Here is a 96,676-nt window from a genome sequence, read left to right on the forward strand (position 1 = left end):
CCTCCTCGAGCGTGGGTCGCCCGGACTGGCTCACCCCGGCTGGGGAGGTCGCACGCGTCCCGTCCTTCATTCCCTGCTGTCTCCTGGGTCCGTCGGCCGTGCCGGGTCGTCTGCCATCCGGCCCGTCCCATCGCGATCGAACGGCGCCGGCAACCGGCGTGTGGCGATGATCCGGGCATAGTCGAGCGCGCTCGCCTTCGGGGTGCGCTCCTGCGTCGTGTAGTCAACTCGGACGATACCGAAGCGTTTCGCGTATCCCCAGGCCCACTCGAAGTTGTCGAGCAGCGACCAGTAGAAGTACCCCCGCACGGGGACCCCGGCGTCGACCGCGTCGAGGATGGCGCCGACGTGAGCGCGGACGTATGCCGTCCGGTCGCGGTCATCGACGAAGCCGTCCTCGTCGGGGGTGTCCTCGAAGGCAGCGCCGTTCTCGGTCACGTGCAGGGCGACCCCGGCCGGGCCGGCATACTCCTCGTGGAGCCGGACGAGCAGGCGGGTCAGCCCTTCGGGCTGGATCTCCCAGTCCATGGCGGTGACGGGCAGGCCGCGCGGGTGGCGGAACGCGGCGTCGGCTGCTGGGAAGGGCGAGCGCGTGGCGCGGCCACCGTTCTCGTTGTCCGAGAGGCGGCTCGCGGGCGGCGTGTGCCCGACCGCCTCGCCGTTGTAGTAGTTGACGCCGAGCACGTCGATCGGCGTCGAGATGACCTCGAGGTCGCCGTCCATGATGTGGTCCTCGAGTCCCAGGCCGCGGACATCCTCGAGCACGTCCAGCGGGTACGCGCCGCGGAAGATCGGGTCGAGGAAGATCCGGTTCATCTGGCCGTCGATCCGGCGTGCTGCGTCGACGTCGCGCGGGTCGGTCGGGTCGAGCGGGTCGGCCACGGTGAAGTTCAGCGTCAGCCCGAGCTCGAGGTCGGCATCTCGGCTGCGCAGCTCGCGGACGACGCGACCGTGTCCCAGCATGAGGTGGTGTGCCGCGGCGAGCCCGTCGGCCGGGGAGGTGCGCCCCGGGGCGTGCATGCCCGCTGTGTAGCCGAGGAACGCCGAGCAGAAGGGCTCGTTGAGGGTCGTCCAGGTGCGCACCCGGTCGCCGAGCCGGTCGTGCACGGCCAGGGAGTAGGCGACGAACCGGTCGACGGTCTCCCGTGAGGTCCAGCCGCCACGGTCCTCGAGGGTCTGCGGCAGGTCCCAGTGGTACAGGGTGAGCCACGGCGAGATGCCGGCGTCGAGCAGCGAGTCGACGAGACGCTCGTAGAAGTCGAGCCCCCTGGCGTTGACGGGCCCTCCGTCAGGGCAGATGCGTGCCCACGACGTGGAGAAGCGGTAGGACTGCACGCCGAGCGACCGCATGACTGCCACGTCGGCGGCATACCGGTGGTAGTGGTCGCAGGCGACGTCGCCGGTGTCGCCCTGGACGACGGCACCTGGGGTGTGCGAGAAGGTGTCCCAGATCGAGTCGGTGCGCCCGTCGTCGTGGAAGGCGCCCTCGATCTGGTAGGCCGCCGTCGCGGCACCGAGGACGAAGTCCACGGGCACCAGGCGCCCCTGGCCCGCAAGGGAGTTCGTGCTCCGGATCTGGGTCTCGGTTGAGACGGTCTGGTCGGCGGTCATCCCTTGACAGCTCCTTGCATGATGCCGGACACGAGCTGGCGGCCGGCGATGACGAAGACGACGATGAGCGGGATCGCGGCGAGGACGACGCCGGCCAGGACGAGCGAGTAGTCGACGAAGTAGGCGGCCTGGAGCTGCTGCAGGGCCACGGGCAGCGTCGGGTTGCCGGGGTCGAGGATGATGAACGGCCAGAAGAAGTTCGTCCACGCCATGATGAAGGTGAACAGGCCGAGCATGGCCGCGCCGGGCCGCGCCGCAGGCAGCGCGACACTCCAGAAGGTGCGGAAGACCGAGGCGCCGTCGACCCGTGCGGCCTCGATGAGCTCGTCGGGCAGTGCCTCCTTGAGGTACTGCGTCATCCAGAAGACCCCGAACGCGCTGACGAGCGAAGGCAGGATGACGGCGCCGAGGCTGCCGATCCAGCCGAGCTTGCTCATGACGATGAAGAGCGGGACGATCCCGAGCTGCATCGGCACGCACATGGTGGCGATCACGAAGAGCAGCAAGGCGTTCGCACCGGTGAACCGCAGCTTCGCGAAGGCGAACCCGGCCAGCGTGGAGAACAGCACCACCCCGAGCGCAACGACCGTCGAGACGATGATGCTGTTGCCCAGCGCCTTCCAGAACGGGAGCGTGTCCACGACCGTGCTCGCGTTCTTGAAGAAGTTGCCGCCGGGGATGAGCGAGACGGAGCCGCTGTTGATCGCGGCTGCGTCCTTGCTGCCGATGACGAACGACCACCAGAGCGGGAAGACGCTGCCGATGAGGATGATCGTCAGGACGATGTATGCCGTCTTGCCGGCTCGTTGCTGCCGGGCGACGTTCCGCACGGCGCGAGACGCGCGCCACGGTCTGCCTCCGCCCCGGGTCTGGCGGCTGTCCTGGCCTGGGGACGGGCGTGTGGCGTGGTCGGGACCGTGGTCGGGGCCCTTGGTGGTGCGTGCGGCGATGGTCATCGGGACTCCTTCGAGGCGATGCGTCGCGTGATGACGAAGTTGATGACGGCGAACACGACGATGATGAGGAAGAGCAGCCAGGCGATCGCAGCGGCGCGGCCGAAGTTCTTCTGCGTCCAGCCGATGTTGTAGAGGTAGATCGTCAGCGTCTGCCACTGACGGTCGGCGCCACCCTGGCCGTACTGGTCGAACATCCGGGGTTCGTCGAAGATCTGCAGGCCGCCGATGGTCGAGGTGATCGTGACGAAGATGATCGTCGCGCGCAGCTGCGGCAGCGTGATCGAGAAGAACGTGCGGACCTTGCCGGCGCCGTCGATGAGGGCGGCCTCGTAGAAGTCCCGGGGGATGGTCTGCATGGCGGCGAGCAGGATCAGCGCGTTGTAGCCCGTCCACCGGAAGTTGACCATCGTGGCGATGGCGACGTGGCTGGCGAGCGTGTCCTTGTGCCACTGGACGGGCTCGACCCCGACCCAGCCGAGCACCTGGTTGATGAGCCCGAACTTGTCGCCGAACAGGTCGTTGAAGATGAGGACCACGGCAACGGGCGCGATGACGTAGGGGAGCAGGACACCCATGCGCCAGAAGGTCTTTGCTCTCAGTCCGGCGTCGAGGGCGGCCGCGATGAGCAGCGCGATGATGATCTGCGGGATGCTCGAGAGCAGGAAGATCGAGATCGTGTTGCGCAGCGCGTTCCAGAAGAACGGCTGCTTGAGCACATCCTGGAAGTTCTTCAGCCCGACGAAGTCTCCCTGGCCGCCGATGAGGTGCCACTGGTGCAGCGAGACCCACAGCGTGTAGAGGAGCGGGAAGAGCCCGACGATGGCGAAGAGGATGAAGAACGGCGAGACGTACGCGTAGGGAGAGACCTTCGCATCGAGCCGGCTGAGCCGCTGGCGGGTCTTCGAGCGATCGGTCCGGCGGACCGGGTTCGGTTGTGGTGCAGGGGGTTTCGAGGGTCCGCCTGAGTCGAGCGGCGGCTTCGCGGTGACGGTCACGGTGTGCTCTCTCTCATGCGGGACGGCATTCCGGAATGAGGTGTCCATTCCTCGCAGGCTCGGAGGTGACATCTCCCCGGCTCCAGCCCGGTGGGTGCGCTGGTGGGGCGCACCCACCGGACGTATGGGTTCAGTCGGTCAGCCGAGTGCTTCGACAGCGGCGACCCACTTGTCCCACGAGGCGGCCGGCGTCGACGAGCCGTCCTCGATGCGGGTCAGGGCCTTCTGCATCTCGTCGTTGATCGCGAAGTACTTCGTGCCCTTGAAGGGCGCGACCGAGATGGCCTTGAACCGGTCGGAGAAGATCTGGCCGGTCGGGGCGTTGTTGAACGAGGCGACCTTGACTGCGGCGAGGTCTGCGCTCGACTGTGCCTGGACCTGGCTCGGGAACGCGCCGACCTTCTTGAACGCCTTGATCTGCTGCTCGGGCGCGGTCAGCCACGCGGCGAGGATGCGGGCCTCAGCCGGGTGCTGGCTCTGCTTCGGGACCACGAGGTAGGAACCGCCCCAGTTGCCGCCGCCACCGGGGAACGTGTTGGCGACATCCCAGCCCTTGACGCCCTTGGCGTTGCCCTCGATGACACCGACCATCCAGCCGGGGCAGAGCATCGTGGCGAAGCCGTTGTGCTGGAAGCTGGCGGTCCAGTCGTTGCTCCACTGCTGGAGCTTGGCCGAGAGCTTGTCGGTGATGCCGGCCTGGACGACGGCGTCGTAGGTGGCCTTGACCTTCGGGTTGGTGGTGGCGATGACCGAGCCGTCGGTGCCCTCGTAGGTCTGCTCGATCTGGTTGATCATGCCCTGGTAGGTGGCGCCCATCGAGTCGAACCACGGGACCTTGGACTTGGCGGCGAACTGCTTGCCGGCGGCGAAGTAGCTGTCCCACGTCGTGCCCAGCCACTTGGCAACCGACTCACGGTCGCTCGGGAAGCCCGCCTGCTTCAGCAGGTCGCCGCGGTAGCAGATGGCCTCGGGACCGGCGTCGGTGCCGTAGCCGACGAGGTGGCCCTCGGCGTCCGTGGCGGCCTTGGTCTTCCAGTCGGGCCAGCGGCCGTCGACGTCGGCGTTCTTGAGGTCGACGAACTTGTCGGAGTACTGGAGGATCTCCGGAAGCCAGTCGACCTCGACGGCCTCGACGTCGGCCATGCCGCTGCCCGCCGCGAGGCGAGTGTTGAAGTTGTCGCGGGCCTCGTTGGAGGTTGCCGCCTTCTTGTGCGTGATCTTGATGTTCGGGTGGGTGGCCTCGAACTCCGGGATGAGGTCCTCATAGCCGAACTGGTTGAACGTGGCCAGGGTCAGGGTGACCGGGCCGCTGCCGCCGGTTCCACCTGCCTGGGTGGAGGGGCCGTCACCGCCCGCGGCGGAGCTGCACGCAGAGAGCGCCAGCAGTCCGACGGTGAGGGTGGCGAGCGCAACGGTCCGAGTCTGCTTGCGGCCCGCGATGCGTGCGCCAGATCGGGTGGGGCGGGGTGTCATGGAGAGCTCCTTCGGTCTTTACCCCTGAGTGGGTGTGAGAGCGCTCTCCGTGCGTGAATCTGAGCCGTGAGAGCGCTCTCACGGGAGAGAATGGGGGGTGGTTCGACCTGCGGTCAAGTGCCGTGTCCAATCCGTGATCAGGCGCGGTCGCGGCTTCGCGTCCGTGATGCCCCGTATGCCGGATGGCGGGGAAGAGACCCGGCGTGGCCCTCCGCCCGGGCGCCGGGAGGCGGTGGGAGCCCGTTGACCGGGCGGGTCCCGGCGCGGTGGTATGGAAGGCCACACGCTCGAAGTCGAGCGGGGGAAGGGGCCCGGCATGACGGCATACGACCTGCTCGCGATCGGCAGGGTCGGGGTCGATCTCTACCCGCTGCAGCAGGGACTGCCGCTCGACGAGGTGCACACGTTCGAGAAGTTCCTCGGCGGCAGCGCGGCCAATGTCGCGGTCGCGGCGGCGAGACACGGCAGGCTCTCAGGGCTGATCAGCGCGACCGGTGCCGACGCCTTCGGCCGCTTCGTCCGCCGGGAGCTGCTGCAGCTCGGCGTGGACGACGCACATCTGCAGACGATCGCCGGCGGGCCGCCGACGCCCGTGACCTTCTGCGAGATCTTCGCTCCCGACCACTTCCCGATCTGGTTCTACCGCTACCCCATCGCCCCCGATCTGTTGATCGAGACGGATACCCTTCCGCTGCAGGCGATTCGCGAGGCGTCGGTCTACTGGTCCACCGTTACCGGTCTGAGCCAGGAGCCGAGCCGGTCGGCCCACTTCGCGGCCTGGGAGGAGCGCGCGAGGGGCCCGCTCACTGTGCTCGATCTCGACTACCGAGCGAGCTTCTGGGGAAGCGCGGACGAGGCGCGACGGGTCGTCAGACGCTCAGTCCCACTCGTGACGGTGGCGGTCGGCAACCTCGAGGAGTGCGAGGTCGCCACGGGGGAGACCGAGCCCGAGTCGGCGGCCCGCTCGCTGTTGTCGTCCGGGGTCGAGCTGGCCGTCGTCAAGCTGGGCCCGCGTGGCGTTCTCGCGATGACCGCCGACGAGGTGGTGCAGGTGGGCGCGTTCCCGGTCGAGGTGGTCAACGGGCTCGGCGCGGGAGACGCTTTCGGTGGCGCGCTCGTCCACGGGCTGCTGTCCGGGTGGGACCTCGATCGGACCCTGCACTTCGCGAACGTGGCGGGCGCTCTGGTCGCCGGCCGGCTCGAGTGCTCGACGGCGATGCCGACGACCGCCGAGGTCCAGGCTCTGCTCGGCGACGTCGAGGTCGCCGACGGCGCCTTCTGACCCCCAGGACAGCGGCAACACACCGAGCAGTCGCAAACTTCGCCGGAAATAACCGCCTGAGTTGGCAGTTGGTCGGTGTGTTGCGGGGTGTCGGGGGCAAAGAAAAACCCGCCCCCGCTGGTCACGTCGCCGAACTCGACCAGCGGGGGCGGGTGCCCTTGACGCGGTGACCCGACAGGGGGAGGAGGTCACCGAGTCGCACAGGAGCAACTCACGAGAACGACTATGACTGGCGGACCTTAAAGAAGGCTGGGAAAGCCGTACCAGTTGCCTAGGACCGTGCGAGAGCGGCTCGTGGAGGGCCGCCGGGATCCGTCTCGGGAGCCTCGGCTGGGACGCCAGCACTGCCGTCGACGGGTGAGGTGGCACCCGGGGCGGACGCTGCCCGGTACGCCCGAGGGGAGAGACCGTGCTCGCGCCGGAAGGCGGCGCTGAACGCGAACGGGCTTGCATAGCCGACCTGCCCGGCGATGTGCTCGACACTGCCGGACCCTGACCGCAGCAGGTCCGCGGCCGTCGCGAGACGCCACTGGGAGACGTACGCCATCGGGGAGACGCCGACGAGCTCGGTGAACCGGCGCGAGAGGGTGGCTCGCGAGACGTGAACCTGGCGCGCCAGCCGCTCGAGCGACCAGTCGCGGGCCGGCTCGTCGTGGATGAGTGCCAGGGCCCTGCCGACGACTGGGTCGGAGCGCGCCGTCCACCAGGCGGGCGCCTGCGAACCTGGCCGGGCGAACCACTGGCGTACGGCCGAGACGAGCACGAGGTCCACGAGCCGGTCGAGCACGACGTCCTGACCTGGCAGGTCACGTCCCACCTCGCGTGCGAGCAGGTCGGCAAGGGCTGGGTCCAGCTCGCCCGCGCGAACGACCCCCACCGGTGGCATGGAGTCGAGCAGCCGACCGGTCACCTGGCTGGCGAGCTCCCACGTGGCCGAGAGGAACGTCGTCACCGGGCCGATGCCCGGCGCCGCGCCGTCGCTGGGCGCCGCGACGCTGGGCGCCGCGACGGTGGGCGCCGCGCCGTCGCTCGGCGTACCGGCCCCGGGCGCGGCACGATCGTCGGGGGCCGTGCCCGCGTTGCCCCACGTCCGCGTCCCCAGCCCCATCGACAGGGCCAGGTGCTCGCCCGTCAGCGACCGGCATACGTTGCCCGGCTCGATGACGATGGTGGGAGCCGTGCTGGGCGAATCGGCGAAGCGGTAGGGGGTGGGCCCCTTGGCCACGGCGACGTCGCCGGCCTCGAGCCGGATCGGCTCGCCCGTACTGGGTGTCAGCCAGGCCGCCCCGCTGACCATGACGACGATGCCGACGGCCGCACCGTCCTCGATCCGCAGCGCCCAGGGCGCTCTCATGTGGCACCGCAGCAGCGAGGCGCCTCGGGCGCGGTGGCTGTCGAGGATGGTGCTCAAGGTGTCCACTCGCCCGACGATACGCCGTCGTGAGACGAACGCGAAGGTATGTGCACCTGCGCCGTATGGATCATCTCACCGGGACAGGCTGAGATGAATGGCATGGACAACACCTTGATGCGCACCATCACCCTCGCGACCGCCCTCGGGTCAGGGGTCATGGGCGGCGTGCTCTTCGGTTTCTCGTCGTTCGTGATGCCGGCGCTCAATCGCATCCCCGCGGGCGACGCGATCCGAGCGATGCAGGCCATGAACCTCACCGCGCCCCGGGGCTTGGGCGTGCCGCTCCTCGTGTCGGGCGCCGGCTCGGTCGTCGTCGGCGCCTGGGCCCTGGCCTCGACCCACGGCTCGACCCGGGCGCTGCTCGTCGCGGGAGCCGCAGCCGGAGTCGCGGCGTTCGCGGTGACGGCCGCCTACCACGTCCCACGCAACAACGCCCTCGACCGGGTCGACGCAGCCTCGGCCGCAGCGGCCTCGGCGTGGTCGGACTACGAGCCCGGCTGGGTCACGATGAACCATGTGCGCACGACGCTGTCGCTCGCCTCGGCCGCCCTGCTCGTGGCCGGCGCGGTGCGCAGCGGCGGATAGCCCGCGAAAGCGCCGGCAGCTGCAGGGTCGGGGTCGCACCGGCAGCCCCAACCCTTCACGCCCCTGCGGTCCTGACCTACGCCTCCTGCGGCGGCGCCGACTGCCACAGCCCCATGAGGTTGCCCTCGGGGTCGCTGAAGTACGCGGTGAACCCCATCCCGGGCACCTCGTTCTTCGGCAGGACGGTCTTGCCGCCGGCCGCCTCGATCTTGCCCAGCGCGTCGTCGATGCTCTCGACGTCGACGGTGATGACCGGGCCGCCGAACGGCTCGCTGCGCTGCATCATGCCGCCGTTGATGTAACCCGGCTCGGTGGGTCCCTGCTCGCCGCTGGGGCCGGTGCCGGCCATGGTGTAGTCGAGGTCGGGGATGTGCTGCACGTCCCAGCCGAAAACGTTGCCGTAGAACGCGGCCGCGCGCTCCCGGTCGTCGTAGGGCACCTCGAAGTGGACGATTCGACCGCTCACCGGTCGCTCCTCTCATGCGGGTGCGTCGCCCGTCGGCGCACTTCTCGCAGCGTATGCCGGGGCGCCGACAGTCGACTGGTTGCTCAGCGGGCGCCCACGACCATCCACGTCTCGCTGCGCGCGCGCCATCCGAGGACGACGGCACGAATCACCATGAACGCCGTGAACGCCACCCAGAGCACGACCACGTCGTGAGCCGGCGAACCGCTCGGGCCCATGGCGCGGACGCCGAGGATGACCGGGAGGTACGCCGCCAGGGTGACGACCATGCCCCACGCGAGCCAGGTGCCGTCGCCGGCGCCGATGAGCACGCCGTCGAGGACGAAGACATATCCGGCCACGGCCTCGCTCAGCCCGACAACCACGAGAGCGGCCCCCAGGGCGTCGCGCACCGCCGGATCGGACGTGAAGAGCGTCGGGATCACGGAGTGCAGGGCGACGATGACGAGCCCGAGCCCGAGGCCGCCCCAGACACCCCACCGCACCATCGTCCCCATCGCGGTGCGGACCGCGACGCGGTCGCCGGCGCCGAGCGCCCGACCGGTGATGGCCTGGGCGGCGATCGCGAGGGCGTCGAGGGCAAAGGCGAGGAACGACCACACCGTCATCGCCACCTGGTGGGCGGCCAGCGTGACGTCCCCCATCGACGCGGCGACCCAGGTGGTGAGCACGAGAGTGGCACGCAGCGCGAGGGTCCGGACCAGCAGCGGGGTGCCGGTGCGAGCAGCGACGAGCACGCGTGCCGGGTGTGGCCGGAGCCGGGCCTGCGTGCGACGCGCCTTGACGAGCAGCACGCCGACGAGCGAAAGGGCCATACCCGTCTGGGCGATGACCGTGCCCCAAGCGGATCCGGCTATGCCCCAATGGAGCCCGTAGACGAACAGCACGTTGAGGGCGATGTTCACGCTGAATCCGGCGACGGACGCGACGAGGGGTGTCGTGGTGTCCTGAAGCCCACGCAGGACGCCGGTGACCGCGAGGATCACGAGCATCGCGGGGATGCCGAGGGCGGAGATGCGAAGGTAGGTCGTCGCCTGGTCGAGCGCCTCGGGCGAGGCCCCGAAGAGCGCGCAGATCGGGCGGGCGAACAGAGCCACGAGGACTGCCGTGACGGCGCCGATGCCGACGGAGAGCCACAGGCCGTCGATGCCGGCCCCGATCGCGGCTCGCTGGTCGCCGGCCCCGAGGTGGCGCGCCACGATGCTCGTCGTGCCATACGCGAGGAAGACGAAGATGCCGGCGGCCGTGATGAGGGCGGCACTGGCCACGCCGAGCCCGGCAAGCTCTGCAGTGCCGAGGTGGCCGATGATGGCCGAGTCGGCGAGCAGGAAGAGCGGCTCGGCGATGAGCGCGAGGAATGCCGGGACCGCGAGGCGCAGGATCTCCCGACGGTGCGAACCGCTTTGGGGAGCAGTCGTGTCCGTTGGCGTGCCCCGCTCGTCGGGCGACGTCATGGCACGGGCCCGAGGTGCTTGAGGGCCTCGCGGCGGCTCAGGCCGGACAGGCTCGGATGGTCGGCCACGAACGCCCTGACCCACTCGGGGTCCTCCTGCGCGTGGTCGCGCAGTGCCCAGCCGATGGCCTTGCGGATGAAGAAGCCGGGGTCGTCGATGTTCGGCTCGATGACGTCGGTGAGCAGCTGCTGGTCGAGCCGTTCCCGCGTGCCGACCTGGCTGATGATCGAGGAGCGCCGGACCCAGAGCGAGTCCGAGCCTGACCACTCGCGCATCCTCAGGCCCTCGATGGTGGGTGCCGCGAGGAGCGTGTCGCGCACGAGATGGGTGGCGATGTCGTCGACGACATCCCACCAGGCGCCGGCACGGATCAGGCTCTCCCACAAAGGCATTGCGTCGCTGTCGACCCACGCCCGGTAGGTGCGCAGGCGCGCGAGGGCGATGGCGGCATACCACTGCTCCCGGTGCGTCGCGCCGTGCCAGAGGGCGCCCACCGTGCCCTCCCACTGCGGGCGGTCCGCCATGAGGTACGCCGGGTCGCGCAGGATCGGGGTGAGCGTGGCCTTGAGCTCAGGCGAGGTGAGGCCGAAGTATGGCATGGCCGACTTCATGTAGCGCTGCTGTCCGGCGGCGCGCTCCGGGTTCGCCGCCTGCTCGAGCGCGGCGGTCACGGCCGCTACGAGCTCGGTGTGCACCCCCATGTCGGACATGCCGCCCAACGTAGCCGCTGGGTCCGACGGGAGGCGGAGGCGTCCACGACGGCATCCCGCCGCCCTGGAAGGGGCACCGTCAGAGCTTGCGGGCCACCCCGGCATACCCGAACGTCCACGGTCGCATGGCTTTCGGGAAGGGGCCGTACGCCGAGTCGAGACGCTCCACGACGAGTCCTGACTCCTCGACGATCCGGTCGATCGGCCGGGTCAGGTGGCACCCGTCGAAGACCTTCTTCTGGAGGGGCTCGAGTCGGCGCTGCCAGGCGTTCACCGTGGCATCGGGAGCGATGCCGTGCTCGAAGAAGTGGAGGCGACCACCCGGCCGGAGCACGCGGCGCACCTCGGCCAGCGCCCGCCGGACGTCCGGGATGGTGCACAGCGTGAAGGTCGACAGGACGGAGTCGACACTCTCGTCGGGCAGGGTCAGCCACTGCCCGTCGAGGTCGCCGCGGGTGATCGGCACGCGGCTGCGGGACCGGCGGCCGGCCGACAGCTGCCAGGCCACGTCGGAGGGCTCGATGGCAACAACGCTCGTCACCTCGACCGGGTAGACCGCGATGTTCAGCCCACTGCCGAAGCCGAGCTCGACGATCTCTCCGCGCAGCCCGCGGCACACGTCGGCGCGCAGCGCCATCATCTTCTCGTCCTCGCCGCCGGCGTCCACGAGGCGCGGCGTGACCTGCGTCGCCCAGAAGCCCATGGGTGGCCGGATGCGCTCAGGCCGGGGTGCCGAAGCGGGCCACATTGCGGGCGCGGGCCTTGGCCCGCTCTTCGTCGCGGTCCTTGGGCGGGGCGCTCGTCGTGAGGTGGTCGAGCAGGTGCTGCGTCGCGGCAGCGACCGCCTCGACTGCCTCGTCGAAGGCGTGCTGGTTGGCGTGGCTCGGCTTCGTGCTACCGCTGACCTTGCGGACGTACTGCAGCGCGGCGGACCGCACCTCGTCCGATGTGGCGGGCGGCTCGAAGTTGTGGAGCTGACGGATGTTGCGGCACATGACCCCACCGTATGCCGTGCCACCGACGTCCCGGCCCAAGCCGAGTCGAGTGGTCACTTCGGCACAGGAGAGGAGGCTGCGGACGAGACGAGTCGACTGAAACGGGGCCGGTGGGATGGGGCGGCCACTCGAAAGTGGATGAGGCGGCGAGGCCGGGTGGGGCGGGGTGGCCACTCGAGAGTGGATGAGGCGGCGAAGCCACGTGGGGTGGGGTGGGGCGGCCATTCGAGAGTGGATGAGGCGGCAGCCGGGTGGGGTGGGGCGGCCACTCGAGAGTGGATGAGGCGGCAGCCGGTTGGGGTGGGGCGGCCACTCGAGAGTGGATGAGGCCTCGTTTCCCGGTAGAGTGGCCCCTCTGTCACTCCCGCCACGCCCACCTCACCGGGTCGTGTCTGAACCGTGACCGAACTCTCCGTGATCCAGAGGTTGCGGATTAGGAGTTAGTAAACTTTACTAACTCCCGTGACCACCGCACTGCCGCGAGCCCGGCGCGTTTCTCCCCGCACTGCCGTTCTGCCGGCACACGGGCGGCGCCACAACCTCTCGCTCGTGCTGCAGCTGCTCTACTCCGTGGGCGCGATGAGCAGGGCGGACCTCGCCCGCCGGCTCGGCATGAGCAAGGTGACGGTGTCGGACCTGGTCGGCGAGCTCATCGAGAGCGGTCACGCGGTCGAGCTCGGCCCCTCCGACGAGGTGCGCCCGGGCAAGCCGGCCACCCTTGTCGACGTCAACCGCACCGGCCTGCAGACCATCGGCCTGGACCTTGCCGAGCACGAGACGCTCCGCGGCGCCGTGCTCGACCTCGACGGCAACATCCTCGTGCGCGCCGAGCGCGCCATCGGCGACGCCTCCGGGCAGGCCGTCGTCGACATCGTCCTCGATCTCGTCCAGGAGGTCGTCGCCGCAGCGACCGCGCCACTGCTCGGGATCGGCGTCGGCACCCCCGGCATCGTCGGCCCTGGCGGGGTCGTCGACACCGCGCCCAACCTCGGTTGGAGCAACGTGCCGCTGCGCGACCTCATCACGGACGTCACCGCGCTGCCCGTGTTCGTCGTCAACGACGCCGATGCCGCGGTGCACGCAGACCACACCCTCGGCGAGGGCGGCGACGACATCATCCTCGTCAAGATCGGGCGCGGTGTCGGTGGCGGGCTCATCGTCGGGGGACAGCGGGTCCGCGGCGCCCACTTCGCCTCTGGCGAGATCGGGCACGTCACAGTCGGCACCGACGGCGGCGCGACCTGCCGTTGCGGCAAGGTTGGCTGTCTCGAGACCTGGGTCTCGGCCCCCAACCTCGAGCGCGCCCTCGCCGCGACCGGCGACGACTCACCCCTGCGCGAGGCAGGCGAACGCCTCGGCATTGCCCTCGCCCCCGTCGTGGCGGCGCTCGACCTGTCCGAGGTCGTGCTCAGCGGCCCCGAGCGCCTGCTCGACGGAGTCCTTCTCGACTCCGTCGAACGCACCCTGCGCGAGCGGCTCCTTGCTCGCCCCACCACGCACCTGACGGTGCGACTCGCACATCAGTCCGACGACATCGTCCTGCGCGGCGCCGCCGTGCTCGTCCTCTGGGACCAGCTCGGGGTCGCCTGACCCGCCGGACGGCATACACCTATCCCCTCCACTCGCAACAGCGAACCACGGCCCGAGAAGCGCGGCCACCCTCGAAAGGAAACATCGGAATGAAGAAGACCCTCGGTCTGGCCGTGGCCACGACCACGGTGGCAGCACTGGCGCTGACCGCCTGTGGCTCGGGTTCGGCCGGTTCGGCGACGACCCCGGCCGCGAGCGGCACCGCCGCCAACGCGGGCAAGACGATCACCCTGTGGCTGGTCGGGACCGACACGCCTCAGGAGCTGCGCACCTACCTGCAGGACACGTTCAAGAAGAAGACCGGCGCGACGCTGAAGATCCAGGAGCAGGCGTGGCCCGACCTGGTCACGAAGCTGACGACCGCGCTCCCCGACGCGAAGAACACGCCTGACGTCACCGAGCTGGGCAACACGCAGGCCCCGACGTTCACCAATGTCGGCGCGTTCAGCGACGTCTCCGACATGTACGACGAGCTCGGCGGGTCCAAGCTGCTCCAGTCCTTCGTCGACGTGGGCTCGGTCGACGGCAAGAAGTTCGCGCTGCCGTACTACTTCGGCTCGCGCTACGCGTTCTACCGCAAGGACGTGTGGAAGGAGGCCGGCGTCAACACTCCGACCACCCTCGACCAGTTCAACGCGGCCGTGAAGACGATCGCCGAGAAGAACCCGCGCAAGATCAAGGACTTCTCCGGCTTCTTCGTCGGCGGTCAGGACTGGCGCAACGGCATCTCCTGGATCTTTGCCAACGGTGGCGACCTGGCGAAGAAGGAGAACGGCAAGTGGGTCTCGACGCTGGCCGACCCGAACAGCATCAAGGGTCTTCAGCAGCTGCAGGAGATCTACCGCTCGGCCACGAAGGCGCCGGCCGACGCCAAGGACCAGACGCCGTGGATCTACATCAACGACACGGACGAGATCCTCGACGAGAACCAGAAGGTCACGGGCAAGACGTCCCTGTCGGCCGCGACGATCATGGCGCCCGGCTGGGCGCACTGGTCGATCGGTGACCTCAAGGAGAAGGACGGCAAGAAGACCCGCGAGTGGAACGACGCCAAGTTCGGCACCTTCGTGCTGCCGGGCAACGACGGCAAGCCGGCTCCGGTCTTCGCCGGCGGCTCCAACATCGCGATCTCCAAGGCGAGCCAGAACCAGGCCCTCTCGCGTGACCTGCTCCGGATCATCTTCTCGCCCGAGTACCAGCAGATGCTCGGCAAGGCCGGCCTCGGCCCGGCCAACTCGGACTACGTCAGCTCGCTCGGCGACGACCAGTTCGCCAAGGCGCTCATCGATTCCGCCGCGAACTCGAAGCTCACGCCGGCCGCGCCCGGCTGGGCGGCCGTCGAGGGGAAGTCGATCATGGAGGAGTTCTTCTCCAAGATCCGTGACGCGTCGGACCTGACCGCTCTGGCGACGGAGTACGACGCCAAGATCACTCCCCTGCTCAACCTTCAGTGATCGCCCCGACAGCCAGGTGACAGCACGCTCGGCGGCCGGCCCGCACCTCCACGACGGACCGGCCGCCGGGCACCAGGCTCGAAAGGCAAGCCCATGACCTCGACGACCACCACCCCCACGCCGACGCCCCCCTCAGCCACGAGCGGACTCGTCTCCGCCACCACCCAGACCCGGCCGCGCACGAGGCGCAGCCGCCTGCCCCTGCTGTTCATCGTCCCGACGGTGATCCTGCTCGTTGCCGCGCTCGGCTACCCGGTCGGCTGGCAGATCGTGACGAGCTTCCAGCACTTCGGGATGCTCCAGCAGTTCGGCCAGCCCCCGGAATGGGTCGGGTTCGACAACTACAAGGCCCTGCTCACGGACTCGACCCTCTGGGTCATCGTCGGCCGCTCGATCGCCTTCTGCATCGTCTGCGCCGTCGTCACGGTGGCGGTCGGCCTCGGCCTCGCCCTGCTCATGCGTGCCGTGACGACCGCCGCACGGCTCGTCCTCCAGATCGCCCTGCTGTTCGCCTGGGCCATGCCCGTCGTCGCCACGATGACGGTCTGGGTCTGGCTCGTGGACTGGCGCCGGGGAGTGCTCAACTGGTTCCTCGAACAGGTCGGCATCGACGCTCAGGGCCACAACTGGCTCGCGTCGCCGCTGTCCTTCTTCGTCATCGCGGCGGTCATCGTCGTGTGGATGAGCGTGCCGTTCGTCGCGCTGTCCGTGTATGCCGGGCTGACCCAGGTCTCGCCCGACGTGCTCGAGGCGGCCGAGATCGACGGCGCCGGTGGCTGGCAGCGGCTGCGCTACATCATCATGCCGCTCATCGCGCCCGTGATCTCGATCGTGCTGCTGCTCCAGCTCGTCTGGGACCTGCGGGTGTTCACCCAGATCAAGCTGCTCCAGGACGCCGGCGGCGTCGCCAACGACACCCACCTGCTCGGCACATACATCTACCAGCTCGGCACGGGCACAGGGGAGTTCGGGATGTCGAGTGCCGTCTCCATCCTCATGCTGGCCATCACCGTCGCGGTGAGCTGGTACTACGTTCGCTCTCTCATGAAGGAGGAGACCCGATGAGCGCCCAGACCATCGCGTCGACCCCCTCGACGGATTCCACCCCCTCGACGTCCTCGCCCGAATCGACCCGACCCGGACGGTCTCCACGATCGACGCGCCGGGTTCTGCTGTCCGTCCTGGCCGTCGTGCTCGCCCTGGTGTGGGTGTTCCCGGTGTACTGGATGGTCAACTCGGCGTTCCTCGACAAGTTCACGCTCCAGCAGACCACGCCGACCTTCCTGCCCTTCGGTGGGTCGCTCGACAACTTCAAGGCCATCTTCGACGACTCGGGATTCATTGGGGCGCTGGGCATCTCGCTCACGGTGACGCTGATCACCGTCGCGGCCGCAATCGTGGTGGCCTTCCTGGGTGCGCTCGCCGTGAGCCGGTTCCGCTTCCGCGGTCGCATCTCGTTCATCCTCGCGCTGCTGCTCATCCAGATGCTGCCCGCAGAGGGGCTCTTCATCGCGCAGTACAAGATGATGAGCACGGTGGGTCTGCTCAACAACGTGATCGGGCTGTCGCTGCTCTACACCGCCGCGGTGGTGCCCTTCACGATCTGGATGCTGCGCGGGTTCGTGGCCGGTGTGCCCATCGAGCTCGAGGAGGCCGCGATGGTCGACGGCCTGTCCCGCACCCAGGCCTTCCTGCGAATCACCTTCCCCCTCTTGGCGCCCGGGCTCATCGCGTCGGCCGTCTATGCGTTCCTCCAGGCGTGGAACGAGTTCACCGTGGCCCTGGTCGTCATGACCGAGGACCAGACGCGGACGCTCCCGTTGTGGCTGCGCGGCTTCATCCAGGCGAGCGCGACCCGCGAGACCGACTGGGGCCAGGTGATGGCGGCCTCGACGGTCGTGGCGATCCCTGTGATCATCTTCTTCATCGTCGTCCAGGGACGGATGAGCAGCGGCCTCGTCGGCGGGGCAGTGAAGGGCTGACATGAACACGCACACGGAGGCGCTGCGGCGCCTCGTCCTCAGCACGCTCATGCCCGGTTTCGTGGGTATAACCGTCCCCGAGTGGGTTCAGCGGGAGTATGCCGCCGGCCTGGCTGCCGTCTGCCTCTACGGCGCGAACGTGGTCGACCCCGGCCAGCTCGCCCAGCTGTGCGCCGAGCTGCGGGAGGTCGCTCCCAACCTGCTCGTGGCCGTCGACGAGGAGGGCGGCGACGTCACGCGCCTGCACTACCCGACCGGCTCGACCCAGCCCGGCAACGCCCTGCTCGGAAGGCTCGACGACACCGCGCTGACGCGTGAGTCGGCGGCGACCATCGGCCGCGAGCTGACGGCATACGGGATCAACCTCGATCTCGCCCCGGTCGTCGACGTCAACTCCGCCGACGACAACCCGGTCATCGGAGTCCGCAGCTTCGGGGCGGAGGCGACCCTCGTCGCGCGGCACTCGGCGGCGTACATCGAGGGGATGCAGTCCGTCGGGGTCGCCGCGTGCGCCAAGCACTTCCCGGGCCACGGTGACACGGTGACGGACTCTCACCTCGCCCTGCCCCGGGTGGACGCCGATGCCCACGTGATCGACGCGCGGGAGCTCGAGCCGTTCCGGGCCGCGATCGCGGCCGGGGTGGCCAGCATTATGACGTCCCACGTCATCGTCACCGCGATCGACGCGCAGCGGCCTGCGACCTTCTCCCCCACGCTGCTCCAGGGAGTGCTGCGCGAACGGCTCGCGTTCGACGGCGTCATCGTGTCCGACGCCCTCGACATGGCCGGTGCCAGCGCGGAGACCGGCATCCCCGAGGCCGCGGTCCGCGCCCTCGTGGCCGGCTGTGACCTGCTCTGCATCGGCTCGGAGACGACTGAGGACGAGTTCGCCGACGTGGTCGACGCAGTTCTGGAGGCGATCGAGCAGGGTCGGCTCGAAACTACGCGAATTGGGCAGGCCGCAAGCCGCGTCCAGGCCCTCGCGGAGAAGTACCCTTCACATGGCTGGCGCCCGCCGCGCGGCGACGTCAGCGACCCGAGTCCCACTCCCTCCACAGGTGACTCGGGTTACCCCGACTCGTCGGAGAGTCACCCCGCGCTGCCACCCAGCGAGGTTCGACACTCCGGCGAGTCGGCTTGGTCGATCGACACGCTCGTCGCCGGCTTCGACATCGAGCCGAGCGTCCAGCCGTGGCTCGACACCCCGGGCGACGCGTACCTCGTCCAAGTCGCCTCGCAGCCGAACCTCGCCGTCGGGCCGGTGGCCTGGGGCCCGAACGCTGCCGGGCTGACGGTGGCCGAGGAGGACGTGCCGCCCGCCGCCAAGGTGGCCGTCGTCGGCCGTGGCCTGGCGAGCACGCACCCGATCTGGGCGGTGGCCGATCGGCTTCGCACGCAAGGACATCCGACGATCGTCGTCGACTGTGGCTGGCCCCGCGGCGGTGCCGACCTCGTCGTGTACGGAGGCTCCGTGGTGGTGGCTCGCGCGCTGGGCCGATACCTCGGCGTCGCTGCCCCATGAGTGGTGGAGTCAGGCTCGGGATCGACATCGGTGGCACGAAGACGGCCGCCGCCCTTGTTGACAGCGACGGCACCGTCGTGGCGTCCCGGTCAGCGCCGTCCGGCCGCGGGCCCGCGGAGGTCGTGGAGGTCGCGGTTCGACAGGCGCGCGAGCTGCTCGACGAGGCTGGGGCCCGCAGCGCCAGCAGAGACATCGCGGGTGTCGGTGGAGCATCGCCTCGGCCTGTGGCGGTGGGGGCGTGCATGCCCGGGCTCGTCGATCCGGCCACGGGACGGGTCCGCCATGCGGTGAACCTCGGAGTCGAGTCCCTCGATCTCGCAGGCGAGCTCGGCAGCGCGCTGGGTGTTGCCGTTGCGGTGGAGAACGACGTCAAGGCGGCGTCGCTGGGTGCGTGGCGTCTTCGTGCTGACTCCGGGAGCTCGGCACCCGGCGAGGCTCTGGCGTACCTGAACCTCGGCACGGGTCTCGCCTCCGCCGTCGTCCGCGACGGCGTGGTCGTCCGCGGCATCGACGGAGCCGCCGGAGAGATCGGCCACCTGCCGATCGGCGGAGACGCCCCGTGCACCTGCGGGCAGGTCGGGTGCCTGGAGACCGTCGCGTCCGGCTCGGCCCTGTCCCGCCTCTGGCCGGAGTCGCGGCGCTCGGTGCGCAACCCGTTCGTCGCGGCAGGCGCTGGGGACGTTGTCGCTGCTGCCGCCGTCGACGTCCTGTGCACGGGTGTGGGGCTCGCCATACAGCTGCTGGCGCTCGCGTCGGGTGCGGAGCACATTGTCATCGGCGGCGGCCTGTCGGCGCTGGGCGAGCCTCTCCAAGAAGGCATTCGGGCCGATCTCGCGCGACGCGCGAGAGCGTCGCAGATGGTCGCGGCCCTGGACCTCCCGGACCGCTTCGAGCTGCTCGACGGAGGTATGCCGGTCGCCGCCCTCGGTGCCGCGTGGCTGGGGTGGCCCGTGGGTGCGGGCCCTGCGGGCGCTCTGGGGCCTGCGGCGGCTGCGGGCGCCGTGGACGCGCCTGTCCGCCACCAGGCGGTAGCGGATGGCCCTGCCGGGAACGTCGGTAACGGCATACCCGCCGGTGTGGCGGACGAGGCGCCGCGCAACGGGTGGAGCGGTAGCCCGGGCCTCGCCCGCGATGAGAGAGTGGGCTGATGGAGGTCCTCGTCCAGCCCACCCCGGCCGATGCGGCCCGACGCGCGGCCGAGGTCGTGCTCGAGGGGCTGCAGGCGGCTGGGCGCGACGAGCCGACGCTGGGCCTGGCGACCGGTTCGTCACCGCTCGGGCTCTACGCCGAGCTAGCCCATGCCGTGTCAGAGGGACGCCTGGACCTTTCTCGCGCAAGGGGATTCGCGCTCGACGAGTATGTCGGGCTCCCGGTCGGACACCCACAGTCGTACCGTGAGGTGCTGCTCCGCGAGGTCTGTGCCCGGCTGGGGCTTCCGCCCGACAGGTTGCATGTCCCTGACGGTTCGGGGGTCGACGAAGCGGCGCTCGCGGCCGGCGCCCTGAGCTATGAGCGGCTCATCCGCAAGGCGGGCGGCGTCGACGTGCAGATCCTCGGGATCGGGGCCAACGGCCATCTCGGCTTCAACGAGCCGGGCTCCTCGCTGTCGTCACGGACGAGGGTGAAGCGGCTGTCGGACCGGACCCGTGCGGACAACGCGCGGTTCTTCGACACTGCCGACGACGTACCGACCCACTGCGTGACGCAAGGACTGGGCACGGTTCTTGACGCAAAAAGCTTGGTACTCATAGCAACTGGACCCAGGAAGGCCGATGCGATCGCGGCGGCGGTCGAGGGACCCTTGTCGGCGTCCTGTCCCGGCTCCGTGATCCAGTGGCACGCGGACGCGACGGTGGTCCTGGACGAGACGGCCGCCGCGAAGCTGCGGAACCGCGACTACTACGACGCGTCTGCCGCGGGGCTCTGAGGCGGCGTGGGGCCCCTTCGAGGGCTCGCGAGGCCGGGGTCACCGGTCCGCGCGGTCGTCGGCAGCGGTCCGGGCGGGACTGGAAGCGACGGGAGGCGACCGGCGGGCGCCGGAAGGCTCGGGCCGTCGGGCGCCTGGCGGCGCGGCCAGTGGGCGATTCGCTCCCGATTGTGCCTGTGGACAGACGCACAGGGGTCTGGAACATGTTCTCCACATCCCGTGGACGGGCGTCTACGCAGGTCGCCGTGCATGACTCGGCGACGGGGTCGACGGCTGACCACAGTTGTGCACACACGTTCTCCACACCTGTCGACGGCGTGTCGCCGACCGGCGTCCACGGGTTGTCCACAGGGGACACGCCGGGTCTTGCCGATCTGGTTGTAGGGCTCGACCGGCCCGCCCTACGGTTGCACGGTGCTCCTTCGGGGAAGGCAGCGTCGGGCGGGCTGGAGGGCCCCGCGACATCGATGTCGGTGGTCGGCGTTCTACTGAGTTGCACCAGCGCTATTCGCAATGTCAGGGGAAGGGGAGCACGTGTCGCTCGACGAGCTGAGCACCAGCGCGTTCGCGACCACGTCGCGTGACGGAGGGCCGCCGGACGACCGGCTGCCTCCTCAGGACGTCGGAGCGGAGCAGTCGGTGCTGGGGGGCATGCTCCTGTCGAAGGACGCGATCGCCGACTGCGTCGAGCAGCTCAAGGGCACCGACTTCTACCGTCCCGCGCACGAGCTCATCTACGACGCGATCCTCGACCTCTACGGGCGCGGCGAGCCGGCCGATGCGATCACCGTCGCCGACGAGCTGACCAAGCGCGGCGAGCTGCCGCGCGTGGGTGGGCAGGCATATCTTCACCAGCTCATCGCATCGGTGCCGACGGCGGCGAATGCCGGGTACTACGCGCAGATCGTCGCCGAGCGCGCCGTGCTGCGGCGCCTCGTGGAGGCGGGCACGCGCATCGTGCAGCTCGGGTACGCCCAGGGCGGCGGTGACGTAGAGGACATCGTCAATGCCGCCCAGGCCGAGGTCTACGCCGTCGCCGACAAACGTGGCGGCGAGGACTACCACGTCATCGGCGACATCATCGAAGCCACGGTCGACGAGATCGAGGTCGCTTCGGGCCGCTCTGGCGAGATGACCGGTGTGCCAACGGGATTCACCGATCTCGATGCGCTGACAAATGGGCTCCACCCGGGTCAGATGATCGTCATCGCCGCACGCCCAGCCATGGGCAAGGCTCTTGCACTCGATACGCCTCTGCCGACTCCCGATGGCTGGACGACCATGGGCGAGGTCGCCGTCGGCGACTTCGTGCTCGGTGCCGATGGCCGGCCCACGCGCGTCGTGGCCGCGACCGAGGTGATGTCGGACCGGCCCTGCTATGAGGTGGAGTTCTCCGACGGCTCGGTCATCGTCGCCGACGAACAACACCAGTGGTCCGTCGTCCTCGACGGGTCAACAGCCCGCGTGCTCACCACTGCACAGGTGCGATATGCCGCCGAGGTGGGTCACGTCGTTACGGTGGAGCGAACGCCTGGGGAGGGTGTCACGCGACTTGGTGCGGCGGGGTGGAAGTTCAGCCGCGTCGAGCCCGTGACGTCGGTAGCGGTGAGGTGCATCGAAGTCGAGGCAGCGGATCATCTGTACCTGGCGGGCGACGCGATGATCCCCACTCACAACTCCACCATCGGACTCGACATCTGCCGGTCGGCAGCCATCAAGCACAAGATGGCCGCCGTGGTGTTCAGCCTGGAGATGAGCCGCACCGAGATCACCATGCGCATGCTGTCCGCCGAGGCCGGCATCCAGCTCCAGCACATGCGCAAGGGCACGATGCGCGAGGAGGACTGGACCCGCCTCGCGTCGACCATGGGCCGCATCTCGGATGCGCCTCTGTTCATTGACGACTCGCCGAACATGTCGCTGATGGAGATCCGTGCGAAGTGCCGTCGGCTCAAGCAGCGCAACAACCTCAAGCTGGTGGTCATCGACTACCTCCAGCTCATGACGTCGGGCAAGCGGGTCGAGTCACGTCAGCAGGAGGTCTCGGAGTTCTCGCGCGCGCTCAAGCTGCTCGCCAAGGAGCTCGAGGTGCCGGTCATCGCGATCTCGCAGCTGAACCGTGGCCCCGAGCAGCGCACCGACAAGAAGCCTCAGATGAGCGACCTGCGTGAAAGTGGATCGATCGAGCAGGATGCGGACATGGTCATCCTGCTGCACCGGGAAGCGGCATACGAGAAGGACTCTCCCCGAGAGGGGGAGGCCGACCTCATCGTGGCCAAGCACCGTAACGGACCGACCGACACGATCGTCGTCGCCTTCCAGGGTCACTTCAGCCGGTTCACCAACATGGCCACCAACTTCTGATCTGTGTCGCGGCCGAGCAAGAAAGCCTGCCTACACGATCCAGCCGTGGGTGGGTCTGGTTGGCAGACATCCCGTGTGGCCTACACGATCCAGCCCGGGCTGGATCAGGCGGGCTCGGTGCCTGAGAGCGTTGTCGGTGGGCTGTGGAACCGTCGGGGGATGGACGCGCCCACCATGATGGTCAGGCTCGCAGGTGTCATCGACGCGCACGACTGGGACCAGCTGCCATCCTTGCTGCACGACGAGTTCACCTGTCGCTTCGTCCACACCGGAGAGACCTTCGACAGGCCCGGCTGGGTGCGGCTCAATGCGGAGTATCCCGGCTTCGAGCATCTCGTCCTCGAGGACTGCGTCGGCTCGGGCGACAGGGCCGCCGGACGCTCGCATGTCACCGGCTACGTCGGCGATCAGCTGGAGCACTACGAGGTGGCGACCTTCATCACGCTGCGTGATGGGCTCATCGCCGAGATGACCGAGGTCTGGGCCGACGTCGGTGCACCCGCGCCTCCGGGCACCCGTCCCGCCTGAGACGGCTGGGACGGGGCGCTCACTCGACCGGGGTGGAGCCGGCATTCGGCTGGGCCGGGTGAGACGAGACGGGGCGCTCACTCGACCGGGGTGGGGGCGGCGTGACGGACGAGCTCGCCTGCGAAGGCCCGGGTCGGCGCCGCACGCCGACCCGGGCCTTCGCCCGGGCTCACTTCTTGACGTCGAAGCGGTCCGCGTTCATGACCTGCGCCCACGCGGCGACGAAGTCGCGGACGAACTTCTCCTTCGCGTCGTCGCTGGCGTAGACCTCGGCGAGCGCCCGGAGCTCGGAGTTGGAGCCGAACACGAGGTCGACCCGGCTGCCGGTCCACGTCTGCTCGCCGGCGGCGTTCGTCGCCGTGAACTCGTCGGCGGCCTCTGTGGTCGGCTTCCACGTCGAGCCGAGCTCGAGGAGGTTGACGAAGAAGTCGTTCGTCAGCGTGCCCGGCCGGTCCGTCAGGACGCCGACGGTCGAGCCGCCGGAGTTCGCTCCGAGCACGCGCAGGCCACCGACGAGGGCCGTCATCTGCGGGGCAGACAGGCCGAGCAGGTTCGCCTTGTCGATGAGGAGGTACTCCGCCGGCAGGTTGCCGCCCTTGCCGAGGTAGTTGCGGAAGCCGTCTGCACGGGGCTCCAGGTAGCCGAACGAGTCGATGTCGGTCTGCTCCTGTGATGCGTCGACGCGCCCAGGCAGGAAGGGCACCGAGACCGTGACGCCGCCCGCCGCGGCCGCCTGCTCGACGCCGACGCCGCCGCCGAGGACGACGAGGTCGGCGAGCGAGACGGTGCGCTCGGAGCCGTCGTTGAAGTCGGCCCGGATGCCCTCGAGCGCGCGCAGAGCCGTGGCGAGGTCGGCGGGGTCGTTGACGTCCCAGCCGCTCTGGGGCTCGAGCCGGACGCGCGCGCCGTTGGCGCCGCCGCGCTTGTCGCTGCTGCGGAACGTCGAGGCCGAGGCCCAGGCGGTCTTGACCAGCTGCGACACGGTCAGGCCCGACTCGGCGATCTTCGCCTTGAGCGTGGCGATGTCGGCGTCGGTGAGTGGCTGACCGTCTGCCGCAGGCAGGGGGTCCTGCCAGAGCAGCTCCTCCTGCGGCACCTCGGGCCCGAGGTATCGGGCGACCGGGCCCATGTCGCGGTGCGTCAGCTTGAACCACGCACGCGCGAACGCGTCCGCAAACTCCTCGGGGTGGTCGTAGAACCGCCGCGAGATCTTCTCGTAGGCCGGGTCGAGGCGCAGCGCCAGATCGGTGGTCAGCATCCGGGGCTCACGCCGGCCGTCGCCGAAGGACTCCGGCACCATGTCGCTGCCGGCGCCGTTCTTCGGGCGCCACTGGTTGGCCCCAGCAGGGCTCGAGGTCAGCTCCCACTCGTAGGAGAAGAGGATGTGGAAGAACTCGTTGTCCCAGCGGGTGGGGTGGTAGGTCCAGGTGACCTCGATGCCGGACGTGATGGCGTCGATCCCCTTGCCGGTGCCGAAGGAGTTCTTCCAGCCGAGGCCCTGCTCCTCGAGCGGGGCACCTTCCGGTTCCTTGCCGACGTACTTCAGCGGGTCGGCCGCGCCGTGGGTCTTACCGAAGGTGTGGCCGCCGGCGATGAGCGCGACCGTCTCCTCGTCGTTCATCGCCATCCGGGCGAAGGTCTCGCGGATGTCGCGCGCGGCGGCGATCGGGTCGGGCGTGCCGTTGGGGCCCTCGGGGTTGACGTAGATGAGGCCCATCTGCACCGCGGCGAGCGGGTTCTCGAGCTGACGGTCCCCGGTGTAGCGCGCGTCTCCGAGCCACTCGGTCTCCGCGCCCCAGTACACGTCGTCGTCGGGCTCCCAGACGTCCTCGCGTCCGCCACCGAAGCCGAACGTCGCGAAGCCCATGGTCTCCAGGGCGACGTTTCCGGTCAGGACCATGAGATCGGCCCAGGAGATGCTCTGGCCGTACTTCTTCTTGACCGGCCACAGCAGGCGACGCGCCTTGTCGAGGTTGCCGTTGTCGGGCCAGCTGTTGATCGGCGCGAAGCGCTGCTGCCCGGCGCCGGCGCCGCCGCGGCCGTCGTGGACGCGGTACGTCCCGGCGCTGTGCCACGCCATCCGGATCATCAGGGGGCCGTAGTTGCCGAAGTCAGCGGGCCAGAACTCCTGCGAGTCGGTGAGCACGGCGGCGATGTCGGCCTTGACGGCCGCAAGGTCGAGGCTGTTGAAAGCGGCCGCGTAGTCGAAGTCGGCGCCGTTGGGGTTCCCCTCGACCGGGTTCTTCGCGAGGATCCTCAGGTTGAGACGGTTGGGCCACCACTCCTGGTTGCCCGTCCCGGCCGGGCGGGTGGCCCGGTCCCCACCGAAGGGGCACGTGGCGGCCTCCGGCTCGTTCATCTCGCCGACCTCGGCGTTGGGTGTGTGAAGCTCAGACACGGGAACGTCCTTCTTTCATCAGTGGGCACTTGCTGAGGCGACCTCGGGCGCGCACGAAGGGCACAGGCCCCAGTACGTCACCTCGGCCTGTTCGATCACGAATCCGTGGTCGTCGGATGCCGTGAGGCATGGGGTCTCGTCGACCGCACAGTCGACGTCGGCGATGACCCCGCACGAACGGCATACGACGTGGTGATGGTTGTCGCCGACCCGCGTCTCGTAGCGCGCGACCGACCCGGCGGGCTGGATGCGGCGAGCGAGGCCGGCGGTGGTCAGGGCGCGCAGGACGTCGTAGACGGCCTGGTGCGACACGTCACCCAGCTCCTCGCGGACGCGGCGGATGATCGTGTCGGTGTCGGCGTGCGGGTGCGCGTGCAGGACGGACAGGACGGCCAGGCGGGGTCTGGTGACCCTCAATGACGACTGCCGCAGCAGCTCCTCGACCTCCGACGGGGTGGGCATGTGGCCGAGTCTTGCCGATGATCTTGAATCAATCAAGTCTTAGTTTGAGACGCCGCGTGGGCCCCCGCAAGCTCAGCCCGGCGGTTGGGTGCGGTGTCCGACGAACTCGTACGCCTCCTCGACCATCACGTCCCAGTCGGCCTCCCAGGCTTCATCGGATGCACCGCCATCGGCCGTGCCGAGCACCACCCACTCGCGCATCGGTCGGCCCTTGCCCGCCGTGAACGGTATGCCGCGACCCGCCGCGACCAGATCGGCACACCGCGCGGCCGGCAGCTTGAGCACGAGCCCAGCGTCCATGAGCATCACGAAGATCCGGCCGTCGACGCGTAGCCCCGCCGTGCCTCCGAAGCCGGTCCCCGCCGTCACGTCGGGCAGCGCAAGGTAGTCGTCCGCGAGGTGCTCGAAATGCTGGCGTGGTGTCATCACAACGCCCCTTTCATCGACCTTCAAGGCCAGCATGGACCGAGGGTCTGACAACGGCCGGTCCCTGCTGCCGACTCACCTAGCGACGGAGTCCGAGATGGCTGACTATCCACGGCTGCTGCACACGGTTCTCGACACGACCGACGTCCGAGGGCTGGCGGAGTTCTACCGCGAGCTCCTCGGGCTGCAGTACCGCCCGGGCGACGAGCCCCCGGCAGACCACAGCGAGGACGATGCGGACTGGCTCGTGCTCGTCGACTCCGACGGCGTGCGCAAGCTCGCCTTCCAGCTCGTCGACCGGCTGGAACGGACGACCTGGCCCGAGCACGACGTGCCGATGCAGCTACACGTCGACTTCACCGTCAGCAGCGTCGCGGAGCTGACCCGACACCGTGACCGCGCGCTGTCCTTGGGCGCGCGGATCCTGCTCGACCGCACGGACGAGGAGGGCGAGCCCCTCTACGTCCTCGCGGACCCGTCCGGCCACCCGTTCTGCATCTTCGTCGCCTGACGGCCGCCCGTGACTGGTGCCACCCGACCGGCGCCACCCGACCTGCGCCAGGTGCCCGGCGCCACCGGACCGGAGCCCGCTGGCGTTCACGCGGGCGGACGGAGCGGACGCTCGATACGATGCATCCGTGCCCAGACTCGTGCTCACCGTCATCGGCGACGACCGCGCCGGCCTCGTCGAGGCGCTGTCGGACGTCGTGTCGGCGCACGGCGGCAACTGGGAGCACAGCCAGCTCGCCGAGCTCGCAGGCAAGTTCGCCGGCATCGTCGTCGTCGCGGCGCCCGCTGATCGGATCGAGTCCCTGACCGCATCGCTGCGCGAGCTGGACGGGCTCCTGGAGGTGTCGGCGCAGCACGGCACCGACACCGACGCGGGTATGCCGGACCACGACCACCGGCTCGCGATCGACCTCATCGGCAACGACCATCCAGGCATCGTCCACGACGTCTCGCGCACGCTGGCCAGGCACCACCTGTCCATCGAGAAGATCGACACCGCGACCCGGGACGCGCCGATGGCCGGCGGTCGCCTGTTCGAGGCCCACATCGTCGTCGCCGTGCCCCGCTCGGCCGACCCCGCAGCAGTCCGCGCCGACCTCGAGCGCATCGCGACAGAGCTCGTCGTGGAGATCGCCGTCACCGACGGTGCCGGGTGAGCCCACGCCTGGCGACCGTCGTCGCAACGTGAGCGTGGCCCGATGACCATCGAGATCAAGCCGGCGACCCGAACGCGGTTCGACGACCTGGCCACGATGCTGGGGCCGAAGAACCCGACCTCCTCGGTCTGCTGGTGCCTCAGCCATCGGCTCGACTCGAAGACGAACGCCGGTCTGGTCGGGCCCGCCCGGGGCGAGTACGTCCGACGCCTGGCTGGTCGCCGAGTCGCCCCGGGGGTCCTGGCGTACGACGATGGAGTGGTCGCCGGGTGGGCGGCCGTCGCACCGCGCTCGGAGCTGCCGTTCGAACGCTCGACGAAGATCCCGCACGTCGACGACCTGCCGGTCTGGTCGATCTGGTGCATCCGCGTGCGGCCCGGCTTCCGAGGACGAGGAATCGCCCACGCACTCCTGGCGGGAGCGGTCGAGTATGCCGTCTCCAAGGGTGCGCCCGTGGTCGAGGGGTACCCGGTCGACAACCACGGGGAGAAGGTCGACCTGACGATGGCCTACGTCGGCACCCGCTCGCTGTTCGAGCAGGCCGGGTTCACCAAGGCAGCCGACACGACGTCCGTCTCCGGCGGTTTCCCCCGCGTCGTCATGCGCCTCGACCCTGCCCGCTAGACCCCGCAACACACCGAGCAGTCGCAAGCTCGGCCGGTTATTACCGTCGACGTTGGCGACTGCTCGGTGTGTTGCCTCAGAAAGGGCGGGCCCCGGGAACCTTGCTAGTGCCCCGGTCCGGTGATCATCTGGCGACGCTCCGACTCGTGGGCTCCGCCCTTCTTCGCGAGGGTCTCGCAGGCGGCCTCGATGTCGCGCGCGAGCGTGTCGACGTGCTCGCGGCTCAGGGTCTCCTTGACCAGCGCCCGCATGATCGTGACGTCCTGGGCGTTCGGAGGCAGGGTGTATGCCGGCACCATCCAGCCGCGCTCGGCGGACAGCTGCCACGCGATGTCGAACTCGTCGTAGCCCGGGTCCGAGGACAGTCGGAACGCCACGAGCGGGAGCTGCTCCTGGTCGCGACCGATCAGCTCGAAGCGGCCCATCGCTTCGAGCTTCTCGCCGAGGGTCCGGGCGTTCTCCTGCATGTTCCGCATGATGTAGGCGTAGCCGGCGCGGCCGTACCGGACGAAGTTGTAGTACTGCGCGAGGACCATCGCCGACCCGGTCGAGAAGTTCAGCGTGAATGTCGCATCGGTCTTGCCGAGGTAGTTCTCCTCGAACACGAGCGGCTTCGCGAGGTCCTCCTCACTGCGGAAGACCAGCCAGCCGATTCCCGGGTAGACGAGGCCGAACTTGTGGCCCGAGACGTTGATCGAGCGCACCTGCTCCAGCCGGAAGTCCCACTCGGAGTCCGGATAGAGGAACGGCCAGACGAACCCTCCGCTCGCGCCGTCGACGTGCAGTGGGACGTCGATCCCGCGCGTGGACTTGATGTCGAGCAGCAGCTTGTTGATCCCGACGATGTCGTCCCGGTGCCCGGTGAAGGTCGTGCCGAGGACTGCCGCGACGCCGATCGTGTTCTCGTCGACGAGCGGGGCGACGTCCTCGGGCCCGATCGTGTACTTGCCCGGCTGGAGCGGCACGATTCGCGGCTCGACATCGAAGTACTTGCAGAACTTCTCCCACACGACATGGACGTCCCCGCCGAAGACGAGGTTGGGCGACTCGGTCGACCCGCCCTCGGCCGTGCGACGTTCGCGCCACTTCCACTTCAGGGACAGTGCGCCGAGCATGATCGCCTCGGAGGATCCGACGGTGCTCGTGCCTGTCGTCGGGCCCGGCGCGTGGAAGAGGTCGGCGAGCATCCGGATGCACCGCTGCTCGATCTCGGCTGTGCGGGGGTACTCCGCGTGGTCGATGAAGTTGCGGTGCAGGTTCTCGGCGATGAGGCGCTGGGCCTCGGGTTCCATCCACGTCGTGACGAACGTTGCGAGGTTGCGGCCCGGATCGCCTTCAAGCGCAAGGTCTTCCGCAACGAGACGCATTGCGTCGGTCGGCGACATCCCGCCTGTGGGGAACTCGCGGCTCGGCACCTCCTGCGTGATGAAGCGGTTCCCGAACAGGGCTGCGTCGGCTGTCGGGTCGGACGTGTCGGGCTGGTGGGGCATGGTTCTCCTTCGTTCGGTGAGGGCCTACGGATCGGAGGTCACGGCTCTGTGGAGGTCACGGGTCTGGGGAGGTCGCGTCGCGCCGCCACGTCGTGCGCCCACGCAGGCAGCATCAGCGCGGCCCCCACGAAGAAGCACACGGCGCCGAGCAGCGTGCCGGCCAGGGACCAGGGCACGTCGACCATCTGGCCGGTGCTGGGCAGGACGAAGCTGGCGATCGCGGAGGCCATGAACAGGATCGAGCCGACCATGTTCACCCATGCGATCCACCACGGCAGTGAGCGCGGCCGGTAGCTGAGGAAGCGGCCGAGCGCCAGGATGGCGAACGCGCTCGCGATGAGAAAGAGCGTCGAGCCGACGAAGTCGGGTCGCCAGACGCGGCGGTCCTGCTGCACGACGGTCGCATTGTGCAGGAGCGCGGCGAACGTGCTGACGTTGAAGCACAACGTTCCGGGGAACTGGGTGGCCGCGGCCAGCCAGTTGCGGTCGTGGGGCAGCCAGGCCCAGAGGCGCACCGGTTCCCTGACGCGCTGTCGCCGCTCGTCGACGTCCGTCATCGCTGGCGACTGCGCCTGGAGCAGCTGGCCGAACGACGCGGAGGTGAAGAAGATCGACCCGATGAAGTAGGTGACGGAGTCGGCAGTGCCACCGACGGCGTCGATGTATGCCGGGACCGAGCCGAGCACGAAGCAGGCCGAACCGATCATGAACAGCCACGCGACGGCGGTGTTGAGACCGGCCGGCTTGAGTCTCATGTCGCCCCCTCGACAGGTCCTGGCGCGTGCGTCGCCCTCCCATGGTCCACCCTGCCGGAGGGCCGAGCCAGGTTTCGGTGGAAGTAGGCCTTGGCCGCGCTACCCGTCGGCCGCTGCCGCGAGCGCCCGTTGTCCGAGCTCACGGACGGCGTCGCGCAGCTCGGGGCACTGGACGACCCGGTATGCCGCGGGCAGCCGGGTGAGCTGTTCGGCATACCAGCGCGGGTTGCTCGTGCTGCCCACCAACCGTGTCGTCGTCCGGCCGTCGGACGACTCGACCGCCTCGAGCCGTCCCATGGCCCGCGAGATGCAGCGGGCGACGACGTCGACCGGCGCGTCGATGACGAGCTCGACGTCGTACTCCCAGCCGAGCGCGAGGTGGTCCTCGAGGAAGGCGACGGGATCGAGGTCGGCAGGACGCTCGAACGTGTCGTCGAGCACCTCGACGTGGCGCACTCGGTCGATGCGGAAAGCCCTTGTCGCGCCGGATGGCACGACCCGGCACAGGAGGTACCACCGCCCGTGGCGGACGACGACCGCCCAGGGCTCGACGCGCATCTCCCACTCGGTGCCCGCCTCGGAGCGGTAGCCGAGGCGCGCCTGGAGCCGGCTGGCGCACGCCTGCACCAGCTGGGTGGTCGTCTCTGGGTCGGGCCGGGCAGCTGCGCGGTCGGGGGCGGGTGCCGTCGTGCGGCGGACGGCCTCGGCCTGGGCTGCGACTGCTTCGGGAAGGACGCGGACGATCTTGCCGAGTGCGCTGCCGACGGGGTCGGCCGGGTCGCCCGCCTCGTGGTGGCCATCGAGCACGGCCATGACCAGCCCCAGCGCCTCGGCCGGGCTGAACATCAGCGGTGGGAGTCGCAGCCCGCGACCGACGTGGTACCCACCGTACGGGCCTCGGACGGACTCGATGGGTATGCCGGCCTCGCGCAGGATCGCCACGTAGCGCCGCGCTGCCCGCTCGGAGACACCGAGCTTGTCGGAGAGCCGCTCCGCGCTGATGCCGGGGGAGCCCTGGATCAGCTCGAGCGCGAGCAGGGCACGTGCCGTGGGGCTGGCGTCGGGAATCATTCACATCACCCCAGATCCGGAAGCGACTCGTCCGGATCGAAGCCTAGCCGCGGCGTCGGACAGTGCCAGAGCCTGACATCTTCGAACCGCCTGAGCTGCATGTCCCCTCCAGATGATCTCGACGACATAGCAAGTCCGCGTGCCGGCCTGCTGTTGAGCGTGCCCGCCCTTGGCCGCATGGACTTCGTATGTCCTTCGGGACAGTGCGTCAGCAGGCCGCGGTCGCAACGGCACGCTCGAGGCCGTCGAGGACCAGGCCGAGGCCGTACTCGAACTCGTCGCCGTAGTCGTACCCCGGCTGGAGCACGTGCTCGGTCGCGAGCTCGACGAGGTAGGGGTAGTCGTCGGGCGAGATGGCGGGCATCATCGCCGCTGCCACCTCGACGGCCTCGTCGGCCGTCTCGAACGGCAACGTCGTCTCCTGCAGCACGAAGCCGTACACGTACGCGTCGATCAGGGAGAAGGCGTGAGCCGCCATCGCCACCGAAAACCCTTGCACACGAAGGCAGCCCACGACAGCGTTGTGGTGTCGGAGGGTCGCCGGGCCGGGCGAGGTCCGCGACTCCATGAGCGGTGCCGCCCATGTATGCCGCCGCAGCGCCGCCCGCTGCGACCGGCAGCGCCGCTGCAGCTCGGATCTCCACGGCCCGCCCACGACAGGCAGGTCGATCTCGGCGAAGACAGCGTCGACCATGCCGTCGACGAGCGCGTCCTTGTTGGCGACGTGGTTGTAGAGCGACATCGCCTCGACCCCGAGGGACTGGCCCAGCCGTCGCATCGTGAGCCCCTCGATCCCATCGCGATCGGCGAGCTCGACCGCGGCGCGCAGGACGCGCTCCCGGGTGAGCGGCATACGGCTGGAGGTGGACGTGCGTTGCCGGGCCGGCATGGGCTCCCTTCCGGGGGTTGACGACACTTACAGCGTAAGCCTACCGTGGACGCAGGAGGACTTACACCGTAAGTCGAAGTTGAGAGGACACGTCATGTCAGCGCCGATCGAGTCAGCTCCGTCCAGCACCGCACCGGCAGGAGCCGATGCCGGCATGCAGGCGGTCGTGCAGCGGGAGTACGGGACCGATCCGGCGGCAGTGCTGCGGCTCGACCGCGTCCCTCCTCCGCGTCCGGGTGACGACGGGGTGTTGGTCCGGGTCCACGCCGCGAGCCTCGACCGCGGGACGTGGCACGTCATGGCCGGGCTGCCGTTGGTCGCCCGGCTCGGCCTCGGCCTGCGCCGCCCGAGGACGCTCAACCCAGGTCGGGCCTTCGCCGGCACGGTCGAGCAGCTCGGGGCGAACGTCAGCGGCCTGCGCGTGGGTGACGAGGTCTACGGGACGGCAGGGGGCGCCTTCGGCGAGCTCGTCGTCGCCCGGTCGCGCCGCGTGGCCCTTCGGCCCAGGTCGGTGTCGATGGAGGCCGCGGCCGCGACGACCATCTCCGGGCCGACCGCGCTGCAGGCGGTTCGCGACCGCGCGAAGGTCACCGCCGGTCAGCGGGTCCTCGTCCTCGGCGCCTCGGGCGGAGTGGGGAGCTTTGCCGTCCAGATCGCCAAGGCGCACGGTGCCGAGGTCACCGCCGTGTGCAGCGGCACCAAGGTCGACTTCGTCCGCGGGCTGGGCGCCGACGACGTGATCGACTACGCGACCAACGACCTCGATGGCAGTGGCCCGTTCGACGCGATCCTCGACATCGGTGGCAACCGGCCGCTGTCGCTGCTTCGACGGCTGCTGACGCCGCGCGGTCGCCTCGTCATCGTCGGCGGTGAAGGCGGCGGGCCGTGGCTGGGCGGCATCGACCGCCAGCTCCGGGCGAGCCTCCTGTCGCCCTTCGTGGGGCAGACCCTCGGCACCGTCATCGCCTCCGAGAACGCCCCGGACCTCGACATTCTCCGTGACCTCATCGACAGCGGACGGGTCGTGCCCGCCGTCGACCGCGCCTACCCCATCGACGACGTCGCGGCTGCGATGCAGCACCTGGTCGACGGCCGGACTCGCGGGAAGGTCGTCCTCACCATCGCCCCCTGAGCGCCCGGAGGCCCACGCCGGTCGTGGCTTAACCTGCCTAGGGTGAGCGGGACGTGGGAGACGCAGGAAGGTCGGACGACCGCAGGGCCGGTGACTGATGCGGAGGTCCCCGGCTACGTCAAGGCGCTGGGGCTGCCGGGCCTCGCCGACATCCATGTGCACTTCATGCCGGACGCGATGCAGCAGAAGGTGTGGTCCTTCTTCGACGGCGCCGACGAGAACTACGGCACCTCGTGGCCGATCGCCTACCGCGACTCCGAGGAGCAGCGCCTCGCGACCGTGCGACACCTGGGGCTCAAGGCGATTCCGGCACTGAGCTACGCACACAAGCCGGGGATGGCGCAGTGGCTCAACGCGTGGGCGGCTGACTTCGCCGCCCGTGTGCCGGATGCCGTGCACTGCGCGACGTTCTACCCGGAGCCGGGTGTCGAGGCCTATGTCGACGACGCCCTGCGCGCCGGCGCGCGCCTGTTCAAGCTGCACGTCCAGGTCGGTGAGTTCGCGCCGGACGAGGTGGCCCTCGCCGGGGTCTGGGCGACCCTCGAGGAGGCGCAGGTCCCGGTCGTCATCCACGCGGGCTCGGCGCCGCTGCGGGGCACGCACACCGGGCCGCGGGCCGTCGCGACGGTTCTGTCCCGGCACCCGGGCCTCGTCCTGGTCGTCGCGCATCTGGGTATGCCGGAGTACCACGAGTTCGCCGACCTCGCCGAGACCTACGACGGTGTCCATCTCGACACGACCATGAGCGCCACGGACTTCACAGACCGGTTCGCCCCGCTGCCAAGCGACTACGTCCGGCGCCTGGACGCGCTCCGCGACAAGGTCGTGCTGGGCTCCGACTTCCCGAGCATCCCGTACCCCTATGCCCACCAGCTCGAAGCGCTCGCACGTCTCGGCCTCGGTGACGACTGGATGCGGGCCGTCCTGTGGCACAACGGAGCCCGCCTGCTCGGGCTCGCCTGAGACGCCGCCCAAGCGCAACCACGCCGGATGCCGGTGGGGGGCGGACGGCATACCGCGGGGTCACGTCATGTGCTCGTCGAGGAACGCCAACGTGCGGCGTATCGACAGGGGCCACTGCGACGTGAAGGTATGCCGCTGGCCGGGGTAGACGTAGAACTCGACGTCCTTGCCTTCGTCCTCGAGCGCGGCCACGGTCTCGCGCGACCACTCGATCGGACAGTCGTCGTCGAGGGTGCCGTGGTGGATGAGCAGCGGTTCGGTGATGCGGTCGAAGTATGACCTCGGGCTGGTCTCCCGCCAGTTCGACGGCTGCGCCTCGGGCGTGCCCAGACGGGCGATCACCTGGCTCGCCGCTCCGGCGCGCGACGTGTCGCGACGCACCCAGCGGTTGAAGTTGTCGACGGTGTCCGAGCTCACCGGCGAGTAGGCGACGGCAGCGCGGAAGAGGCCCGGACGCGCGACGAGCGCGTTGAAGACGACCCCACCACCCATCGAGCGCCCGATGATGCCGACGCGCTCGGGGTCGACGACCTGTGCCTTCTTGAGCGCGAGGCCGGCGTTGATGGCGTCGACGGTGTAGCCGTTGCGCAGGTTGGCGTCGTTGCTGGGATCCTTGCTCGACTGCGCGTGGTTCCGGTAGTCGATGTGCAGCGTCACGTACCCGTGCCGAGCCAGGTAGTCGCGCTCCCGCAGCATCGTCTCGCCGTTCGTGTACTCCGCGGGGTCCACGTAGCCGTGCGCGAGGACGACGGCGGGGAACGGCCCCTGGCCACGCGGGATGTTGATCCGTCCGGAGATCGTCAGGCCGTTGCTGTGGTACGTCACGAAGTACTGGCGGTAGGCACTCGTGCTGCCACCCTCCCGCCCCAGCCGCAGGTCGCCGCCGGAGTACGGCGAACCGATCAGTGCTGCGATGCTCGCGGGGTCGGGCGGGCGTTCGTTGGTCGGCTTCGTCGTGGGCTCACGTGGGCCCGGCGCGGTCGGGACGGATGTGCCCGGGGCTGAGGACGCCGGCTCGTCACCCGGGATGCCGTCGGTGTCACCAGACCCAGCCGACGACGTTGGCGGCGGGGCCTGGCGGCTCTGGGTGCACGCGGTCGCGGGCAACAGCACCGCCAACGCGGCCAGGGCGGCCACGAGCGGTCGAACGGCTCGGCGACAGTCGTTCACCCATCGAGTCTCACCCAGCGGGCAGATGACACCTAGCGCCGTGACCAGACTGCAACCTGCGACGCACTCGACTTCCGGGGTGAAGGGAGCGATCAGCTCAGGCGATGCCGGTCGTGACGACGCGGGACCGGTAGAGGCGCATCGACCAGAGGTAGCCGACGAGCGAGATGCCGGCGCACCATGCGAGCGCCACCAGTGCGGTGCCGCCGTCGACCGGGGCGGTGCCGCCGTTGAGCAGCCCGCGCACCGTCTCGATGATCGGCGTGAACGGCTGGTGCTCGGCGAACCACGCCAGTCCGGCGGGCATCGAGTCGACGGGCACGAAGCCGCTGCCGAGGAACGGCAGGAACACGAGGAACATCGGCAGGTTGCTCGCGGTCTCGACGCTCTTGCTGACCAGGCCAAGGGCGATGCAGAGCCAGGTCAGCGCGAAAGCGGTGAAGACGAGCATGCCGACCAGCAGCAGCCAGTCCACCGGCCGAGCCGTGGGCCGGAACCCGAGGCCGAGCGACACGAGCAGCAGGACGCCCATGGCGATCATCGACTGGATGATGCTGCCGAGCACGTGACCGGCGAGCACGGAGCTCGGCGAGATCGCCATCGTGCGGAAGCGGGCGACGATCCCCTCGGTCATGTCCATGGCGACGCTGATCGCCGTGCCCTGGGCTGCTGCTGCCGCCGCCATGACGACGATCGCCGGCGTGACGTACGCGAGGTATGCCGAGCGGCCGTCTGCGCCCGACAGCCCGGGCTGGCTGCCCGGCAGGCCCGCCCCCAGCGTGCCGCCGAAGACGTAGACGAACAGCAGCAGGAAGAGGATCGGCATGCCGATCAGCAGGAACGTCATGCTCGGGTAGCGCAGCATGTGCAGCAGCTGGCGGCGGAGCATCGTGCGGTGGTCCTTGAAGGCCAAGGTGATGGTGCTCATCGTGCGACCTTTCGTGAGTCCGTGGTGAGGGAGAGGAAGACGTCGTCGAGGTCCGGAGCTGTGACCTCGAGGTGCTCGGCCTCGATGCCGGAGTGCTCGAGCCGGTCGAGGACCGAACGGAGCCCGGGTATGCCGTCCGAGCCGGGGACGCTGAAACTGAGGCTCTCGTCGTGGCGGGTGCCGTCCGGGAACAGCGCCGCGGCGGCGGCCAGCGCGGCAAGATCCGGCACCTGGAAGCGGATCGCGCCACCCGGCACCTGTCGCTTGAGCTCGGCCGGGGTGCCCTCGGCGACGATCCGGCCGCCGTCGAGCAGGGCGACCCGGTCCGCGAGCTGGTCCGCCTCGTCGAGGTACTGCGTCGTGAGCAGGATGGTCACGCCGTCGGCGACAAGGCCGCGCACGAGGTCCCACAGGCCACGCCGACTGCGCGGATCGAGGCCGGTGGTCGGCTCGTCGAGGAACACGACTCGGGGGTCCCCGACGAGGGTCATGGCGAGGTCGAGCTTGCGCCGCATGCCACCCGAGTAGGTGGCGACCGGCTTGCCAGCGACCTCGGCGAGGTCGAACCGCTCGAGCAGGTCGGCGGCGCGGCGCGCGCTCTCGGAGCGGGCCAGGTGGTGCAGGTCGCCCATGAGCAGGAGGTTCTCCTGCCCGGTGAGCAGGCTGTCGACCGCAGAGAACTGGCCCGTGACGCCGATGACCGAACGGACCGCGGATCCCTCCGTCGCGACGTCGGACCCGCAGACGCGGGCGGTGCCGCTGTCGGCGGCGATGAGGGTCGACAGGATGTTGACCGTCGTCGTCTTGCCGGCGCCGTTGGGGCCGAGCAGGGCCAGGATCGTGCCCTGCGGGACCGTGAGGTCGATGCCGTCGAGAACGACGTGGTCACCGTAGGACTTCTGCAGCCCGGTGACCTCGATGGCTGCTTGGTGCTGAACAGACATGGGAGTTCCCTTCTGGGAGAGCGTTTCTGGGCAGGCTCACGCCTACGGCTGGCGTTGCCTGGTGAGGGAGGCGCGGGCCCGGCCGGTCGGCGGTTTCGTCAGCGGGCCGCGAGCAGGTGGATCAGGTCAGATGTCGAGGTCCTCGACGAGCGGCTGCTCGGCGGCGGCTGCGACGAGGTCGAACAGCTCGGTCGGGATCTCACCCTTGAGCTGGGCGATCGTGTCGAAGACTTCGAGGGTCGCGGTGGCGGGGGTCGTCCCCCACACCTGGTCAGAGCTGAAGTGCTTGCGCCACCCCGTGGCCTGGCCGTCCGCACCGCCTTGGTGGATGAACTCCTCGGACTTCTGGTGATGCAGCGCGATCTTGCCCGTGCGCGTCCGGTAGACCCGGAACTGCTCGTAGACGCCGCCCTTGCGGGTGCGGCCCCACTCGACGAGCAGGATCCCGAGGAACCGCTGGCGGCGTCCCTTGCCGGTGCCCACGTGGACGGTGATCTCTTCGAAGCCCTCGAGCTTGCCCTCCTCGAGCTCGACGAGTCGGCGCAAGCCCTTGGTGATCGCTTGGGAGAGGTTGCCTCCGACGAGCTCCTGCGCCCGCTCGAACAGCGGCAGGTCGGCCTCGGAAACGTAGATCGTCTTGTTCGGCACGGGCTCATCCTAACCGCTCGTGTGTCCATACGCATATGTATACGTATAGTGGATCCGCATGTCAAGAGGCGGCTCCCCTGCTCTGGTCGAGTGGGCGCCCCGTCACTCTGGTCACATCCCCAAGTGGGGCTGGTGGGGCGGGGCGATCACTCGACGTGGGGGCCCACGGGTGGGGGTGCGGCGAGGAAGCCAGCTACCCGAGCGAGGCGGCGGCCTCCAGGGTCGTCCAGGCCTGGAGCTGGGTCGACAGCTCGACCGGCCCCCCGGCCTGCGCGACGTCCCGGGCGGGGCGCGCCGGGTCGGTCGAGAACACCGCCAGCGTGCCGTGCCTGCCCGACGGGCTGTCCCGCTCCTCCCGGCCCTGCCAGAAGGCGTCGGCCGTGTCCCGGACCAGCCGTGCCGCGGTGTCCCGCGCCTTGGCATCGAGCGACGACGTCGAGGCAGCCAGGGCGAGGTAGCGCGCGAGGATCCCGGTGAAGAGGCCCCCGTCACCGCCGCCATGCGTCCGGAGGAGGCGTATGCCGTCCACCTGAGTCGTGAGCCGATCGTCCACTGCCGCAACGAGATCCGATGCACGACCGAGGCTCTCGGGGTCGCCGAGAGTGACCAGGGCTCCGAGCACGGTCCCCTGGTTGTAGGTCCAGACGTCCGGGACGACCTGCTCGGTCGACCCGGCGATCCGGATGCCGTCGAGGAACAGCCCGCTGTCGGCACTCCACAGCCGGGCGTAGATCCAGTCCACCAGCTCCTGTGCCAGCGCGGTCTCGCCCAGCCTCGCCAGGTGCAGCGCGGCGGGTCCCGTGGCGGGCACGTTCTTGAAGTCGCGGTCAGTGCTCCAGAAGAGGCCACCTGCGAGGTCGTCCGTGATCGCCGAGCGGAGCGCTGCCGTGAGGTCCCGCTCGGCGGTCCCGAGCCGCCGAGGTCCCTGCCCCCTACCCGATGCGACATCGTGCGTGGCGTGCAGCTGCGCGAGCCGACCGGTAGCGAGCACCATCCACGCCATGTCGTCGTAGAAGGCGTTGGTCCACCGGAGACCGTTGCGCAGCCGGACCGTCCGGGTCAGCCGGTCACCAGTACGGACGCGGCGCGCGGCACCGGCCTGGTCACTGTGCCGCAACGCACGCAGGCCGGCGTCGACGATCACGTCGAGGTAGTGCGCCTGCCACCAGTAGTTCCACGTGCCGTAGATCCCGCCGAAGGATCGCGGAGCGGGGGAGGCGATGCGCCCGAGGTGGGTGAACGGCATACGGAGCAGAGACGAGCCGAACAGCGTCGTCACCGAGCGCTCCGCGGCAGCCGCGCGGACGTCGAGGCGGAGCGAGCCAGGGGCGACGGGCACGCTGCGACGCTACCCGCCGCCCATCCGTCCCCCCATCGAGTGGCCCCGTAGTCCCGCCCGCTTCTCGTCGAGTGGCCCCGTCGTCCCGCCCGCTTCTCGTCGAGTGGCCCCGTCGTCCCGGGGGTCACATGGCACGAGTGACGAAGCGGCCACTCGACGGGGGTTTGGTGGTCTGGTGGTCCGGCGCTTCGGCCCGGCGATGTGGAATTCTCGGAACCGGGTGTCGAATGGGACCCGTCGGCTCCGACGTCTCCGGCACAGACGATGCGCCGCAGGGCGCCCGACCGAGGAGTCACACATGAAGTACCTGCTCATGATCTACAGCAACCCGGCATCGTGGGGGCATCCGACCTTCCTGCGCACCGCCGAGTTCCTGGACATGACCGACGACGAGCGAGCCGGCCTGACGCAGGAGTTCGAGACCCTGCTCACCGAGATCAGCGAGTCGGGCGAGCTCGTCGGGGCGCAGGCCCTGGCCGACCCGATCACCTCGCGCACTGTTCGCGTCCGGGACGGGGGCATGCTCGTCACGGACGGGCCGTTCGTGGAGGCGAAGGAGCACATGGCCGGCTACTTCATCGTCGACTGTGCAACACCGGAGCGGGCCGAGCAGATCGCCTCGCGCTTCCCCGACGCGCGCTTCGCCGGCGTCGAGGTGCGACCACTCATGGACGGCACGGCCGAGGACCTGTGACGCGATGTCCCAGCCGATCGTGACCGACGACCTGTGGCGTCAGGTGACGCCACAGGTCATCGGCGCACTGGTGCGGCGGTACGGCAACTTCGACCGCGCCGAGGACGCCGCGCAGGAGGCCCTGGCCGCCGCTGCGCAGCAGTGGCCCGAGCAGGGCGTGCCCGACGATCCCAAGGCGTGGCTGATCCGGGTCGCCTCGCGCCGGCTCATCGACAAGTTCCGGAGCGACGAGGCCCGGGCCCGCCGCGAGCTCCAGGACGCGACCTCCGCGTCGGCCGACATCCTGTTCGCGCCTCCGGCGGACGTCGAGTCAGCATCCGACGCCGACGACACCCTGACGCTCCTCCTGCTGTGCTGCCACCCGACGCTGACGCCACCAGCGCGAATCGCCTTGACACTCAGGGCAGTCGGCGGACTCTCTACCGACCAGATCGCCCGTGCCTTTCTTGTCCCCGAAGCGACCATGGCGCAGCGGATCGTCCGCGCCAAGCAGCGCATCCGCGAGTCCGGAGCCCGGTTCCAGCTGCCGCCCGCCGCGGAGGTCGCTGACCGGCTTCGCGACCTGCTGCACGTCCTCTACCTCGTGTTCACCGAGGGGCACACGACGACGAGCGGTGACCGCCTCCACCGGATAGATCTCACCGAGGAGGCGATCCGTCTGACCCGTCAGGTGCACGGGCTGCTTCCCGACGACGGCGAGGTGTCCGGCCTGCTCGCGTTGATGCTCCTGACCGAGGCTCGCCGCGCCGCCCGCACCACGGACTCCGGCGACCTCGTGCCGCTCGCCGAGCAGGACCGCTCGCTCTGGAATGCGGCATACATCGGTGAGGGCGTGGCCCTGGTGACCGACGCACTCTCGCGGACGCCGCTCGGTCCCTATCAGGTGCAGGCGGCGATCGCGGCCGTCCACGACGAGGCGGCGACGGCAGCCGAGACGGACTGGCCGCAGATCCTTGCCCTCTACGGCATTCTCGAGCAGCTCGCGCCCGGCCCGGTCGTCTCGCTGAACAAGGCCGTCGCCCTCGCGATGGTCGACGGCCCGGAGTCGGCGCTCGCCGTCCTCTCCGATCTGGAGCAGGACCGGCGGCTCGCCCGGCACCACCGGCTCCACGCCGTGCGCGCCCATCTGCTCGAGATGACCGGCGACACCGAGCGAGCCCGGGAGAGCTACCTGCTCGCGTCCCGGCTGACGACGAGCATCCCCGAGCAGGACCACCTTCGTCGAAGGGCAGAGCGGCTCTGACGGACGTCGGCGGACCCTTCGGCGCGACCGCACGACCGACGACGCAGACGTGCCGCCGAGGATCTCCCGGCGGCACGCCCTTCCTAGCGGTGGTTGGAGGGAAAGCACTTCTGCACGGCCCGCCCGGTCGCGTCTCGAGATGAGCCGGTGAGCCGTTGGAGCAACCATGCCGCGCCCCGGTTTCGCCGAGGTGAGACTCGTGTGAAATCCACGTTTCGGTTCGACTCGACACCTCGACGCTCACGCGCCGGTCGGCGAACGGCCCTTGCCTTGGAGCGCGCTCGAAGGCCTAGCGTCGAGGTCGTCCAGCCTCCCCCGTCGAGTTCCGTCGAGGTATGCCGCCACGTCGGGTCGCCATCACCCGGTGACGGCTCGTGACATCCCCTTCGACACCCGCGGGACACCAGACGTAGCGTGAAAAGGTGAGCCACCTCGTGAACCACACCCCGGACGCCGGCATCCGACCGCGGACTCTCGGCGAGCTGCGCGCCACCGGGCATGTCCACCGCAGCGTCAAGACCGAGATCCGCGACAACCTCCTCGACCGCCTCCGCGCCGGGGAGGACGCTTTCCCAGGCATGGTCGGGTTCGAGGACACCGTGGTGCCCGAGCTCGAGACCGCGCTGCTCGCCGGTCATGACCTCGTGCTGCTCGGTGAGCGCGGCCAGGGCAAGACGCGGCTGATGCGCACCATCGCTGGTCTGCTCGACGAGTGGAGCCCGGTCGTCGAGGGCTGCGAGATCGGCGACGACCCACACCGGCCCTCGTGCACCCGGTGTCGGCGGCTCGCTGCCGAGCTCGGCGACGACCTACCCATCGCCTGGCGGCACCGCAGCGAGCGCTACACGGAGAAGCTCGCAACTCCGGACACGAGCGTCGGGGACCTCGTCGGTGACGTCGACCCGGTCAAGGTCGCGCAGGGCCGGACGCTCGGCGACCCGGAGACGGTCCACTACGGTCTGGTGCCGCGGTCGAACCGGGGCATCTTCGGCCTCAACGAGCTGCCCGACCTCGCGGAGCGGATCCAGGTGGCGCTCTTCAACGTCCTGGAGGAGCGCGACATCCAGATCCGCGGCTACTCGCTGCGGCTGCCCCTCGACCTGCTGCTCATCGCGACCGCCAACCCCGAGGACTACACCAACCGCGGCCGCATCATCACCCCGCTCAAGGACCGGTTCGGGGCCGAGATCCGCACCCACTACCCCAGCGAGGTCAGCGACGAGGTCGCCCTCATCAGCCAGGAAGCGCATCTGGTCGCCGACGTCCCGGAGCACCTGATCGAGGTGCTCGCGCGGTTCACCCGAGGCCTGCGCGAGTCGGCTTCGGTGGACCAGCGCTCGGGCGTCTCCGCGCGCTTCGCGATCGCCGGGGCCGAGGGCGTGTCCGGCTCGGCCCTGCGCCGGGCGGCACGCGTGGGCGAGACGTATGCCGTGGCGCGGGTGTGTGACGTGCCGACCGTCGTGCCCACGCTGCTCGGCAAGGTCGAGTTCGAGATGGGGGAGGAGGGCCGAGAGCGCGACGTGCTGACGCACCTGCTGCGGCTCGCGGTGGCGGAGACGTACCGCTCGCGGCTCGCGGGCCTCGATCTCACCGGGTTCACCAACCTGTTCGCCGACGGTGCCGTGGTCGAGACCGGCGACCTCGTCCCCGGGGCAGACCTGCTCGCCCAGGTCGGCCCCGTGTCGGGTCTCTCCAAGGTTCTCGACCGGCTCGGTCACGGCGACGACGCGACGCCGGGCCAGGTGGCGGCCGCTATCGAGTTCGTTCTCGAAGGACTGCACCTGACCCGCCGGATCGACAAGGACACCGTCGCCGGCCGAACCATCTACGGGGCCTAGCCGATGTCGACCACGACACCCCCGATCCCGCAACACACCGAGCAGTCGCAAACTTCTGCGGTTGTTTCCATCGCGAGCACGCGGTTTCTCGGTGTGTTGCCGCAAGAGGGTTCGGCTGGATGGGCTGCGGCTGGATGGGGCGCGGCTGGATGGGGTGCGGCTGGATGGGGTGCGGCTGGATGGGGTGCGGCTGGATGGGGGGCGCGGCCATGAGCCCGGCCCCGCGTGATCCGGGCGAGGTGCACGGCCGGTTCCGATACTCACCGTGGACCGGTGGCCCCGACCCGCTCGCACCACCGTTCGACGTGCGGGCGGCGCTCGACGAGGTCGGCAACGACGTCCTTGCCGGCGGCAGCCTCCGCGAGTCCCTGCGGGAGCTCATGCGACGCGGCCTCGACGGACGCCGTGGCCTCGACGACCTGGCCGAGCGGGTCCGCCGGCTTCGCGAGGCGGCCCGACGGCGCGGCGACCTGGGCGGCACGCTGGACCAGGTGCGCGCGATGCTCGACCAGGCGCTGGCGACCGAGCGCGACACCCTGGCGGGCGAGGACACTGCCGAGGCGCGGCTCGCCGAGATGGACCTGGCGACGATCCCCGACGACGTGGCCGGGGCCGTGCGGGCGCTGGCGAGCTATGAGTGGCACTCGGACGAGGCCCGCGCGACCTACGAGCAGATCGCCCAGATGCTCCAGCGCGAGGTCGTCGGCGCGCAGTTCGAGGGACTGCGGCAGGCCCTGTCGGGCAACGACCCGGAGGCGATGCAGCGCGTCAAGGACATGCTCGCCGACCTGAACAACCTGCTCGCGGCGCACGCGCGAGGCGACGACACCGAGGACCAGTTCCGTGACTTCATGGACAGGCACGGTGACCTCTTCCCGGAGAACCCGGAGAACGTCGACGAGCTGATCGACGCACTCGCGCGGCGCCAGGCGGCCGCCGAGCGGCTGCTGGCATCGCTCAGCCCTGACCAGCGCGAGCAGCTGCGCCAGCTGATGGCTGACGCGCTCGGCGACCCCGACCTGGCCTCGCAGATGGCCCAGCTGTCCGACAACCTGCGAGCGCTGCGGCCGGGCCTCGACCGCGGGACACCGGTCCGGTTCGGGCAGCCCGGCGAGGGAGCAGAGTCCCTGGGATGGGGTCAGGCCGTCGAGGCGGTGGCCGAGCTCGCCGACCTCGAGCAGCTGGACGAGCAGCTGAGCCAGAGCTACTTCGGCGCCACTCTCGACGACGTCGACGTCGAGCGTGTCGAGCAGTACCTCGGTGCCGACGCCGCACGCGACCTGCGAGCGCTGCGACAGCTCGAGCGCGAGCTGGAGCGGCAGGGGTTCGTCGCGCGCGGGGACGACGGACTGCGGCTCACTCCGCGTGCCGTCCGCCGCCTCGGCGAGACCGCGCTGCGGAAGGTCTTCGAGCAGGTCGAGGCGTCCGGGCGGGGTGACCACGACGACCGGGCTGCCGGTCAGGCGGACGAGCCGACCGGCCTCACCCGCGAGTGGAGGTTCGGGGACGAGCTGCCCATCGACACCGTCCGCACCGTCTCGAATGCCTTGCGCCGCAGTGCATCTCGTCGCGACCACCGACACGGCACCCCGCCTGCGACAGCCGGCCACACGGCATACGGACCCGAAGGGCTCGCTCCCAACGGAGCCGTCGACCTGCTTGTCGAGGACTTCGAGGTCACCGAGACCGAGCGACGTGCGCGCGCGGCGGTCGCGCTCTGCGTCGACATGTCGTTCTCGATGATGCAGGAGGGGCGGTGGGGGCCGATGAAGCAGACCGCGCTCGCGCTGTCGCACCTGGTCCAGACCCGGTTCCGGCACGACGCGCTGCAGATCATCGGCTTCAACATCGCTGCGCGCCGGCTCACCCCCGTCGAGCTGGCCGAGGCGGAGCCCGAGTGGGTCCAGGGCACGAACCTCCAGCACGCGCTCATGCTGGCCGGCCAGCACCTGCGCCGGCACCCCGAGGCGGAGCCCGTCGTGCTCGTCGTCACCGACGGCGAGCCGACCGCGCACGTCGGAGCCGACGGTATGCCGGTCTTCCACTGGCCCACGACCCAGGAGACGGTGCGCGCGAGCGTCAGGCAGGTCGACGAGCTGAGGCGGTCCGGCGCGACGCTGAACGTGTTCATGCTGGGCGACGACCCTGGCCTGGCTCGCTTCGTCGACGCCGTGGCCCGACGTGCCGGGGGACGGGTCTTCACCCCGGACATCTCGCGGCTGGGGGAGTACGTCGTCGCCGACTACCTCAGGTCACGCCGCGGCCGGCGCTGAGAATCTCGATGGAACTGAACGGCCGCGCACTGTCATGGTGACCGCATGAGGACCCTTCGTGACCCGCGGCTCGACCGGATCGAGGCGTACTACGACCGCGTGCCCCGGGCCGTGGCGACGACCGAGGAGATCGGGCCCTTCACCCTCTTCGTGGCGGAGGAAGGGACAGGGTGGCAGTTCTACGCGCGACCCCGCCTGGGGAGCACTGCGGTCATCACCGAGGCCGATGTGACGCGCGTCCTGGACCGTCAGGAGGAGCTCGGGGTGCCGCGCGCCATCGAGTGGGTCGACGACGTCACCCGCACCCTGCTGCCGGCCGTGCGGGGGCTCGGGCACGAACCCCACCGCTACCCACTGCTTGTACTGCCGGACGACGCCGTCGTGGAGGCAGACCCGCGCGCCCGGCCGCTGCGCCCGGCTGAGCCGCACCTGGCCCTCGCTGTGGGAGCAGTGTCGGCCGGGTTCCACGATCGCGACGTCGTCGAGCCGATCGAGACCGGCAAGCGCCCGCAGCTCATCGAGCGGGGCGACCTTGTCGTCGTCGCGTCGTACGAGAACGACCGGCTCTGCGGAGCCGGGTCGGCCGCCCCGCGCGGTGAGGTCGCCGAGCTGATGGGCATCGCCGTCCCACCTGGTCATCGTCACCGCGGGCACGGCACCGCGATCACCCGCTCGCTCGTCGCCGCCTGTCGCGAGGCCGGGGTCGGACTTGTCTTCCTCACTGCGGGGTCCGACGCTGCGGCCGAGATCTATCGCCGGGTCGGCTTCGTCGACCTCGGTACAGCCTGCGTGCTCGACCTCGACGACTGAGCGCCTCCATCCGACGATGCCGGTGACCCCGGTCCGGTGCTGTCCCGCGACGACAGCGCGCGAATCAGTCACGCGTGCCTAGGCTTTGGTCATGTCGAGCACAACACCTGCGGCGCCTGCCCCAACCACCACCGACTCCGACGGCGCGTTGCCCGCCCGGCGCGGCAGGTGGTCGATCGCCTCACGCGACTCCGTCCTGTCGATCGGGTCGACCGGCTCGGTCCTGTCGATCGGGAGCGTCGGGTCCGTGCTGTCCATCGGCAGCATCGGGTCGTTCGCGTCCTTCTTCTCGGTCGGCTCGTCGATGAGCATGTTCTCGATGCTGTCCAACATGTCCCGAGCCTCGCTGCTGTCACACCAGAGCGACATCTCGGTGCTCTCGGCCCAGTCGCGACGGGCGGTGCGCGCCTACCGCAAGAACGGCATACTCAGGTCCACGAGACGCTGAGACCGAGCCAGGCGGCGAGGTCGTCGACCTCGTTGCGCACGGCCGCGGCCATCGGCCTCGTGAAGCGCACGTCCTCGTGCAGGGCGTTGACGGTGAGCACGCCGGCCTTTCGGTCCGCGGTCGCATCGAGCTTGCCGACGAGGCGGTCGTCGTGGAGGACCGGAAGGGCGAAGTACCCCCAGCGCCGCTGGTCCTTCGGCTTGTACATCTCCAGGTAGTACTCGAAGCCGAACAGCTGCTCCGCGCGCACGCGGTTGTGGATGAGCTGGTCGAACGGCGACAGCAGCGCCGTTCGCCCCGAGAAGGCCAGACCGAGGTATGCCGGGTGGACCCGCCAGGTGCCGTCGGTGCCGTCGACGACGGCCTCCTGCCCGGCGTCGCCGACGTAGGCCTGCTCACCGGGAACCTCAGGCCCTGAGGCGCGGGCGATCCCGAGAGCGGCGAGGCGTCGCGCGTTGCGCACGCGGACCGCGTCCTCCGGCGCCATGGCTGCAGGCGCCTGGCCGTATACGCGCTCGGCGAGGTCCCAGTAGCGTTGCCGTCCCTTTCGACCCGAGATCGCGATCTGCCCGCGGCGGGCCATCGACTCCAGCATCTTGGTGACGTTGCGGTTGTTGGTCCAGCCCGAGGACGGCCAGGGAACGGCGCTCGTGTCGGGGATGTCGCGCGAGAGCAGCGGACCCTCGGCCTCGAGCCGGACGAGGATGTCGCGGCGGAAGCCGTCGTTGGCCGCGAGCCACTCGACGATCGTGGGATGGAACTCGCGGCCGACCCACTCGGCGATGACCGAGGGCACGTCGGCGGCGGGCCGGATGTAGGCGACCGTCTCGTGCAGCGCGCGGTCGTGCTCGACGGCGATGGTCAGGTCGCCGGGGTCGTACGACGACCCGAGCCGGCTCCACAGCACGAGGTCCGCACTCGGCGCGACGGCGGCGGTCGGGTCGATCTGCAGGAACGTCAGCCGTTCGACGACCTCGAGCAGGTCGGTCGGGCGTGGGGCATCGAGAAGCTGGGCATGGATCGCGATCCTGCGAGCTTCGTCTCGGTCGAGGCGGTGCACGGTCACCCAGGCGAGGCTAGCCGTGGGCGGCGACACTTCGGGGCCTGGCGCTGAGGGAGCTACGTCAGCGTGTTCCATCGGATCGAGAGGCCCAGCCCGGTGAGCAGCACGATCGCCGCGAAGGCGGCGAACGCGGCGCTCAGGTCGACGTCCTGCTGCTGCACGGTCACGTGCTTGGGAAGGTCGTGCAGCACCTTGGTCAGTGCCTCGGCGTCCGTGGCCGCGAAGTACGTCCCGCCGGTCGTCTCCGCGACGTCCCGCAGTGCCGCCTCGTCCACGACGAGGAAGCTGCGCCCACCCATGTCGCGACCCCCGCCGGTGAAGTCGCGTAGCGGCGGAGCGGCGAACCCGCCGTACTGGTCTCGGGTGCACGCCATCTGCGTCGGGTTGGTCGTGCCGAAGCCGATCGGGTAGACCCGCACGCCTCGGGCGGCAGCTTGTCGGGCGGCCTGTGCGGGGGTCACGCCGCGGGTGTTCGCACCGTCGGTGAGAAGCACGATGATCTCGGGCGCTGTGCCGCGCTCGGCGTTCGGGCCGGTGCCGCCGCCCGGGTCCGGGCCGGTCGGAGCCGGTGCCGCGCCCGGGTCACCGACGCCGGGCCCGTCGGTGCTGGGCACCGCGACGGGGTCGCTCGGTGCGACGCCCGGGTCGAGCTCGGCGATCGCGTCGATCGAGCGCAGGATCGCGGCGCCGATCGTGGTGCCGCGGCCGGTCGTGACGTCGTCCAGCGTCGACAGCAGGTCGTCCCGGTCGGTCGTCGGCGCCACCGCCAGCTGCGCGAAGCCGGAGAAGATGACGAGCCCGAGCTTGGTCTCGTCGTCCTGGTTCTCGACGAACTCCCGCACCGCGGCCTGAGCTGCTGCAAGGCGGTTCGGGACCACGTCCGTGGCACACATCGAGCCGGAGACGTCGAGCGCGAGGATGATCGTCGAGCTCGACACGGGGACGTCGGCCCGGACGGTCGGTCTGGCGCTCGCGAGCCCGAGAAGTGCGAGGCTGGCAAGCACGAGCGCGACCGGCACGTGACGGCGCCAGTGGCGGACCGGGCCGGCGGCGGTCTTGACGAGCGCGACGTTGGAGTAGCGCACCGCCTGTCGGCGGCGGCGCCGCAGCTGCCACACGTATGCCGCGAGCAGCGCGGGGACAGCGAGCAGGATGACCAGCAGGAGCGGCTGCTCGAACGACACTCAGACCACCCGCCCTTGACGCAGTACGGAGGTCGCCGCGCCCGCCAGCAGAAGCAGCGCTCCGAACGCAGCGATGATCGAGGTGATCTCATGAGGCACGGACCGGGTCGTCCACTGCAGCTGGATCGAGTCGTAGACCTGGGCGAGCGACTGGGCATCCGTGGCCCGCCGGTAGGTGCCACCGGTGGTCTGCGCGATCTGCTGCAGCAGCGGCTCGTCGAGGGCGGTCGCGATGCTGAAGCCGTCGACCTCGATCACCGCACCCTGTGGTGTGCCGAGGCCGATCGGCTCGATCTTGACCCCCGCGGCCGACGCGAGGTCGGCGAGGTCGGCGGGGTCGGGGCCGCTGGTGTTCTCTCCGTCGGTGAGAAGCACGATCGCGGTGCCGGCGTAGTAGCCGATCGGGGTCTCGTCCGGGTTGCCCGACTCCGAGTCGCCCGGCGCGCGGATCGGCTTGCCGGCGATCGCCGACAGCCCACCGAGTATGCCGTTGCTGATCGAGGTCTCGCCCTGTGGCTTCAGGCGGGCCACGGCCGCCAGGACCGCCTGCTTGTCGGTCGTCGGTCGCTGGGTGACGACCCCGGTGCCACCGAAGGCGACGACGGCGATGCGCACGCCCGCCGGCTGCTTGGCGATGAAGGTGCGGGCAGCCGCCTGGGCGGCGGCCAGGCGGGTCGGTTTGACGTCGTCGGCGGCCATGCTGTTCGACACGTCGAAGGCGAGCACGACAGTGCCCTCCCGGTGCGGCTCGGCCACCGCGGCGACGGGTCGGGTCATCGCGACGATGAGCACGGCCAGCGCCCCGAGGAGCAGCGCGGGTGCGAGGTTCCTGAGCCGGTCTCGTCGTGCCGGAGCGAGGACGAGACCCTCGGCCGCGAGGGCGGCTCGACGCTGCTGCTGACCAGCGAGGAGCCGCCGGCGGGCAACGAGGATCACCGGGATCACCAGGAGCCCGGCGAGCGCCCACGGCCAGGTCAGCGTCACCGGCGCCGCCTTCGCCTGAGCTCGGTCACGCGCACGAGGGACCGCACGAGGTCCTCGTCCGTGCTCAGTGTGTAGAGGTCGACTCCGGCTCGCCGGGTCAGAGCTGCGAGCTCGGCTTGGCGCTGGTCCGCGGCGGCGCGCAGGCGTGTCCTGAACTGCGGGTCGCTGGTGTCCACGAAGATCTGCTCGCCGGTCTCGGCGTCCTCGACGTAGACCAGCCCGGCATCCGGCAGCTCGAACTCGCGTGGGTCGGTGATCTGCAGCGCCACGACCTCGTGCCTGCGGGCGAGCCGGCCGAGGGGGACCTCCCAGCCGGGCTCGCTGATGAAGTCGGAGATGACGACGACCAAGGACCGGCGGCGCGCCATCCCGCCCAGCGCGGTGAGCATGACGGACAGGTCGGTGACCCGGCCCGGCGCCTCTCGGGTCCTGCGGGACGCGCCCGAGCGAGGCGAGGCGCCATGCAACTCCGCGGCGCCGGCATGGCCTGGACGCAGCGCAGCGAGCGAGGGACGAGCGAGCGGAGCGGAGGAAGGCGATGCCTTCCGGGCGCTGCGGTGCGCGCCGGAGCGAAGCGAGGCGCCATGCGATGCCGAGGCCCGACGGTCGAGCAGCGTCTTGGCGATCCGCAGGACCTGGTTGCGACCGGAGGCGGGCGGGACCACCTTCTCCACGGTCCGGTCGAGGATCACGGCCCCGACCCGGCTGCCACCACGGGTCAGCACGTGCGCGAGAGCAGTTGCGACCTCGGCGAGGACGATGTCCTTCTGCCGGTCGACCGGGCCGAATCCCATCGAGGCCGAGTGGTCGAGCAGGAGCCAGGCGGTCAGCTCGCGCTCCTCGATGTACTCGCGGACGTAGGGCGTATCGAGACGGGCCGTCACGTTCCACTCGATGTGCCGCAGGTCATCGCCCGGCTCGTACTCGCGCAGGTCGGTGAAGTCGAGCCCCGACCCACGGAAGAGGCTGCGGTAGTCGCCCTGGAGCCGCCCGTCGAGACGGCGGACCACCCGCCACTCCAGTCGGCGGAGCAGGCGCTCGGCGCTCAGCGTGGCGGTCGCGTCCATGCTGCACCGCCGAAGGCCGGGGCCTCGCCCGACGCGGCGCGGTCGCGCAGCGGGGCGGTCGGGACCGGCACCGAGTCGATGATCGGACCGAGCAGGTCGTCGGCGCTCAGGTCCTCCGCGAGCGCCTCGTAGGACAGCACGATGCGGTGGCGCAGGACGTCCCGCGTGAGGTCGAGCACGTCGGTGGGCAGGACGTAGTCGCGACCACGGAGGAAGGCGAGCGCGCGGGCGGCGAGGACCAGGTTGATCGAGGCCCGGGGGCTCGCCCCGTAGGTGATCAGCCGCACGAGGTCCGCCCGCCCGACGCTCGCCGGCTCGCGGGTCGCGGTGGCCAGCTGGACGGCATACTCGATGACTGCCGGGTCCACGTAGACGCCGTCGGCCTGCCGTTGGTAGTCGCGCAGCGTCTCGGGGTCGAGCACCTGGACGGTCTTGGCCGCAGCGGCGATCTGGCGCTCGACGACGACGAACTCCTCTGCGGCTGAGGGGTATCCGATGAGGACCTTGAGCATGAAACGGTCCACCTGGGCCTCGGGCAGTGGGTAGGTGCCTTCCGACTCGATCGGGTTCTGCGTGGCCATCACCAGGAACGGGTCCGGCGCCGGGAAGGTCTGCCGGCCGATGGTCACCTGCCGCTCCTGCATCACCTCGAGCAGCGCGCTCTGCACCTTCGCGGGCGCCCGGTTGATCTCGTCGGCGAGCACGAGATTGGCGAACACCGGACCGAGCGAGACCTGGAACTCGCCCTCACGCTGGTTGTAGATGCGGGTCCCGACCAGGTCGGCGGGGACGAGGTCGGGAGTGAACTGGATGCGCTGGAAGTCGCCACCGATCGCCTGGGCGAGCGTCTTGACGGCCATCGTCTTGGCGAGCCCGGGGACACCCTCGACGAGCAGGTGACCCCGCGCGAGCAGGGCCACGATCATCCGCTCGAGCAGCTGGTCCTGACCGACGATGGTCCGCTTCACCTCGTAGAGTGCCTGCTCGAGCGAGTGCCCTCCCGGCTGGGTGGTCGTCGGTGGGCTCGATGGGCTCGATGGGCTCGATGGGCTCGATGGGCTCGATGGGCTCGATGGGCTCGATGGGCTCGATGGGCTCGATGGGCTCGGTTGGGTCGGTGCGGTCGGTGGAGTGGGTTGGGTCGTCGCGTCGGGGTCCATCCGTGACTCCTGTCGCTAGTGGGGTGGGCTGCCCGCCGCACCTCCGGCGGTCGCGATCGGCACGGCGAAGCCGATGCCGACGAAGAGGCTCTGGTCGGTCGGGTTGGCCAGGCCCGTGACGATCCCGATGACCTGGCCGGCCTTGTTGAGCAGCGGCCCTCCCGAGTTGCCCGGGTTGACGGCCGCGTCGATCTGGATGAGGTGGTGCAGTGGCTTCTTCCCTTCGACCTGGACGGTCCGGTCAAGAGCGGAGACGACGCCGGCGCTGAGGGAGTTCGTCAGCCCGAGCGGGTGGCCGACCGCGAAGACGGGCGCCCCGACGACCACGCCGCCACCGAGGACTGCTGGCACGACGGTCTCGGGGAGCTTCGAGGGTGTCAGGGTGGCGATGTCGCTGTCTGGCCGCGTGGTCGCGATCTTCGCGGGCGAGACCGTGCCGTCGGCGAAGTTGACGGTGATCTGGCCCGCGCCGTCGACGACGTGCAGGGCCGTCAGGATCGTGCCGTCGGCGTTGACGACGACGCCGGCACCGGTGCCCTGCCGGTCCGTGCCTTCCACGCCACCCGTGGTGGTGATGAGGACCAGCGACGGCGAGATGGCGGCATACGCGCGTGTGGCGTCGGCGGGCGCCGCGGCCTCGGCCTCGGCGCGCTTCTCGATCCCTTTCTGGACACTGGCGTCCACGTCGTGCTGCGTGATCGGGGGTATGCCGGGTGGCCGGGTCAGCGCGTACGCCAGCGCAGCCGCGGCGACCAGAACGACGACGACCGCGGCGACCCAGGCCCGCCCGGGCACGGCCGCGAGGCGGCTCCGCAGCCGCTCTGAGCGGCTCGGCGGGGCGGGGTCGTCGGGCGCAAGCGTGGCTGCCGCGGCGCCGGTGGCGGCTGCGGCGTGCACCTCGGGGGGAGCGGTGACCCGTGCCACCTTTTCGACTCTACGTTTCCGGCCGCGAATCCGGTACGGATGCGCCGACACTTCACAGATTCACCCGGAGCGGGTGCCGGCCTCGACCGCCGAGCCCAGCCCGGCCGCGGCCGTCGCACGTCGAGTGGTCATTTGACCGTCCGGAACCGTGTCACGAAGCCGACCCGGGACCGTCTTCATGAGAGGGAGCGCCATCGGCATGGGGCCGTCTCGGGCACCTCAGCCGACGAGATGTCCGCTTCGGGTCGATCTCTCGGATCTCCCGGGGAACTCTCAGAGGAACTCACTTCAGGCAGCACGACCTCAGCACCATCATCGAGTTGGCCGCGCACCGTCCGGTGCGGACCCAGAACGAGGAGATGTCATGTCCAAGTACCTGGACGGGCACCCGCACACGGCGGCCGGCGGGACGATCTCGACGCAGAAGTTCCTGGAGATCCCGGGCATGTGACCCCGAAGCCGTGGGCGCGGCCAGCCATGCGGTCCGTCGGCTCAGCCGACCGTCGGGCCAGGCTGGTCCGCGACCAGGCGTGGGACCGGCTGGTCCGGGTGGGGTTCGTCCCCGACTGCCTTCTGCGCCAGCCACATCCGCGCCTCCAGCTCCTCGCGCACCTGCGCGTAGGCCGGTTGGTCCGCGACGTTGACGAGCTGCTCGGGATCGGCGTCGAGGTCGTACAGCTCCCACTCCGGTGGGAAGCGCTGGTCTGAGCACCCGGGCACGCCGAGCCCGTCGTTGTAGAAGTAGATCAGCGTGTGGTGGCGGGTTCGGTAGCCGTAGTGCGCACCGACGTGATGGCTGCGGTCGTCGTGCATCCAGTAGCGGTAGTAGAACCCTTCCTCCGCGGGGCTGCCGGCGTCCGGCGGACGTGTCGGAGAGGGGATGTCGGCGTTCGAGGCGTCGCCGGTGAGGTCGCTCCAGAAGGACCGTCCCTGCATGCGCTCGGGCACCGCGACGCCTACCGCGTCGAGCAGGGTCGCGGCGATGTCGACGTTGGTGACGATCCGGTCGTGCACCTGACCCGGTGCGACCGCGCGAGGATAGGCCAGCACGAACGGCATCCTGATCGACTCCTCGTACATGAACCGCTTGTCGAACCACCCGTGGTCGCCGAGGAAGAACCCCTGGTCCGACGAGTAGACGACCACGGTGTCGTCCAGCTCGCCCCGCTCGCGCAGCCAGCCCGTCATCCGCCCGACGTTGTCGTCGACCGAGGCGACACACGCGAGGTAGTCCTCCATGTAGCGCTGGTACTTCCACAGCGCCTCCTCCTCAGCGGTCAGGCCCTCGGGGACCGGCTGCTTGAGGTCCTCCTCGGTCAGGTGTTCGGCGATCCGCATCTCCGCGCGACGCGCCGTCTCCGACCTCGTCGCGAGGTCGTCTGCGAAGGTGGGCGGGACCGGGAGCCTCCCGTGGGATGCGTCGGCGTAGAGGCCGGCGTGGGCCTCATCAGGCTCCCACGGCCGGTGGGGAGCCTTGTGCCACACCAGAACACACCACGGACCGTCGCCTTCGAGCGACTCGACCCAGTCGATGGCGAGGTCGGTGATGACGTCGGTCGCATAGCCCTGCTCACGCCGCAGCCCGTCGGCGGACAGGAACCGGGGGTTGTGGTACTCGCCCTGGTCGATGAGTGCGTGCCACGCGTCGAAGCCCTGGGGGTCGTGGCCGACGCCGCCGCTCACGCCGTCTCCCATGTGCCATTTCCCGAAGAATGCCGTCCGGTAGCCGGCTGCTCGAAGGGCCGTGACGAACGTCGGCTGCGACGCGTCGATGTGCGTGTCGAGCGTCGTGACACCGTTGACGTGGCTGTACGTGCCGGTCAGTATCGAGGCCCGGCTCGGCGAACAGAGGGAGTTCGTCGCGAAGAGGTTGTCCAGGCGGACCCCGGCCGCGGCCACGGCATCGATGTGCGGCGTGTGGTTCACGGCCGAGCCGTAGGCGCTGATCGCATGGGCGGCGTGGTCGTCGCTGAGCAGGAAGACGATGTTGGGGCGACGCTGCGGACCGTCGCTGGGCTGGCCACTCACCCTCTTCAGGCTAGATGGTGCGAGGGTCGAAGGCGGGGGCCATGGGCCGCCCTATCCTCGAACCACGCCGGTCGTCCCGTGGCACGGCCGACCGTGCGCCGGTCCTGCCCGCCGAAGGAGGCGTCGATGACGGAGCCCGCGCGTGCGTCCCGGCTGCGCAGGCCCGCGCTGCCGACTGGCCTTCCGGCCCGCCTGCGGAAGCCTCCGCCGATGCTCGACCGGTTCGGCATCGTCCTCGCGCTGGTGCTGGCCACGATCATCGTGCAGGCCCTCGTGGACGTGCGCTCGTCCTTCCTGGCCGGCCTGCTCACGCACGCCATCAGCGGTCTGGCGCTGATCGCCGCCGCCCGGGCCGCCGGCGCCGGCCGCCGATGGCGGCACGCCGTGGACGCCCTCGTCATCGGTTTCGGTGCCGTGTCGGTCGTGCTCGTCGGGTTCATCCGGTCCAACGCTGCGAGCCACGGTGTGCCGCCGGCCACCCTGTGGTTCTTCGCCGCTGCGCTGACGCCGGTCCTCGTCGCGCAGCGGCTGGTCCAGCATGCCGAGGTCACCCTGCAGACGGTGATGGGGGCGGTAGCGGCATACCTCCAGATCGCCGTGGCGTACACCTACGCGTACCAGACCATCGACGCCTTCACCCCTGGGGTCAGCTTCTTCGGCGAGGACGTGTCCACGACGACGTACACGTACTTCAGCCTCATCACGATCACGACGGTCGGCTTCGGGGACTACACACCGGCGACGGCGCTCGGCCGCCTCGTCGCCAGCAGCGAGGCCGTGGTGGGTCAGGTCTTCCTGGTCACCTTCGTCGCGCTGATCGTCGCCCGGTTCGCCGCGCGGCAGCCGCGCACCGGCACTCGTTCGGACGCCGAGCTCGAGGCGGACGAGGAAGCCAGGGCAGCGGATGCCGCCCATGCAGCCGAGGCCGCTCCGGCCTCGGGTCCATGGGCGGGAGCCGAGGCTGGGCCCGAGACCGAGCGGCCGGCGCCGCCGTCCGACCCATGACGGGGCCGTCCGGCACTCGTCTGCCGCCGCCTACGATCGCCGGATGGAGCAGAGCCCGCGGCAGCGCCGCGTCCGCGACGCGACGGCGGCCGACGCGCAGGCGTGCGCGGACATCTACGCCCCCTACGTGACCAACACCGCGATCACCTTCGAGACCGAGGTGCCGAGCGCCGCCGAGATGGCGCGGCGGATCGAGGAGTCGGCACGGACGCACGCCTGGCTCGTTCTCGAGGACGACGGCCAGGTCGTCGGCTACGCCTACGGCCGCCCGTTCAAGGAGCGAGCGGCTTACCGCTGGTCCTGTGAGGTCTCGGTCTACCTCGACCCGGCCCATCGCGGCCGTGGGGGCGGGCGGGAGCTGTATGCCGTCCTGCTGGACCGGCTCGCTGCGCGGGGTTACCGGATGGCGGCGGCCGGGATGACCCAGCCGAACGAGGCGAGCGCCAGGCTGCACGCGGCGATGGGCTTTGAGCTGGTCGGTACCTATCGCAGGATCGGCTGGAAGGCCGGGCACTGGCACGACGTCACCTGGGTCCAGCGCCCCCTGGGCGCCGGCCGGGCCGACGGATCTGGCGACGGACCTGGCGACGGACTGGTCCCTCCTCGCGACCCCGAATAGATGCGAAGGGGCGGTGGGATGCACTCGGCATCACCACCGCCCCTGCGAAGCGCGAGACGGGTCAGGTCACGGCGCGTAGATGTACTTGATCCCGGCGATGTCGGTGATCGTGCGCGTGTCGTAGTTGTACGGGCCGGCCAGGGCGTTCATCTCGACGAACGTGACCTGGTCGCCGCTGACGCCCGTCACCCATCCGACGTGGCCGGCGCTCGAGGAGCCGTAGACGCCAGGCTGCATGACGATGATCGAGCGGGTGCGCGGCACGCCGCTCACGGTGTAGCCGGCCGAGGCGGCGCCGTAGGCCCACGTGAGGGCGTTGCCGGTCCAGCCGCCGGGGTAGTAGCCCTCGGACTGGTACCACTTGTTCAGGGCGCCCCAGGTGCACTGCCCGGGCGTGGCCCAGTTGTGCGAGGAGCGGGTGCCGGAGGTCGCACGCGGCGAGTTGGTGCCGGACTTCGTGGCGTACGTGCTGGAGGTGAGGGTCCGGCGGGTCGTGTCGCGTGAAGCCCGCTCGGCCGCGGCCTTGCGAGCGGCAGCGGCGGCGCGTGCCTGCTTGACGGTGACGTCCTCGATGACGCGCGGCTTTGCGGGCACGCGCTGCGTGATGGCCTGCTGGACCGCCGGCGCGAAGCCGATCTTGCTCAGCGCGCTCGGCGCGGCCACCGTCGCAGTGGCGGCCGGGGCGATGGCGGGGGCGGCCTGCACGGCTGCGTCCGGCGCGGAGCCGACGCCGGCCGCGACGACACCGCTGTGCGACGTCTGCGTGTCAGCACTCGCGGGGTTGGCGAACGTCGCTACAAGACCACCGGTGGCCGCGACGACCGCTGCGCCCTTCATGGCCGGCTGAGCCGACTCTCGGGCGAGGAGCTTGAGTTCGTTGAGGGGGTTGTGTCGTCCTGGCACGCGATGGCGGCCGCGGATGCTCTCGTTCTTCACGTTTTACCTCTCCGCGCCTACGAAGTTAGCTGTCGGGTTCGGGCGGAAAGGTTGATGCCCGGTCCTCTCCCGCTCCGCGATCGTGGTCGCGACTCGGGCGAGGACTTCACCCCAAGGGCGTCGGGCGACGAGTCGCCTGACGCCCGGAGAAACGGTTGGTTCCTCCGCTCCTGTCACAAGGTGTCCATAGACCTCGCGAGACGGTGACAGGACTAGGCGGTCCATCTCACGAGCGCCCGACCAGGGTTGGCCGGACCCTGGTGACTGTAGACGAATCAACTGACCGATGTCACGTCCCGGTAACGACGACACGCGGCGTTCGCCCGGTTTTAGGCGGTTGATCAGGCTTTACTCGCCCTTTACCTTCCGCTGACTGAGACATGGGTCACACTTTGAGGGTTGCTGCACCGATGACGAAGAAGGGACCCGCGCCATGCTCGAGAGCTCCAAGGCCTTCAGCGGCTTCGCCGTGAAGGACATCGCGGCCGCCAAGGCCTTCTACACCGACCAGCTCGGCCTCGAGGTGACCGAGGAGCACGGCATGCTGACGCTGCGGCTCGCCGGAGGCCGGCCCACGATCGTCTACCCGAAGCCGGACCACACGCCGGCGACGTACACGATCCTCAACTTCCCGGTCGAGGACATCGAGTCCGCCGTCGATCAGCTGACTTCGCGTGGGGTCACGTTCGAGCACTACGAGGGCACGCCGGCCGAGACGGACGCCAAGGGCATCTTCCGAGGTGGTGGACCGCTCATCGCGTGGTTCACCGACCCGTCCGGCAACATCATGTCGGTCATCGAGGCGCCTGGCCCGGGGGAGTGACCAGTGGAGTCACGGGGGAGTGACCGCAGGGAGTGACCGCAGGGAGTGACCGCAGGTAGTGACCGCGGGGTCGCCACGGGGTGACCGCGCCCGCGGGACGCGCGGCACGCCGGCGGGTATGCGGCATACATGGCAGACACGACGCGACCCAGCCCGACGGCGCGGCAGGACACCGGCGTCGCTGACGCCGGAGCGACCGACCGTGGACCGGCGGGGCCGGGCGAGGGTCCGGAAGAGGCCACCTCGCCCGAGCCGAGCAGCAGCGCCGAGCCGGACCGCCCCACCGACCTTCCCAAGGGCCAGCTCGTCGCCACGACGAAGCGGGCGCTGCGCGGTTTCAAGCGGGACAACCTCTCCGACCTCGCGGCCGGTCTGACCTACTACGGCGTGCTCTCCGTCCTACCCGGGCTCATCGTGCTCTTCTCGGTGCTGGGCCTGCTGGGACCCAGCGCGGCCGGTGAGGTAGTCAGCCAGGCCGAGCGGCTTGCCCCGGGCTCGGCGGCGAACGTCATCAAGACTCTCGTGGAGCAAGCCCAGGGCAGCCGCTCGGGCGCCGGCGTCGCAGCCGTCCTCGGCATCGTCGTGGCGGTGTGGTCGGCCTCGGGCTACGTCGCGGCCTTCATGCGCGCCTCGAACACCATCTACGGCATTCCTGAAGGACGTCCCATCTGGAAGACCGTCCCGATCCGCGTCGGCGTGACGATCCTTGCCGTCGTCGTGCTCACCGTCGCTGCGGCCATCGTCGTGCTGAGCGGGCCTGTCGCGCACGCGGTGGGCGATGTCGTCGGGCTCGGGGACACCGCGGTGATGGTCTGGAACATCGTCAAGTGGCCGGTGCTCGTGGTCATCGTGGCGGCGCTGCTGGCGGTGCTCTACTGGGCCGCGCCCAACGCGCGGCAGGGCGGCATACGGTGGCTGAGCCCCGGCGGGCTCGTCGGCGTGCTCGGCTGGATCGGCGTCTCCGCCCTGTTCGCGGTGTACGTCGTGGTGGCGGCGTCGTACGACAAGACCTACGGTTCCCTGGCCGGCGTCATCATCTTCCTCGTGTGGCTCTGGCTGACGAACCTCGCGATCCTCTTCGGGGCCGAGGTCAACGCCGAGCTCGACCGCGGCCGGGCCATCGAGGGTGGCATGCCCGACCGGGTGGAGCCCTTCGCCGAGCCTCGGGACACCCGTGCGATGGACGACCGCGACCGCGAGGCGGTCGAGCAGGCGCTCCGCGAGCGGTCCTGACGAGCAGCCCACCCCCCTTAGGACTCCTCGTGCACGCGCTCGGCGTGGCGGCGCAGGCACAGCTCGGTGATCTGGGCCACCAGGTCGAGCGGGACAGGCCGGCTGATCGGGAAGCGCACCGTGTCCTTCGCGCGGCGGTAGGGCCCGATCGCGGCCTCGAACGCAGGGTCACCCGTGGGGACCGGATAGAGCCCGATGTGGTTCTTCCACCCGGCGAAGTAGACCAGGGGGCGGCCGTCCATGGTGAAGGTGGCCATGCCGTAGCTGATCTTCTCGTGGGCGTGCGGGGCCGTCTCCTGGATGGCGCTGCGGACCTGGGCGAGCTGCGCCCGGGTCTCCTCGGGGTAGGAGTCGATGTAGTCGTCGACGGACTCGAATCTCGGCGTCAATCGTGCCTCATTTCGGTTCGGGACCGGTTTGTGAGGGATGTCTTCGACCTTATGGGGCATTCGACGGCACGGCCAGGCGGGCATTTCGGGCGATAGGACACAGGATGCGCAGCCGCAGGGCGGACCCACTCCACCTGGGCAAGGCGTCGAGTGCTCACGTCGACCCCTCGCGATGCCGTCCCCTCAGGGGCGCAGCAGCACCTTGATGGCGCTCCGGTCGTCCATCGCCCGGTAGCCGTCGGCGACGTCGGCGAGCGGGAGGGTGAGATCGAACACCCGACCGGGGTCGATGTCTCCGGCGAGGACGAGCTCGAGAAGCCGCGGGAGGTACGCGCGGACCGGCGCCATGCCGCCGGCCAGCCCGACGTTGCGGTCGAACATCCGGCGCACCGGGAGCTCGACCCCGTGCGGGGCCCCGACGAAGCCCACCATCGCGCCGGGCCGGGCGATCCGGAACGCGGTCTTCATCGACTGGGCGGTGCCTACGCACTCGAGGACCGAGTCCGCCCCGACCCCGTCGGTGAGCTCGCGCACCGCGGCGACCCCTTCGTCGTCGCGCTCCTCGACGATGTCGGTCGCCCCGAACTCCATCGCCAGCCGCTGTCGTGGCTCGTGCCGCGACATGACGACGATGCGCTCGGCACCGAGCTCCTTCGCCGCGATCACCCCGCACAGGCCCACCGCGCCGTCACCGACGACGACCGCCGTGCCGCCCGGGCTGACCCGGCTCGCCACCGCAGCATGCCAGCCCGTGGCCATGACGTCGGACAGCGTCAGGAGCGACGGGACGAGCGCGTCGTCGGGGACGCCGTCGGTCGCGACGAGCGTGCCGTCTGCCTGGTTGACCCTGGTCAGCTCGGCCTGGCCGCTCTCGGTCCAGCCCTGCCGCTCGCACACGGACGTGAACCCGGCCCGGCAGTGCGGGCAGGTGTTGTCGCTGTGACAGAACGGCACGATGACGAACTCGCCGGCGCGGAACCCGTGCACCTCGGCGCCGACCTCCTCGACGATGCCGACGGCCTCATGGCCGATCGTGGCCCCGGGACGGATCTTGTTGGCGCCGCGGTAGGGCCAGAGGTCGGAGCCGCAGATGCAGCCGGCGACGACACGGACGATCGCGTCGGTCGGCTCTTCGATCGTCGGGTCGGGCACCTCCGACAGCCGGATGTCACCAGGGGCGTGGATCGTCGTCGCGCGCATGGCGACCATCCTCCCTTGTCGAGGGGCCGTCCTGGTACGAGGTCAGGGCGTTTCGCGGCGCCCACTCGACCGAGAGCGGCGGCGTCAGCCGCGGCTACGGAGCCGGAGGCTGGGCAGCTCCGGCGCCGGCAGGGTGTGCTCCCACGCCTCGGGGAACTGGCCGTACCGTCTCTCGCCGGTGGCGCCCTCGCCGCCGGCGCCGTCGTCACGCTCGCGCTGCCACTGCTCGCGGAACTCGACGATCTCCTCGTGGCTGCGGCCGATGAAGTTCCACCACATGACGATCCGCTCGCCGAAGGGCGCGCCACCGAGGACGAGGACCCGGGTGTCCTCATCGCCGGCTTCCAGGGTGACCCGAGTCGCACCGAGCGGCTGGAAGACGATCTCTCCGGGCTTGGCAGTAGCAGGCCCGACCGTGAGCGTGCCTGTGTCGCAAAGGAACCCGTGCTCGTGGCGCGGGTCGAGATCGACGACGAGCGATGCGCCGGCAGGGACAGCCACCTCAGCGCCCACGAGGTCCGAGTGCATCGTCACGGGCGACGTCTGCCCGAAGAGCGTCCCGAGGAAGACGAGCACCCGGCAGCCGTCGATGTCGACTGTCGGCGGCGCGTAGTGCTCGAACCCCGGCTCGGCGAAGCGCGTCGCCTCGGGAAGCGCCACCCACAGCTGCGCACCGTGCAGCACCGTGGTGCCGGGGGTGGAGTACTCCGAGTGGGCGATGCCGTTGCCGGCCGTCATGATGTTCAGCTCGCCGGGCCGCACGAACGCGTGGGCACCGGTCGTGTCGCGGTGCTCGACCTCGCCCGAGAACAGCCACGACACCGTCTGCAGCCCGGTGTGCGGGTGGCCCGGGACCACCATTCCCCCGGTCTGCGAGACGTCGTCGGGGCCGTAGTGGTCCACGAAGCACCACGCCCCGATGAGGGACCGCTCGCGTTGCGGCAGGCTGCGCCGCACCGGCATGGCCCGCGGCCCGCCGAGCGGCACGTGCCGATAGGGCAGCACGACCGGGTCGCCGGCGTCGTCGTCGCGGCGCTCGCAGGTGACCTCAGAGGGAGTGCGGTCAGGGTTGCTCATCGGGATCAGGCTATTCCGCCGCATGCCGTGCCGGCACCCCGGCGCCCACGCCCGGTTCCCGCATGCCCCCCACCCCGGTCGAGTGGGCGCCCCGTCTCACGCGCGCCGGGTCGGGTGCGGTCCGGCAGACCGGTCGAGTGGGCGCCCCGTCTCACGCGCGCCGCGTCGGGTGCGGTCCGGCAGACCGGTCGAGTGGGCGCCCCGTCTCACGTGCCCCAGCCCGGGTGTCGTCGCGCAGACCGGTCGAGTGGGCGCCCCGTCCCACGTGCCCCAGCCCGGGTGTCGTCGCGCAGACCGGTCGAGTGGGCGCCCCGTCCCAGGGGAGGCCGAAGGCCCGCTACCGCTCGATGGCAGGGGCTTGGCGGGCTTTGGGTTGTGGGCGGGGTGGGATGGTCGGCCGGAGCTGTGACGGGTGGGAGTGAGCGACCACTCGACGGCAGGGTCTGGGCGGGCTGTGGGTCGTGAGCCGGGCCAAGGGTGGTCGGCTCGCGTTGTGACGGGTGGGAGTGAGCGACCACTCGACGTGGGTCGGGGTGCGTCACTCGACTTGGGTCGGGGTGCGCTCACTCGACTGTGGGAGGTCCGGGGCGACGTGGGCGGGCTCTGACCCGCCTGCGTTGCTAGGTTGCGATGGTGACCGGCAGACCCACGTCGACTGCGACGCCGACCGCCCGCTGGACCGCCTGGCGGGTGGTGTGGTGGTTCGGCTTCGTCAGCCTCGCCGCCGACATGGTCTACGAGGGCGCACGGTCGATGTACGGCCCCCTGCTGGCCTCGCTGGGTGCGAGCGCGGTCGTGGTCGGGCTCGTGACGGGCGCGGGCGAGGCGATGGCTCTCGTGCTGCGCCTCGTGTTCGGGCCGCTCGCCGACCGCACCGGGCGCTACTGGGGGCTGACGACGATCGGCTACGGCCTCACCGCGGTCTGCGTCCCGCTCCTGGCAGTCACGCCGTTCGTCGGCGCGCTGGGGGTCGCCCTGGCCTCGGTGCTGATCCTTCTCGAGCGCGCCGGCAAGGCCGTCCGGAGCCCGTCGAAGTCCGCGCTGCTCGCCCATGTGGCGACCGCGGTCGGGCGGGGCCGTGGCTTCGGCGTGCACAAGGCGCTGGACCAGGTCGGCGCCTTCGCCGGGCCGTTGCTCGTGGCCGGGGTCGTCGGCGTGACCGGAGTGATCTGGCCGGGCATGCTCGTCCTCGCCATCCCCGGCGCGGCCGCAATGGTGCTGCTCTTCGTCATCCGCGCCCACGTCCCGGACCCCGGTGTCTACGACGCCCCGGCGGATAAGGGGGGCGACGACCTGTCGTCGCCACAGGCCGCGACGGCGCGTTCCGGGGCCTCCACAGCCGTCGACTCTGCCGTCGACTCTGCTCGCGATGCAGCGCGCTCGGATGCCGCGAGCTCACACGGGGGTGGCCTCCGTGGCTGGTTCGCCGACGCCGTGGGCGCGGGTCTGCCGCGGGAGTTCTTCCGCTACGCGACGGCCGCGGCCCTGACAACGGGAGGCCTGGTCACGTTCGGGATCATCGGCTTCCACCTCACGGTCGACGGGCTCGTGCCGGTCGCGACAGTGCCGGTCGTGTATGCCGGGGCGATGGCCGTCGAGGCACTCGCCGCCCTGGTGGTGGGTGCCGTCTACGACCGCCGCGGTGCAGCGGTCCTGCTCGCCGTTCCCGTCCTCGTCGCCCTCGTGCCGCCCCTTGCTCTGTCGGGCACCCTCTGGGCCGTCCTTCTCGGCGTCGCCGTGTGGGGGCTCGCGTACGGCGTCCAGGACTCGACCATCAAGGCGCTCGTCGCGGAGGTCGTGGAGGCACCGAGGAGGGCGACGGCATACGGCGTCTTCGCCGCGATCCAGGGAGTCTTCGCGATCGTCGGCGGGCTGGTGGCCGGCTGGCTCTACGAGCGGTCCCTGCCGGCGCTCGTCGTCACCGTGGGTGTGAGCCAGGCCGTTGCCCTCGTGCTGCTCGTCAGCACGGTCCGGCGCCACGCACGGCAGAGCGGCCACGTCCGCGCGGGATGACCCGTCCGGACGTGACCGCTCGGCCGTGCGACGGCGGGTCACCCGTGGCGACCCGCCGCCGTGGTCCTCAGCTCACCGCGTCGAGCGCGTCGACGACGCCCTCACCGAAGTAGCTGTTGTCCGCTGCCGGACCGGTGCAGGCCGGCACGCCAGGAGTGCTGTTGCACGCCTTGTCGTCGGCCTGCTGGCGCAGCTTCTCGATCATCTGCGCCGGCGTCCACGTCGGGTGGACCGACTTCATCAGCGCGAGCACGCCCGCGACGTGCGGCGACGCCATGGAGGTGCCGCTCTTGGTCCCGTAGCCGTTGTTCGCCACGATCGTGGACAGGATCGTCGAGCCGGGCGCGGCGACGTCGATGACGCCGAGGCCGCGGTTCGAGAAGCTCGACAGGCGGCTGTCCAGCGTTCCCGCCGGGAAGCGCTGCATCGACGACACGGTCACGACACCGTCGAGCTCGGTCGGGATGTCCTGGCAGCCGCTGTTCAGCGTGCGGCTGACCGCCGTGCCGTCATCGGGGCTGCCGTTGTCCTTGAACGACGACTTGTCCGCGAGGTCGTGGGCCGAGTTGCCGGCGGCGGCAGCGTGCACGACACCCTGGCTCGTCGACCAGTTGACCGCGCGACGCACGGCCTCCTTGGCGGCGTACTGGTCGGGCTGGTCCTCGCAGTAGAACTCGAACGGGTCGACGTAGTAGCTGTTGTTCGTCACGTCCATGTGCTTGAGGCCGGCCTCGACGAAGCCGCAGACGGCGTACTCGGGGTAGATGAAGCCGGCGTCATTGACGACCTTCACCGATGCGAGCCGCACGCCGGGTGCGACGCCGACCAGGCCGACGCCGTTGCGTGCCGCCGCGATGATCCCGGCGACGTGGGTGCCGTGGTCGCTCGTCGTCGGCTCCCAGCCGGTCGTCGACGGTCGGCCGGCGTCGGTGCAGTTGACCGAGTTGGCGGTGTCGAGGTTCGCGACGAGGTCCGGGTGGTCGGGGTCGATGCCGCTGTCGAGAACGCCGACGAGCACGTTGCGGGAGCCGTCAGTGATCTTGTGGGCCTGGTCGGCCTTGATCATCTGCATGTTCCACTGCAGGGACTCGTTGGGGTCGGTCGACTCGGCAGGGGTGGTCTCGGCCTCGATGTCGCCGTTCCACGCCTTCTTGGCGCCCTGCATGTAGTCGGACGCACCGGTCCAGTTGCGCCCGAGCGCCGTCGGCGTGCCCTCCGAGACGGCGACTGAACGTGTGGCGCCCACCGACTCGACGAACGTGCCGCCCTGGGCCGCGACGTCGGCCCGGAAGGTCCCGCTGGTCGAGTGCGCGATGACGACACCGATCTGCGGCCACGACTGGACGACGACACCGCCGGCGGCGCGCACGGCGTTCTCGACGACCGTGGTGTGGCCCGGGTTCGCGACGTCCACGTTGAGGACATAGCTCATCAGCTGTCCGTCCGGCGTGGAGATCGGCACCGGCGTCGACACCGGTTCGGCGGTCGGCGACGCCGTCGCGTATGCCGTGCTGCCGAGGACCGCGGTCGAGGCCAGCGCGAGCGAGGCGACGACAGTGGCGCCCCGCCTCCTGATTGGTTTCCTCATGAAGTTGCTCCCTTGGGTGGGGATGGTGACTCGGGTGCCCGTGTCGGGCACACGAGTCCCCATCCTGACCTCGGGAGGGGCCGGTTGTGGGGCGAACGACCGGAGTAAATCTCCGGATCCGTTCGCCGGTCGATGTCGCTGCGCGCTGTATTCGACGCTGAACTACATCGAACCGGGATTTGTCTGGCGGCCGAGGGGGGCGAGGGCGATGAGCAGGAGCAGGGCGCCGAGCGGCAGCAGGTCGAAGGGCAGCATCAGTACAGCGGCAGCCGCACCGGCGAGCGCGAGGGAGCTCACCGGCATACGCGCCTCGATGGTCAGAGCGCCGAGAACGGCCGCGAGGGCGATGCCGACCAGCACCGGGCCGCCTGCGGCCAATGCCGACGGGATGGCGTCGTCGAAGAGGCCGACGGTGTGACCCAGCCAGACCGCGCCGGTCGCTCCGGCGCCGAATGCGGCCAGGAGCCCGGCGGGCACCGCGACCGGCAGGTGCTCGGCGCGCGATGCGAGAGCGGCAGTGAGCCACGCGAGCCCCGCCACGGCGACGACGAGCATCGCTCCCGCGGCGACCGCAAGGGGACCCGAGCCCGACCGGCTGTCGAGGCCGTCCACCCAGCGCAGGATCCCGTAGGCGAAGAGGGCCATCGGCGCCGCGAACGCCAGGATGCGCCCACGATCGGCAGCGCCCGCCGCGCCCACACTGCTCAGGGTGCTGCCGCGGCCGGTGAGGATGGGGTCGGTGAGGTCGGGGCCGGTGCGGCTGGTGACGTCGGTGAGGGCCGGTGCGATGGCGCGCGGTCGAGGAGCAACGCGGCCGGGGTGCGGGCTGAGGGTGCTCGTCATACCGTCCAGGGTCGTCGCAGCAGGCTCGGTGGCACATCGGGGACGACCCCGAACGCACCCTCAGGGAACCCCTCACTGACCCTGAGGCCAGCCCGGGGAGAGAAAGCGGCGACAGGCTGTCCCCCGCAAGCTGCCGGCGGGTCAGGCGGGCAGGTTGCAGGCGGCCGACTGGCCCTTGGCGGCGACCGCCTTGTAGGGCGGCAACGTCTGCAGGCCCTTCTGCCACAGCGCCCGCCACTTGGCCTCGGCCGAGGCTGGAGTCATCCCGCCGGCCTTGAAGTGCGACTGGTCCTTCAGGTGCGTCTCCCACGGTGTGATCGCGGTGCGCGCCGGGACGAGGACCTCGTCGATCGTCTTCATCGAGGCGGCGCACTGGCGGATCGCGTCGGCGTTGGCTCCGGTCGCTGCCGCGTCGACGGCGCAGGCGTCCTTGGAGGCCTGCAGCGCCGCGTCGGCCTGGCGGAACGCGACGATGTTGTCCGCGGCCTTCTCTGTCGTGATCGGCCACTGCTGCTTGGCGGTGGCCAGGTCGATCTTGCCCGCCTGGAGGTCGTTCATGATGGCCAGGTGGCGGTCCCACTGCGCCAGCGAGCGCGCCGCGTCGTCACGTGCGGCAATCTGCAGGCCCCACTTGGTGCGGCACGATGCCAGCGCGGCCGCCATGGGGTCGGCCTCGGTCGTCGCGGTGTCGGTCGGCTGGGTGCTTGGGGCTGTGGCGGACGGCGTGCTGGGTGGAGTGCTCGAGCCGGCCGCACCCTGGATCACCGAGGGTGAGCCAGTCGGCGAGCCGGTGAACAGCCCTTTGCCGAACCAGACGGCGGCCCCGAGCACGATGATCGCCAGAGCGCCGATCACGAAGGGCATGACTGAGCGCGACTTGCGCTGTGCCTCGCGCGCTTCGCGTCGTGTCTGCGGCTGATCGCCCATTGACTGTGTCCCCCACGGACTGAAACGGGTCGACCCCCATCGACCACATGACTTCGGGAGAAACGATAACGGCTACTCGACCGTAAACGTTCCGCCGGCACTGGGTGATACGGGCATAACGGGTGAAGTGACCTAGATCCGTATGCGCGCCGAATGGGTCCGAGTCGTCCCATGGGGTGATGCGAGCACCGATATCGGCGATATCCTCCCTGCGAATCCTGTTCTGACCATGGTTCGTCGACGACACGATGGGAGTGAGGGCGGGGTGAGTGCTATGCGTGTGCTGCCGCCTGACGAGGGCTCGAGTGGCACGAACGGCACACCCCGCACGCCCGCCACACCCGCCCCGAAGCTCCCACCGGAAGCTCCAGGCACTCCTGCCTCGTCGCCGGTGCGGGGTCCGTCCGAGCCGAACAGCCCCGCGGTGAACGACCCGGAGCCGCGCCGCCGGTCCTACGACGCCTCTTTTCGCCGGGAAGCCGTGCAGCGGGCAACGGCGGACGGTGCGCGCATCGCGGACATCGCCGCCGAGCTCGAGATCAGTGCGAGTACGCTGCGCCGCTGGGTGCGCGCCGACACGAACCGACGCGATACGAGCCGAACCGAGACAGAGCGGCCTGCAGCGAGGCGGCCCGAGACGTCCCGCGAAGCAGAGCCGCCCAAGCCCGAGCCACGCAATCCCGAGCCCCCCGAGGCTTCGCAGGCTCAGCCGGTGTCGTCGAAGCCGCCCCCAGCATCCCCTCCATCCGGCCCTCCCAGCGAAGACGGCACGACCCCGCCGTCCGACGTCGAGACCGGGTCTCTCGTAGAAGGACGCGAGCCGACCGTGAGCGACGCCGACAGACGCAACCCGTTGTTCGACGAACCATCGATGGAAGGGTCCCGCGCCGCACCCTCCCGCGACCCGCTGGCCTCCGACCCGACGGGCGACGTTCTCTCCACCGAGCACAGTTCCGACCCGAACGCCCGCCGGCCGCGCCAGACCCCCCGCGCGGGCGCCTCCGCAGACCCGGCAGGACCCCAGCAGGCCGACACGAGCGCCGCAGCCGGTGGCCCGCGAGGGGGCGACCAGAAGGCCGACGGTGACGACGGCGCGTGGGACGACGGTCCAGAGAAGCAGGCCGCCATGCGGCCCGACGACCCGAACGTCCTCGCGATGCTCGACGCGATCCTGGAGATGTTCCCCAAGCACCTGGCCGCGCAGCAGACCACGGACTTCACGGAGCCGTCCCCAGCGGCCCATCGGGCGGCCGAACCCCCGGCGAACCGGATCCCGCTGCACCCCGGCGACGACATCTTTCCGGGCCTGTCGGCGCTGGTCCCGGCATACCGCTTTCCGATCATCCTGGCGTTCCTGCTCGGTGCCATCGGGGTGTCGCGGTTCGTGCCGGTCGACTACCCCTTGCGACCGGTTGCCCTCGCGCTCCACATCATCTCGCTCGTCATCGCCTTCGGGGCGGTCCTGGTCATCGACTGGCACGGCCTGCTGTGGCTCTTCGGGCGGCGCGGGCTCACCGAGTCGACGCGGCTCGCGGCCGCCGCGGGCCCGCTCATCTGGGGCGGGCTGTTCGGCCTCATCGCCTCTGGTGCGCTGCTCCATCCGAACATCTCGTCACCGCTGACTGTCGTCAAGATGCTGCTCGTGCTCATGGTGGCCTGGAACGGCGCCGCCATGTCCACCTTGCGTCGGCGCATGGCTCAGCTGCCCCCGTACATCAAACCCACCGACCTGCCGGTCCGTGACTGGGGCATGCTCATGACGGCGACCGTCATCTCGCAGATCGGCTGGTGGGGCGCGATCATCATCGGCTTCATCAACTCCTCGACGTGACGTCGCGTCGCACGGGGCGGCCGTGCCCGGCGACCCTGGCATGCGGCACTGCCTGGCCCCTGGGCTTGCCCGATGCGGGCATGATGCAGACATGATGCGGGCATGACGCCGCCCCCGACCCGTCGACGGGTCGCGGTCCCGCCCGGGGCCGTGCCGTGGCTGGCCGTGCTGGCCGGCGTGCTCGCGTCGGCGATCGCCGCGTGGTCGACCGGCGCCATGAATCCCCTCGTCTTCGTCGAGGATGCCGGACCACTGGTCCGCTGGGCCGCGCCGCTGCTGCGGGTCGGTCACGACGTCGCCGCGTCGATGACCTTCGCGGCGCTCGTGTTCGCCGCGTCGCTCGTCCCTGACCCGGCCCATCTGGCCCGCTCGCCCCGCCCGCCCCGCCCGGCCCGTCCGGCCCGCCCGGCTGGTGGCGCGCCCCAGGATCCCGGCCGGACGGCATACGACGAGCCCGGGCTGGGCCCTGGGCGCGCCCTGCGCCTGGCCACCATCGCAGGACTCGCGTGGACGCTGACGGCCCTCGTCGGGGTCGTGCTGTCGTTCGCCGAAGCCGCCGGGCTGCCGCTCACCAGTCGGGCCCTCGCCGGGCAGTTCGGGGCGCTCGTCTGGGAGCTCGACAGCACGCGAGTCGGCCTCATCAGCGCGGCCTGCGCGGTGGTCGTCACCACCGGTGCGGCGCTCGCCCGGCGTCGCGTTGCGGCGGCCTGGCTGGCGGCCCTGGCCGGTTTCGGCATCGTCGTCCTCGGGCTGGCGAGCCACACGGGCACGTCCGACGAGCACGAGACGTCGGTCAACGCCATGGGGCTGCACCTGGTCGGGGCGATGATGTGGGTCGGCGGCCTCCTGACCCTGATCGTCCTCCACCGGACGTTCGCCCGGAGCCTCGCCGTCGTCGCGACCCGGTACTCGACTCTCGCGCTCGTCTCGTTCGTCACCGTCGGTCTCTCGGGGGTCCTGGCGACCACCACGCGCCTCGTCACCTGGAGCGACTTCGGCACGCCGTACGGCCTGCTCATCGTGGTCAAGATCGCCGCGTTCGTCGCGCTCGGCGCCGCGGGCTGGTGGCATCGCCGATCGACGATCTCGGACCTTCAGGCCGGCATCAGCGGACGGCCGTTCTTCCGGCTCGCCGTGGGCGAGGCGATCGTCATGGGGGTGACCTTCGGGGTCGCCACCGCGCTGTCGCGCAGCGCTCCGCCGGAGCCTGAGGACTTCCCCGACCCGACGCCCACCCTCTCGATCACGGGCTTTCCGGCACCGCCCGCGCCGACCGTGGCATCGCTGTGGACGCAGTGGCGGGTCGACTGGCTCATGCTCGCGGTGGCCGTCGTCGCATTGCTGACGTATGCCGCTGGGATCGTCGGCGCGCGCGTGGCGGATGCCCACAGCCTCGTCGCTGCGCACGGCGCGGCGCAGGCCGACCGCGAGCGACCGGGCGGCGCGGGTCCGACGCGTCACCGCCCGCGGCCGGTGGCGCGGCCGATGCGGCACTGGCCCGCCTGGCGCGTCGTGTCCTGGGTGCTCGGCTGGCTCGTGTTCGTGTGGGCGACCTGCGGCGCGATCGGCATCTACGGGCGGGTCGCGATCTCGTGGCACCTGGCGCTGCAGCTGGTGCTCGCATTCGTCGTCGCGCCTCTGATCGTGCTCGGTGCTCCGGTCGAGCTGGCCCGACGAGCGCTGCGTCCGCGAGCTGACGGCACTCTCGGGCCCCGCGAGCTGGTCCTCGGCGTCGCCGACTCCCGGACGATCCGGGCGCTGACCCGACCATGGGTGGCGACGGTGCTGCTCGTCGGTGGTTTCCTGGGGTTCCACGGCTCGGGACTGCTCGACCTGGCGCTGACGACCCATCCGGGCCACCTGGTCATGGTCGTGGTCACCCTCGCAGTAGGCGTGCTCTGGTCCAGCGCGATCATCGGCTCGGCGCGGCCCTCGGCGCGGGTCACCTCGGCGGAGCGTGCACACGCAGCCGACGGGTATGCCGCCGTCCCCGACCGCGGCTGGTCCCGCGCCGCGCTCGCGTGCCTCGTCCTCGTCGTGCTCGCGGCGTTCGCTGCGGCCTACTGGCTGAGCCGGACCACGAGCCTGTTGGCCGGTGACCTCTTCGCGCGGATGGCGCTTGGCTGGGACCACGACCTCGCGACCGACCAGGCGAGGGCCGGAGCCGTCGCGTTGGTGGCCGTGCCGGTGTGCGTCATCCTGGCCACCGGGCTCGCGACGGTAGCCCGCCGGCCGGGTCTCGGGGGCGACGACTGAGGCGGCGTCTGCGGTATACGTCTCGGCCGGGCTGCCGGAGACCCGGGGCCCGTTCCGGAGCAACTGCCGGAGAATCTGCGGATCGGCTCGGGGCGCCTCAGGCGCCGTGTGCCGCTACGCTGCGTCAACGGCTCGCGGGTGGTTATCGCCATCTCTCTTCCGCGGGCCCCGTCAATGAGCGATGATGCCCCGCGGGGAGGGCCACGAGAGGTGGCCGAGGGGGCTGACCGTGACCATTCGATTCAATCCACCGCCGGGCTGGCCGACGCCGCCCGCAACGTGGGTGCCGCAGGACGAGTGGTTGCCCGACCCCTCGTGGCCGGACCCGCCGGCGGGCTGGAGCTTCTGGACCGTCACCGTGCGCCCGACCAGGCCGGACCCCACTGGAAAGGCCGGCAAGGGCACCAAGGTCTCGTTCCCCGTGGCGACGGCCGCCGCCCAGTCGACCGTCTCGCTCGCTGCCCTGTTTCCCGAGCGAGGGCGATACGAGAGCCCCACGTTCGGGGGCTACGGCACCACGGGAGTGCCCGACTCGCCGCCGGAGGGCGTCCCCACCAAGGCCGGCCGTGAGTACTACCGGCCGCGAGGCTGGGGATCCCAGCACGGCGACGGCGAGGGCGCCGACCGTGGGTCCGGCGGCGCGGGAGGCGACGCTGGAGCCGGCGCCGGAGGTCGCGCTGGAGGAGGCGCTGGAGGTCGCGCTGGAGGCGGCGCTGGAGGTCGCGCGGCTGATCGGACCGGCGCCGGGGGGTCGGAAAAGGGGCGCATCGGGTCCGTCCTCAACGGGTCCGGGCCGATGCGCGACCAGAACGGCGCTCCCGTGCCTGACCTCGGCGTCGCGGGTACCGCGATCGACCCCACCGTCCTGCCCGAGCCCGATGGGCCGGGTGCCGGAAGCGTCACCACCGACCGGGGCGCGCAAGGCATCCGGCTGTCGCCGATCCTGAGGCTGGTCTCGCACCCATCCGGCCTGCGCGCGCAGTTCCGGGTCGGCGGTCCGGTCGCAGCAGCGCTGGCCGAGGTGATGAGCCCGGCCATCGAGGTCTCGGTGCTCCAGGCCGGACGGGTCGCCGAGCAGTCCCACGGTCGCGGTGGCCGGGTCGGGCGCCTGGGGTTCCTGCGCAGGGGCCGGCGCGGCGACGAGGCCGGCGACGCCGGCGGCCCGCCGGGGCGCGCGTCGTCGAGCCCACTGTCGATCACGGACCTCGTCCACCGGTCCCTCGCTGCGCGGCGCTCGAACGATCTCGCCGAGGCGGCCTCGGTCGAGGCGGCCCTGTGCGCGATGCATCGCTACCCCTTCACGCCCTTGCGGCCACCGACGCCCGCGCCGCTGCAGCCGGTCACCCCTGACGAGCAGGCCCCGATCCATCGCAAGGCCCTCGAGGCGGTCGGGGCCAACGAGCCGGGCCTGTCGAAGCCGGAGCTGGCGGCCCGCCGGGGGGCGGCCGTCGACCGGGTCGAGGCGCTCGTCCGCGCCATGACCGTGGCGCGCACCGTGTTCGCCGGCCGCCGCAAGGCGCTGGCCGAGGGCGGCTGGCAGCTGCTCGCCGGACACGACCCCGCCACCGTCGTGGCCGTCGTCGACGAGGCGCTGCGGCTCTCTGGGAGCGACGTCACGTGCCTCGACGCCGGCGTGAACCCGATCAACCAGCGGGCCTACGTCACCGTGCTCGTCCGGTTCGCACCCATGATCGTCATCGCCGACGACGGCGTCGAGGAGAGCGCCTCCGGCCGTCCTGTCTGGCGCGCGCGGACCCCTTTCGAACGGAACGGGCTGTATGCCGCCGGGCTCGCATCCGCGGTCCTCGCCGCCGCCAAGCAGGTCGACTGCGTCGCCCCCGCCGCTGACGACGTCAACGTCGTCGTCGTCCGCCCGAGCCGCAACGGCAGGTCGGTCGAGCCGGTCTACGTCGGCACGCTCGACCGCGAGGACGTGTCGTTGCGCCACCCCGACGCAGACCCGCTGCCGCTGGTGGCCTCATCGGCCGCGCCTCACGGGCTCCGCATCGACGGACCGGACCGTGAGGTGACCGCCCTGGACCGGGCCGCCGACGTCGACGGCACCCTCCGCGAGATCGTCGCGGCCTGTCGTGCGGCGATGACACCTCCGCCGTCCCCGCCGACCCCGCCGGGCCCGCCCGGCGGGGCGCCGGTCGGGTGACGGCTGGTCGGGTGACGGCTGGCGGGTGACCGGGCGGATCCGGTGGGTCGGCTGCTCCGGTGACGGTCTCAGCCGGGGAGTCGGTCGGACGACCCCGGGGCTGGGCCCTCGACGTTGACCGTCGGAGTCCCGCTGCCACACCGGACGATGACCGCGCGGGATGCCTGGGCACCCGGGTTCGACTCGCGGTGGATGGCGCCGGCCGGCACCCGAAGGAAGTCGCCAGGGCCGGCCTCGACCACCTCTTGCCCATTCGGCCCCGACTCGAGCCGCATCCGGCCCGACACGATGTAGAGCGTCGTGTCGTGGTCACCGTGGTGATGCCAGCCGGACACCGCGCCGGCCTCGGTGTCGACGGTTCCGGACCACATCGTCTCGGTCTGCAGGGCGACCTGCCGGCTCATGCCGGGGGTCGGGTCAGCTGGGGCGAGCTCGTCGCCTCCGACACGGGTACAGGGCTGGGCGGGATCGGGGGCGACAGGCATGTCTCATCAAACTGCGCCCGCCCGGTGGACGTCGAGGGTCAGGTGACGCGCCCGCGAGTGACCTCCCCAAGGTCGAGTGGTCGCTCCGTCACACCAGCCCGCAAGTCTGCGATCATCGCACCGCCAAACAGTCGAGTGGGCGCTCCGTCCCACCCGTCCCCGCGGACAACCGGGGCGAGGGGAACCAGAGGGGCTGGTGGGGCTCCTGAGGGGGTGCTCACTCGACTGAAGAGGCGCGCGCCGGTCGTGGCCCGTGCGGAGCCCCGTGGTGGGGCCGTCCGGAAGGCTCTGTGCGGCATACGGCTGAACGGTGGTGCGCCACAGTCCTAGCCTGGCTTAACGGGAGAACCGCACAAACGGGGCGACGCCCTGGGAACGGAGCGACGGATGGGGTCGCCACGTGAGGACGCCCGGCGCGTGGTGGTCGTCGGCGCGAGCATGGCCGGGCTACTCTCCGCGCGGGCGCTGGCAGACCACGTCGATGAGATCGTCGTGTTCGAGCGTGAGGGGCTGGTCGACCGTGCGGAACCGCGGGGCCGGGTCCCCCAGGGTCGCCATCTGCACCTGCTCCTGTCGGCCGGTCTGGACCGGCTTGTCGACTGGTTCCCGGGCGTCGCCGACGAGCTGGAAGGTCGAGGTGCGGTCCGTCTCGATGGGCAGCGCGCATGGGTACACCAGGGCGGGGCGTACCGACAGCAGGGCAACTGGGGGCGCTGGGTCCTGTCGATGACGCGACCGCTCCTCGAGCAGGTCGTCCGGCGCCGGGTCGCACAGCTGCCTCAGGTCACCGTGCGCTCGGGCGTCACGGTCGAGGGCGTTGCCCTGTCGGACGGCGCCGTCACGGGCGTGCTCGTCGACGGCCAGGTGGTGCCGGCGGACCTCGTGGTGGACGCGTCCGGCCGCAGCTCGCGAATCGCCCACGATCTTGCCGAGCGCCAGCTTCTTGTGCCGCCGATGTCGCGGGTGGCGATCGACATCGGCTATGCCTCCTGCTTCCTGAGGCGGTCGCCCGGCGATCTGGACGGATCGTTCGTCGTGGTGCAGGACCAGCGCACCCTGCGGGCCGGTGCGGTGCTCCCGGTCGAGGGGGACCGCTGGCAAGTGACGATCGCCGGCGTGCATGGGGATGTCCCGCCGGCCGACGACCGGGCTTTGGTTGAGTTCGCCAGGGGGCTGCCGTCGCCCACGGTCGCCGACCTCCTCGAGCACTGCGAGCGCGTCTCGCCAGCGGCGACCTACCGCTTCCCATCGAGCCAGCGGCGGCACTACGAGCGGCTCCGGCGCCTGCCGGTCGGGCTGGTCACGGTGGGCGACGCGTCCAGCAGCTTCGACCCGATCTACGGGCAGGGTATGACGTCGTCCGCCCTTCAGGCGGCCGCCCTCGGGTATGCCGTCCGCCACAGTTCACTGCGAGATCCGATGCTCCCTATTCGCTTCCACCGCAAGGCTGCTCGCGTCATTGACGCGCCTTGGCGGATTGCTGTCGGCGGTGACTTCAGCCACCCTGCGACGGTGGGACCGAGGCCGCTCGGCACGGCTCAGCTCAACGGCTACGTGCAGCGGGTCATCCGCGCGACCCACTCGTCGGTCGACGTGGCGCGGGCCTTCAACCGGGTCGTCCAGCTTGCCGACAGACCGGCCGCGCTGGCACGTCCGTCGACCGTGGCGCGTGTGCTGGTGAGCGCGCGTCGCTCACCGGTCGTCACCGGTGGGGCGATCCGGCATCCCCGCGTGGGAGACCCCCCGCCCGCCTGAGCGCCGCGAGCACCCCCGGGTCGAGTGGGCGCCCCGTCCCGCCGGCCCCACCAGCCCCACTAGCTGGCCGCGCCCATGACGGTCGAGTGGGCGCCCCGTCCCGCCGGCCCCACCAGTCGGGCGGCGCCCATGACGGTCGAGTGGGCGCCCGGTCCCGCCGGCCCCACCAGTCGGGCGGCGCCCATGACAGTCGAGTGGGCAGCCCGTCCCGCCGGCCCCACGAGCCGGCCGCGCCCATGACGGTCGAGCGGGCAGCGCGTCACACCAGCCCCACGAGCCGGCCGCGCCCATGACGGTCGAGTGGGCGCCCGGTCCCGCCGGCCTCACCAGCTATCGGGTTCCTCGGGGCTGGTGGGACTGCTGGGGTCGGGCGCCCACTCGACCCGTGGGGTGCCGGACCGCGTGGGCAGGCGGGTGGGACTGCTGGGGTGGGGCGGCCACTCGACCGGGAGGATCCGCGGGCGTGGGTGGGGCTGGTGGGGTTGGGCGCCCACTCGACTGAGGGAGAGAAGGGGGTTGACGCGACGCGGGGACGGGGCTATCTTTCACCCTAAATTTAGTCCTGAATTTACTCCTGAACGAACCGAGGAGTCGGGACCCTGACGATGGGTGAGTCGACGATGACGACCAACGGTCATGCCGCCGGACGTGGCGACCTCGTGCGAGCCAGCGTGCTCGGCCTGCTCGGCACGCGGGGACCGTCGTCCCGCGCCGACATCGCCCGCATCCTGGGCGTGAGCCCCGCGACGGTCACCCAGACCACCAAAGAGCTGCTCGCGCGGCGGCTCATCACCGAGCTCGACTCGGTCCCGAGCGCGGGCGGACGCCCGGCTCGGCTCCTCGGGCTCGACCAGGCCGCCGGTTACGCGATCGGCACGAAGGTGACAGCCGACCACATCGCCATCGTCTCCGTCGGCCTCGACGGCACGGCTCTCTCGTCGGAGTCCGTGCCGTTCGACCCGAGCCCGCGCAACGCCCTCGACGTCCTCTGCGACGTCGTCGCAGGCGCCGTACCGCGGCACGAGGGCAACCTGCTCGGCGTCGGTGTCGGGATCCCCGGCGCGGTCGACTCCCAGGCGTCCGGCGTCGTCGACGCCCCGACGATCGGCTGGCAGCGGGCGCCGGTCGGGCCGCGGCTGCGCGAGCGTCTGGGCGTGCCGGTCCTCGTCGACAACGACGTCAACACGCTCGCTGCCGCCGAGAGCGTCTACGGCGTCGGCCGCGAGCACGACTCCTACATCGTCGTCACGATCGGGCGCGGCGTCGGCTGCGGAATCGTCCAGCACGGCGTCGTCAACCGGGGTGCCCACGGCGGCGCCGGCGAGATCGGGCACGTCCCGGTCACCGACGACGGACCGACCTGCGGCTGCGGCAACGTCGGATGCCTCGAGGCCTATGTCGGTGAGACGGGCCTCGTCGCCGAAGCAGTCCGCCGGGGCGTGGTCGGCCGCCGCGGCACCATCAAGGCGGTGTCGCGCGCGGCTGCCGACGGTGACGAGCAGGCGCTCGCGGTCTACGAGCAGGCGGGACGTTTCCTCGGGCGGGCGCTCGCCGGAGTCGTGCACACCCTCGACCCGGAATGCGTGGTCCTCATGGGCGAGGGCATGAGCGACTGGCAGCACTGGCACGACGGGTTCGAGGAGGCCTTCCGGCGCCACCTCATGCCGACGCGCCGCGACATCCGCTGCATCGTCGAGCCGTGGACCGAGGACCAGTGGGCGGTCGGAGCTGCCTCGCTGGTGCTCGCTACGCCGTTCGACGCGGCCCTCGGCGGTGAGCAGGGCGAGCTCGTCCGGGCCCGCCTCCAGTCGGTCGTCGGTGGCGGGTCATGAGCGCCCTCACGCAGCCGCGGCCAGGTGCACCAGGCACCGGAGTCGCCCCGAACCCCACTGGGGCCGCTCGGCCCGACGGCATGAGCCCCGGCTCGAGCCGGCCGGCGGCCTCGCGCCACTGGTCCCGACGCTGGCGCAACCGGGCGTGGGTGCTGCTGTTTCTCGCCCCGAGCGCCATCCCGTTGCTGCTGTTCACCGTCGCGCCGATGGTCAGCTCGGTCTGGGTGAGCCTGCACGAGTGGAACCTCATCTCGGCGATGAAGTGGGTAGGCCTCGACAACTACAAGGACCTGCTCACCGACGACCAGACGCGGGACGTCTTCCTGCACACCCTGATCTACTGCGCCGGCTACCTCCCGCTCGTCTTCGTCGGTGGCCTGGGCCTGGCCCTGGCCCTGAACCAACGGATGCCGGGTCGCTCGTTCTTCCGCGCCGCCTACTTCCTTCCGGTCGTGACGAGCTGGGTCGTGGTCGCCCTCGTCTGGAAGTGGCTCCTCAACCCGTCCAACGGCCTGGTCAACACGATCCTCGGTGCGGTCGGGCTCCCTCAGCCGGGCTGGTGGACCGACCCGACGTGGGCGCTTCCAGCCGTCATCCTCAGCTCGGCCTGGAAGGACCTCGGCTTCGTCATGGTCATCATGCTCGCCGGCCTGCAGGCCATCCCGGGCGACATCCTCGAGGCGGCGACTGTCGACGGCGCGTCGACGTGGCAGCGCTTCTGGCGGATCACGTTGCCGCTGCTCACCCCCTCGACGTTCTTCGTCGTCGTGATCTCGCTCATCAACGGATTCCAGGTCTTCGACCAGGTCTATGTCATGACCGGAGGCGGCCCGCAGGGCGCGAGCCAGGTCGTGGTCGGGCAGGTCTACGACCTGACGTTCCGCTACGGGCGCGCCGGCGAGGCGAGCGCCCTCTCCTGGATCCTCTTCGCCGTCATCCTGATCATCACCGCGGTCCAGATCCGCGGCCAGAAGCGGTGGGTGCACTATGCCTGACCAGCTGACTCTCACCCCGCCCACCAGCGCCGGAGCCGGCGACGAGCGTCCGTATGCCGCTGCGGCTCAGTCCGTCCCGTCCGCTCGCGGCCGCTCGGGCTGGCCGACCTGGCTCCGGTATGCCGCCGTCGCCCTGGGTGCCGTCGTCATGCTCTTCCCGTTCCTCTGGACGGTGGTCACGAGCATCACTCCCGAGGGCTCTCTCGCCGGTGGACCGACGCTGTGGGTCGACAACCCGACCGGAGCGGCATACACGAAGCTGCTCGAGACGCTGCCGATGTGGCGGATCCTGCTCAACTCCTTCTGGATCGCCATCGTGTCGACACTGCTGCAGCTGATCACGGGATCCATGGCGGCATACGGCTTCGCCCGGCTCACGTTCCGGGGACGCAACATCGTCTTCGGGCTCTACCTCGCGACCCTCATGGTGCCCATGCAGGTGCTCGTCGTGCCGCTGTTCATCGAGATGAAGGCGCTCAACCTGCAGGACACCTACATGGCGCTGCTCGCGCCGTCGATCGCCTCTGCGTTCGGGGTCTTCCTGCTCAAGCAGGCGATCGAGGGCGTCCCGCGCGAGCTCGACGAGGCGGCGACGATCGACGGCGCCGGGCACCTGCGGATCTTCGCGACGATCATCATCCCCCTGATCCGCCCGGGGCTCGCGACCGTCGCGGTCTTCGCCTTCATGGGCTCCTGGAACAGCTTCCTCTGGCCGCTCGTCGTCATCCGCTCCCCGGAGTTCATGACGCTGCCGCTCGGCCTGTCGACCCTGCATGGGCAGTTCACCACCGAGTGGGACGTCGTCATGGCCGGGTCGGTCTTCTCGGTCATCCCCATCGCCATCGTCTATCTGCTGGCCCAGCGCCACATCATCGCCGGCGTGGCCCACTCCGGCCTCAAGTGACCGCGGCTCTCGCCGCCGGCAACTGAACATCCTTCTGTCACAACGCGATCCATCACCTCCGTCCGAGCGCCACACCCGGTCTCGGCAGGCACCGAAAGGCACACACATGAAGATCACCGCCAGGCGCAGCGTTGCGCCTGTCATCGCCGGCATCGTGCTGGCCCTCGGCGCCTGCGCGCAGGGGTCCGCCACGAAGACCGACAACGCCGCCGCCACCCCGGGTGGCCCCGTCACGATCCGCTACATGAACTTCTCGGCCAACGGTGGTCACGAGAAGGACCTCGACGCGATCAAGGCCGCCTTCGAGAAGGCGAACCCGACGATCAAGGTGCAGATCGAGACGACGCCCTACGACAACTACTTCACCAAGCTGCAGACCGCTGTCGCCGGTGGCACCGCAGGCGATGCCTTCGAGCTCAACTACGAGAACTTCGTGACCTACCAGAAGAGCGGGTCCCTGGCCGAGCTGAGCGGCGTCGACGGCTCCGCCTACAAGAAGTCCCTGCTGGACGCGTTCCAGGCGGATGGGAAGCAGTATGGGCTCCCCGAGTCGTTCAGCAACGTCGTGCTCTTCTACAACAAGGACCTCTTCACCAAGGCGGGCGTCGCGGCACCCACGGCCGACTGGACGTGGAAGCAGGAGCAGGACGCTGCCACGAAGCTGACGAACAAGGGATCCGGGGCCTGGGGCGACTACCAGCCGATCTCCTTCTTCGAGTTCTACAAGACGCTGGCGCAGTCGGGCGGCCAGTTCTTCAACGCCGACAAGACCGCATCGGCGTTCAACTCCGACGCCGGCAAGCAGGCGGCCGCCTTCCTCGTGAGCAAGTCCGGCAAGACGATGCCCACCGAGGCCGACGGCGCCGGCACGCCCGACTTCGACTCCAAGCTCTTCAAGAGCGGCAAGCTCGCGATGTGGCACACCGGGATCTGGATGTTCTCCGGCATGGCTGACGCCCCGTTCGGCTGGGACGTCGTCGTCGAGCCGGGCAACACGGCCAAGGCGTCCGCGATGTTCACCAACGGCGCCGTGGTGTCGTCCTCGAGCAAGAACAAGGAGGCCGCCCAGAAGTGGGTCAGCTACCTCACGAGCTCTGACGTCATGACCGACATCCGGCTCAAGACCAGCTGGGAGCTGCCTCCCATCGCCGACGAGAGCAAGATGAGCAGCTACCTCACCGCGGGCAAGCCGCAGAACCGCCAGGCCGTCTTCGACTCGCTCGACGCGACGGTCCTGCCGCCGGTCATCGAGCGTCAGCAGGAGATGCAGGACGCGGTGACCAAGGAGCTCACCGCCGCCGCGGCCGGCCGCAAGACCGTCGACCAGGCCCTTGCGGACGCGCAGCAGTCCGTCGACGCACTCCTGAAGTAGCAGAAGCCCTGCACGCCGCGTGACCCGTGGGACGGGCCGCTCACTCGACCTCCTGTCGAGTGAGCGCCCGGTCCCACCCGTCGCACAGAGCCCCGAACGAGAGATCCCGTGACCACCAGCAGCCTTGTCAGCCATCGTCCCTACGGCATCGAGCACCCGTATGCCGTGTCGCCCGATCAGCGCGTCCCCGTCCTGCCCGAGATGGGCGGGACGACGACGCTGGGCGTGCAGGCCGGACCCGCTGTCGAGACGATCGTCTGCGAATGGCGTTCCCGTGCAGTCGGTTCCGATGTCTCGATCCTGGACCTGGCGCGGGTGGTGTCCAGCGCGGCCGACGCGGCCGCGCTGGCCGGCGGCGAGGGGCACCTCGCGGAGGCCCAGGCGGCGTCCGTGGGCGGCGACGGCGGCTGGGCGGTCGAGTCGCCCGCGCTCGAGGACCCGGCGGGCTACGCCTACCGGTTCGTCGCGACCGCCGTCGACGGGCGCAGCGAGGCGTCCGAGTGGTTCGAGGTCGCTCCCGTGCGTTGGACCACCGAGCTCCCATCGGGGATGTCCGCGTCGGTGGACGGGCTGAAAGAGCGTGTCGTGGACGGGTCGGTGCGGTGGCTGGTGTCCGCCGACGGCATCCACCGCGCGGGGTTCGCCCTGGCGCTCGCCGAGGGCGACCATGTCGTCGGGTTCGGTGAGCGCTATGACCGGCTGGACCAAGCGGGACGCAGGCTCGACGCAGTGGTCTTCGAGCAGTACAAGTCCCAGGGCGCGCACGGGCGTACGTACCTGCCGATGCCGTTCGCGCACGTCGTCGGCACGGGCGGCGATGGCTGGGGATTCCATGTCCGCACGTCGCGTCGCACCTGGTTCGACTGTGGCGCAGGCGAGTCCGGTCGTCTCGGGGTGGAGGTGGCCCTCGGCGGCACCACGAGCGAGACCGTCGACGTGGGCGTCTACGAAGGGTCGCCGACGCAGGTCCTGTCCGCCTTCCTCGACGAGGCGGGCCGGGCGGAGGAGCTGCCGTCCTGGGTGTTCAGGCTCTGGGCGTCCGGTAACGAGTGGAACACTCAGGCTCTCGTCACGCAGCGGATGGACTCGCACCGCGACCTGGACATCCCGGTCGGTGTCGTCGTCATCGAGGCCTGGAGCGACGAAGAGGGCATCATGCTCTTCCGCGACGCGGCCTACGCGCCCCGACCCGACGGGTCCCCCTTCCGCCTCGACGACTTCGCGTTCTCGGCGGAGGGCGCGTGGCCTGACCCGAAGGCAATGGTGGATGACCTGCACCGGCGTGGCATCAAGGTGGTGCTCTGGCAGATCCCACTCCTCAAGACAGCCCTCTCAGAGGACGGACTTCACGAGCAGGTCCTTCACGAGGGCGAGGCGATGGTCCGCGACGGGCACGCGGTCCGCGAAGCCGACGGGACGGCATACCTCAACCGTGGGTGGTGGTTCCCGAAGTCGCTGATGCCGGACCTGTCGACGCAGCGGTCCCGCGACTGGTGGACGGCCAAGCGCGACTACCTCGTGCGCGACCTCGACATCGACGGCTTCAAGACCGACGGGGGCGAGCACGCGTGGGGGCACGACCTGCGCTACGGCGACGGCAGGCGCGGGGACGAGGGGAACAACCTCTACCCGGTGCACTACGCGCGCGCCTTCGGCGACCTCCTGCGCAAGCACGGCAAGGCGCCGATCACATTCTCTCGCAGCGGATTCACCGGCTCGCAGGCTCATGGCATCTTCTGGGCGGGCGATGAGGACTCCACCTGGGAGGCGTTCCGCAGCTCGGTGACGGCCGGGCTGACGGCGGCGTCGTGCGGCATCGTCTACTGGGGCTGGGACCTCGCCGGGTTCTCCGGACCTGGTCCTGACGCCGAGCTCTACCTGCGGGCCGCCGGGGCGTCCGCCTTCATGCCGATCATGCAGTACCACTCGGAGTTCAACCACCACCAGAAGCCGCTCCGGGACCGCACGCCGTGGCACGTCGCGGAGCTCACGGGCGACGAGCGGGTGGTGCCGGTCTTCCGCGAGCTCGCCCTGCTGCGAGAGCGACTCGTCGAGTACCTGGCCCGATCCGCAGCCGTCACGGTGAGCACCGACCGGCCGCTGATGCGGGCTCTCTACTTCGACCACCCGGGGGAGCCGGCCGTCTGGGACTATCCGCACCAGTGGATGCTCGGGGACGACCTGCTCGTCAGTCCGGTGACCAACCCCGGCGTCACGACCTGGCCGGTGTGGCTGCCACCGGGTGACTGGGTCGACGTCTGGACCGGCGAGGTGCAGGCGGGTGGCCGGGTCGTCCAGCGCGACGTGCCGATCGACGTCGTGCCGGTCTGGTGCCGCGCCGAGTCGTGGACGTCGCTCGCGCCGGTCTTCGAGGCGGCCGGTCGCCCCGCCGGGACTGGCAGGGTGGACGCATGAGGACCGACCACTTCATCCGGTTCGAGCGCGTCGACTCCGTGGAGCGCACCGAGCGTGGCCTGCTGGCCACGCTCCACGGCGAGAGCCTGCGGGTCGAGCCGGTCGCCGACGACGTCGTGCGGATCCAGCTGAGCCGGGGCGGAGCCTTCGACGACCAACCCACGTATGCCGTCTGCGTCGACCCGTTCGAGCGTCCGGTCGAGTGGGTGGCAGAGGAGGCAGAGGCCGGAGAGGCCGCCGCCGCGTGGCGGCTCAGGACGGCGGACCTGGTCGTCACCCTCTGGCTCGACCCGTTCCGGCTCGACGTGCACCGCACGGACGGCTCCGTCGTGCTCGAGTCGGCAGCCGACGACGAGGGGCGCTACTGGACGTACGCGACTCTCAACGATGCCTGGACCACCCGGCGGCGGATCGGCGCCGGTGACGCGATCTACGGGCTCGGTGAGAAGGGCGGCCGACACAACCGGCGCGGGCGCGACTTCACCATGTGGAACGTCGACGTCCTCAACGACCACGCCACGGCGGAGTTTCGCGCGGGCCGCGCGGAAGACGACCCGCGCGCGGACCTGACGAGCGTCGAGTTCGACCCGTACTACGTCAACATTCCCTTCTTCTACCGCCGCGACAGCGAGACCGGCGACGTCGCCGGCTTCTTCACCGACAACGGGTACCGCGGCGAGTACGAGCTCAGCCACGCGCACGAGCACCGCGTGTCGTTCCACGGTGGGCAGTGGACCGAGTACGTCTTCGCAGGCCCGTCGATGCCGACCGTCCTCGAGCGGTACACGTGGCTCACAGGTCGGACGCAGCTGCCCCCGATCTGGGCCCTCGGCTACCACCAGTGCCGGTGGCACGCGTACTCCCAGGACGATGTCGAACGCATCGGCCAGCGCTACCGCGACGACGAGTTCCCCTGCGACGGAATGTGGCTCGACATCGACCACATGGACGGCTATCGGGTGTTCACCTGGGACCCGGCCCGCTTCCCCGACCCCGAGCGCATGCTGAAGTCGCTGTCCGCCAATGGTTTCCGGACCATCTCGATCGTCGACCCCGGCGTCAAGCACGACCCCGGCTACGAGGTCTACGACGACGGCGTCGCTCGCGACGTCTTCTGCCGCACCGAGGGCGGCGACACCTACATCGGCCAGGTCTGGCCGGGCAACACCGCCTTTCCCGACTTCGCCACCGCCGAGGCGAGAGCCTGGTGGGGCGACCTCAACGCCCGCCACGTCGAGTCGGGCCTCGCCGGGATCTGGAACGACATGAACGAGCCTGCGACGGGTGAGATCCCTTGGCACGACATGCTGTTCGATCGGGGGAGGGTGTCGCACGAGCGGCTGCACAACCAGTACGCGCTGCTCATGGCGATGGGCACGATGGAGGGTCTGCGCCAGGCCAAGCCGGAGCTGCGCACCTTCATCCTCTCCCGCGCAGGCTTCGCCGGCATCCAGCGCTATGCCGCCAACTGGATGGGTGACAACCAGGCCCGCTGGGACCACCTCTGGGTCAGCGTCCCGATGGCCTGCGGCTTCGGCCTGTCCGGCCAACCCTTCGTCGGAGCCGACATCGGCGGGTTCCAGGGAGACACCAACCCGGAGCTCTTCGTGCGGTGGATGCAGATGGGGGCCCTGACGCCGTTCTGCCGCAACCACTCCGAGATCGGACGCATCGAGCAGTACCCGTGGTCGTTCGGCGACGAGATGCACGCCCTCGCCCGGGACGCGATCCGGCTGCGCTACCGCCTCATGCCCTACCTCTACACGGCCTTCGTCCGCGCGTCCGAGACCGGCGAGCCTGTCCAACGTCCGCTCGTCTTCGACTACCAGCACGACCCGGCCGTCGTCGATCTCGACGACCAGTACCTCTTCGGCCGCGACCTGCTCGTCGCCCCGGTGACCGAGCCCGGCACCAGGACCCGCGAGGTCTACCTCCCGGAGGGGGACTGGCACGACTGGCACACCGGAGAGGTGCTGTCCGGACGACAGACCGTCACCGTCGACACCCCGCTCGACCGGATCCCGATCTTCGTGCGGGCCGGCGCCGTCATCCCGATGTGGCCCGAGGCGCCGTCGTCCACTGACGGTTATGCCCCCGAGAGCATCGAGCTGCACGCTTTCGCGCCGGCCTCCGATGGCCGGTGGGAGTCGATCCTCGTCGAGGACGACGGCCTCACGTCCAGCCCCGCACCTGCCGGTGCGGCTGCGCCCGGACGGCTGACGACGACGCTCGCGCTCACCCACACCGCGGGCGAGACCGCGGTGGAGCACGAGACGTCCGGGACGGCATACGACGGGCACCGGCGCACGGACTTCACGGTGGTGCTGCACCCGGCCTGACGGCATACGCACCTGGCACGCCTCGCTCCCGACTCTCCTTGTGGGTCCTCCCGCGCGCGGCAAGACTGGCGGGTGTGACGGCTCGAGACGGAGGCGACGGGACCCAGCGTGACGCGGAGCAGCAGCGCGAGCAGCAGGGCGAGCAGCAGCCTGGGAGCGAGAGCCTGCTGACCGTCATCGTCGCTCTGCTGGCGAACGCCCTCATCGCAGTGGCGAAGTCGGTCGTCGCGGTCATCACCGGATCGGCGTCGATGGTCGCCGAGGCCGCACACTCGTGGGCGGACGCGGGCAACGAGGTGTTCCTGCTCATCGCCGAACGGAAGTCGGCCAAGCCGCGAGATGCCACGCACCCGTTCGGCTACGGCCGCGAGGCCTACGTCTGGTCGATGTTCGCCGCGTTCGGCCTGTTCGGTGCCGGTGCCGTCGTGTCCGTGTGGCACGGCATCAGCGCGCTCAGCTCGGGTGAGAGCGAGACCTCGTACGGCTGGGCGTATGCCGTGCTCGGCATCGCCTTCGTGCTCGAGGGCGTGTCCTTCCTCCAGGCGAGCCGTCAGACGCGTGCGGCCGCCCGTCAGCGGGGCATGCACGCGCTCTGGTTCATCGCCAACACGTCCAACCCGACACTCCGGGCGGTGTGGTTCGAGGACTCCGCGGCGCTCGTCGGCCTGGTGTTTGCCGGGACCGGGATCGCCCTGCACGAGGTGACCGGCAACGCCGTCTGGGACGCCGCCGGCTCCATCGCGGTCGGGCTGCTGCTCGGCGTCGTGGCGATCTTCCTCATCCGCCGCAACAGCGACTTCCTCGTCGGGCAGGCGGCGCACCCGGAGGTGTGGCGGCGGGCGTACGACGAGCTGGTCTCGAGCCCGGAGGTGGAGCGTGTGACGTTCCTGCACCTGGAGTTCGTCGGGCCCGGGCGCGTCTTCCTCGTGGCCGCGGTCGACCTGGTGGGCAACGAGGACGAGGCGACGGTCGCGAACCGTCTCGCGGCACTCGGACGGCACTTCGAGGAGTCCGACGTCATCGAGCGGGCGATGATCACCCTGTCGAGCACCGACGCCCCCACGCTCACCCCGGACACCCCGCCGCCGGCGCGCTCGACCCCCTGACGCGATCCCATGATCCGACCCGCTGTGACGAACAGGCCACTCGAGTGGGCAGACCCCATCGAGTGGCCTCCCCGTCACTTCCCCCGCCGCTCCCGTCCCCGGCGTCAGCGCAGGATGGCACGGAAGGCCGCGACGATCTGCTCGATGTCGGCCTGCTGCGCGACGAGCGGCGGGGCGAGGCGGACCGTCGAGCCGTGGGTGTCCTTCATGAGCACACCCTGCTCGAGCATCCGCTCGCACGCCTCCCGCCCGGTCATCAGACCGGGGTCGATGTCCACTCCGGCCCACAGCCCACGACACCGCACCGCGTCGACACCGCGCCCGAGGAGGGAACGGAGGCCGTCGGCGAGGACCTCGCCGAGCAGGCGGGCCCGCTCCTGGTACTCGCCCGTCTCGAGCAGCCCGACCACAGCCTGACCGACGGCCGCGCCCAGCGGGTTGCCTCCGAACGTCGAGCCGTGGCTGCCCGGCGTGAACACACCGAGCACGTCACGGTCACCCACCACGGCGGAGACCGGGACGATCCCGCCGCCGAGCGCCTTGCCGAGGATGTAGAGGTCGGGCACGACTCCGTCGAGGTCGCACGCGAAGGTGGTCCCCGTCCGGCCGAGGCCCGACTGGATCTCGTCGGCGAGCAGGAGCACGTCGCGGCGCCGGGTGAGCTCCCGCACGCCGGCGAGCCACCCGTCCGGGGGGATGATGACACCACCCTCGCCCTGGATCGGCTCGAGCAGGACGGCCACGGTGTCCGGGGTGATCGCGGCCTCGACGGCGGCGAGGTCGCCGTACGGCACGAGGTCGAAGCCGGGCGCGTATGGCCCGTAATGGTCATGGGCCACCGGGTCGTCCGAGAACCCGACGATCGTCGTGGTGCGGCCGTGGAAGTTGCCGGCCATCACGATGATCCGGGCATTCCCGTCGGGGACGCCCTTCACCTCGTACCCCCACTTGCGGGCTGTCTTGATCGCCGTCTCGACCGCCTCGGCGCCGGTGTTCATGGGCAGCACGAGCTCTTTCCCGGCGAGGCGCGCCAGGTCGCGACAGAACGGCCCGAGCCGGTCGCTGTGGAAAGCCCGGCTGGTCAGGGTGAGGCGGTCGAGCTGCTCGCGGGCGGCCGCCACCAGGGCGGGGTGGCGATGCCCGAAGTTGAGGGCGGAGTAGCCGGCAAGCGCATCGATGTACTGGTGGCCGTCGACGTCGGTGACCCAGGCGCCGTCTGCCGAGGCGATGACGACGGGGAGCGGATGGTAGTTCTGTGCCAGCCACTGCTCGGCGAGCGCGAGGTGCTGCTCGGTGCCGGTGGTGCCGGTGGTGCCGGTGTTGCCGGTGTTCCCGGTGACTCCGTTGGCGTCGTTGGCGTCGGTCGCGTGGGTCGCTCCGGTGGCCCGTTCTTCCGGGCGCGCGCGTGCTGCGGTGTCGCTCACACCTCGATGGTGACACGCGTGGAGCGGCACGCCGGGCGTCATGAGAGATCGACGACACAGCCGCCCGGTATGCCGGGTGGCCGCGGCAGAATGTCAGTGGCGGGTCCCGCAGCCAGGACTACCCGCAGCAGGGTGTGTCGGTCCCCGCGGTCGACCTCAGCCGTGGAGTCTGACATGACCACGAACCTGCCGCGCGACACCCGACGCGTCGTCATCCTCGGAGCCGCTGGACGCGACTTCCACGACTTCAACGTCGTGTTCCGCGACGACCCGGCATACGAGGTGCTGGCGTTCACGGCCACGCAGATTCCAGACATCGCGGGGCGCCGGTATCCGCCTGAGCTCTCGGGTCCCCTTTATCCCCAAGGGATTCCGATTCTCGATGAGAGCGAGCTGGTCGACCTGGTGATCCGGGACGAGGTCGATGTCGCGGTCTTCGCGTACTCCGACGTTCCGCACGAGAGGGTCATGAACCTCGGGTCGGCGTGTGTCGCCGCGGGCGCCGACTTCTGGCTGCTCTCGGCCCGGAACACCATGGTGCGCAGCACGAAGCCCGTCGTCGCCGTGACGGCGGTGCGCACCGGCGTAGGCAAGAGCCAGACGACGCGCTACGTCGCCGGTCTGCTGCGCGGGATGGGGCTGCGCGTTGTCGCGGCGCGGCATCCGATGCCGTACGGCGACCTCGGCCGGCAGGCCTGTCAGCGGTTCGCCACCCTTGCGGACCTCGACGCGCACGACTGCACGATCGAGGAGCGCGAGGAGTACGAGCCGCACATCGACGCCGGGGGCGTCGTCTACGCGGGGATCGACTACGAGCGCATCCTGCGCGAGGCGGAGCAGGAGGCCGACGTCATCCTGTGGGACGGCGGCAACAACGACCTGCCGTTCTACGCACCGGACCTGCACGTGGTCCTCGCCGACCCGCTGCGGCCCGGAGACGAGTCGACCTACTTCCCCGGGGAGGCGAACGTCCGCATGGCGGACCTCGTCATCGTCGCCAAGTGCGACTCCGCGAGGGCGGAGGACATCGAGTCCGTGGAGGAGGCGGTCCGTCGGCTCAACCCGTCGGCGGTCCTGCTCCGGGCCGACAGCCCTGTGACGGTTGAGGATCCGGGGGCGCTGAGCGGGCGCAGGGTGATCGCGGTCGAGGACGGCCCGACGCTGACCCACGGTTCGATGTCATACGGCGCCGGAGTGGTCGGCGCCCGCGCGTCCGGTGCCGCCGCCATCGTGGACCCATCCCCGTATGCCGTCGGGTCCCTCGCGCAGACCTACGCGAAGTACCCGAACGCCCGGGGAGTGCTGCCGGCCATGGGCTACGGTGCGGCTCAGGTGAGCGACCTCGAGGCGACGATCCGAGCCGCGGTCGACGCCGGGGAGTGCGAGGCCGTCGTCGCCGGCACACCGATCGACCTCACGCAGGTCCTCTCGGTGCCGGTGCCGGTGGTGCGGGCACGCTACGACCTTCGCGAACAGGTCCCGGGCGGGTTGGAGTCCGCCCTGCAGTTCGCGCTCGGCCGCCGCGAGCCCGTGACCACAGTGCCGGCTTCCTAGTGCCGTCTCCCTAGCGCCTCCCCTCGCCTCGGTGCCGGGGGTGGCACGTCGGGAGGCCGCTCCCTGCCCGGCCTCGTCTCGGATCACTCGACGCAGAGGCAGAACGGGTGGCCGGCCGGGTCGAGGAACACGCGGAACGTCGTCCCCGGCTGGTGCTCGTGCTTGGTCGCGCCCAGCTCGAGCACGGCTGCCTCGCCGGCGTCGAGGTCATCGACGATGACGTCGACGTGCATCTGCTGGGGGTGCTCCTGGCCGGGCCACTGGGGCGGGGCGAAGTCCTGCACCTGCTGGAAGGAGATGCACATGCCGTACTCCGCGCGGATGTCCGCCCAGTCCGGCGTGGACTCGACCTTCCAGTCGAGCATGGTCCCGTAGAACGTGGCGAGGGTGCTGGGGTCGGGGCAGTCGATGACGAAGCTGGGAAAGCGTGCGATAGCCATGGACCGCACCGTACGCGGCGTTGCGGACGATGTACGTCCGGATGGTCGATGTGGTGTCTGCGTTCCGTCGGACATAGCAAGTCGCGGCCGTCGCGGCCATCCGTGGCTCGCGGCGGCGGCGGCGCGGGACGTGATGTGTTCTAAGGGACCGGGCCGTGTCGTCAGGGTCGCGGAGCGATCGAGCCGCGGACCTGGAGCGGCATCTCGACGAGCTGCTCGCCGCCTGGTGCGTCGGTGTCGATGAGGAGCTCCATCGCACGACGCCCCATCTCCTCGTAGGGCAGTCGGGCGGTGGTCAGCCCCGGCCGTAGGTAGGCCGCGATCTCGTCGTCGTCGAACGACGCGATCGACACGTCGTCCGGCACGCGTAGACCCTTCTCCGCCAAGGCCTGCTGGGCACCAAGGGCGACGCGGTCGTTGAGGCAGATCAGCGCGGTCACGGGCGCACCCGACTCGAGCACCTCCATCGTGCCGTCGTAGCCGTTCCACGGCTCCCAGATCTCGAACTCCGCGACCGCCACCGGTGTCGCCCGGGCTTCGTCCAATGCCCGGTGTATGCCGTGGAAGCGCCGTCCGATGGTGACCGAGATCCGTTGGTCAGCAATGGCTTTCGGGGCATGGCCGATAATGGCGATGCCGTCGCGGTGCCCGGCGTCGAGCAGGGACCGCGCCACGCGGTAGCCCGCCTCTTCCTCGGAGGGCAGCACGGCGGCATACGTCCTCGGGATCACGCAGTTGGCGGTGACCATGCGGATCGACCCGGGCAGCTTCGGGATGGTGAACCGGCGGGCAGTGAGTGCGCCGAAGATGAGGCCGTCGACCTGACGGTCGACCATGAAGGCGAGCGCCTTGGCGAGCTGCTTGGGGTGGTTGCCGGTCTCGGCGATGAGAACGCCGTGGTCCTGCTCGTCGGCGACGTCGAGCAGGCCGCGGATCATCGCGGACGCATAGCGGGTGACGGTGACCTCGTCGGAGATGAAGCCATAGGTGCCGGTGCGTCCGAGCCGTAGGGACCGGGCGGCCGGGTTGGGGCGGTAGTCCAGCTCGCGTGCTGCCTCGTGGATCCGCGCGACCGCGTCTGCGGACAGTCGCGAGCCGGGCCGGTTGTTCAGCACGAGGCTGACGGCGGTCTTCGACAGGCCGGCGCGCGCGGCGACGTCGGCGAGCGTCGGTCGCTTGTCCACTGCTACCCCTTCCGGCGCGTCCGCGCCCCCTCGAGCCCGGCCCCGCGTCAGCGTACCGCACGGTAGCCGAGTGGCGCGGACATATCCCCAGGTAAAAAGGTTTTAGCAACCTCTTGCCTGCGGTCCTGGTGACCCGCTACCGTCTCCTGCTGAATGGTTTTAGCATCCCGCTGCGACCAGATCACCCGGAGGAACCAATGAAGCTCACCTCGACCAAGCGCCTCGCCGTCGGCCTGCTCGCGCCAGCCCTCGCCCTGTCCATGGCCGCCTGCACCAAGGGCGGCAGCGGCGGGTCGACCGGCGGCGCCGGCGGCGAGCTGACGATGTGGACCCACAACGCCGGCAACAAGGCCGAGCTGGCCGCGATCACCCAGATCGTCAACGACTACAACGCGAGCCAGAAGAAGTACAAGGTCAAGATCCAGGCCTTCCCGCAGGACTCGTACAACCAGTCCGTCGTGGCGGCCGCGGCCTCGAAGAAGCTGCCCTGCATCCTGGACATCGACGGCCCGAACGTGCCGAACTGGGCGTGGGCCGGATACCTCGCGCCGCTCGAGGGGATGGACGACACCCTTGCCGCCTACCTGCCGAGCACTGTGGGCAAGTTCGAGGGCAAGACGTACTCCTATGGCTACTACGACGTCGCGCTCGTCGTCGTGTCCCGCAAGTCGATCCTCGACAAGTTCGGCATCCGCGTCCCGACGGCCGACAAGCCGTGGACCAAGGACGAGTTCACCAGCGCGCTCGAGAAGATCAAGGCGTCCGGCAGCTACCAGTACCCCCTGGACCTCGCGACCAGCTTCACCGGTGAGTGGTGGCCGTACGCCTACTCGCCTTTCCTGCAGAGCTTCGGCGGCGACCTGATCAACCGCACCGACTACAAGTCTGCCGAGGGAGTCCTCAACGGCGACAAGGCAGTCCAGTGGGCAACGTGGTTCCGCAGCCTCGTGACTGACAAGCTCGTCCCGCTCAAGTCAGGCGCCGACCCGGCCAAGGACTTCATCAACGGCAAGACCGCCATGCTCTACAACGGCACGTGGACCGCCACCGACACGCGCAGCGCCTTCGGCAAGGACACCCTCTTCCTTCCTCCGCCGGACCTCGGAACTGGTCCGAAGATCGGTGGCGCGTCGTGGCAGTGGGGCATGTCGACCAACTGCTCGGACCCCGCCGGGGCCGCCGACTACATGAAGTTCGCCGCCCAGGACAAGTACGTCGCCAGCGTCTCGCGTGACACGAAGAACATCCCGGCCACGAAGGCCGCCGCCGCCACGGTCGACGGCTACGGCCCCGGGCAGCCGAACCAGATCTTCCGCGACTACTCCGAGAAGTTCGCCGTCCTGCGTCCGGTGACGCCCGGATACCCCTTCATCGCAACGGAGTTCACCAAGACGGCGCAGGACATCATCAACGGCGCGGACCCGAAGACCGCTCTCGACCAGGCCGTCAAGGACATCGACGCCAACCAGAAGTCCAACGGCTACTTCCAGTGACATGACGACCATCATTGCTGCCGAGGACACCTCGGCAACGCGGGTGCGAACTCCCGGCACCCCCAGGACCTCCCGCTCGTCGACGACGGTCGCCCTCCTCATGCTGCTGCCGGCGGCCGTGCTGCTCGTGACGTTCCTGATCATCCCGATCGGCCTCACCTTCGGCCTCGCGTTCACGAACGCCCGGCTGATCTCGCCCCGGCCGGCGGAGCTGATCGGCGTCGACAACTTCGTGCGCCTCTTCCAGGACGACACGTTCTGGGCGTCGCTGCGCAACACGATCGTCTTCGCGATCGTCATCGTGCCGGTGCAGTCGGCGTGCGCGCTCGGGCTGGCGGTGCTGGTCAACGTCAAGCTGCGCGGGACGAACTTCTTCCGGACGGTCTACTTCCTGCCCGTCGTCACCTCGATGGTCGTCGTGTCGATGCTCTGGATGTTCATGTACCAGCCGAACGGCCTGATCAACCAGGTGCTGGCCCGATTCGGCATCCAGGGGCCCGACTGGCTCGGTGACCCGCACACGGCGCTCATCGCGATCATCCTCATGTCGGCGTGGCAGGCGATGGGCTTCCACATGGTCATCTGGCTGTCCGGGCTCCAGACCATCCCGGCGGAGCTCTACGAGGCGGCGGAGCTCGACGGCGCGGGGCGGTGGCAGAAGTTCCGCTTCGTGACGTGGCCGGGCCTGCGGCAGACGCGGACGTTCATCCTGATCACCATCACCATCGCCGCGTTCGCGCTCTTCACGCAGGTGAACATCATGACCCAGGGCGGCCCCCTCGACTCGACGTCGACGGTCGTGCTGATGGCCGTGCGCACCGGGTTCCAGCAACAGCAGACGGGCTACGCGTCGGCGATCTCCCTCGTCTTCTTCGTGCTCGTCCTCATCGTGACGCTCGTGCAGCGCTACCTCACTCGAGACAAGGAGGCCACGCGATGACCGCGACCACCACCGGACTCGGCAGCGGCGCCGGACGCGACCCGGGGAGTGCTGTCGACACGCTCGCCCATGTCGCGGAGACCGCCCAACCCGAGGTGCACCGGGCCAACCAGGGCAGGCATCGTCTCCGTCGCGTGCTCGGCATCCTCCTGCGGGTTGCGCTCTGTCTGGTGTTCGGGCTGCCGCTGCTGTTCATGCTCGTGTCGAGCTTCAAGCCGGACCTGCAGATCTTCTCCGACCTGGGCAGCATCGATGCGTTCCTGCCGAGTGGCAACCTGTCCCTCGACAATTACACCGGGGTCTTCGACCGGGTCCCGTTCTCGCAGTTCATGATCAACTCGGTAGTGATCTCTGTCGTGACCGTCGTGCTCGGCATCGTGGTCAACTCGATGGCGGCGTTCGCCCTGGCGCGCATCAAGTTCCGGGGCAGCGGCGCGGTGCTTGGCGTGATCCTCGCGACGCTCATCGTGCCTTTCGAGACGCTCGCGCTGCCGCTGCTCTGGTGGTCGAACAAGCTGCCCTTCGTCGGCCCGGACGGGATCAGCGAAGGTTGGCTCGACACCTACCAGGTCCAGATCATCCCGTTCATCGCGAACGCCTTCTCGATCTTCCTCTTCTACCAGTACTTCGACAGCATCCCGAAGGAGCTGGACGAGGCGGCGAAGGTCGACGGGGCGGGATGGTTCCGGATCTACCGCAGCATCGTCATGCCGCTGTCGGGACCGGCCGTCGCCACGGTCGCGATCCTCACCTTCCTGCCGACGTGGAACCAGTACCTGTGGCCGCTCATGGCGGTGCAGACGGAGGAGCTTCGGCCGGTCATGGTCGGGATCGACTACTTCAAGCAGCTCAACACCTCGTGGGGGCAGATCATGGCGTACGCCTCGATGATCACCGCGCCCGTGCTCGTCCTGTTCATCGCGTTCCAGCGCGCGTTCATCAACTCCATCGCCTCATCCGGCGTGAAAGGCTGACTTGTGTTCTCTCTGCCCGAGGCCTGGGTGTGGGACTTCTGGCTCGTCGACGACGGGACGGACTACCACCTCTTCTTTCTCTACGCCTCGCGGGCGCTGCACGACCCCGACACCCGGCACAACCGGGCGTCGATCGGGCACGCTGTGTCGCCGGATCTCGTCACCTGGGAACGGGTCTCGGATGCGTTGGTGCACTCGGACGCGCCGGCCTTCGACGACCTCGCGACCTGGACCGGGTCGGTGGTGCGGCATCCGGACGGGCGCTGGTTCATGTTCTACACCGGGGCCTCGCTCGATGCGTCCGGGGCCAGCATCCAGTCGGTCGGCTATGCGACGTCGTCCGACCTCATGGTGTGGGACAAGGCGCCCGGCCCGGTGCTGGAAGCCGACCCGCGGTGGTACGAGAAGTACGAGCCGGGCCCCGCGGGTCACTGGCATGACGAGGCGTTCCGGGACCCGTGGGTGTTCGCGGATCCCTCGGGCAACGGGTGGCACATGCTGATCACCGCGCGTTCGAACGTCGGCCCAACGACGGACCCGGACGACTCGGTGGACCGGGCGGTCGTGGGGCACGCGTGGTCGCCCGACCTGGAGCGGTGGGAGCTGCGGCCGCCCCTGTCGTCGCCGGGCACGGGTTTCGGCCAGCTCGAGGTGCTGCAGACCGCGGTCGTCGACGGGCGTAGCGTCCTGGTCTTCAACTGCATGGCCGGCGAGATGACGCCGGCGGCCCGGGCTTCCGGGACGACGGGCGGGGTCTGGGTGACCGAGGTGGCCTCGCCTCTAGGACCCTACGACCTCGCCGGGGTGCAGCTGTTGGCCGACGACCGCTGGTATGTGGGCAAGTTCATCGACGACCGCAAGACAGGGGAGTCGAAGTTCATGGCTTTCGTCAACGTAGTGGAGGGGCGCTTCGTCGGTGCGATCTCGGACCCGGTCGTCGCCACCTGGCAGGGCGACCGGCTCCTCCTCGCGCCGCCGCTCACTGCGGACCTCGAAGGCCTGACCTTGCTGGCTGGCTGAGGACGGGCAGGGCCTGGGTTGAATCGCCCCGGGTCTGGTGGAGGGTCTGATCCCACGAAAGGGTGGAGTCATGCCTGTTCCGAGGAAGTACACGGACGAGCTGCGTGAGCGCTC

At 70.3% G+C, this 96,676-nt stretch carries 83 protein-coding genes, 2 pseudogenes and 1 riboswitch (1 of these 86 running past the window's edge); of the genes and pseudogenes, 44 read left to right on the top strand and 41 right to left on the bottom strand.

The window, feature by feature from the left end:
- From ACWEOW_RS16665 to ACWEOW_RS16685, 5 genes are all read right to left on the bottom strand, one after another.
- Positions 1-70: the beginning of a LacI family DNA-binding transcriptional regulator gene (locus ACWEOW_RS16665; RefSeq protein ID WP_452270339.1), read on the bottom strand. The gene continues 980 nt to the left of window position 1, outside the view; the window shows 70 of its 1,050 coding nt (coding positions 1-70); its start codon is at positions 68-70; its stop codon lies off the left edge, out of view.
- A complete protein-coding gene (locus ACWEOW_RS16670) occupies positions 67-1,611 on the bottom strand; it encodes a GH1 family beta-glucosidase (protein ID WP_452270340.1) in 1,545 nt (514 codons plus the stop codon). The genes ACWEOW_RS16665 and ACWEOW_RS16670 overlap by 4 nt, the downstream gene beginning before the upstream one ends.
- Positions 1,608-2,567 carry a carbohydrate ABC transporter permease gene (locus tag ACWEOW_RS16675; RefSeq protein ID WP_452270341.1) on the bottom strand — a complete coding sequence of 320 codons (960 nt, stop codon included), beginning with the start codon at positions 2,565-2,567 and terminating at the stop codon, positions 1,608-1,610. Before ACWEOW_RS16675 ends, ACWEOW_RS16670 begins: the two co-directional genes overlap by 4 nt.
- Positions 2,564-3,610 (bottom strand): carbohydrate ABC transporter permease, encoded by a 1,047-nt coding sequence (locus tag ACWEOW_RS16680; protein WP_452270342.1) that lies wholly within the window; start codon positions 3,608-3,610, stop codon positions 2,564-2,566. The genes ACWEOW_RS16675 and ACWEOW_RS16680 overlap by 4 nt, the downstream gene beginning before the upstream one ends.
- A gap of 90 nt (positions 3,611-3,700) precedes the next feature.
- The gene (locus tag ACWEOW_RS16685; protein WP_452270343.1) at positions 3,701-5,035 is read right to left on the bottom strand and encodes an ABC transporter substrate-binding protein; all 1,335 of its coding nucleotides are present in this window, start codon (positions 5,033-5,035) and stop codon (positions 3,701-3,703) included.
- A 316-nt stretch (positions 5,036-5,351) separates the two neighbouring features.
- Here ACWEOW_RS16685 and iolC point away from each other — a divergent pair, with 316 nt between their 5' ends.
- Positions 5,352-6,317 (top strand): 5-dehydro-2-deoxygluconokinase, encoded by a 966-nt coding sequence (gene iolC / locus ACWEOW_RS16690; protein WP_452270344.1) that lies wholly within the window; start codon positions 5,352-5,354, stop codon positions 6,315-6,317.
- A gap of 346 nt (positions 6,318-6,663) precedes the next feature.
- Here the strand turns inward: iolC and ACWEOW_RS16695 are convergent.
- A pseudogene (locus ACWEOW_RS16695) lies at positions 6,664-7,737 on the bottom strand (AraC family transcriptional regulator); the annotation flags it as partial.
- 93 nt (positions 7,738-7,830) lie between these two features.
- On the opposite strand from ACWEOW_RS16695, the gene ACWEOW_RS16700 reads away from it, so the two are divergent.
- Entirely contained in the window at positions 7,831-8,316 is a 486-nt protein-coding gene (locus tag ACWEOW_RS16700) for an anthrone oxygenase family protein (protein WP_452270345.1), read from the top strand.
- A gap of 76 nt (positions 8,317-8,392) precedes the next feature.
- Here ACWEOW_RS16700 and ACWEOW_RS16705 read toward each other — a convergent pair whose 3' ends face one another.
- The 5 genes from ACWEOW_RS16705 to ACWEOW_RS16725 form a co-directional block, all read right to left on the bottom strand.
- Positions 8,393-8,782 (bottom strand): VOC family protein, encoded by a 390-nt coding sequence (locus tag ACWEOW_RS16705; protein WP_452270346.1) that lies wholly within the window; start codon positions 8,780-8,782, stop codon positions 8,393-8,395.
- An 83-nt stretch (positions 8,783-8,865) separates the two neighbouring features.
- Positions 8,866-10,236, bottom strand: a complete 1,371-nt coding sequence (locus ACWEOW_RS16710; protein WP_452270347.1) for an MATE family efflux transporter — start codon at positions 10,234-10,236, stop codon at positions 8,866-8,868.
- On the bottom strand, positions 10,233-10,946 hold the full coding sequence (locus tag ACWEOW_RS16715; protein ID WP_452270348.1) for a DNA alkylation repair protein: 714 nt from the start codon (positions 10,944-10,946) through the stop codon (positions 10,233-10,235). Before ACWEOW_RS16715 ends, ACWEOW_RS16710 begins: the two co-directional genes overlap by 4 nt.
- A 79-nt stretch (positions 10,947-11,025) precedes the next feature.
- Complete coding sequence (locus ACWEOW_RS16720) at positions 11,026-11,649, bottom strand: class I SAM-dependent methyltransferase (RefSeq protein ID WP_452270349.1); 624 nt, start codon at positions 11,647-11,649, stop codon at positions 11,026-11,028.
- 16 nt (positions 11,650-11,665) lie between these two features.
- The gene (locus ACWEOW_RS16725; protein ID WP_452270419.1) at positions 11,666-11,941 is read right to left on the bottom strand and encodes a DUF2277 domain-containing protein; all 276 of its coding nucleotides are present in this window, start codon (positions 11,939-11,941) and stop codon (positions 11,666-11,668) included.
- Positions 11,942-12,403: 462 nt separating this feature from the next.
- On the opposite strand from ACWEOW_RS16725, the gene ACWEOW_RS16730 reads away from it, so the two are divergent.
- From ACWEOW_RS16730 to ACWEOW_RS16770, 9 genes are all read left to right on the top strand, one after another.
- Positions 12,404-13,531, top strand: coding sequence for an ROK family transcriptional regulator (locus ACWEOW_RS16730; protein ID WP_452270350.1), 1,128 nt, complete (start codon positions 12,404-12,406; stop codon positions 13,529-13,531).
- Positions 13,532-13,620: 89 nt separating this feature from the next.
- Positions 13,621-14,985 (top strand): extracellular solute-binding protein, encoded by a 1,365-nt coding sequence (locus tag ACWEOW_RS16735; RefSeq protein ID WP_452270351.1) that lies wholly within the window; start codon positions 13,621-13,623, stop codon positions 14,983-14,985.
- A gap of 93 nt (positions 14,986-15,078) precedes the next feature.
- Positions 15,079-16,050, top strand: a complete 972-nt coding sequence (locus ACWEOW_RS16740; protein ID WP_452270352.1) for a carbohydrate ABC transporter permease — start codon at positions 15,079-15,081, stop codon at positions 16,048-16,050.
- Entirely contained in the window at positions 16,047-16,967 is a 921-nt protein-coding gene (locus ACWEOW_RS16745) for a carbohydrate ABC transporter permease (protein WP_452270353.1), read from the top strand. The genes ACWEOW_RS16740 and ACWEOW_RS16745 overlap by 4 nt, the downstream gene beginning before the upstream one ends.
- A gap of 1 nt (position 16,968) precedes the next feature.
- Positions 16,969-18,489 carry a beta-N-acetylhexosaminidase gene (gene nagZ, locus ACWEOW_RS16750; RefSeq protein ID WP_452270354.1) on the top strand — a complete coding sequence of 507 codons (1,521 nt, stop codon included), beginning with the start codon at positions 16,969-16,971 and terminating at the stop codon, positions 18,487-18,489.
- Positions 18,486-19,637: an ROK family protein gene (locus tag ACWEOW_RS16755; protein WP_452270355.1), complete on the top strand. Its 1,152-nt coding sequence runs from the start codon at positions 18,486-18,488 to the stop codon at positions 19,635-19,637. The genes nagZ and ACWEOW_RS16755 overlap by 4 nt, the downstream gene beginning before the upstream one ends.
- Positions 19,637-20,416, top strand: a complete 780-nt coding sequence (locus ACWEOW_RS16760) for a glucosamine-6-phosphate deaminase (protein ID WP_452270356.1) — start codon at positions 19,637-19,639, stop codon at positions 20,414-20,416. The genes ACWEOW_RS16755 and ACWEOW_RS16760 overlap by 1 nt, the downstream gene beginning before the upstream one ends.
- Before the next feature lie 534 nt (positions 20,417-20,950).
- Positions 20,951-22,780, top strand: coding sequence for a replicative DNA helicase (gene dnaB, locus ACWEOW_RS16765; RefSeq protein ID WP_452270357.1), 1,830 nt, complete (start codon positions 20,951-20,953; stop codon positions 22,778-22,780).
- A gap of 159 nt (positions 22,781-22,939) precedes the next feature.
- A complete protein-coding gene (locus ACWEOW_RS16770) occupies positions 22,940-23,308 on the top strand; it encodes a nuclear transport factor 2 family protein (RefSeq protein ID WP_452270358.1) in 369 nt (122 codons plus the stop codon).
- 169 nt (positions 23,309-23,477) lie between these two features.
- Here the strand turns inward: ACWEOW_RS16770 and katG are convergent, their stop codons facing one another.
- The 3 genes from katG to ACWEOW_RS16785 form a co-directional block, all read right to left on the bottom strand.
- Positions 23,478-25,667 carry a catalase/peroxidase HPI gene (katG, locus tag ACWEOW_RS16775; RefSeq protein ID WP_452270420.1) on the bottom strand — a complete coding sequence of 730 codons (2,190 nt, stop codon included), beginning with the start codon at positions 25,665-25,667 and terminating at the stop codon, positions 23,478-23,480.
- Positions 25,668-25,724: 57 nt separating this feature from the next.
- The gene (locus ACWEOW_RS16780) at positions 25,725-26,168 is read right to left on the bottom strand and encodes a Fur family transcriptional regulator (protein WP_452270359.1); all 444 of its coding nucleotides are present in this window, start codon (positions 26,166-26,168) and stop codon (positions 25,725-25,727) included.
- Between the two features lie 72 nt (positions 26,169-26,240).
- On the bottom strand, positions 26,241-26,594 hold the full coding sequence (locus ACWEOW_RS16785; RefSeq protein WP_452270360.1) for a hypothetical protein: 354 nt from the start codon (positions 26,592-26,594) through the stop codon (positions 26,241-26,243).
- A gap of 97 nt (positions 26,595-26,691) precedes the next feature.
- Between ACWEOW_RS16785 and ACWEOW_RS16790 the strand changes: the two genes are divergently transcribed.
- The 3 genes from ACWEOW_RS16790 (at position 26,692) to ACWEOW_RS16800 (ending at position 28,384) form a co-directional block, all read left to right on the top strand.
- A complete protein-coding gene (locus tag ACWEOW_RS16790) occupies positions 26,692-27,105 on the top strand; it encodes a VOC family protein (RefSeq protein WP_452270361.1) in 414 nt (137 codons plus the stop codon).
- 127 nt (positions 27,106-27,232) lie between these two features.
- Positions 27,233-27,760, top strand: coding sequence for a glycine cleavage system protein R (locus ACWEOW_RS16795; protein ID WP_452270362.1), 528 nt, complete (start codon positions 27,233-27,235; stop codon positions 27,758-27,760).
- A 42-nt stretch (positions 27,761-27,802) separates the two neighbouring features.
- Positions 27,803-28,384, top strand: coding sequence for an N-acetyltransferase family protein (locus ACWEOW_RS16800; RefSeq protein ID WP_452270363.1), 582 nt, complete (start codon positions 27,803-27,805; stop codon positions 28,382-28,384).
- A gap of 104 nt (positions 28,385-28,488) precedes the next feature.
- Here the strand turns inward: ACWEOW_RS16800 and ACWEOW_RS16805 are convergent, their stop codons facing one another.
- The 4 genes from ACWEOW_RS16805 to ACWEOW_RS16820 all read right to left on the bottom strand — a co-directional run bounded on the left by ACWEOW_RS16805 (position 28,489) and on the right by ACWEOW_RS16820 (position 32,616).
- Positions 28,489-29,874 carry a glutamate decarboxylase gene (locus ACWEOW_RS16805; RefSeq protein WP_452270364.1) on the bottom strand — a complete coding sequence of 462 codons (1,386 nt, stop codon included), beginning with the start codon at positions 29,872-29,874 and terminating at the stop codon, positions 28,489-28,491.
- Between the two features lie 38 nt (positions 29,875-29,912).
- On the bottom strand, positions 29,913-30,629 hold the full coding sequence (locus ACWEOW_RS16810; protein ID WP_452270365.1) for a hypothetical protein: 717 nt from the start codon (positions 30,627-30,629) through the stop codon (positions 29,913-29,915).
- A gap of 99 nt (positions 30,630-30,728) precedes the next feature.
- A complete protein-coding gene (locus ACWEOW_RS16815; RefSeq protein WP_452270366.1) occupies positions 30,729-31,700 on the bottom strand; it encodes a helix-turn-helix transcriptional regulator in 972 nt (323 codons plus the stop codon).
- A gap of 208 nt (positions 31,701-31,908) precedes the next feature.
- Positions 31,909-32,616: a TetR/AcrR family transcriptional regulator C-terminal domain-containing protein gene (locus tag ACWEOW_RS16820; RefSeq protein WP_452270367.1), complete on the bottom strand. Its 708-nt coding sequence runs from the start codon at positions 32,614-32,616 to the stop codon at positions 31,909-31,911.
- Positions 32,617-32,683: 67 nt separating this feature from the next.
- Between ACWEOW_RS16820 and ACWEOW_RS16825 the strand changes: the two genes are divergently transcribed.
- Complete coding sequence (locus tag ACWEOW_RS16825) at positions 32,684-33,721, top strand: NAD(P)-dependent alcohol dehydrogenase (protein ID WP_452270368.1); 1,038 nt, start codon at positions 32,684-32,686, stop codon at positions 33,719-33,721.
- A 42-nt stretch (positions 33,722-33,763) separates the two neighbouring features.
- On the top strand, positions 33,764-34,684 hold the full coding sequence (locus ACWEOW_RS16830) for an amidohydrolase family protein (protein ID WP_452270369.1): 921 nt from the start codon (positions 33,764-33,766) through the stop codon (positions 34,682-34,684).
- Between the two features lie 60 nt (positions 34,685-34,744).
- Here the strand turns inward: ACWEOW_RS16830 and ACWEOW_RS16835 are convergent, their stop codons facing one another.
- The 5 genes from ACWEOW_RS16835 to ACWEOW_RS16855 form a co-directional block, all read right to left on the bottom strand.
- A complete protein-coding gene (locus ACWEOW_RS16835) occupies positions 34,745-35,854 on the bottom strand; it encodes an alpha/beta hydrolase family protein (protein WP_452270370.1) in 1,110 nt (369 codons plus the stop codon).
- A gap of 97 nt (positions 35,855-35,951) precedes the next feature.
- A complete protein-coding gene (locus ACWEOW_RS16840) occupies positions 35,952-36,782 on the bottom strand; it encodes an ABC transporter permease (RefSeq protein WP_452270371.1) in 831 nt (276 codons plus the stop codon).
- The gene (locus ACWEOW_RS16845; protein ID WP_452270372.1) at positions 36,779-37,726 is read right to left on the bottom strand and encodes an ABC transporter ATP-binding protein; all 948 of its coding nucleotides are present in this window, start codon (positions 37,724-37,726) and stop codon (positions 36,779-36,781) included. The genes ACWEOW_RS16840 and ACWEOW_RS16845 overlap by 4 nt, the downstream gene beginning before the upstream one ends.
- 126 nt (positions 37,727-37,852) lie before the next feature.
- Complete coding sequence (locus tag ACWEOW_RS16850) at positions 37,853-38,374, bottom strand: EXLDI protein (RefSeq protein WP_452270373.1); 522 nt, start codon at positions 38,372-38,374, stop codon at positions 37,853-37,855.
- 193 nt (positions 38,375-38,567) lie between these two features.
- A complete protein-coding gene (locus tag ACWEOW_RS16855; RefSeq protein ID WP_452270374.1) occupies positions 38,568-39,713 on the bottom strand; it encodes a glycoside hydrolase family 76 protein in 1,146 nt (381 codons plus the stop codon).
- Positions 39,714-40,011: 298 nt separating this feature from the next.
- Between ACWEOW_RS16855 and ACWEOW_RS16860 the strand changes: the two genes are divergently transcribed.
- From ACWEOW_RS16860 to ACWEOW_RS16885, 6 genes are all read left to right on the top strand, one after another.
- Complete coding sequence (locus tag ACWEOW_RS16860) at positions 40,012-40,407, top strand: YciI family protein (RefSeq protein WP_452270375.1); 396 nt, start codon at positions 40,012-40,014, stop codon at positions 40,405-40,407.
- Positions 40,408-40,411: 4 nt separating this feature from the next.
- On the top strand, positions 40,412-41,650 hold the full coding sequence (locus tag ACWEOW_RS16865; RefSeq protein WP_452270376.1) for an RNA polymerase sigma factor: 1,239 nt from the start codon (positions 40,412-40,414) through the stop codon (positions 41,648-41,650).
- Between the two features lie 422 nt (positions 41,651-42,072).
- Positions 42,073-43,488 (top strand): sigma 54-interacting transcriptional regulator, encoded by a 1,416-nt coding sequence (locus tag ACWEOW_RS16870; protein WP_452270377.1) that lies wholly within the window; start codon positions 42,073-42,075, stop codon positions 43,486-43,488.
- A 209-nt stretch (positions 43,489-43,697) separates the two neighbouring features.
- Positions 43,698-45,761 (top strand): hypothetical protein, encoded by a 2,064-nt coding sequence (locus tag ACWEOW_RS16875; RefSeq protein ID WP_452270378.1) that lies wholly within the window; start codon positions 43,698-43,700, stop codon positions 45,759-45,761.
- A gap of 45 nt (positions 45,762-45,806) precedes the next feature.
- Entirely contained in the window at positions 45,807-46,571 is a 765-nt protein-coding gene (locus ACWEOW_RS16880) for a GNAT family N-acetyltransferase (RefSeq protein ID WP_452270379.1), read from the top strand.
- Positions 46,572-46,662: 91 nt separating this feature from the next.
- Positions 46,663-47,019 carry a hypothetical protein gene (locus ACWEOW_RS16885; RefSeq protein WP_452270380.1) on the top strand — a complete coding sequence of 119 codons (357 nt, stop codon included), beginning with the start codon at positions 46,663-46,665 and terminating at the stop codon, positions 47,017-47,019.
- Here the strand turns inward: ACWEOW_RS16885 and ACWEOW_RS16890 are convergent.
- The 7 genes from ACWEOW_RS16890 to ACWEOW_RS16920 form a co-directional block, all read right to left on the bottom strand.
- Positions 47,000-48,085: a DNA glycosylase AlkZ-like family protein gene (locus ACWEOW_RS16890; RefSeq protein ID WP_452270381.1), complete on the bottom strand. Its 1,086-nt coding sequence runs from the start codon at positions 48,083-48,085 to the stop codon at positions 47,000-47,002. The genes ACWEOW_RS16885 and ACWEOW_RS16890 overlap by 20 nt on opposite strands.
- A gap of 53 nt (positions 48,086-48,138) precedes the next feature.
- On the bottom strand, positions 48,139-49,266 hold the full coding sequence (locus tag ACWEOW_RS16895; protein ID WP_452270382.1) for a VWA domain-containing protein: 1,128 nt from the start codon (positions 49,264-49,266) through the stop codon (positions 48,139-48,141).
- On the bottom strand, positions 49,267-50,250 hold the full coding sequence (locus tag ACWEOW_RS16900; RefSeq protein ID WP_452270383.1) for a VWA domain-containing protein: 984 nt from the start codon (positions 50,248-50,250) through the stop codon (positions 49,267-49,269).
- Complete coding sequence (locus ACWEOW_RS16905) at positions 50,247-51,317, bottom strand: DUF58 domain-containing protein (protein WP_452270384.1); 1,071 nt, start codon at positions 51,315-51,317, stop codon at positions 50,247-50,249. Before ACWEOW_RS16905 ends, ACWEOW_RS16900 begins: the two co-directional genes overlap by 4 nt.
- Complete coding sequence (locus tag ACWEOW_RS16910; RefSeq protein ID WP_452270385.1) at positions 51,296-52,477, bottom strand: AAA family ATPase; 1,182 nt, start codon at positions 52,475-52,477, stop codon at positions 51,296-51,298. The genes ACWEOW_RS16905 and ACWEOW_RS16910 overlap by 22 nt, the downstream gene beginning before the upstream one ends.
- Positions 52,478-52,492: 15 nt before the next feature.
- On the bottom strand, positions 52,493-53,401 hold the full coding sequence (locus tag ACWEOW_RS16915) for a S1C family serine protease (RefSeq protein WP_452270386.1): 909 nt from the start codon (positions 53,399-53,401) through the stop codon (positions 52,493-52,495).
- Positions 53,402-53,893: 492 nt separating this feature from the next.
- Positions 53,894-55,429 (bottom strand): sulfatase family protein, encoded by a 1,536-nt coding sequence (locus tag ACWEOW_RS16920; RefSeq protein ID WP_452270387.1) that lies wholly within the window; start codon positions 55,427-55,429, stop codon positions 53,894-53,896.
- A 126-nt stretch (positions 55,430-55,555) separates the two neighbouring features.
- Here ACWEOW_RS16920 and ACWEOW_RS16925 point away from each other — a divergent pair, with 126 nt between their 5' ends.
- Complete coding sequence (locus ACWEOW_RS16925; protein ID WP_452270388.1) at positions 55,556-56,434, top strand: potassium channel family protein; 879 nt, start codon at positions 55,556-55,558, stop codon at positions 56,432-56,434.
- 43 nt (positions 56,435-56,477) lie between these two features.
- On the top strand, positions 56,478-57,053 hold the full coding sequence (locus ACWEOW_RS16930) for an N-acetyltransferase family protein (protein ID WP_452270389.1): 576 nt from the start codon (positions 56,478-56,480) through the stop codon (positions 57,051-57,053).
- Positions 57,054-57,119: 66 nt separating this feature from the next.
- On the opposite strand, the gene ACWEOW_RS16935 is transcribed toward ACWEOW_RS16930, so the two are convergent.
- Entirely contained in the window at positions 57,120-57,989 is an 870-nt protein-coding gene (locus ACWEOW_RS16935) for a CHAP domain-containing protein (RefSeq protein ID WP_452270390.1), read from the bottom strand.
- 2 nt (positions 57,990-57,991) lie between these two features.
- Positions 57,992-58,182: riboswitch (cyclic di-AMP (ydaO/yuaA leader) on the bottom strand.
- A gap of 240 nt (positions 58,183-58,422) precedes the next feature.
- On the opposite strand from ACWEOW_RS16935, the gene ACWEOW_RS16940 reads away from it, so the two are divergent.
- Positions 58,423-58,812, top strand: coding sequence for a VOC family protein (locus tag ACWEOW_RS16940; RefSeq protein ID WP_452270391.1), 390 nt, complete (start codon positions 58,423-58,425; stop codon positions 58,810-58,812).
- Between the two features lie 129 nt (positions 58,813-58,941).
- On the top strand, positions 58,942-60,045 hold the full coding sequence (locus tag ACWEOW_RS16945) for a YihY/virulence factor BrkB family protein (protein ID WP_452270392.1): 1,104 nt from the start codon (positions 58,942-58,944) through the stop codon (positions 60,043-60,045).
- Positions 60,046-60,062: 17 nt separating this feature from the next.
- On the opposite strand, the gene ACWEOW_RS16950 is transcribed toward ACWEOW_RS16945, so the two are convergent.
- The 3 genes from ACWEOW_RS16950 to ACWEOW_RS16960 form a co-directional block, all read right to left on the bottom strand.
- A complete protein-coding gene (locus ACWEOW_RS16950; RefSeq protein WP_452270393.1) occupies positions 60,063-60,434 on the bottom strand; it encodes an iron chaperone in 372 nt (123 codons plus the stop codon).
- Positions 60,435-60,617: 183 nt separating this feature from the next.
- On the bottom strand, positions 60,618-61,634 hold the full coding sequence (locus ACWEOW_RS16955) for a zinc-dependent alcohol dehydrogenase family protein (RefSeq protein ID WP_452270394.1): 1,017 nt from the start codon (positions 61,632-61,634) through the stop codon (positions 60,618-60,620).
- Between the two features lie 84 nt (positions 61,635-61,718).
- Positions 61,719-62,711, bottom strand: coding sequence for a pirin family protein (locus tag ACWEOW_RS16960; protein ID WP_452270395.1), 993 nt, complete (start codon positions 62,709-62,711; stop codon positions 61,719-61,721).
- Positions 62,712-63,344: 633 nt separating this feature from the next.
- Here ACWEOW_RS16960 and ACWEOW_RS16965 point away from each other — a divergent pair.
- Entirely contained in the window at positions 63,345-64,724 is a 1,380-nt protein-coding gene (locus ACWEOW_RS16965; protein WP_452270396.1) for an MFS transporter, read from the top strand.
- Between the two features lie 67 nt (positions 64,725-64,791).
- Here the strand turns inward: ACWEOW_RS16965 and ACWEOW_RS16970 are convergent, their stop codons facing one another.
- The 3 genes from ACWEOW_RS16970 to ACWEOW_RS16980 all read right to left on the bottom strand — a co-directional run bounded on the left by ACWEOW_RS16970 (position 64,792) and on the right by ACWEOW_RS16980 (position 68,019).
- Positions 64,792-66,312, bottom strand: coding sequence for a S8 family peptidase (locus ACWEOW_RS16970; RefSeq protein WP_452270397.1), 1,521 nt, complete (start codon positions 66,310-66,312; stop codon positions 64,792-64,794).
- A 162-nt stretch (positions 66,313-66,474) separates the two neighbouring features.
- The gene (locus ACWEOW_RS16975) at positions 66,475-67,155 is read right to left on the bottom strand and encodes a hypothetical protein (protein ID WP_452270398.1); all 681 of its coding nucleotides are present in this window, start codon (positions 67,153-67,155) and stop codon (positions 66,475-66,477) included.
- 141 nt (positions 67,156-67,296) lie between these two features.
- A complete protein-coding gene (locus tag ACWEOW_RS16980) occupies positions 67,297-68,019 on the bottom strand; it encodes a hypothetical protein (RefSeq protein ID WP_452270399.1) in 723 nt (240 codons plus the stop codon).
- Positions 68,020-68,356: 337 nt separating this feature from the next.
- Here ACWEOW_RS16980 and ACWEOW_RS16985 point away from each other — a divergent pair.
- The 4 genes and pseudogenes from ACWEOW_RS16985 to ACWEOW_RS17000 form a co-directional block, all read left to right on the top strand.
- Positions 68,357-68,677, top strand: a pseudogene (locus ACWEOW_RS16985) (transposase); the annotation flags it as partial.
- A gap of 231 nt (positions 68,678-68,908) precedes the next feature.
- Positions 68,909-69,913 (top strand): hypothetical protein, encoded by a 1,005-nt coding sequence (locus tag ACWEOW_RS16990; protein ID WP_452270423.1) that lies wholly within the window; start codon positions 68,909-68,911, stop codon positions 69,911-69,913.
- 102 nt (positions 69,914-70,015) lie between these two features.
- Entirely contained in the window at positions 70,016-72,169 is a 2,154-nt protein-coding gene (locus ACWEOW_RS16995) for a cytochrome c oxidase assembly protein (RefSeq protein WP_452270400.1), read from the top strand.
- Positions 72,170-72,398: 229 nt separating this feature from the next.
- Positions 72,399-74,330, top strand: a complete 1,932-nt coding sequence (locus ACWEOW_RS17000; protein ID WP_452270401.1) for a hypothetical protein — start codon at positions 72,399-72,401, stop codon at positions 74,328-74,330.
- Between the two features lie 68 nt (positions 74,331-74,398).
- On the opposite strand, the gene ACWEOW_RS17005 is transcribed toward ACWEOW_RS17000, so the two are convergent.
- Complete coding sequence (locus ACWEOW_RS17005; RefSeq protein ID WP_452270402.1) at positions 74,399-74,815, bottom strand: cupin domain-containing protein; 417 nt, start codon at positions 74,813-74,815, stop codon at positions 74,399-74,401.
- 387 nt (positions 74,816-75,202) lie between these two features.
- Here ACWEOW_RS17005 and ACWEOW_RS17010 point away from each other — a divergent pair, with 387 nt between their 5' ends.
- From ACWEOW_RS17010 to ACWEOW_RS17045, 8 genes are all read left to right on the top strand, one after another.
- A complete protein-coding gene (locus ACWEOW_RS17010) occupies positions 75,203-76,570 on the top strand; it encodes an FAD-dependent oxidoreductase (protein ID WP_452270403.1) in 1,368 nt (455 codons plus the stop codon).
- A 605-nt stretch (positions 76,571-77,175) separates the two neighbouring features.
- On the top strand, positions 77,176-78,402 hold the full coding sequence (locus ACWEOW_RS17015; RefSeq protein ID WP_452270404.1) for an ROK family protein: 1,227 nt from the start codon (positions 77,176-77,178) through the stop codon (positions 78,400-78,402).
- Positions 78,399-79,397: a carbohydrate ABC transporter permease gene (locus ACWEOW_RS17020; protein ID WP_452270405.1), complete on the top strand. Its 999-nt coding sequence runs from the start codon at positions 78,399-78,401 to the stop codon at positions 79,395-79,397. The genes ACWEOW_RS17015 and ACWEOW_RS17020 overlap by 4 nt, the downstream gene beginning before the upstream one ends.
- Complete coding sequence (locus ACWEOW_RS17025) at positions 79,390-80,301, top strand: carbohydrate ABC transporter permease (RefSeq protein ID WP_452270406.1); 912 nt, start codon at positions 79,390-79,392, stop codon at positions 80,299-80,301. The genes ACWEOW_RS17020 and ACWEOW_RS17025 overlap by 8 nt, the downstream gene beginning before the upstream one ends.
- Positions 80,302-80,407: 106 nt before the next feature.
- Positions 80,408-81,673, top strand: a complete 1,266-nt coding sequence (locus ACWEOW_RS17030; protein ID WP_452270407.1) for an ABC transporter substrate-binding protein — start codon at positions 80,408-80,410, stop codon at positions 81,671-81,673.
- A 108-nt stretch (positions 81,674-81,781) separates the two neighbouring features.
- Positions 81,782-84,088 carry a glycoside hydrolase family 31 protein gene (locus tag ACWEOW_RS17035; protein WP_452270408.1) on the top strand — a complete coding sequence of 769 codons (2,307 nt, stop codon included), beginning with the start codon at positions 81,782-81,784 and terminating at the stop codon, positions 84,086-84,088.
- On the top strand, positions 84,085-86,427 hold the full coding sequence (locus tag ACWEOW_RS17040) for a TIM-barrel domain-containing protein (protein ID WP_452270409.1): 2,343 nt from the start codon (positions 84,085-84,087) through the stop codon (positions 86,425-86,427). Before ACWEOW_RS17035 ends, ACWEOW_RS17040 begins: the two co-directional genes overlap by 4 nt.
- A gap of 74 nt (positions 86,428-86,501) precedes the next feature.
- Positions 86,502-87,533, top strand: coding sequence for a cation diffusion facilitator family transporter (locus ACWEOW_RS17045; RefSeq protein ID WP_452270410.1), 1,032 nt, complete (start codon positions 86,502-86,504; stop codon positions 87,531-87,533).
- Positions 87,534-87,637: 104 nt separating this feature from the next.
- Here the strand turns inward: ACWEOW_RS17045 and rocD are convergent, their stop codons facing one another.
- Complete coding sequence (gene rocD, locus ACWEOW_RS17050) at positions 87,638-88,795, bottom strand: ornithine--oxo-acid transaminase (protein ID WP_452270421.1); 1,158 nt, start codon at positions 88,793-88,795, stop codon at positions 87,638-87,640.
- 336 nt (positions 88,796-89,131) lie between these two features.
- Here rocD and ACWEOW_RS17055 point away from each other — a divergent pair, with 336 nt between their 5' ends.
- Positions 89,132-90,511: a cyclic 2,3-diphosphoglycerate synthase gene (locus ACWEOW_RS17055; RefSeq protein WP_452270411.1), complete on the top strand. Its 1,380-nt coding sequence runs from the start codon at positions 89,132-89,134 to the stop codon at positions 90,509-90,511.
- Between the two features lie 83 nt (positions 90,512-90,594).
- Here ACWEOW_RS17055 and ACWEOW_RS17060 read toward each other — a convergent pair whose 3' ends face one another.
- Positions 90,595-90,951 carry a VOC family protein gene (locus tag ACWEOW_RS17060; RefSeq protein ID WP_452270412.1) on the bottom strand — a complete coding sequence of 119 codons (357 nt, stop codon included), beginning with the start codon at positions 90,949-90,951 and terminating at the stop codon, positions 90,595-90,597.
- 161 nt (positions 90,952-91,112) lie between these two features.
- Positions 91,113-92,135, bottom strand: a complete 1,023-nt coding sequence (locus ACWEOW_RS17065; protein ID WP_452270413.1) for a LacI family DNA-binding transcriptional regulator — start codon at positions 92,133-92,135, stop codon at positions 91,113-91,115.
- A 197-nt stretch (positions 92,136-92,332) separates the two neighbouring features.
- Here ACWEOW_RS17065 and ACWEOW_RS17070 point away from each other — a divergent pair, with 197 nt between their 5' ends.
- From ACWEOW_RS17070 to ACWEOW_RS17085, 4 genes are read left to right on the top strand one after another with little or no spacing between them, the layout of a single operon-like run.
- Positions 92,333-93,628, top strand: a complete 1,296-nt coding sequence (locus ACWEOW_RS17070; RefSeq protein WP_452270414.1) for an ABC transporter substrate-binding protein — start codon at positions 92,333-92,335, stop codon at positions 93,626-93,628.
- Between the two features lies 1 nt (position 93,629).
- Positions 93,630-94,568: a carbohydrate ABC transporter permease gene (locus tag ACWEOW_RS17075; RefSeq protein ID WP_452270415.1), complete on the top strand. Its 939-nt coding sequence runs from the start codon at positions 93,630-93,632 to the stop codon at positions 94,566-94,568.
- Positions 94,565-95,542: a carbohydrate ABC transporter permease gene (locus tag ACWEOW_RS17080; protein WP_452270416.1), complete on the top strand. Its 978-nt coding sequence runs from the start codon at positions 94,565-94,567 to the stop codon at positions 95,540-95,542. The genes ACWEOW_RS17075 and ACWEOW_RS17080 overlap by 4 nt, the downstream gene beginning before the upstream one ends.
- Before the next feature lie 3 nt (positions 95,543-95,545).
- Entirely contained in the window at positions 95,546-96,562 is a 1,017-nt protein-coding gene (locus ACWEOW_RS17085) for a glycosyl hydrolase family 32 (RefSeq protein ID WP_452270417.1), read from the top strand.
- Positions 96,563-96,676 lie beyond the last annotated feature (114 nt).

The organism is Monashia sp. NPDC004114, assembly GCF_053603855.1.

What these genes read in the sequence shown, in the direction of transcription:
- ACWEOW_RS16945 (WP_452270392.1), top strand. Translation starts at nt 58,942, where the DNA reads ATGGCAGACACGACGCGACCCAGCCCGACGGCGCGGCAGGACACCGGC.
- ACWEOW_RS16970 (WP_452270397.1), bottom strand. Translation starts at nt 66,312, where the DNA reads ATGAGGAAACCAATCAGGAGGCGGGGCGCCACTGTCGTCGCCTCGCTC.
- ACWEOW_RS16840 (WP_452270371.1), bottom strand. Translation starts at nt 36,782, where the DNA reads ATGAGCACCATCACCTTGGCCTTCAAGGACCACCGCACGATGCTCCGC.
- katG (WP_452270420.1), bottom strand. Translation starts at nt 25,667, where the DNA reads ATGAACGAGCCGGAGGCCGCCACGTGCCCCTTCGGTGGGGACCGGGCC.
- ACWEOW_RS16720 (WP_452270349.1), bottom strand. Translation starts at nt 11,649, where the DNA reads ATGGGCTTCTGGGCGACGCAGGTCACGCCGCGCCTCGTGGACGCCGGC.
- ACWEOW_RS16760 (WP_452270356.1), top strand. Translation starts at nt 19,637, where the DNA reads ATGGAGGTCCTCGTCCAGCCCACCCCGGCCGATGCGGCCCGACGCGCG.
- ACWEOW_RS16930 (WP_452270389.1), top strand. Translation starts at nt 56,478, where the DNA reads ATGGAGCAGAGCCCGCGGCAGCGCCGCGTCCGCGACGCGACGGCGGCC.
- ACWEOW_RS17015 (WP_452270404.1), top strand. Translation starts at nt 77,176, where the DNA reads ATGGGTGAGTCGACGATGACGACCAACGGTCATGCCGCCGGACGTGGC.
- ACWEOW_RS16880 (WP_452270379.1), top strand. Translation starts at nt 45,807, where the DNA reads ATGAGGACCCTTCGTGACCCGCGGCTCGACCGGATCGAGGCGTACTAC.
- ACWEOW_RS16710 (WP_452270347.1), bottom strand. Translation starts at nt 10,236, where the DNA reads ATGACGTCGCCCGACGAGCGGGGCACGCCAACGGACACGACTGCTCCC.
- ACWEOW_RS16790 (WP_452270361.1), top strand. Translation starts at nt 26,692, where the DNA reads ATGGCTGACTATCCACGGCTGCTGCACACGGTTCTCGACACGACCGAC.
- ACWEOW_RS17025 (WP_452270406.1), top strand. Translation starts at nt 79,390, where the DNA reads ATGCCTGACCAGCTGACTCTCACCCCGCCCACCAGCGCCGGAGCCGGC.
- ACWEOW_RS16735 (WP_452270351.1), top strand. Translation starts at nt 13,621, where the DNA reads ATGAAGAAGACCCTCGGTCTGGCCGTGGCCACGACCACGGTGGCAGCA.
- ACWEOW_RS16925 (WP_452270388.1), top strand. Translation starts at nt 55,556, where the DNA reads ATGACGGAGCCCGCGCGTGCGTCCCGGCTGCGCAGGCCCGCGCTGCCG.
- ACWEOW_RS16910 (WP_452270385.1), bottom strand. Translation starts at nt 52,477, where the DNA reads ATGGACCCCGACGCGACGACCCAACCCACTCCACCGACCGCACCGACC.
- ACWEOW_RS16955 (WP_452270394.1), bottom strand. Translation starts at nt 61,634, where the DNA reads ATGCGCGCGACGACGATCCACGCCCCTGGTGACATCCGGCTGTCGGAG.
- ACWEOW_RS16670 (WP_452270340.1), bottom strand. Translation starts at nt 1,611, where the DNA reads ATGACCGCCGACCAGACCGTCTCAACCGAGACCCAGATCCGGAGCACG.
- ACWEOW_RS16810 (WP_452270365.1), bottom strand. Translation starts at nt 30,629, where the DNA reads ATGAGACTCAAGCCGGCCGGTCTCAACACCGCCGTCGCGTGGCTGTTC.
- ACWEOW_RS16980 (WP_452270399.1), bottom strand. Translation starts at nt 68,019, where the DNA reads ATGCCCTTCGTGATCGGCGCTCTGGCGATCATCGTGCTCGGGGCCGCC.
- ACWEOW_RS17010 (WP_452270403.1), top strand. Translation starts at nt 75,203, where the DNA reads ATGGGGTCGCCACGTGAGGACGCCCGGCGCGTGGTGGTCGTCGGCGCG.
- ACWEOW_RS16940 (WP_452270391.1), top strand. Translation starts at nt 58,423, where the DNA reads ATGCTCGAGAGCTCCAAGGCCTTCAGCGGCTTCGCCGTGAAGGACATC.
- ACWEOW_RS16825 (WP_452270368.1), top strand. Translation starts at nt 32,684, where the DNA reads ATGTCAGCGCCGATCGAGTCAGCTCCGTCCAGCACCGCACCGGCAGGA.
- ACWEOW_RS17070 (WP_452270414.1), top strand. Translation starts at nt 92,333, where the DNA reads ATGAAGCTCACCTCGACCAAGCGCCTCGCCGTCGGCCTGCTCGCGCCA.
- ACWEOW_RS17040 (WP_452270409.1), top strand. Translation starts at nt 84,085, where the DNA reads ATGAGGACCGACCACTTCATCCGGTTCGAGCGCGTCGACTCCGTGGAG.
- ACWEOW_RS16815 (WP_452270366.1), bottom strand. Translation starts at nt 31,700, where the DNA reads ATGATTCCCGACGCCAGCCCCACGGCACGTGCCCTGCTCGCGCTCGAG.
- ACWEOW_RS16805 (WP_452270364.1), bottom strand. Translation starts at nt 29,874, where the DNA reads ATGCCCCACCAGCCCGACACGTCCGACCCGACAGCCGACGCAGCCCTG.
- ACWEOW_RS16770 (WP_452270358.1), top strand. Translation starts at nt 22,940, where the DNA reads ATGGACGCGCCCACCATGATGGTCAGGCTCGCAGGTGTCATCGACGCG.
- iolC (WP_452270344.1), top strand. Translation starts at nt 5,352, where the DNA reads ATGACGGCATACGACCTGCTCGCGATCGGCAGGGTCGGGGTCGATCTC.
- ACWEOW_RS16865 (WP_452270376.1), top strand. Translation starts at nt 40,412, where the DNA reads ATGTCCCAGCCGATCGTGACCGACGACCTGTGGCGTCAGGTGACGCCA.
- ACWEOW_RS17030 (WP_452270407.1), top strand. Translation starts at nt 80,408, where the DNA reads ATGAAGATCACCGCCAGGCGCAGCGTTGCGCCTGTCATCGCCGGCATC.
- ACWEOW_RS17055 (WP_452270411.1), top strand. Translation starts at nt 89,132, where the DNA reads ATGACCACGAACCTGCCGCGCGACACCCGACGCGTCGTCATCCTCGGA.
- ACWEOW_RS16885 (WP_452270380.1), top strand. Translation starts at nt 46,663, where the DNA reads ATGTCGAGCACAACACCTGCGGCGCCTGCCCCAACCACCACCGACTCC.
- ACWEOW_RS16785 (WP_452270360.1), bottom strand. Translation starts at nt 26,594, where the DNA reads ATGACACCACGCCAGCATTTCGAGCACCTCGCGGACGACTACCTTGCG.
- ACWEOW_RS17080 (WP_452270416.1), top strand. Translation starts at nt 94,565, where the DNA reads ATGACCGCGACCACCACCGGACTCGGCAGCGGCGCCGGACGCGACCCG.
- ACWEOW_RS16745 (WP_452270353.1), top strand. Translation starts at nt 16,047, where the DNA reads ATGAGCGCCCAGACCATCGCGTCGACCCCCTCGACGGATTCCACCCCC.
- ACWEOW_RS16725 (WP_452270419.1), bottom strand. Translation starts at nt 11,941, where the DNA reads ATGTGCCGCAACATCCGTCAGCTCCACAACTTCGAGCCGCCCGCCACA.
- ACWEOW_RS16975 (WP_452270398.1), bottom strand. Translation starts at nt 67,155, where the DNA reads ATGACGAGCACCCTCAGCCCGCACCCCGGCCGCGTTGCTCCTCGACCG.
- ACWEOW_RS16680 (WP_452270342.1), bottom strand. Translation starts at nt 3,610, where the DNA reads ATGGACACCTCATTCCGGAATGCCGTCCCGCATGAGAGAGAGCACACC.
- ACWEOW_RS17060 (WP_452270412.1), bottom strand. Translation starts at nt 90,951, where the DNA reads ATGGCTATCGCACGCTTTCCCAGCTTCGTCATCGACTGCCCCGACCCC.
- ACWEOW_RS16800 (WP_452270363.1), top strand. Translation starts at nt 27,803, where the DNA reads ATGACCATCGAGATCAAGCCGGCGACCCGAACGCGGTTCGACGACCTG.
- ACWEOW_RS16780 (WP_452270359.1), bottom strand. Translation starts at nt 26,168, where the DNA reads ATGCCCACCCCGTCGGAGGTCGAGGAGCTGCTGCGGCAGTCGTCATTG.
- ACWEOW_RS17020 (WP_452270405.1), top strand. Translation starts at nt 78,399, where the DNA reads ATGAGCGCCCTCACGCAGCCGCGGCCAGGTGCACCAGGCACCGGAGTC.
- ACWEOW_RS16700 (WP_452270345.1), top strand. Translation starts at nt 7,831, where the DNA reads ATGGACAACACCTTGATGCGCACCATCACCCTCGCGACCGCCCTCGGG.
- ACWEOW_RS17005 (WP_452270402.1), bottom strand. Translation starts at nt 74,815, where the DNA reads ATGCCTGTCGCCCCCGATCCCGCCCAGCCCTGTACCCGTGTCGGAGGC.
- ACWEOW_RS16675 (WP_452270341.1), bottom strand. Translation starts at nt 2,567, where the DNA reads ATGACCATCGCCGCACGCACCACCAAGGGCCCCGACCACGGTCCCGAC.
- ACWEOW_RS16860 (WP_452270375.1), top strand. Translation starts at nt 40,012, where the DNA reads ATGAAGTACCTGCTCATGATCTACAGCAACCCGGCATCGTGGGGGCAT.
- ACWEOW_RS16960 (WP_452270395.1), bottom strand. Translation starts at nt 62,711, where the DNA reads ATGAGCAACCCTGACCGCACTCCCTCTGAGGTCACCTGCGAGCGCCGC.
- ACWEOW_RS16740 (WP_452270352.1), top strand. Translation starts at nt 15,079, where the DNA reads ATGACCTCGACGACCACCACCCCCACGCCGACGCCCCCCTCAGCCACG.
- ACWEOW_RS16875 (WP_452270378.1), top strand. Translation starts at nt 43,698, where the DNA reads ATGAGCCCGGCCCCGCGTGATCCGGGCGAGGTGCACGGCCGGTTCCGA.
- ACWEOW_RS16905 (WP_452270384.1), bottom strand. Translation starts at nt 51,317, where the DNA reads ATGGACGCGACCGCCACGCTGAGCGCCGAGCGCCTGCTCCGCCGACTG.
- ACWEOW_RS16845 (WP_452270372.1), bottom strand. Translation starts at nt 37,726, where the DNA reads ATGTCTGTTCAGCACCAAGCAGCCATCGAGGTCACCGGGCTGCAGAAG.
- nagZ (WP_452270354.1), top strand. Translation starts at nt 16,969, where the DNA reads ATGAACACGCACACGGAGGCGCTGCGGCGCCTCGTCCTCAGCACGCTC.
- ACWEOW_RS17075 (WP_452270415.1), top strand. Translation starts at nt 93,630, where the DNA reads ATGACGACCATCATTGCTGCCGAGGACACCTCGGCAACGCGGGTGCGA.
- ACWEOW_RS16995 (WP_452270400.1), top strand. Translation starts at nt 70,016, where the DNA reads ATGACGCCGCCCCCGACCCGTCGACGGGTCGCGGTCCCGCCCGGGGCC.
- ACWEOW_RS16715 (WP_452270348.1), bottom strand. Translation starts at nt 10,946, where the DNA reads ATGTCCGACATGGGGGTGCACACCGAGCTCGTAGCGGCCGTGACCGCC.
- ACWEOW_RS16685 (WP_452270343.1), bottom strand. Translation starts at nt 5,035, where the DNA reads ATGACACCCCGCCCCACCCGATCTGGCGCACGCATCGCGGGCCGCAAG.
- ACWEOW_RS16755 (WP_452270355.1), top strand. Translation starts at nt 18,486, where the DNA reads ATGAGTGGTGGAGTCAGGCTCGGGATCGACATCGGTGGCACGAAGACG.